93 protein-coding genes and 4 tRNA genes (2 of these 97 running past the window's edge) are annotated in these 102,284 nt (G+C 59.5%); 46 read left to right on the top strand and 51 right to left on the bottom strand.

All coding sequences use genetic code 11. From position 1 onward, the window contains the following. The 5 genes from msrP to ACZZ0B_RS01595 all read right to left on the bottom strand — a co-directional run. On the bottom strand, positions 1-263 hold the beginning of the coding sequence (gene msrP / locus ACZZ0B_RS01615; RefSeq protein ID WP_463544237.1) for a protein-methionine-sulfoxide reductase catalytic subunit MsrP. The gene continues 751 nt to the left of window position 1, outside the view; 263 of the gene's 1,014 nt are visible here — the first part of the coding sequence; its start codon is at positions 261-263; its stop codon lies off the left edge, out of view. Positions 264-326: 63 nt separating this feature from the next. Continuing rightward, complete coding sequence (gene pssA, locus ACZZ0B_RS01610; protein WP_008080822.1) at positions 327-1,184, bottom strand: CDP-diacylglycerol--serine O-phosphatidyltransferase; 858 nt, start codon at positions 1,182-1,184, stop codon at positions 327-329. A 149-nt stretch (positions 1,185-1,333) separates the two neighbouring features. Beyond that, positions 1,334-2,350, bottom strand: a complete 1,017-nt coding sequence (gene ilvC / locus ACZZ0B_RS01605) for a ketol-acid reductoisomerase (RefSeq protein WP_003228216.1) — start codon at positions 2,348-2,350, stop codon at positions 1,334-1,336. 48 nt (positions 2,351-2,398) lie between these two features. Then, on the bottom strand, positions 2,399-2,890 hold the full coding sequence (ilvN, locus tag ACZZ0B_RS01600) for an acetolactate synthase small subunit (protein WP_003176102.1): 492 nt from the start codon (positions 2,888-2,890) through the stop codon (positions 2,399-2,401). A gap of 2 nt (positions 2,891-2,892) precedes the next feature. Next, positions 2,893-4,617: an acetolactate synthase 3 large subunit gene (locus ACZZ0B_RS01595; protein ID WP_008080823.1), complete on the bottom strand. Its 1,725-nt coding sequence runs from the start codon at positions 4,615-4,617 to the stop codon at positions 2,893-2,895. A 399-nt stretch (positions 4,618-5,016) separates the two neighbouring features. On the opposite strand from ACZZ0B_RS01595, the gene ACZZ0B_RS01590 reads away from it, so the two are divergent. Next, on the top strand, positions 5,017-5,433 hold the full coding sequence (locus ACZZ0B_RS01590) for a DUF4124 domain-containing protein (RefSeq protein WP_463544236.1): 417 nt from the start codon (positions 5,017-5,019) through the stop codon (positions 5,431-5,433). A gap of 94 nt (positions 5,434-5,527) precedes the next feature. Here the strand turns inward: ACZZ0B_RS01590 and ACZZ0B_RS01585 are convergent, their stop codons facing one another. Genes ACZZ0B_RS01585 through mrcB form a run of 3 tightly spaced genes read right to left on the bottom strand, consistent with a single transcriptional unit; the run spans position 5,528 to position 8,953 of the window. Then, on the bottom strand, positions 5,528-5,863 hold the full coding sequence (locus ACZZ0B_RS01585) for a YqcC family protein (RefSeq protein WP_463544235.1): 336 nt from the start codon (positions 5,861-5,863) through the stop codon (positions 5,528-5,530). Further along, positions 5,863-6,612, bottom strand: a complete 750-nt coding sequence (locus ACZZ0B_RS01580) for a tetratricopeptide repeat protein (protein WP_463544234.1) — start codon at positions 6,610-6,612, stop codon at positions 5,863-5,865. The genes ACZZ0B_RS01585 and ACZZ0B_RS01580 overlap by 1 nt, the downstream gene beginning before the upstream one ends. Before the next feature lie 16 nt (positions 6,613-6,628). Next, complete coding sequence (gene mrcB, locus ACZZ0B_RS01575; RefSeq protein WP_158831321.1) at positions 6,629-8,953, bottom strand: penicillin-binding protein 1B; 2,325 nt, start codon at positions 8,951-8,953, stop codon at positions 6,629-6,631. Between the two features lie 117 nt (positions 8,954-9,070). On the opposite strand from mrcB, the gene ACZZ0B_RS01570 reads away from it, so the two are divergent. The 4 genes from ACZZ0B_RS01570 to ACZZ0B_RS01555 all read left to right on the top strand — a co-directional run bounded on the left by ACZZ0B_RS01570 (position 9,071) and on the right by ACZZ0B_RS01555 (position 12,425). Then, positions 9,071-10,627, top strand: a complete 1,557-nt coding sequence (locus ACZZ0B_RS01570; RefSeq protein WP_463544233.1) for a bifunctional aminoglycoside phosphotransferase/ATP-binding protein — start codon at positions 9,071-9,073, stop codon at positions 10,625-10,627. A 91-nt stretch (positions 10,628-10,718) separates the two neighbouring features. Continuing rightward, positions 10,719-11,063, top strand: coding sequence for a pentapeptide repeat-containing protein (locus ACZZ0B_RS01565; RefSeq protein WP_008080829.1), 345 nt, complete (start codon positions 10,719-10,721; stop codon positions 11,061-11,063). Between the two features lie 278 nt (positions 11,064-11,341). Beyond that, positions 11,342-11,614 (top strand): TfoX/Sxy family protein, encoded by a 273-nt coding sequence (locus tag ACZZ0B_RS01560; protein ID WP_003228231.1) that lies wholly within the window; start codon positions 11,342-11,344, stop codon positions 11,612-11,614. A 16-nt stretch (positions 11,615-11,630) separates the two neighbouring features. After that, complete coding sequence (locus ACZZ0B_RS01555) at positions 11,631-12,425, top strand: Crp/Fnr family transcriptional regulator (RefSeq protein WP_463544232.1); 795 nt, start codon at positions 11,631-11,633, stop codon at positions 12,423-12,425. A gap of 232 nt (positions 12,426-12,657) precedes the next feature. On the opposite strand, the gene ACZZ0B_RS01550 is transcribed toward ACZZ0B_RS01555, so the two are convergent. The 4 genes from ACZZ0B_RS01550 to ACZZ0B_RS01535 are packed head-to-tail and all read right to left on the bottom strand — an operon-like array spanning position 12,658 to position 16,204. Further along, positions 12,658-13,509, bottom strand: a complete 852-nt coding sequence (locus ACZZ0B_RS01550; RefSeq protein WP_463544231.1) for a ChaN family lipoprotein — start codon at positions 13,507-13,509, stop codon at positions 12,658-12,660. A gap of 21 nt (positions 13,510-13,530) precedes the next feature. Beyond that, positions 13,531-14,298, bottom strand: coding sequence for a heme ABC transporter ATP-binding protein (locus tag ACZZ0B_RS01545; RefSeq protein WP_440096930.1), 768 nt, complete (start codon positions 14,296-14,298; stop codon positions 13,531-13,533). After that, positions 14,298-15,281 carry a FecCD family ABC transporter permease gene (locus ACZZ0B_RS01540; protein ID WP_178116859.1) on the bottom strand — a complete coding sequence of 328 codons (984 nt, stop codon included), beginning with the start codon at positions 15,279-15,281 and terminating at the stop codon, positions 14,298-14,300. Before ACZZ0B_RS01540 ends, ACZZ0B_RS01545 begins: the two co-directional genes overlap by 1 nt. A gap of 50 nt (positions 15,282-15,331) precedes the next feature. Then, positions 15,332-16,204 carry a heme/hemin ABC transporter substrate-binding protein gene (locus tag ACZZ0B_RS01535; protein ID WP_158831309.1) on the bottom strand — a complete coding sequence of 291 codons (873 nt, stop codon included), beginning with the start codon at positions 16,202-16,204 and terminating at the stop codon, positions 15,332-15,334. Positions 16,205-16,370: 166 nt separating this feature from the next. On the opposite strand from ACZZ0B_RS01535, the gene ACZZ0B_RS01530 reads away from it, so the two are divergent. Further along, positions 16,371-16,688, top strand: a complete 318-nt coding sequence (locus ACZZ0B_RS01530; RefSeq protein ID WP_008080843.1) for a Rieske (2Fe-2S) protein — start codon at positions 16,371-16,373, stop codon at positions 16,686-16,688. On the opposite strand, the gene sfsA is transcribed toward ACZZ0B_RS01530, so the two are convergent. Beyond that, positions 16,685-17,398: a DNA/RNA nuclease SfsA gene (sfsA, locus tag ACZZ0B_RS01525; protein ID WP_440096928.1), complete on the bottom strand. Its 714-nt coding sequence runs from the start codon at positions 17,396-17,398 to the stop codon at positions 16,685-16,687. The genes ACZZ0B_RS01530 and sfsA overlap by 4 nt on opposite strands. After that, positions 17,398-18,570 carry a pyridoxal phosphate-dependent aminotransferase gene (locus tag ACZZ0B_RS01520; RefSeq protein WP_463544230.1) on the bottom strand — a complete coding sequence of 391 codons (1,173 nt, stop codon included), beginning with the start codon at positions 18,568-18,570 and terminating at the stop codon, positions 17,398-17,400. The genes sfsA and ACZZ0B_RS01520 overlap by 1 nt, the downstream gene beginning before the upstream one ends. 334 nt (positions 18,571-18,904) lie before the next feature. Here ACZZ0B_RS01520 and dksA point away from each other — a divergent pair, with 334 nt between their 5' ends. The 15 genes from dksA (at position 18,905) to ACZZ0B_RS01445 (ending at position 39,514) form a co-directional block, all read left to right on the top strand. Continuing rightward, a complete protein-coding gene (gene dksA / locus ACZZ0B_RS01515; RefSeq protein WP_008080850.1) occupies positions 18,905-19,348 on the top strand; it encodes an RNA polymerase-binding protein DksA in 444 nt (147 codons plus the stop codon). Positions 19,349-19,552: 204 nt separating this feature from the next. Next, positions 19,553-20,449 carry a tRNA glutamyl-Q(34) synthetase GluQRS gene (gluQRS, locus tag ACZZ0B_RS01510; RefSeq protein ID WP_463544229.1) on the top strand — a complete coding sequence of 299 codons (897 nt, stop codon included), beginning with the start codon at positions 19,553-19,555 and terminating at the stop codon, positions 20,447-20,449. A 77-nt stretch (positions 20,450-20,526) separates the two neighbouring features. Then, entirely contained in the window at positions 20,527-20,703 is a 177-nt protein-coding gene (locus ACZZ0B_RS01505; RefSeq protein ID WP_003176118.1) for a hypothetical protein, read from the top strand. Continuing rightward, the gene (locus tag ACZZ0B_RS01500) at positions 20,687-23,641 is read left to right on the top strand and encodes a sensor histidine kinase (protein ID WP_008080855.1); all 2,955 of its coding nucleotides are present in this window, start codon (positions 20,687-20,689) and stop codon (positions 23,639-23,641) included. The genes ACZZ0B_RS01505 and ACZZ0B_RS01500 overlap by 17 nt, the downstream gene beginning before the upstream one ends. A gap of 22 nt (positions 23,642-23,663) precedes the next feature. Further along, positions 23,664-25,100 (top strand): sigma-54-dependent transcriptional regulator, encoded by a 1,437-nt coding sequence (locus ACZZ0B_RS01495; protein WP_008080856.1) that lies wholly within the window; start codon positions 23,664-23,666, stop codon positions 25,098-25,100. Between the two features lie 734 nt (positions 25,101-25,834). Continuing rightward, positions 25,835-27,238, top strand: a complete 1,404-nt coding sequence (locus tag ACZZ0B_RS01490; RefSeq protein ID WP_008080858.1) for a polynucleotide adenylyltransferase PcnB — start codon at positions 25,835-25,837, stop codon at positions 27,236-27,238. A gap of 4 nt (positions 27,239-27,242) precedes the next feature. Continuing rightward, positions 27,243-27,728, top strand: a complete 486-nt coding sequence (gene folK, locus ACZZ0B_RS01485; RefSeq protein ID WP_463544228.1) for a 2-amino-4-hydroxy-6-hydroxymethyldihydropteridine diphosphokinase — start codon at positions 27,243-27,245, stop codon at positions 27,726-27,728. A 403-nt stretch (positions 27,729-28,131) separates the two neighbouring features. Continuing rightward, positions 28,132-28,932 carry a 3-methyl-2-oxobutanoate hydroxymethyltransferase gene (gene panB, locus ACZZ0B_RS01480; RefSeq protein ID WP_463544227.1) on the top strand — a complete coding sequence of 267 codons (801 nt, stop codon included), beginning with the start codon at positions 28,132-28,134 and terminating at the stop codon, positions 28,930-28,932. Further along, positions 28,929-29,789 (top strand): pantoate--beta-alanine ligase, encoded by an 861-nt coding sequence (gene panC / locus ACZZ0B_RS01475; RefSeq protein ID WP_463544226.1) that lies wholly within the window; start codon positions 28,929-28,931, stop codon positions 29,787-29,789. The genes panB and panC overlap by 4 nt, the downstream gene beginning before the upstream one ends. Before the next feature lie 375 nt (positions 29,790-30,164). After that, positions 30,165-31,829: a glucose-6-phosphate isomerase gene (gene pgi / locus ACZZ0B_RS01470; RefSeq protein WP_463544225.1), complete on the top strand. Its 1,665-nt coding sequence runs from the start codon at positions 30,165-30,167 to the stop codon at positions 31,827-31,829. Positions 31,830-32,059: 230 nt separating this feature from the next. After that, positions 32,060-33,997 carry an acetate--CoA ligase gene (gene acs, locus ACZZ0B_RS01465; RefSeq protein ID WP_463544224.1) on the top strand — a complete coding sequence of 646 codons (1,938 nt, stop codon included), beginning with the start codon at positions 32,060-32,062 and terminating at the stop codon, positions 33,995-33,997. A 51-nt stretch (positions 33,998-34,048) separates the two neighbouring features. Continuing rightward, entirely contained in the window at positions 34,049-34,921 is an 873-nt protein-coding gene (locus tag ACZZ0B_RS01460; protein ID WP_463544223.1) for an oxygenase MpaB family protein, read from the top strand. A gap of 148 nt (positions 34,922-35,069) precedes the next feature. Continuing rightward, positions 35,070-36,086, top strand: a complete 1,017-nt coding sequence (locus tag ACZZ0B_RS01455; RefSeq protein WP_440096919.1) for a class I SAM-dependent rRNA methyltransferase — start codon at positions 35,070-35,072, stop codon at positions 36,084-36,086. Between the two features lie 180 nt (positions 36,087-36,266). Further along, complete coding sequence (locus ACZZ0B_RS01450; protein WP_463544222.1) at positions 36,267-39,218, top strand: DUF748 domain-containing protein; 2,952 nt, start codon at positions 36,267-36,269, stop codon at positions 39,216-39,218. Beyond that, on the top strand, positions 39,218-39,514 hold the full coding sequence (locus ACZZ0B_RS01445; RefSeq protein ID WP_158831281.1) for a DUF2845 domain-containing protein: 297 nt from the start codon (positions 39,218-39,220) through the stop codon (positions 39,512-39,514). The genes ACZZ0B_RS01450 and ACZZ0B_RS01445 overlap by 1 nt, the downstream gene beginning before the upstream one ends. Before the next feature lie 231 nt (positions 39,515-39,745). On the opposite strand, the gene ACZZ0B_RS01440 is transcribed toward ACZZ0B_RS01445, so the two are convergent. Then, a complete protein-coding gene (locus ACZZ0B_RS01440) occupies positions 39,746-40,096 on the bottom strand; it encodes a BON domain-containing protein (protein WP_159815260.1) in 351 nt (116 codons plus the stop codon). Positions 40,097-40,405: 309 nt separating this feature from the next. Further along, on the bottom strand, positions 40,406-40,822 hold the full coding sequence (locus tag ACZZ0B_RS01435; RefSeq protein WP_008078482.1) for a pilin: 417 nt from the start codon (positions 40,820-40,822) through the stop codon (positions 40,406-40,408). 225 nt (positions 40,823-41,047) lie between these two features. Between ACZZ0B_RS01435 and pilB the strand changes: the two genes are divergently transcribed. From pilB to yacG, 5 genes are read left to right on the top strand one after another with little or no spacing between them, the layout of a single operon-like run. Continuing rightward, entirely contained in the window at positions 41,048-42,748 is a 1,701-nt protein-coding gene (gene pilB / locus ACZZ0B_RS01430) for a type IV-A pilus assembly ATPase PilB (RefSeq protein ID WP_008078484.1), read from the top strand. 2 nt (positions 42,749-42,750) lie between these two features. Then, complete coding sequence (locus ACZZ0B_RS01425; RefSeq protein ID WP_463544221.1) at positions 42,751-43,968, top strand: type II secretion system F family protein; 1,218 nt, start codon at positions 42,751-42,753, stop codon at positions 43,966-43,968. Position 43,969: 1 nt separating this feature from the next. After that, positions 43,970-44,842: a prepilin peptidase gene (locus ACZZ0B_RS01420; RefSeq protein ID WP_463544220.1), complete on the top strand. Its 873-nt coding sequence runs from the start codon at positions 43,970-43,972 to the stop codon at positions 44,840-44,842. Next, on the top strand, positions 44,839-45,462 hold the full coding sequence (coaE, locus tag ACZZ0B_RS01415; RefSeq protein WP_463544219.1) for a dephospho-CoA kinase: 624 nt from the start codon (positions 44,839-44,841) through the stop codon (positions 45,460-45,462). The genes ACZZ0B_RS01420 and coaE overlap by 4 nt, the downstream gene beginning before the upstream one ends. Further along, entirely contained in the window at positions 45,459-45,659 is a 201-nt protein-coding gene (yacG, locus tag ACZZ0B_RS01410) for a DNA gyrase inhibitor YacG (protein ID WP_463544218.1), read from the top strand. Before coaE ends, yacG begins: the two co-directional genes overlap by 4 nt. Positions 45,660-45,665: 6 nt before the next feature. Here yacG and ACZZ0B_RS01405 read toward each other — a convergent pair whose 3' ends face one another. After that, on the bottom strand, positions 45,666-45,881 hold the full coding sequence (locus ACZZ0B_RS01405; protein ID WP_463544217.1) for a hypothetical protein: 216 nt from the start codon (positions 45,879-45,881) through the stop codon (positions 45,666-45,668). A gap of 65 nt (positions 45,882-45,946) precedes the next feature. Further along, positions 45,947-46,636 carry an energy-coupling factor ABC transporter permease gene (locus ACZZ0B_RS01400; protein ID WP_045122962.1) on the bottom strand — a complete coding sequence of 230 codons (690 nt, stop codon included), beginning with the start codon at positions 46,634-46,636 and terminating at the stop codon, positions 45,947-45,949. 179 nt (positions 46,637-46,815) lie between these two features. On the opposite strand from ACZZ0B_RS01400, the gene ACZZ0B_RS01395 reads away from it, so the two are divergent. From ACZZ0B_RS01395 to ACZZ0B_RS01380, 4 genes are all read left to right on the top strand, one after another. Continuing rightward, positions 46,816-47,442, top strand: coding sequence for a DUF1780 domain-containing protein (locus ACZZ0B_RS01395; RefSeq protein WP_008078503.1), 627 nt, complete (start codon positions 46,816-46,818; stop codon positions 47,440-47,442). Further along, positions 47,439-47,966, top strand: coding sequence for an MOSC domain-containing protein (locus tag ACZZ0B_RS01390; RefSeq protein WP_463544216.1), 528 nt, complete (start codon positions 47,439-47,441; stop codon positions 47,964-47,966). The genes ACZZ0B_RS01395 and ACZZ0B_RS01390 overlap by 4 nt, the downstream gene beginning before the upstream one ends. A 51-nt stretch (positions 47,967-48,017) precedes the next feature. After that, on the top strand, positions 48,018-48,191 hold the full coding sequence (locus ACZZ0B_RS01385) for a DUF3094 domain-containing protein (protein ID WP_007909875.1): 174 nt from the start codon (positions 48,018-48,020) through the stop codon (positions 48,189-48,191). A gap of 63 nt (positions 48,192-48,254) precedes the next feature. Beyond that, a complete protein-coding gene (locus ACZZ0B_RS01380; protein ID WP_016986237.1) occupies positions 48,255-49,553 on the top strand; it encodes an NAD(P)/FAD-dependent oxidoreductase in 1,299 nt (432 codons plus the stop codon). 181 nt (positions 49,554-49,734) lie between these two features. On the opposite strand, the gene ACZZ0B_RS01375 is transcribed toward ACZZ0B_RS01380, so the two are convergent. From ACZZ0B_RS01375 to rluD, 8 genes are all read right to left on the bottom strand, one after another. Continuing rightward, positions 49,735-51,360 carry a methyl-accepting chemotaxis protein gene (locus tag ACZZ0B_RS01375; RefSeq protein WP_463544215.1) on the bottom strand — a complete coding sequence of 542 codons (1,626 nt, stop codon included), beginning with the start codon at positions 51,358-51,360 and terminating at the stop codon, positions 49,735-49,737. Positions 51,361-51,524: 164 nt separating this feature from the next. Next, a tRNA-Pro gene (locus tag ACZZ0B_RS01370) sits at positions 51,525-51,601 on the bottom strand. Positions 51,602-51,698: 97 nt separating this feature from the next. Then, positions 51,699-51,774: transfer RNA gene (locus ACZZ0B_RS01365), tRNA-Lys, on the bottom strand. A 5-nt stretch (positions 51,775-51,779) separates the two neighbouring features. Next, positions 51,780-51,856: transfer RNA gene (locus ACZZ0B_RS01360), tRNA-Pro, on the bottom strand. Between the two features lie 9 nt (positions 51,857-51,865). Then, a tRNA-Asn gene (locus ACZZ0B_RS01355) sits at positions 51,866-51,941 on the bottom strand. 297 nt (positions 51,942-52,238) lie between these two features. Beyond that, positions 52,239-54,803: an ATP-dependent chaperone ClpB gene (gene clpB / locus ACZZ0B_RS01350; protein WP_007909871.1), complete on the bottom strand. Its 2,565-nt coding sequence runs from the start codon at positions 54,801-54,803 to the stop codon at positions 52,239-52,241. Positions 54,804-54,932: 129 nt separating this feature from the next. Further along, positions 54,933-55,655 carry a peptidoglycan editing factor PgeF gene (gene pgeF / locus ACZZ0B_RS01345; protein ID WP_463544214.1) on the bottom strand — a complete coding sequence of 241 codons (723 nt, stop codon included), beginning with the start codon at positions 55,653-55,655 and terminating at the stop codon, positions 54,933-54,935. Beyond that, positions 55,652-56,614, bottom strand: coding sequence for a 23S rRNA pseudouridine(1911/1915/1917) synthase RluD (gene rluD, locus ACZZ0B_RS01340; protein ID WP_008078515.1), 963 nt, complete (start codon positions 56,612-56,614; stop codon positions 55,652-55,654). The genes pgeF and rluD overlap by 4 nt, the downstream gene beginning before the upstream one ends. Before the next feature lie 151 nt (positions 56,615-56,765). On the opposite strand from rluD, the gene ACZZ0B_RS01335 reads away from it, so the two are divergent. The 4 genes from ACZZ0B_RS01335 to ACZZ0B_RS01320 all read left to right on the top strand — a co-directional run bounded on the left by ACZZ0B_RS01335 (position 56,766) and on the right by ACZZ0B_RS01320 (position 61,073). Then, entirely contained in the window at positions 56,766-57,782 is a 1,017-nt protein-coding gene (locus ACZZ0B_RS01335) for an outer membrane protein assembly factor BamD (protein WP_008078517.1), read from the top strand. 126 nt (positions 57,783-57,908) lie between these two features. Beyond that, entirely contained in the window at positions 57,909-58,151 is a 243-nt protein-coding gene (locus tag ACZZ0B_RS01330; RefSeq protein ID WP_463544213.1) for a PP0621 family protein, read from the top strand. Next, complete coding sequence (locus tag ACZZ0B_RS01325; protein ID WP_463546901.1) at positions 58,141-59,730, top strand: sensor histidine kinase; 1,590 nt, start codon at positions 58,141-58,143, stop codon at positions 59,728-59,730. The genes ACZZ0B_RS01330 and ACZZ0B_RS01325 overlap by 11 nt, the downstream gene beginning before the upstream one ends. Continuing rightward, positions 59,727-61,073 (top strand): sigma-54-dependent transcriptional regulator, encoded by a 1,347-nt coding sequence (locus ACZZ0B_RS01320; protein WP_440096907.1) that lies wholly within the window; start codon positions 59,727-59,729, stop codon positions 61,071-61,073. Before ACZZ0B_RS01325 ends, ACZZ0B_RS01320 begins: the two co-directional genes overlap by 4 nt. An 89-nt stretch (positions 61,074-61,162) precedes the next feature. On the opposite strand, the gene thiO is transcribed toward ACZZ0B_RS01320, so the two are convergent. From thiO to ACZZ0B_RS01285, 7 genes are read right to left on the bottom strand one after another with little or no spacing between them, the layout of a single operon-like run. Then, positions 61,163-62,263, bottom strand: a complete 1,101-nt coding sequence (gene thiO, locus ACZZ0B_RS01315; RefSeq protein WP_463544212.1) for a glycine oxidase ThiO — start codon at positions 62,261-62,263, stop codon at positions 61,163-61,165. 57 nt (positions 62,264-62,320) lie between these two features. Continuing rightward, a complete protein-coding gene (locus tag ACZZ0B_RS01310) occupies positions 62,321-62,722 on the bottom strand; it encodes a type IV pilin protein (protein WP_158829396.1) in 402 nt (133 codons plus the stop codon). 15 nt (positions 62,723-62,737) lie between these two features. Continuing rightward, a complete protein-coding gene (locus tag ACZZ0B_RS01305) occupies positions 62,738-65,821 on the bottom strand; it encodes a pilus assembly protein (protein WP_463544211.1) in 3,084 nt (1,027 codons plus the stop codon). Beyond that, the gene (locus tag ACZZ0B_RS01300; protein ID WP_008078532.1) at positions 65,808-66,284 is read right to left on the bottom strand and encodes a pilus assembly PilX family protein; all 477 of its coding nucleotides are present in this window, start codon (positions 66,282-66,284) and stop codon (positions 65,808-65,810) included. The genes ACZZ0B_RS01305 and ACZZ0B_RS01300 overlap by 14 nt, the downstream gene beginning before the upstream one ends. Positions 66,285-66,294: 10 nt before the next feature. Continuing rightward, complete coding sequence (locus tag ACZZ0B_RS01295; protein WP_440096904.1) at positions 66,295-67,008, bottom strand: PilW family protein; 714 nt, start codon at positions 67,006-67,008, stop codon at positions 66,295-66,297. Then, positions 67,005-67,454, bottom strand: coding sequence for a type IV pilus modification protein PilV (gene pilV, locus ACZZ0B_RS01290; protein WP_008078534.1), 450 nt, complete (start codon positions 67,452-67,454; stop codon positions 67,005-67,007). Before pilV ends, ACZZ0B_RS01295 begins: the two co-directional genes overlap by 4 nt. After that, on the bottom strand, positions 67,451-67,921 hold the full coding sequence (locus tag ACZZ0B_RS01285; protein WP_440096902.1) for a GspH/FimT family pseudopilin: 471 nt from the start codon (positions 67,919-67,921) through the stop codon (positions 67,451-67,453). The genes pilV and ACZZ0B_RS01285 overlap by 4 nt, the downstream gene beginning before the upstream one ends. A gap of 130 nt (positions 67,922-68,051) precedes the next feature. Between ACZZ0B_RS01285 and ACZZ0B_RS01280 the strand changes: the two genes are divergently transcribed. Further along, positions 68,052-68,606, top strand: coding sequence for a GspH/FimT family pseudopilin (locus tag ACZZ0B_RS01280; RefSeq protein WP_463544210.1), 555 nt, complete (start codon positions 68,052-68,054; stop codon positions 68,604-68,606). Here ACZZ0B_RS01280 and ispH read toward each other — a convergent pair. From ispH to murJ, 6 genes are all read right to left on the bottom strand, one after another. After that, positions 68,578-69,522, bottom strand: coding sequence for a 4-hydroxy-3-methylbut-2-enyl diphosphate reductase (gene ispH / locus ACZZ0B_RS01275; protein ID WP_463544209.1), 945 nt, complete (start codon positions 69,520-69,522; stop codon positions 68,578-68,580). The genes ACZZ0B_RS01280 and ispH overlap by 29 nt on opposite strands. Before the next feature lie 226 nt (positions 69,523-69,748). After that, positions 69,749-70,186, bottom strand: coding sequence for an FKBP-type peptidyl-prolyl cis-trans isomerase (gene fkpB, locus ACZZ0B_RS01270; RefSeq protein ID WP_174245140.1), 438 nt, complete (start codon positions 70,184-70,186; stop codon positions 69,749-69,751). 7 nt (positions 70,187-70,193) lie between these two features. Further along, entirely contained in the window at positions 70,194-70,706 is a 513-nt protein-coding gene (gene lspA, locus ACZZ0B_RS01265) for a signal peptidase II (protein ID WP_463544208.1), read from the bottom strand. Continuing rightward, a complete protein-coding gene (gene ileS / locus ACZZ0B_RS01260) occupies positions 70,699-73,530 on the bottom strand; it encodes an isoleucine--tRNA ligase (protein WP_463544207.1) in 2,832 nt (943 codons plus the stop codon). Before ileS ends, lspA begins: the two co-directional genes overlap by 8 nt. A gap of 13 nt (positions 73,531-73,543) precedes the next feature. Further along, positions 73,544-74,482, bottom strand: a complete 939-nt coding sequence (ribF, locus tag ACZZ0B_RS01255) for a bifunctional riboflavin kinase/FAD synthetase (RefSeq protein ID WP_463544206.1) — start codon at positions 74,480-74,482, stop codon at positions 73,544-73,546. A gap of 129 nt (positions 74,483-74,611) precedes the next feature. Continuing rightward, positions 74,612-76,150: a murein biosynthesis integral membrane protein MurJ gene (gene murJ, locus ACZZ0B_RS01250; RefSeq protein WP_463544205.1), complete on the bottom strand. Its 1,539-nt coding sequence runs from the start codon at positions 76,148-76,150 to the stop codon at positions 74,612-74,614. 252 nt (positions 76,151-76,402) lie between these two features. Here murJ and rpsT point away from each other — a divergent pair, with 252 nt between their 5' ends. After that, positions 76,403-76,675, top strand: a complete 273-nt coding sequence (gene rpsT, locus ACZZ0B_RS01245) for a 30S ribosomal protein S20 (protein ID WP_003228351.1) — start codon at positions 76,403-76,405, stop codon at positions 76,673-76,675. A gap of 211 nt (positions 76,676-76,886) precedes the next feature. On the opposite strand, the gene ACZZ0B_RS01240 is transcribed toward rpsT, so the two are convergent. The 5 genes from ACZZ0B_RS01240 to rplU all read right to left on the bottom strand — a co-directional run bounded on the left by ACZZ0B_RS01240 (position 76,887) and on the right by rplU (position 80,630). Continuing rightward, complete coding sequence (locus tag ACZZ0B_RS01240; protein ID WP_463544204.1) at positions 76,887-77,354, bottom strand: CreA family protein; 468 nt, start codon at positions 77,352-77,354, stop codon at positions 76,887-76,889. Positions 77,355-77,364: 10 nt separating this feature from the next. Continuing rightward, positions 77,365-78,483: a glutamate 5-kinase gene (proB, locus tag ACZZ0B_RS01235; RefSeq protein WP_053123978.1), complete on the bottom strand. Its 1,119-nt coding sequence runs from the start codon at positions 78,481-78,483 to the stop codon at positions 77,365-77,367. A gap of 123 nt (positions 78,484-78,606) precedes the next feature. Continuing rightward, a complete protein-coding gene (gene cgtA, locus ACZZ0B_RS01230; RefSeq protein ID WP_008078548.1) occupies positions 78,607-79,830 on the bottom strand; it encodes an Obg family GTPase CgtA in 1,224 nt (407 codons plus the stop codon). 193 nt (positions 79,831-80,023) lie between these two features. After that, entirely contained in the window at positions 80,024-80,281 is a 258-nt protein-coding gene (rpmA, locus tag ACZZ0B_RS01225) for a 50S ribosomal protein L27 (protein ID WP_003176049.1), read from the bottom strand. A gap of 34 nt (positions 80,282-80,315) precedes the next feature. Further along, positions 80,316-80,630, bottom strand: a complete 315-nt coding sequence (rplU, locus tag ACZZ0B_RS01220) for a 50S ribosomal protein L21 (protein ID WP_003176051.1) — start codon at positions 80,628-80,630, stop codon at positions 80,316-80,318. Between the two features lie 239 nt (positions 80,631-80,869). Here rplU and ACZZ0B_RS01215 point away from each other — a divergent pair, with 239 nt between their 5' ends. The 3 genes from ACZZ0B_RS01215 to ACZZ0B_RS01205 all read left to right on the top strand — a co-directional run bounded on the left by ACZZ0B_RS01215 (position 80,870) and on the right by ACZZ0B_RS01205 (position 82,790). Then, on the top strand, positions 80,870-81,838 hold the full coding sequence (locus ACZZ0B_RS01215; RefSeq protein ID WP_007909817.1) for a polyprenyl synthetase family protein: 969 nt from the start codon (positions 80,870-80,872) through the stop codon (positions 81,836-81,838). 145 nt (positions 81,839-81,983) lie between these two features. Further along, positions 81,984-82,325: a zinc ribbon domain-containing protein YjdM gene (locus ACZZ0B_RS01210; protein WP_008078556.1), complete on the top strand. Its 342-nt coding sequence runs from the start codon at positions 81,984-81,986 to the stop codon at positions 82,323-82,325. A 207-nt stretch (positions 82,326-82,532) separates the two neighbouring features. After that, on the top strand, positions 82,533-82,790 hold the full coding sequence (locus ACZZ0B_RS01205) for a PA4570 family protein (protein WP_008078558.1): 258 nt from the start codon (positions 82,533-82,535) through the stop codon (positions 82,788-82,790). Between the two features lie 131 nt (positions 82,791-82,921). Here the strand turns inward: ACZZ0B_RS01205 and ACZZ0B_RS01200 are convergent, their stop codons facing one another. From ACZZ0B_RS01200 to ACZZ0B_RS01190, 3 genes are all read right to left on the bottom strand, one after another. Then, positions 82,922-83,539, bottom strand: coding sequence for an FKBP-type peptidyl-prolyl cis-trans isomerase (locus ACZZ0B_RS01200; protein WP_008078561.1), 618 nt, complete (start codon positions 83,537-83,539; stop codon positions 82,922-82,924). Between the two features lie 122 nt (positions 83,540-83,661). Next, on the bottom strand, positions 83,662-83,967 hold the full coding sequence (locus ACZZ0B_RS01195; RefSeq protein ID WP_008078563.1) for a DUF6482 family protein: 306 nt from the start codon (positions 83,965-83,967) through the stop codon (positions 83,662-83,664). A 134-nt stretch (positions 83,968-84,101) separates the two neighbouring features. After that, positions 84,102-84,590: a TIGR00645 family protein gene (locus ACZZ0B_RS01190; RefSeq protein WP_008078565.1), complete on the bottom strand. Its 489-nt coding sequence runs from the start codon at positions 84,588-84,590 to the stop codon at positions 84,102-84,104. A 163-nt stretch (positions 84,591-84,753) separates the two neighbouring features. On the opposite strand from ACZZ0B_RS01190, the gene ACZZ0B_RS01185 reads away from it, so the two are divergent. Beyond that, positions 84,754-86,583 carry a hypothetical protein gene (locus ACZZ0B_RS01185; protein WP_463544203.1) on the top strand — a complete coding sequence of 610 codons (1,830 nt, stop codon included), beginning with the start codon at positions 84,754-84,756 and terminating at the stop codon, positions 86,581-86,583. A 51-nt stretch (positions 86,584-86,634) separates the two neighbouring features. Here the strand turns inward: ACZZ0B_RS01185 and ACZZ0B_RS01180 are convergent, their stop codons facing one another. Next, on the bottom strand, positions 86,635-86,952 hold the full coding sequence (locus ACZZ0B_RS01180; protein WP_008078570.1) for a PA4575 family protein: 318 nt from the start codon (positions 86,950-86,952) through the stop codon (positions 86,635-86,637). A 310-nt stretch (positions 86,953-87,262) separates the two neighbouring features. After that, positions 87,263-89,701, bottom strand: a complete 2,439-nt coding sequence (locus ACZZ0B_RS01175) for a Lon protease family protein (protein ID WP_008078572.1) — start codon at positions 89,699-89,701, stop codon at positions 87,263-87,265. Positions 89,702-90,002: 301 nt separating this feature from the next. Here ACZZ0B_RS01175 and ACZZ0B_RS01170 point away from each other — a divergent pair, with 301 nt between their 5' ends. From ACZZ0B_RS01170 to ACZZ0B_RS01155, 4 genes are all read left to right on the top strand, one after another. Continuing rightward, positions 90,003-90,491 (top strand): DUF3015 domain-containing protein, encoded by a 489-nt coding sequence (locus ACZZ0B_RS01170; RefSeq protein ID WP_007909797.1) that lies wholly within the window; start codon positions 90,003-90,005, stop codon positions 90,489-90,491. Between the two features lie 265 nt (positions 90,492-90,756). Then, entirely contained in the window at positions 90,757-92,610 is a 1,854-nt protein-coding gene (locus ACZZ0B_RS01165; protein ID WP_463544202.1) for an Lnb N-terminal periplasmic domain-containing protein, read from the top strand. A gap of 155 nt (positions 92,611-92,765) precedes the next feature. Next, the gene (locus ACZZ0B_RS01160) at positions 92,766-93,122 is read left to right on the top strand and encodes a hypothetical protein (protein ID WP_440096895.1); all 357 of its coding nucleotides are present in this window, start codon (positions 92,766-92,768) and stop codon (positions 93,120-93,122) included. A gap of 70 nt (positions 93,123-93,192) precedes the next feature. Further along, positions 93,193-93,687, top strand: coding sequence for a GreA/GreB family elongation factor (locus ACZZ0B_RS01155; RefSeq protein WP_463544201.1), 495 nt, complete (start codon positions 93,193-93,195; stop codon positions 93,685-93,687). On the opposite strand, the gene gdhA is transcribed toward ACZZ0B_RS01155, so the two are convergent. Both gdhA and ettA read right to left on the bottom strand, forming a co-directional pair. Continuing rightward, the gene (gdhA, locus tag ACZZ0B_RS01150) at positions 93,684-95,021 is read right to left on the bottom strand and encodes an NADP-specific glutamate dehydrogenase (RefSeq protein ID WP_008078576.1); all 1,338 of its coding nucleotides are present in this window, start codon (positions 95,019-95,021) and stop codon (positions 93,684-93,686) included. The genes ACZZ0B_RS01155 and gdhA overlap by 4 nt on opposite strands. A gap of 372 nt (positions 95,022-95,393) precedes the next feature. After that, positions 95,394-97,058: an energy-dependent translational throttle protein EttA gene (ettA, locus tag ACZZ0B_RS01145; protein WP_008078577.1), complete on the bottom strand. Its 1,665-nt coding sequence runs from the start codon at positions 97,056-97,058 to the stop codon at positions 95,394-95,396. 285 nt (positions 97,059-97,343) lie between these two features. Here ettA and morA point away from each other — a divergent pair, with 285 nt between their 5' ends. Both morA and glyA read left to right on the top strand, forming a co-directional pair. Next, positions 97,344-101,192 (top strand): cyclic di-GMP receptor MorA, encoded by a 3,849-nt coding sequence (morA, locus tag ACZZ0B_RS01140; protein ID WP_008078578.1) that lies wholly within the window; start codon positions 97,344-97,346, stop codon positions 101,190-101,192. A gap of 236 nt (positions 101,193-101,428) precedes the next feature. Next, a protein-coding gene (glyA, locus tag ACZZ0B_RS01135) for a serine hydroxymethyltransferase (RefSeq protein ID WP_129395595.1) crosses the window boundary here: on the top strand, positions 101,429-102,284 show its 5' portion. 398 nt of this gene lie beyond the right edge of the window; 856 of the gene's 1,254 nt are visible here — the first part of the coding sequence; the start codon lies at positions 101,429-101,431; its stop codon lies beyond the right edge, outside the window.

Below are 102,284 nucleotides of genomic sequence, written 5' to 3'. Positions count from 1 at the left end.
TTATAGGGTGTAACCGCCTCATCCTTGACGTTGACCGCGCCCCATTTAGTAGAAGGCAGTTTTTCAGCGAACCAGGCAGGCGCCTTGCCCGGTTCAACATCGGCATACCGAGCAGCATCGTCGGCATTGGCCCAACGCGGCAGGCTACTGACGGCGATGCCGGCAGCAGTGGCTCCGAGCAATTGGCGGCGCGAGAGATAAATGGATTCAGGCGTGACATCCGACTCATGGCAGTCAGACGCTTTGGGAATTTTGATCAGCATGACAACTCCGCAGCTTTGGAGGACAGATGCACCCATAGACTGCGGAGTATGCGGGAAATTACATCACTCGGCTTTTTTGTGCCGACGAAGGCGCAACAGGTACTGCACCGGGCCCGACGCCGCGTAGGCAAGGAACACCAGCAACAGGATGCGCGGTGGATCGCTGAACACAACGGCGAACACCAGCACAACGGCAAGGATCGCCACGAACGGTACCCGCCCTTTCAAGTCCAGCTCCTTGAAGCTGTTGTACTTGATGTTGCTGACCATCAGCATGCCGGCCGCCGCGACCATCAGCGCGACCAGGAACGACATCTTTGAACCCTGAATACCGTAATCGCTGAATGCCCAGACAATCCCCGCGACAACACCGGCCGCTGCCGGACTGGCCAGACCAATGAAATAGCGTTTGTCCGCCGTACCCACCTGAGTATTGAAGCGCGCCAGACGCAATGCCGCGCCCGCGACATAAATGAAGGCAACCATCCAGCCGACCTTGCCCATGTCACCCAGCGCCCAGCCGAAGGCCAGCAACGCCGGTGCAACACCGAACGCAACCATGTCCGACAGCGAGTCGTACTCGGCACCGAAGGCACTTTGCGTATTGGTCATGCGCGCCACACGGCCGTCGAGACCGTCGAGCACCATGGCGACGAAAATCGCGATCGCGGCAAAGGCGAAATACTTGCTCGCGTTGGCGGAATCACCCGCGCTCAATGCCGCCTGCGCGCTCATCGAGTTGATGATGGAGTAAAACCCTGCAAACAGGTTTGCAGTGGTGAACAGATTCGGCAGCAGATAGATACCACGATGCCGGACTTTACGACCTTCTGCGTCGTGCCCTTCTTCGATGTGTTCATCGATGGGCAGCAGGCTTTCGGCGTCAGAAGCCTTGTTCGGCTCTTCGGGACGTTCGCTCATGGACATTACCTTGCAACGGTTTGGAGAAAATTCAACAGGTGTCTGAGGACGACAGTTCGGCCACAAACGCTGCAGCTTTATACCAGAACCACCGGCTCAAACGAAAAAACGCGGCCGAGGCCGCGTTTTTTCATACAAGGGACGACGACTTAGTTTTTGGCTTTGTCGACGATCTTGTTGGCACCGATCCACGGCATCATGGAGCGCAGTTGCTCGCCGATGATTTCGATACCGTGAGCGGCGTTGTTACGACGCTTGGCGGTCATCGAAGGGTAGCCGGTTGCGCCTTCGCTGATGAACATTTTGGCGTATTCGCCGTCCTGAATACGTTTCAGGGCGTTGCGCATGGCCTGACGGGACTCGGCGTTGATCACTTCCGGGCCAGTCACGTACTCGCCGTATTCGGCGTTGTTGGAGATCGAGTAGTTCATGTTGGCGATACCGCCTTCGTACATGAGGTCAACGATCAGCTTCAGTTCGTGCAGGCATTCGAAGTAGGCCATTTCCGGCGCGTAGCCAGCTTCGACCAGGGTTTCGAAACCGGCTTTAACCAGTTCAACGGTACCGCCGCACAGTACGGCTTGTTCGCCGAACAGGTCGGTTTCAGTCTCGTCCTTGAAGGTGGTTTCGATGATGCCGGTACGACCGCCACCAACGCCAGCAGCGTAGGACAGTGCAACGTTTTTGGCGTTGCCCGAGGCGTCCTGGTAGATCGCGATCAGGTCAGGAATACCGCCGCCTTTCACGAACTCGGAACGTACGGTGTGGCCCGGGGCTTTCGGCGCGATCATGATCACGTCGAGGTCGGCACGCGGAACAACCTGGTTGTAGTGGATCGCGAAGCCGTGGGAGAAGGCCAGGGTGGCGCCTTTCTTGATGTTCGGCTCGATTTCATTCTTGTACAGGGAGGACTGGAACTCGTCCGGGGTCAGGATCATGACCAGGTCGGCAGCCGCAACAGCGGAAGCAACGTCGGTCACTTTCAGGCCGTGAGCTTCAGCTTTGGCAACAGTGGCCGAACCTTTACGCAGACCAACGGTAACGTCGACACCGGAATCTTTCAGGTTGCACGCTTGTGCGTGGCCCTGGGAACCGTAACCGATGATGGCAACTTTCTTGCCCTGGATGATCGACAGGTCGCAGTCTTTATCGTAGAAAACTTTCATGAATTTCCCCTTTATATCCAGGCCGTTCAGGCCATTCGCTAATTTGGTTTAGATGCTGAGTACTTTGTCGCCGCGGGCAATGCCGGTCACGCCGCTGCGGACGGTTTCCAGAATCGATGCGGTGCCGATGGACTGAATGAAGCTGTCGAGCTTGTCGCTGGTACCGGTCAGTTGAACGGTATACACGCTGGCGCTGACGTCGACGATCTGTCCACGGTAAATATCGGTGGTGCGTTTGATCTCGGCGCGCTGGGCGCCAGTGGCCTTGACCTTGACCAGCATCAGTTCGCGCTCGATGTGAGCGCTTTCCGACAGGTCCACCAGCTTGACCACTTCGATCAGCTTGTTCAGGTTTTTGGTGATCTGCTCGATGACTTCATCGTGACCAACGGTGGTCAGCGTCAGACGCGACAGGGTCGGGTCTTCGGTCGGGGCCACGGTCAGGCTTTCGATGTTGTAGTTGCGCTGCGAGAACAGGCCGACTACGCGAGACAAAGCGCCGGGTTCGTTTTCCAGAAGCAAGGAAATAATGTGCCGCATGATTAAGTACGCTCCGTCTTGCTCAGCCACATATCGCGCATGGAGCCGTCTTTGATCTGCATCGGATAGACGTGCTCGCTGGTGTCGACCGAAACGTCGATGATCACCAGGCGATCCTTCATGGCGAACGCTTCTGCCATCTTCGACTTCAAATCTTTCGAATCGGTGATGCGTACGCCGACGTGGCCGTAGGCTTCAGCCAATTTGACGAAGTCAGGCAGCGATTCCATGTAGGAGTGCGAGTGACGGCTGCCGTAGCTCATGTCCTGCCACTGACGCACCATCCCCAGAACACCGTTGTTGAGGATGACGATTTTCACTGGCAAGCCGTATTGCAGGCAGGTCGACAGTTCCTGGATGTTCATCTGGATACTGCCTTCGCCGGTGACGCAGGCAACGTCGTCATCCGGGAAGCTCAACTTGATGCCCATGGCCGCCGGGAAACCGAAGCCCATGGTGCCCAGACCACCGGAGTTGATCCAGCGATTCGGCTTGTTGAACGTGTAGTACTGCGCCGCGAACATCTGGTGCTGACCGACGTCGGAAGTAATGAAGGCATCGCCCTTGGTCACTTCGCAGAGGGTTTCGATCACGGTCTGCGGCTTGATCACGCTGCCGTCGCCCTTGTCGTAAGGGAACAGGCCGCGATCACCGCGCCATTCATCCACCTGCTTCCACCAGCTGGCCACGGACTCCTTGTTCGGGGTCTCGCCGATTTCCTTGAGGATCGCGACCATTTCGGTCAGGACGCTCTCAACCGGACCAACGATAGGCACGTCGGCCTTGATGGTTTTGGAAATCGAAGCCGGGTCGATGTCGATGTGGATGATCTTGGCGTTCGGGCAGAATTTCGCCGGGCCGTTGATCACGCGATCGTCGAAACGCGCGCCGACCGCGAGGATCACGTCAGCATGGTGCATCGCCAGGTTGGCGGTGTAGCTGCCGTGCATGCCGAGCATGCCGATGAACTGACGATCAGTGCCGGGGAAACCGCCCAGGCCCATCAGTGTGTTGGTCACTGGCAGGTTGAGCATTTTCGCCAGTTCGGTCAGCGGTGCGGAACCGTTGCCGAGGATCACGCCGCCACCGGAGTACAGCACAGGGCGCTTGGCCGCCAACAGCATTTCTGCCGCCTTGCGGATTTGCCCTGAGTGACCGCGAACGGCCGGGCTGTAGGAACGCAGCTTGGCTTTCTTCGGGAAGATGTATTCGAACTTCTCGGCCGGGTTGGTCATGTCTTTCGGGATATCGACCACGACCGGGCCCGGACGACCGGATTGCGCCAGGTAGAAGGCCTTCTTCATGACTTCCGGGATTTCCGAGGCGTGCTTGATCATGAAGCTGTGCTTCACGATCGGCCGGGAGATACCGATCATGTCGGTTTCCTGGAACGCGTCGGTGCCGACCATGGTGCTTGGCACCTGACCGGAAATGATCACCATTGGAATCGAATCCATATAGGCCGTGGCGATACCGGTGATGGCGTTTGTGGCGCCTGGACCGGAAGTAACCAATACCACGCCGGCTTTACCGGTGGCACGGGCGTAGCCGTCAGCCATATGGGTTGCCGCTTGTTCGTGACGAACCAGGATGTGATTCACTTCCGGTTCTTTGAACAGGGCATCGTAAACATGCAGGAGAGCACCACCCGGGTACCCGTAGATATATTTGACGCCTTCGTCACGCAAAAAGCGGACGAGCATCTCACCGCCAGATAAAAGCTCCACGTTGTTCACCTCTAAAACGCCAGAATACCGTCCACAAAAAAGGGGCGGGTCTTAATAGGTTTACTTCTCGGCAGAGCATGAGCGACGGTGGTCGCCGACTACGTCAGCACTGACTGAGCAAGTATTGGGATCGTCCCAAGTGTTGCGGGCCTTTCCCACCCAGCGCGAGGTAACGCGTTGCGGGTGTAACAGGTCGGCGCGGATGTGCGCCTCATGATCTACCGAGTGGGTCTGCTTCTGGCAGTCCCTCTACAGCGGACTTTCGATTCTTCTGTTTCGCCCTCTCCAAGTCAAGCCGTCAATGCGGTTAATTGTGGGTAAGCACATGAGAACGCAAGAAAAAACCTGGAAACCGCTACTCTGTTAGTGTCAATTGCGCAATTTTGCCAAGGAATCAGCATGCGAACGCTCCTCCTTACTCTGCTGATCGGCCTCAGCCCATGGTGCATGGCCGCTCAAATCTACAAATGGGTCGATGCCCAGGGGGTTACGCATTTCGATGCGCAGCCGCCACCGGGTCAATCTTCCACTACCGTGCAGACGCCCTCCCCGGCCCCGCCGAAACCTGCGGCGATGTCGGGCAGTGGCGTACTCGGTGATCAGAAGGCAATTGATGACAAGGTGAAGAAACAGGTCGCGGATCAGCAGGCGCAGCTCAAGCAGTTTTGCGAGCACGCACGGACGAACCTGGCGCAATTGCAGAACAATCCGCGTTTGAGGGAGGAAGTAGAGGGACAGTTACGCCGGCTGGATGACGCGCAGCGTCAGGAACGCATCGCTGAGGCGCAGAAACAAATCGCACAGAATTGTGAATAGACACCTGTAGGAGCTGCCGCAGGCTGCGATCTTTTGATCCATAAAACCAGATCAAAAGATCGCAGCCTGCGGCAGCTCCTACATTGATGAGGTGTCAGTGCGAGGCGGTGATCAGCAGGTCGAACTCTTTGAGCAGCACCTGCAGTTGACGATCCTTGCCACCCAGGTTGCGCTGGGCGAAGACCATTTCTGCCATCTCCTGGATACCCGAAGCATTCGGCAACGGCAGATCCTGTTCGAGGATCATCTTCATGCGCGGCAGGAAGATCCATTGCAGCCATTGTTCGAAGTCCAGCGTATCGACCGAAAACGGCTCGACACTGCTCAGGGCTTCGGCCGACGGCGACACCTCATCCCACCAGCCTTGTGTGCGCAATTCACGCTCGATCAGTAGCAACTGATCGGCGAGTTTCGGGAAACGGGCATCCATCACAGCGAAACCTTGGCCTTCTGACGGGCCTGAGCGGCGCCGGCGGAATCGCCTTGTTTCTCGCGGGACTGAGCGATGATTTCCCACAGACTGGCTTGCAGGTCCGGGCGACCGTTGGCCATCGTCAGCGCACGACGGGCGAACTGCTCGGCTTGCGGTGCATCCCCTTGAGCCATGCGCACTTGCGCCAGACGATAAAGCACTTGCGGCTCACGCGGAGCGACGCGCTGTGCACGTTCCAGACTGGAAGACGCGCCGTTGAGGTCGCCGCCCGCCTGTTGCTGCTGAGCGGTAGTCAGCAAGGCGAGCACCGGGCCGTCCAGCTGTTCGTCTGCCGACAAGCCGCCGCCACTGCTGGCGGAAGGAATCCCGCTCGGCGTCGAAGGCATGCTGTAGCTGCCGGAATTGATCGGTGCCGATTCAACGGCCGGAGGCGTGTACGGCCCCGACGTGATACCGCCGGACGCCGGGCCCGACTCGATAGGCGAAGAGCTGATCGGCGTCGACACGGCGGCACCGCCACCCGGCACCATCACCACCACGCCGGTATCGCCTTGCGGGATCGCTTGAGTCTGAGCCTGCGCAGGACGCTTTACGGTCGTTTGACGGAAACCGCCATTGGCCGAAATACGTTCGCTGTTGGACACAGCCGTACCGGAATCGACCACCGGGATCGAACCACGCTGTACGGTAGAGCAGCCGCTGAGCAAAGCCACGGCGGTCACCGCTGGAATCAACCACTTGTTCACTTGAAACCCTCTTTGCTTAATTCATCCAGCCCTTGACCCAATCCATCACCGACTCGCCGGAAGCAGGCGTTTCGCTTGCACAGGCGGCGCCGGGTGGCGGTTCGCTGCCGCGAATATACGGCATCTGCACCGCCCCTGGGCAGTTGGCATCGGAGCCCTGCCCGGTGCGCGAATCGACCCAGGCCTGGACGATGTTGTCCGGCTGCGGCATGTCCAGCGGCAGCGGATCAGCCTTGCGCATGAAACTGGTCCAGACTTGCAACGCGCCGGTGGCCCCGGTGAACGGCGTCTTGCCGTTATCGTCGCGGCCCAGCCACACCACCGCCAGCAGATCCTGACTGAAACCGGCGAACCAGCTGTCACGGGAATCGTTACTGGTGCCGGTCTTGCCGGCGAGTGTCAGGGTCTTGGGCAGCACGTTATAAACCGAACTGCCGGTACCTTCACGCATCACGCGCTGCATGGCGTTCTGGATCAGATAGATGGACGCCGGGTCGAAACGCTGCTCGATCTGGAACGGATAACGCTTGAGCGGTTCGCCCTCGGCGGTCAGCACGCTGCGAATCCCGCGCATCGGCGTGTTGAAACCACCGTTGGCGAGGGTCTGGTACATGGTCGCCACTTCGATCGGGGTCATGCCGCCGGCACCCAGCAACATCGACGGGAAGGCCGGGAATTCACGTGTAACGCCCAGACGACCGAGTGTTTTCAACACATTCGGCACGCCCACTTCCAGACCCAGACGCGAGGTCGACAGGTTGTAGGAGTGCGCCAGGCCCTGATAGAGGAAGACCGTGCCGTGGGAGCGGCGATCATAATTCTGCGGTTTCCACACCTGACCGTTCGCGCCTTTGACCGACAACGGATCGTCGGACAGCCAACTGGTCAGCGTGTACTGGCTCGGTTTCTCCAGCGCGGTGAGATAAACCGCCGGCTTGATCAACGAACCCACCGGCCGCACCGCATCGAGTGCCCGGTTGAAGCCGGCAAAACTGGCCTGACGGCTGCCGATCATCGCCTGCACTTCGCCGGTTTCCGGGTTGGTCACGACCATCGCTGCTTCGACATCGTCGGAGCCTTTGCGCCCGGACAGACGCTTGAAGGTGTCGTTGACCGAGGCTTCGGCCTTCATCTGCAGAATCGGGTCGAAACTGGTGAAGATCCGCAGGCCTTCTTCGGTCAAGTCTTCGTCGCGGTAATCTTCGCGCAACTGCCGTTTGACCAGATCGATAAAGCCCGGGAACGAACTGTCGGCGAGCTTGCCGCGCGTGGTCACGCCCAGCGGCATTTTCTTCGCTGCTTCGACCTGCTCGGCCGTCGCCACGCCCTGCTGCTCAAGTACGTCGAGCACCAGGTTACGCCGCTCCAACGCGCGCTCCGGGTTGCGTCGCGGGTTGTAGTAGGACGGGCCTTTGACCATGCCGACCAGCAACGCCACCTGATGCAGTTTCAATTCGGATAATGGCTGACCGAAGAAGAACTGGCTGGCCAGACCGAAACCGTGCACTGCGCGCTGACCGTCCTGCCCGACGAAGACTTCATTGAGGTAGGCCTCAAGGATTTCTTTCTTGTCGTAATGCATTTCCAGCAACAGCGCCATCATCGCTTCGGTGAGCTTGCGGGTCAGGCTGCGTTCGTTGGTCAGGTAAAAGTTTTTCACCAACTGCTGGGTCAGCGTACTGCCGCCCTGGGTCATCTTGCCGCCAGAGGTGTTGACCCAGATAGCCCGGGCAATCGACTTCGGCGACACGCCCCAGTGGCTGTAGTAATCGCGGTCTTCTACAGCGACCAGGGTTTCGAGCAGGTACGGCGGCACCTGATCGAGCTTGATCAGAATGCGGTCTTCGAGATTCTTTGGATAAATGCCGCCGATCATCAGCGGCTCAAGGCGTACCACGGACAGTTTCGAACCGTTGGTCGCCGACAACTCAGCCACGTAATCGCCGGAGAAACGCACGCGCACCGGCTGCGGCTTCTCCAGGCCTTCATAGAACTGGAAGCCACGGGTATTCAGATCAACCGTGTTGCCGTTGACTGCAGCAGCACCGGGACCATTGCTCACGGCTTCGCGGCGATAGCCAAGGGCATCGAGTTCGGTAAGGAAATCGTCCTTGCTGAGCTTTTGTCCGACGAACAGCTCAAGCGGCCGCGCGTAGACCTTCGCCGGGATGGTCCAGCGCTTGCCGGAGAACTTCTCCTGCACCACGGCATCGAGGTAAACGGCGAAGCCGGCCAGCACGACAAGGCCGACCAGACTGAGTTTAATGGCCCAGCTCAACCATGGGCTGAGGCCCTTGGAAGGTGGTTTTTTCTTGGTACGGGGGGATCGAGTTCGAGTCATGGCGGCGGATTATACGCACTTTATTCATACTCAACAGGAGCGCTCCGAGGTTTGCGTCAGGCTGGCGAGCGGCCATAATGGCCGCCTTGAATTCCCCCCCTCTCTGAAGGATCGCCCGTGAGCCAGTCACTGATCGCTGCCCTGCAAAACCCGGCCCTCTACCCGCACCCTGTCGAAGGGTTTCAGGTCATCGAAACCCATATCTCGTGGGTGATCCTCACCGGCCCCTTTGCTTATAAAGTAAAGAAACCGGTCAATTTCGGTTTCCTCGACTTCACCGGCCTCGAGTCGCGCGCACATTTCTGTGCAGAAGAACTGCGTCTGAACCAGCGCCTGACCGACGATTTGTACCTGGAAGTATTGCCAGTGACCGGCAGCGTCGAAGCACCGCAACTCGGCGGTGAAGGCCCGGCGATCGAATATCTGCTGAAAATGCGCCAGTTCCCACAGACCGGTCTGCTCAGCACTTTGCAAGCCAACGGCGAACTGACCACCCAGCACATCGACGAGATGGCCGAGCAAATCGCCCGCTTCCACCTCACCGCGCCAAAAGTCCCGGCCGAACACGACGCCGGTACCCCGGACAGCGTGATGGCGCCGGTGTCGCAAAACTTTGAGCAGATCCTGCCGTTCCTCAGCGACAAAAACGATCTGCTGCAACTCGACGCACTGAAAGCCTGGGCCGAAAGCAGCTTCGAACGTCTCAAGCCACTGTTCGCCCAGCGCAAAACCGAAGGCTTTACCCGTGAATGTCACGGCGACATCCATTTGGGCAACGCCACGGTCATCGACGGCAAAGTGGTGATCTTCGACTGCATTGAGTTCAACGAACCGTTCCGTTTCACCGACGTCTGGGCCGACACCGGCTTCCTCGCGATGGACCTTGAAGACCGTGGCCTGAAATCCCTGGCGCGCCGCTTCATCAGCCAATACCTGGAATTGACCGGCGACTATCAAGGCCTCGAAGTGCTGAACTTCTATAAAGCCTACCGTGCACTGGTTCGCGCCAAGGTTGCGTTGTTCAGCATGCCCGCGGACGCGACGCCGGTGCAGCGCGCCACCACCCTGCGCCAGTACCGCAACTACGCCAACCTGGCCGAAAGCTACAGCACCATTCCTTCGCGCTTCATGGCAATTACCCACGGTGTTTCCGCGGTCGGCAAGAGCCACGTGGCCATGCGTCTGGTCGAAGCGCTGGGCGCGGTCCGCCTGCGTTCCGATGTTGAACGCAAGCGCCTGTTCGGTGAACAAACCGTCGCCAACGACGTGCAGGCCGGCATCTATAGCGCCGACGCCAGCGCGGCGACCTACGCACGCCTGCATGAAATTGCTGAAATCATCCTGCACGCCGGTTTCCCGGTGGTGATCGACGCGACTTACCTTAAACGCGAGCAACGCGACAACGCGGCGAAAATTGCCGAAGCCACCGGCACACCGTTCCTGATCCTCGACTGCAACGCGCCACAAGCGGTGATCGAGAGCTGGCTGGCGATTCGTCAGGCGGATAAACAGGATCCGTCCGACGCCACGCTGGCCGTGATCCAAGCACAGCAAGCCAATCGTGAAGCGCTGACACCGGAAGAAATTCTGCGCAGCAAACGCGTGCAGACCAACGAATCCGGCACGCTGGACACCGTGGTCGCGCAGATTCGTCAGCGCTTGCCAGGCCTGTAAAAAACTATTTCGGCCGTGAAGCCCTCGCTTGCTTCACGGCCGTCAAATAGTGGCACTATACTGGCGTCATAAAACCAACAGGTGATCTGACATGAGCCAGCCGAAACTGCTCGACTCCCCGCTGTATGCCTTGCTGCACAAAGATGACATCACAGGTTTCAACAACGAGCGCCCGCAAGACGGCCCGATCGACATGGTCGGTGGCGACTTCCGAGGCCTTGACCTGCGTGAATTGAACGCCGATGGCGTGGATTTCCGGGACGCGTATTTCCGCTCGGCCGATTTACGTGGCATCGATTTTCGTAATGCGTCGCTTGAAGGCGCCAGCCTGGCGCACGCGCAGATTTCCGGGGCGTACTTCCCGCCGGAGCTGAGTGCCGACGAGATTCTGATGTCGATGAATTTCGGTACGCGCCTGCGTTATCGCACCCGCTGAAATAACCACCCAGCGCCTGCCCCTATAGGAGTGAGCCTGCTCGCGATAGCGGTTTAACATTCAACATATGTGTGCCTGCCAGCCCGCTATCGCGAGCAGGCTCACTCCTACATTGATATGTGTGTTTTCTCCCTCCTTTCTGCGCTCGCAGGCCGTTCAAGCTCCTTTTCTTAGAAGCATTTGCGTCGAATCCGACCAAACAACCACGCTTTTCCTACTGATGGCTACACTCCTGAGAAGCTCGCCCACGCACCATTCGGCCGTCGCAAGGAGGCTTGATGAATGATGAACTGCAACACCTGAAGAATCTTGGCAAGACGTCGGCGCAATGGTTGCATGCCGTGGGCATCCACAGCGCCTCGGACTTGCGTCGCCTGGGCGCGGTGGACGCCTACCGGGCCGTGCGTACCCGCGGGTTTCGCGCATCGAAGGTGTTGCTGTATGCGATCGAAGGCGCGCTGATGGACGTGCACTGGAACGACATCCCCGCCGAACGCAAGGACGCCCTGAACAAACAGCTCGAAGCCATTTCCTCGCGCCACAAGAACTGAACGGACGCTGACCGTCATGTATTTGCTGGGGGAACAATCGGCATACGCCGATGCACTGATCAATCGCCTACAGAGTTTGCCCGCGCAGTGGCTGCTCGGCCTGGCGCCATGCGGGCCGGATCTGCAACTGGACGCGACGGATGATTTGCTCGCGCAGTTACCCGGCGATCAGTTGTTTCTATTGGCTGAAGGTGTGATCAACGGCTGCATCGCTGCCCGTCCGCTGTTTTATTGGCAAGAGGGCGACCTGATCGGCCTGCAGCGTGGCAATGAATGGGACGATTGCCGCCTGTACAGTGACGGGCCACTGCGCTTGACGCCTTACCGACGCCATGAGGTGTTTCAGCATCTGTACGCCGACGCCGGCCGGGCGGATCAATTTCTTGCATATCTGCTGGGGCAAATGGCAATTCTCGCCCACACCGTCGCCGAGCTGAAACCACGCGAGTTTCGCAGCACCAATGGTTTCAAGCGGGTTGAGGCCGGGGAAATTCTGATCAAGCAGGGCGACGTCGCCGATCATGTGTTCGTGATCATCGACGGCCATGCCGAGGCCTTTGTCGAAGGGCACAAGGTCGGTGATGTGCCCAAGGACGAGATATTTGGTGCCATGGCAGTTTTCACCGGCGAACCGCGCAATGCCACGGTCATCGCCCGAGAAGCGAGCACAGTGATGCTGATTCCCGGTGAGCAGTTTTTGAGCATGACCCGCACCAATCCGAAGATTGCCCACAGCCTGATCGAAAGCATGGCGCAGCGTATCGGCCAACTGAATAAACAAGTCAGCCAAATGACCGAAATCAGAAGTTAATGCCAGCCCCCTGTTTTCGGGGCATCCCGGCCATTTTCGAGTCTGAATCAAAGAAATGAGAAAACAGTTGTTGACGTGGTAATGAGAATCGCTATGATTATCACAACTGGTCGCGAGATCAGTCGATATTCTGAAAAGCCCTTGGTTCGGACTCTCAGATTATCTCCTCATCAGGCTAATCACGGTTATTTGACCCGGTTTTTTACCGGGTCTTTTTTTGCCTGTGGAAAAGTCATTTGCCGAATTGTTCACGCATCTGTTCGCAGTAATCCTGCTTGGGCGTCGGGGCGGTGTACCAGACGTAATCGGCCATCGCGGCAGTCACCGCTGCGCCCCGCTCTGCCAGCATCAACACCGTTGGCGCTTGAGTGGCGCCCAGATCCACGACATGCAACGGCACCCCGACATCCTTGCGCGCATGCCACGCCCCAGCCAGCAAAATCGAAGGCGTGGGCGCCACCAGCATGCGCTCAGCCATGCGTCGGTCACGCTGCTGCTGCACGGCCAGCATCGCGGGCATCTGTGCTGCGGGCAGCAACCCACAATGGGATTCACTGATCTGCGCCAGCAACGTGCTTTTCACCGACGCCGCATTACTGCGCGCACCGCTCAGCACCGGCGGGTTGCGGTAGAAGGTACGGATTTCACTGTTTTCAAGATTGGCCGCCAGCAGCGGATACGGCTGGCTGAGAGCAAAGCGCACGATCGGCCCATAGAGATTCCAGTCCCAGCCATCCTGCCAGGTCAGCGCCTCTGAAAGATTGGCGGACGGCGACGTTGCCTGGCGAACGGCATCTACCTTGGGCTGCTGATCCGGCGTGAGCATTTCCAGCAACAGACTGCCTTGCGGCCGTTGCTCGCCGAGCGACTGCAACAGCCACAATTGCGCGGTGTGATGATCGGCATTGTCGTGCTGCTCGCCAATGATCAGTCGCTCGGGCACAGCAAGGCGTTTCACCAGTTGCTGCGCCGTCAGCTCCTCACCGCTGCGCAGGTCACGAATCTGGCCACTGATCGGCGGTGGCGCAACAACATGCTGACACCCCGCAAGCAACACCACTGCCAACAGCCACAACCCACGCATGCCATCACCTCGATGATTCAGTCAGCGGGCAATGATCAGCGGATGCCCGCGCTCCGGGTGCGGCTGCACCAACACTTCAAGACCGAACACAGCCTTCAGCGAGTCCGGCCGCAACACCTGCTCCGGCGTGTCCAGCGCTACCGGACGCCCGCCTTCGAGCAGCAGAATACGATCACAATAGCGCGCCGCCAGATTCAGATCATGCAGGATCACCAGCACCGCCGCGCCGCGATCGGCAAACTCACGCACCGCTTGCAGCGTGGTGTGTTGATGCAACGGATCAAGCATCGACGTCGGTTCATCCAGCAGCAGCGTTTGCCCGGCTTGTCCCGGCCAGAGCTGCGCCAACACCCGCGCCAGATGCACGCGCTGGCGCTCGCCACCGGACAACGCCAGATAACTGCGACCGCTTAAATGCCCGGCATCCGCCGCCGCCAACGCTGCGGCGATGATTTCGTCATCACGCACGCGACCGCTTTGATAGGGCAGGCGGCCCATGCCGACCACTTCTTCGACACGAAAGGCAAAGTCCAGGGTCGACACTTGAGGCAACACAGCCAAGCGTTGCGCGCGCTGCTGTCCGGTCCAGTGACTCAACGCTTGCCCGTCGAGCGAAACGCCGCCCGCGCTGGGCGCCAATTCACCGCACAGCGCACCGAGCAAGGTACTTTTGCCGGCACCGTTCGGCCCGAGTACGCCGAGCACTTCGCCCGGTTCGAGTTGCAACGTGACATCGCTGAGCACGGCCTTGCGCCCGCGCTGAATGTGCAGATCTTGCGCACGCAACATCAGGCACGTCCTCGCAACAGCAGAAATAGAAAGAACGGCGCACCGATAAACGCGGTGACAATACCGATCGGCAACTCGGCAGGCGCCAACGCCAACCGCGCGACCAGGTCAGCCAAGAGCAAAAGGCTCGCCCCCGCCAGCACCGATGCCGGCAGCAAGACTTTGTGATCCGGGCCCGCCAGCAAACGCACCAGATGCGGCACCACCAAACCAACGAAGCCGATCATTCCCGCTGCTGCCACCGCAGCGCCGACACCCAGCGCGGTGCAAAACACCAACTCGCGCTTCAGTCGCTCGACATCGATGCCCAGATGCCCGGCTTCCGACTCGCCGAGCAGCAAGGCATTCAGCGCCTTGGCCCGACGTGGCAACCATAACGCGACACCAACGCTGATGATCAGCAACGGCCACAACCGCGCGTAACTGGCGCCATTGAGGCTGCCAAGGTTCCAGAACGTCAGCGTCCGCAGGGTCGCGTCATCTGCCAGATAAGTGAACAGGCCGACGGCCGAACCCGCCAGCGCGGTCAGCGCGATACCCGCCAGCAACATGGTCGCGACATTGGTCTGGCCGTTGCGCCGACCGAGTCGATAGACCAGTGCCGTGACCCCGAGCCCGCCGAGAAACGCGCAGACCGACAACAGATAAGGCCCGAACCACTCCGGCAAACCGCCAAAAAACGAGCCCCCGACAATCGCGATCGCCGCACCCAACGCCGCGCCACTGGAAACACCCACCAGTCCGGGGTCTGCCAAGGGGTTACGAAACAATCCCTGCATCGCCACGCCAGACAATGCCAGCACACCGCCGACCGCCAACCCGAGCAAGGTACGCGGCAGACGAATCTGCCCGAGAATCAGCTCGGCCTGCTCCAGCCCTTCTGGCGCCAGCGGTACACCAAGCATGCGCAACGCTGCGCGCAACGTATCGATCAGCGGCAGGCTCACCGGCCCCAGCGCCAATGACAGCCAGATCGCCAGCAAACACAGGAGCGTCAGGCCGATGAACAAGGCACGGGGTTTGACCAGTGTGGTCATTGGCCGCTCTGGGCCGGGTAGAAACCGTCAGACAGGGTTTTCAGCGCCGCAGGCAAACGTGGCCCGAGGCCGCCGACCAGCAGGGTCGGGTCCAGCTCGATCACCCGGCCTGCTTTGGCGGCGCGGCTTGAATCGAGAATCGGGTTTTCCTTGAACAGCGCGGCTTTCGCCGCCTCACCGGTCAGCGCACGGTCGGCGAATACCAATACTTCAGGGTCGAGACTGGCCAGAGACTCCACGGAAAAAGGTTTGTAACCGGTGTGCGTCGCCAGGTTATGCCCACCCGCTTGTTGCAGCAGCCAATCGGCGGCGGTGTCCTTACCGGCAATCAACGGTTTGCCGCCAGCATGTCCGAGCAATAAAAGCACGCCTGGCGCTTTCTGTTGGGTCTGCGCATCGGTCACTCGTGCTTGCTGCGCATCGAGTTGCTGTTGATAACGTTGCAGCAGTTGCGCAGCCTGTGGCTCGGCGCCCAGCAACTGGCCCAAGTGAGTCACGTTTTTCTCCAGCGTCGGCAGATCCGGTTGCGCCGAGAACAACTCCACCTGAACCTTGGCCGCTTTCACCTGTGACAGCACTGGCGGCGGGCCCATTTCCTCGGTGCCGATCAGGATGTCCGGGCGCAGACTGAGAATGCCTTCAGCGGAAAGACTGCGCTGATATCCGATGCTCGGCAGCGCCTTCAGCGACTCGGGATGCTGGCTGGTGGTGTCGACGCCAACCAGCTTCGACTCGCCCCCCAAGGCGCTGACCCACTCCGACAGCGCGCCGCCGGCACTGACCCAACGTTGCGGCAAATCAGCCGCTGCCGCCTGGTGACTGACGAAAAGTCCGGCACACAGCACAGCAACGCGGGTACTCAGGCGCATATCCAGCTTCCTTGAATAAGGTTTTTCCCGGGCGTCAGAATGGCAGGCCAAGTATCCTCGGCATCTGCCAGCCGCCCTGCGGACGAAGGCCGTCATTTGATAATTGTTTGCATTTAAACGTCAAGCTCGGACATATCCGGACACGAGCGGACACTAGAGGATAGTCATGAAGTTTCTCTGCGCAGGCGCCGATCTGGCTGAAGCCGCCAGTCGTGGTTTTGAAGTCGACGGGAAAAAGCTCTTTGCCGTGCGCCGCAGCGGCCAGGCCTATGTTTACCTCAATCGCTGCCCGCACCGCGGCGTCGGGCTGGAATGGCAGCCCGACCAGTTTCTTGACCCCAGCAACAGCCTGATCCAGTGCGCCACCCACGGCGCACTGTTTCTCATCGAGGACGGCGAATGCGTGGCCGGGCCTTGCGCCGGGCAGTCACTCACCGCCATCCCCTGCCGCGAAGACGCGCAAGGCCTGTGGATCAACGTTTAACCGTTGAGCAAGACGTCGAGACGCCGGTCGATGACCATCTCTTCATGGTTTAAACGCACGCCGTACGCCAGCACCTCAACGCCACAGGCAACGGCTTCGAGAAGCGCATCGGCGTACGCCGAATCGATTTCCTTCGCAGGCCGCACCGCTTCAATCCCGCTCAGATTGACGCAATACAACTGCACCGCCCGAATCCCGTCGCGAGCCAAATGCGCCAGCTCACGCAAATGCTTGGCGCCACGCTGGGTCACGGCATCCGGAAACGCCGCCACCGCCGTGCCATCGAAGCCCAGGGTGACGCTTTTCACTTCCACATAAGCCGGGCCGCTCGGGTATTCGAGGCGGAAATCGATACGGCTTTTTTCCTGCCCATAGGCGACTTCTCGCTTCAACGCGGTAAAGCCGTTCAACTCGCTGATCACGCCAGCCTGCAAGGCTTCCTCGACCAACCCGTTGGCGCGTCCGGTGTTCACACAAAACAGCCGCCCTTGCGGGGTTTCGCCGATCTCCCAAGTGCCAGGCAATTTGCGCTTGGGATCGTTGGAGCGGCTGAACCAGACCTGCCCGCCCTCGACCTGACAATTGAGCATGGAGCCGGTGTTCGGGCAGTGAATCGTCAGCAACTCGCCGCTAACGGTCTCGATATCGGCGAGAAAGCGTTTGTATCGACGAATCAACCGCGCTTCTTCAAGAGGGGGATAAAAGCGCATCAGCCTTGCCAACTCTTCAAGCCACGCGCGATGCGCTCCACCGCTTCTTGTAAGCGAGGGAGGTTCTGCGTGTAGGCAAAACGCACATGATGACTGGCTTGATAACGACCAAAATCCAGCCCCGGCGTAAAAGCGACGTGCTCGGTTTCGAGGAAATGACGGCAGAACGCGAAGGCATCGCCGCCGAACTGGCTGATATCGGCGTACAAATAGAACGCGCCCTCCGGTTCCACGGCAATGTTGAATCCGAGCTCGCGCAGGGCGGGCAGCAGGAAGTCGCGACGACGACCAAATTCGGCGCGACGCTCCTCCAGAATGGCGATGGTGTCCGGCTCGAAGCACGCCAATGCAGCGTATTGCGCCATGCTCGGGGCGCTGATGTAGAGATTCTGCGCGAGCTTCTCCAGATCACTCACCGCCGCTTCCGGCGCGACCAGCCAGCCCAGGCGCCAGCCGGTCATGCCGAAGTACTTGGAGAAACTGTTCAGGACAAAAGCGCTGTCATCGACTTCCAGCACGCTGGCGGCATCGGTGCCGTAAGTCAGACCGTGATAGATCTCATCCACCACCAGATGCCCGTGTTTCGCCTTGATGGCTGTGGATAACCCGGCCAGCTCATCGCGGGTCAGGATCGTTCCGGTCGGGTTGGCCGGCGAGGCAACCAGCGCGCCGACGCTGTCGTGGTCCCAATGACGCTCGACCAGATCCGGGGTCAGTTGATAGCGCACGTCCGGGCCCACTGGGACAAGCTGCGCGGCACCTTCGACCAATCGCAGGAAGTGCCGGTTGCACGGATAGCCTGGGTCCGCCAACAGCCAGTGTTTGCCGGGGTCGACCAGCAACGCACTGGCCAGCAACAGCGCACCAGAGCCGCCCGGGGTGATCAGAATCCGCCGCGGATCAATGTTCAAGGCGTAACGCGATTGGTAAAAACCGGCGATCGCCTCGCGCAACTCGGGAATCCCGCGCGCTGCGGTGTAACGGGTCTTGCCCGCCGTCAGCGCCGCTTGCCCGGCCCGAATGATCGGTTCGGCCGTGGTGAAGTCCGGCTCGCCGATCTCCAGATGGATCACGTCGTGGCCTTCAGCCTGCAATTCATTGGCCCGCGCCAGCAGCGCCATTACATGGAACGGTTCGATCGCACGACTGCGCGCACTGTACGGCTGAGCCATTGGTTTTCCTTCGAAGGGGAAAAAGAGACGATTCTACCCATCTGCCGGAACGAGCGAGAACCCGCAGCGGTCACAGCCTCAAGAACGCTGGACTGTAACGATATGAGCGTACGCTCCAGGATTGACTAAAATCAGTGATTGAACAGGTCTCCAACACCGCCAGACACGGCTTGTCAGACTTTTGCAAGCGCCACCCGCCGGGGCCTCGACATCCGGGAGTAGCGCAGGCTGAATTGATCTGGTAAGTTCGCCCGCTTGCAGCCGCAGGGCCGGCAGGTGTCGGTGATGGAGCAATCCTGCGCAATGGATTACAAGAGTAGAGGCGGTCCATTTCATGCCCACCCAAGCAAAGCAACAGCAGAATCAGACGATCAGCGGTTTCGAACCTTATGTTCCGGCGAAAGGTGAAGAGTACATGGGCGCCCCGATGCGCGCGCACTTCACCAAGGTCCTGAACAAGTGGAAACAGGAGTTGATGCAGGAAGTCGACCGCACCGTTGACCACATGAAGGACGAAGCCGCGAATTTCCCGGACCCGGCCGACCGTGCCAGCCAGGAAGAAGAATTCGCCCTCGAGCTGCGCGCCCGCGACCGCGAACGCAAGCTGATCAAGAAAATCGACAAGACGCTGCAACTGATCGAAGACGAAGAGTACGGTTGGTGCGATTCGTGCGGCGTCGAGATTGGTGTGAAACGCCTTGAAGCACGCCCTACAGCCGACATGTGCGTCGACTGCAAGACTCTGGCGGAAATCAAGGAAAAGCAGGTCGGCAAGTAATCTCGACCTGAACGAAAAACGGAGCGTGCGAACGCTCCGTTTTTGTTTCTGTCTTTTGCCTTTGCCTTTGCCTTTTGTAGGAGTGAGCCTGCTCGCGATAGCGGTAGGTCAGTCAATATCGGTATTGAATGTCACACCGCTATCGCGAGCAGGCTCACTCCTACAGGTTGACCTGCGTATAGCCTGAAAAGTAGCTTCGTTTCCATGACTGCCAAAAAACCCCCTGCCTACATCGGCCGCTTCGCCCCGACCCCCAGTGGCCACCTGCACTTCGGCTCGCTGGTCGCCGCCCTCGCCTCTTACCTCGACGCCCGTTCGGTCGGCGGTCGCTGGCTGGTGCGCATGGAAGATCTCGATCCGCCCCGTGAAGAACCCGGTGCGCAAACCGCGATTCTCAAGGCGCTGGAAAGCTACGGCTTCGAATGGGACGGCGACATGGTGCGCCAGAGCGATCGACACGATGCCTACGCCGACGTCCTCAATAGCCTGTTCAATCACGGCCTGGCCTACGCCTGTACCTGCTCGCGCAAACAGCTCGAAGCGTACAACGGCATTTATCCGGGTCTGTGCCGCAATCTCGGCCACGCTCAGCAAGACGCCGCCATTCGCCTGCGCGTGCCGGAACTGGAATACCACTTCATCGACCGCGTGCAAGGCGAATACCGTCAGCATCTGGGCCGCGACGTCGGCGATTTCGTCATCCGCCGCCGCGACGGTCTCTACGCCTATCAATTGGCCGTGGTGCTCGATGATGCGTGGCAAGGCATCACCGACATCGTCCGGGGTGCCGATCTGCTCGACTCGACGCCACGTCAGCTCTACCTGCAAGAGCTGCTGGGCCTGCGCCAACCGCGCTATCTGCACCTGCCGCTAATTACCCAACCGGACGGCAACAAGCTCGGCAAGTCATACCGTTCGCCACCGCTGGAAGCAGATCAGGCCACGCCGTTGTTACTCAGAGCCCTGCGCGCTCTGGGGCAGAACCCCGGCGCCGAACTGGCCCACGCCTCGCCGCAAGAATTACTGGCGTGGGGTTGCCTGCACTGGGATGCGACAAAGATCCCGCGCACACTGACCCTGCCCGAAGCGCAACTGCTATGACGCCACTTGCAGTCGCGCGCCCATCCGTTACCATCGCCGCACGTTTTCGGGCACGCGCATAAAAAAGAGAGGCCGGGATGTACATCTATCGCTTGGTCCTGCTTTTAGTCGTCGGGATCTACCTGTTTTCCCCCGCCATCATGGATTGGTGGATCGACGCGACGGGCGCCTGGTATCGCCCTTATCTGCTCTGGCTGATCCTGATTGTTGTGACCTTCATCCTGCAGAGCCAAAAAGATGCCGATGAGCTTTAGCCTGACCCAGATGATCCTGATCAGCGCCGCGTACCTGGCGGTGCTGTTCGGCGTTGCCTGGGTCAGTGAACGGGGCATGATCCCGCGCGCGATCATTCGCCACCCGCTGACTTACACTTTGTCGCTGGGGGTTTACGCCAGTGCGTGGGCGTTCTACGGCACGGTGGGCCTTGCGTATCAGTACGGCTACGGTTTTCTGTCCAGTTACCTCGGCGTGTCCGGCGCATTTCTGCTGGCGCCGGTGTTGCTCTATCCGATCCTGAAAATCACCCGCACCTATCAACTGTCGTCGCTGGCCGATCTGTTTGCGTTCCGTTTCCGCAGCACCTGGGCCGGCGCGCTGACCACGATCTTCATGCTGATTGGCGTGTTGCCGTTGCTGGCGTTGCAGATTCAAGCGGTGGCCGACTCCATCGGCATCCTCACTGGCGAGCCGGTGCAGAGTCGCGTGGCGCTGGCGTTTTGTGCGCTGATCATCCTGTTCACGATTTTCTTCGGCTCCCGCCACATCGCCACCCGTGAGAAACACGAAGGGCTGGTGTTCGCGATTGCCTTTGAATCGGTGATCAAACTGATCGCCCTCGGCGGCGTCGGTTTGTATGCGCTGTACGGGGTGTTCGACGGTCCGCAACAACTTGAGGTGTGGCTGCTGCAAAACCAGACCGCCCTCGCCGCGCTGCACACGCCATTGCAGGAAGGTCCGTGGCGCACGCTGTTGCTGGTGTTTTTTGCCTCGGCAATCGTGATGCCGCACATGTATCACATGACGTTTACCGAGAACCTCAATCCGCGCTCACTGGTCAGTGCGAGCTGGGGTTTGCCGCTGTTCCTGCTGCTGATGAGCCTGGCGGTGCCGCTGATCTTGTGGGCCGGCCTGAAACTGGGCGCCACGACCAATCCGGAATATTTCACCCTCGGCATCGGCATCGCCGCCAACAGCAAGCCGCTGGCGTTGCTCGCCTACGTCGGCGGTCTATCGGCGGCCAGCGGCCTGATCATCGTCACCACGCTGGCGCTGTCGGGCATGGCGCTGAACCACCTGGTGCTGCCGCTTTATCAGCCGCCGGCCGAAGGCAATATCTACCGTTGGTTGAAATGGACGCGCCGCGCGCTGATCGTCGCGATCATCATGGCTGGTTTCGGCTTCTACCTGATGCTCGGCGCCGAGCAGGATCTGGCCAACCTCGGCATTGTTGCTTTCGTGGCGACCCTGCAATTCCTCCCGGGCGTGCTGTCCGTACTGTACTGGCCAACCGCTAACCGCCGAGGCTTTATCGCCGGTCTGCTGGCGGGGATTCTGGTTTGGGTGGTGACCATGCTGTTGCCGCTGGTCGGCAATCTGCAGGGTTTCTACATCCCGCTGCTGAACATGATTTACGTGCTCGACGACACCAGCTGGCACATGGCGGCCATCGCCTCGCTCGCCGCCAACGTATTGATGTTCACGCTGATCTCGCTGTTCACCAATGCCAGTCCGGAAGAAGCCAGCGCCGCCGAAGCCTGCGCCGTGGATAACGTGCGTCGCCCGCAACGCCGCGAACTGCACGCTGCCTCCCCGCAGGAATTCGCCACACAACTGGCGAAACCACTGGGCGCCAAGGCTGCGCAGAAAGAAGTCGAGCAAGCCCTGCGTGACCTTTACCTTCCCTTCGACGAACGCCGCCCTTACGCCTTGCGCCGTTTGCGCGACCGCATCGAAGCCAACCTCTCCGGCCTGATGGGCCCGAGCGTCGCGCAGGACATGGTGGAAACCTTCCTGCCGTACAAGGCTGGCGGTGAAAACTATGTCACCGAAGACATCCACTTCATCGAAAGCCGCCTCGAGGATTACCACTCGCGCCTCACCGGTCTGGCTGCCGAACTCGATGCCTTGCGCCGTTACCACCGCCAGACCTTGCAGGAATTGCCGATGGGCGTTTGCTCGCTGGCCAAGGATCAAGAGATCCTGATGTGGAACAAAGCCATGGAAGAACTCACCGGGATTGCCGCGCAACGTGTGGTCGGTTCGCGGCTGAGCACCATCGGCGAGCCGTGGAAAGAATTGTTGCAAGGCTTTATCAATCTGCCCGACGAACATTTGCACAAACAGCATCTGGCCCTCGACGGCCAGACCCGCTGGCTGAACCTGCACAAAGCGGCCATCGATGAGCCGTTGGCGCCGGGTAACAGTGGCCTGGTGTTACTGGTCGAGGATTTGACCGAAACACAGATGCTCGAAGACAAACTGGTGCACTCCGAACGTCTGGCGAGCATCGGTCGCCTCGCAGCAGGTGTGGCCCACGAAATCGGCAACCCGGTCACCGGCATCGCCTGTCTGGCGCAAAACCTGCGCGAAGAGCGCGAAGAAGACGACGAACTGACGGAAATCAGCGGGCAGATTCTCGAACAGACCAAACGCATATCGCGCATCGTCCAGTCGTTGATGAGTTTCGCCCACGCCGGCAGCCATCAGCACAGCGACGAGCCGGTGTGTCTGGCGGAAGTGGCGCAGGACGCGATTGGCCTGCTGGCGCTGAACCGACGCAATTTCGAAGTGCAGTTCTACAACCTGTGCGATCCCGATCACTGGGTCGAAGGCGATCCGCAGCGGCTCGCCCAGGTTTTGATCAATCTGCTCTCCAACGCCCGCGACGCCTCGCCGCCGCACAGTGCGGTACGGGTCAAGAGCGAAGCCGGCGAACACACGGTCGATCTGATCGTCGAGGACGAAGGCAGCGGTATTCCGAAGAACATCATGGACAGATTGTTCGAACCCTTCTTCACCACCAAGGATCCTGGCGAAGGCACCGGTCTGGGCCTTGCACTGGTCTATTCCATCGTTGAAGAGCATTATGGACAAATCACCATCGACAGCCCGGCTGATGTACAAAGCCAACGCGGCACCCGTATCCGGGTGACCTTACCGCGTCATGTCGAAGCGACGTCCGCTGTGAACTGAGACCGTCGAGAGTATCGAATCAATGCCGCACATTTTGATCGTCGAAGACGAAACAATTATCCGCTCCGCCTTGCGCCGCCTGCTGGAACGTAATCAGTACCAGGTCAGCGAAGCCGGTTCAGTGCAGGAAGCACAAGAACGCTTCACCATTCCTACGTTCGACCTGATCGTCAGCGATCTGCGTTTGCCGGGCGCTCCGGGCACCGAGCTGATCAAGCTCGGCCAGGGCACGCCGGTGCTGATCATGACCAGTTACGCCAGCCTGCGCTCGGCGGTCGACTCGATGAAGATGGGCGCGGTGGACTACATCGCCAAGCCTTTCGACCACGATGAAATGCTCCAGGCTGTCGCGCGGATCCTGCGTGATCGCCAATCGGCTCCGGCTGCCGGCGAAGCGGTTGCCAGCAAACCGGCCAATGGCAGCGGCAAACCCGCCACTGACAACAGCAACGGCGAAATCGGCATCATTGGTTCGTGCCCGCCGATGCAGGATCTGTACAGCAAGATCCGCAAAGTCGCACCGACCGATTCCAATGTCCTGATCCAGGGCGAGTCGGGCACCGGTAAAGAACTGGTGGCCCGCGCCCTGCACAATCTGTCGAAACGCGCCAAGGCACCGATGATTTCGGTGAACTGTGCAGCTATCCCGGAAAGCCTGATCGAGTCCGAATTGTTCGGTCACGAGAAAGGCGCGTTCACTGGCGCCAGCGCCGGGCGTGCAGGTCTGGTTGAAGCGGCGGATGGCGGCACCTTGTTCCTCGACGAGATCGGTGAGCTGCCACTGGAAGCTCAGGCCCGCCTGCTGCGCGTATTGCAGGAAGGTGAAATTCGCCGTGTTGGTTCCGTGCAGTCGCAGAAGGTCGATGTGCGCCTGATCGCGGCCACGCACCGGGACCTGAAAAGTCTGGCGAAAATCGGCCAGTTCCGTGAAGACCTTTATTACCGTCTGCACGTGATCGCATTGAAACTGCCGGCCCTGCGCGAGCGCGGTGCCGACGTCAACGAAATCGCCACGGCTTTCCTCGCTCGCCAGAGCGCGCGCATCAATCGTACCGACCTCAAGTTTGCTGCGGATGCCGAACAGGCCATTCGTCACTATTCCTGGCCGGGTAACGTGCGGGAGTTGGAGAACGCAGTCGAGCGCGCGGTGATTCTTAGCGAAAGCCCGGAAATCTCCGCCGATTTGCTGGGCATCGACATCGAGCTGAGCGATCTGGAAGACGACGAGTTCATCGGTCTGCCGCCGCAAACGGGCGGTAACGCCAGCAACAGCAGCCATGAGCCGACCGAAGACTTGTCGCTGGAAGACTATTTCCAGCACTTCGTCCTTGAGCATCAGGATCACATGACCGAGACCGAACTGGCGCGCAAACTGGGCGTCAGCCGTAAATGTCTGTGGGAGCGTCGTCAGCGTCTGGGCATTCCACGGCGCAAGACCGGGGTCGCCAGCGAGAGCTGAACGTTACCTGTCGAGTGCGCGGGTAACGGTTGAGGATGTGAAAAAACTGTTACCGCAGTCGATTCACGTAACAGAAGCCGGGGTTATCGGTAACGAAACCCCGGTTTTTTTTCGCCCCGACAAAACGGTTATATCGACCTAACCCCTTGTTTTATTGGGTTTCGAAAAAGTTGGCACGCCCCCTGCTATATGTTTGGTACAAGAACAATAACAAGCAATGCACAAGACAATAAAAATAAGACGAATCGACTCACGCACAATAAAAACAAGACGGCGAGAGGCGCAGCTAACTGATTCTTTTGGAGAGGCGTTGTATTTGGGGCTTGCCCCACGACCAGACCGAGAACAACAAAAACTGTCCTAAGACAGAGCCTGTACTGGTTGGATCGTAAGATCACTGCAATTCAGCGACCAAAGCAATCCGTTTGCTCTTGGCTCCCGATTGGGAGGGTCACGAAGGAAACGCTTCGTGGCGAGGGCACTCAACAAAAACAAGAAGCCCGAATCAATAATAAAAAGAGCACGCAACTACTTCTTGGGGAGCTTCGGCTCCCCTTGTAGTTTCTCCCTCCCGGCAAAATCCTCTGTTTTTATCGCGCGCGACGCCTGTAGCCTGCGGCTTGCAGCTCAAATCTGCCGTGTCCTACACCATCCCCCGACTAAATGCTAGAATCTGCGCCCATCATGCGGTCATTCTTTGGTATGGCCGAACATTCCTTCAAACAGTGCATCCCATGCTGAAGAAGTTGTTCCAGTCATTCCGAACTCCCGTGCGTCGTACGCAACACATCCGCAGCACCCCTGAAGTGCTCAACAGCGGTCAACATTCGCTGCAGAAAACGCAGTTCAGCCGCTATGCGGTGAATATCGTCGAACGCCTGCAAGGTGCCGGTTACCAGGCTTATCTGGTCGGCGGTTGCGTGCGTGACATGCTGCTGGGCATCACGCCCAAGGATTTCGACGTCGCCACCAGCGCCACGCCCGAGCAAGTCCGTGCCGAATTCCGCAACGCGCGAATCATCGGCCGTCGCTTCAAACTGGTGCATATCCATTTCGGTCGCGAAATCATCGAAGTCGCGACCTTCCGCGCCAATCACCCGGTCAACGAAGACGACGAAGACAGCAATCAGTCTTCGCGTAACGAGAGCGGGCGGATTCTGCGCGACAACGTTTACGGCACCCTGGAAGAAGACGCGCAACGCCGTGACTTCACCATCAACGCCCTGTATTACGATCCGGTCAGCGAGCGCATCCTCGATTACGCCAACGGCGTACACGACATCCGCAATCACCTGATCCGTCTGATCGGCGATCCGAAGCAGCGCTACCAGGAAGATCCGGTGCGCATGCTGCGGGCCGTGCGTTTCGCCGCCAAGCTCAACTTCGGCATCGAGAAGCACACCGTGCAGCCGATCCGTGAACTGGCGCCGATGCTGCGCGAGATCCCGTCGGCGCGCCTGTTCGAAGAAGTGCTCAAGCTGTTCCTCTCGGGACACGGCGCGATCACCTTCGAAATGCTCGTCGATCTGCAACTGTTCGCCCCGCTGTTCCCGGCCAGTGCCGATGCGCTGGAACATAACCCGGAGTACACCCACACGCTGATCAGCGAAGCGCTGACCAACACCGACCTGCGCATCAAGCAGAACAAACCGGTGACCCCGGCGTTCCTGTTTGCCGCGCTGCTGTGGCCTGCCCTGCCGGCCCGCGTGTTGCGCTTGCAGGAACGTGGCATGCCGCCAATTCCGGCAATGCAGGAAGGCGCGCACGAGCTGATCGCCGAACAGTGCCAGCGCATTGCGATTCCAAAGCGCTTCACCATGCCGATCCGCGAGATCTGGGACATGCAGGAACGCTTGCCACGCCGCAGCGGCAAACGTGCCGACCTGTTGCTGGACAATCCGCGTTTCCGCGCCGGTTACGATTTCCTGCTGTTGCGTGAAAGTGCTGGCGAGGAGACTGATGGCCTCGGCGAATGGTGGACGGATTATCAGGACGCCAACGAAAGCGAACGCCGCGACATGATCCGCGACCTCAGCGGTAAAGGTGATGACGCCAGCGGCGCGCCACGCAAACGTCGTCGCAGCAGCGGCTCCAAGCGCAAACGCGCCGGCGCCCCGAGCGCTTCGACAGGCGAGTAAAGGCATGGAACGCATCTACATCGGCATGGGCAGCAACCTCGCTGACCCGGCCGAACAATTGCGCAGCGCCGTCGAGGCGCTGGGGCAATTGCCGCAGACTTCCCTCGCCGGTGTTTCAGCTTTCTATCAAAGCGATTCCCTGTTGCCGGGCCAACCGCGTTACACCAACGCGGTGGCGGCGCTCGACAGCGCCCTCGCCCCACTGGAGCTGCTCGATGCGTTGCAAGCGATCGAGAATGATCAGGGCCGCGAACGCCTTGAGCGCTGGGGTCCGCGCACGCTGGATCTGGACATTCTGCTGTTCGGTGATCGACTGATCGACGAACCACGGCTGAAAGTCCCGCACTACCAGATTCAGGAACGCGCGTTCGTGCTGTATCCGCTCGCCGAACTGGCGCCGCCGGCTCTTCATCTGCCCGATGGCCGCACCCTCGCCGACATGCTCGCCGCCTGCCCGTTCGTCGGCCTCGAACGCCTCCCCCAAGCCTGAAGCAAATCCCCCTGTAGGAGCTGCCGAAGGCTGCGATCTTTTGATCTTGCTCTTGTTATTAAAACCCCAAGGATCAAAAGATCGCAGCCTTCGGCAGCTCCTACATGGATAGCGTGCGACATCGCTATTTTTGTCGGACAAAAATTCTGTAATTCAACCCCGCTACGGCGCTGAATCGCATCAGTAACGCCGGTAACACTCCCCTCGTAACATTGCGGTAACACACGCAATTGACTTCCGCTTGGCTCATCACGACTATAGGCGTCCCGCTGCCGCCAACCCGGCACACACGGGCGCAAGCCAGGCCTTATAAGCACGACAAAAGACCGTGCGCCTGAGTAGATGACGAATCACGCGCGTTACTCGCAGTAGTTTCCAGAGCGCCTGAACGAGGATTTTTTACATGCCAGCCATCACCCTGACCACGCTCCAGAGCCTCAAGCAGAAAGGTGAAAAAATCACCATGCTGACCTGCTATGACGCGACCTTCGCCCACGCCTGTAATGAGGCCGGTGTTGAAGTGCTGCTGGTGGGCGACTCCCTCGGCATGGTCCTGCAAGGTCACGACAGCACGCTGCCGGTGTCCACCGCAGAAATGGCCTACCACACCGCCTGCGTCAAACGCGGCAACAGCGACGCGTTGATCCTTGCCGATCTGCCGTTCATGGCCAACGCCACCCTCGAACAAACCATGAACAACAGCGCCATGCTGATGCAGGCCGGTGCGCACATGGTCAAGGTCGAAGGTCAGCTGTGGCTCGCGGAGTCGATCCGTCTGCTCGCCGAACGCGGTGTGCCAGTGTGCGCGCACATGGGCTTGACCCCGCAAGCGGTGAACATTCTCGGTGGCTATAAAGTGCAGGGCCGTAACGAGAACCAGGCGCGGCAGATGCGTGCCGACGCGATCTCGCTGGAGCAGGCCGGCGCGGCGATGCTGCTGCTGGAATGCGTACCGAGCGAACTGGCGGCCGAAATCAGCCAGGCCGTGAAGATTCCGGTCATTGGCATCGGCGCCGGTAACGCCACCGACGGTCAAGTGCTGGTACTGCACGACATGCTCGGCCTGTCGATCACCGGCCGCGTACCGAAATTCGTCAAGAACTTCATGCACGGCCAGGACAGCATTCAGTCCGCGCTGAAGGCTTACGTCAGCGAAGTCAAAGCCACCACGTTCCCAGGCATCGAACACGGATTCTCGGCATGAATACTGTTAAAACCGTACGCGAGCTGCGCGCCGCTGTAGCCCGCGCCCGCAGTGAAGGCAAGCGCATCGGCTTCGTGCCGACCATGGGCAACCTGCACAGCGGCCATGTCGCGCTGGTGACCAAAGCCACCCAGCGCGTGGATTTTGTGGTCGCGAGCATTTTCGTCAACCCGCTGCAATTCGGCGCTGGCGAAGATCTCGACAAGTATCCGCGCACCCTCGCCGCCGATCAGGAAAAACTGCTTGAAGCCGGTTGCTCGCTGCTGTTCGCGCCGACGGTCGAAGAAATGTACCCCGACGGCATGGCCGGGCAGACTCGCGTCAGCGTGCCGCAACTTTCTGAAGGCCTGTGCGGCGCCAGCCGTCCGGGGCACTTCGAAGGTGTCGCGACCGTGGTCAGCAAACTGTTCAACATGGTCCAGCCGGATCTGGCGATTTTCGGCCAGAAGGATTACCAGCAACTGGCGGTGATCCGTGCGCTGGTGCATGACCTGAACATGCCGATCCAGATCATCGGCGAGCCGACCGTACGCGCCGCCGACGGCCTGGCATTGTCCTCGCGCAATGGTTTCCTCAGCGAAGAACAGCGCGCGGTGGCGCCGGTGGTCTATCGCGCCCTGAGCAACATCGCCGAGTCGATCAAACAAGGCGAACGGGATTTCCCGGCACTGGTCAGCGCTCAGGCGCAACAACTGGAAGCGGCTGGGTTGCGTCCGGATTACCTGGAAATCCGCCATGCCCTGACCTTGCGTCCGGCGACGGCTGAAGACCGCGACCTGGTGATTCTGGTGGCGGCATTCCTTGGCACCACACGGTTGATCGACAACCTGCACCTGAATCTCGATAGCCCGGTTTAACAGCAAAATCAAAAGATCGCAGCCTGCGGCAGCTCCTACATAACCCGGTAGGAGCTGCCGCAGGCTGCGATCTTTTGCGTTGTATTGCCGCTCATAAAGCCTTCGGGCACACTGCCGGCCGTTCGATTCCAGCCCGGGAGGTTCAGCTTGCCTCAGTGCCCCCTCCCCTCCGTTTGTCAGCCATTCCCGGTATTAATGTTAAAAAAGTACAGGGATCTGGTCAGACAAAGTCAAGACAGATCGCAGCGCGAGGTTTACTGTATTCGCCCTGCGCCAATAAATCGTGTCGACGCAGTTTGACCCCGCGCCTAAACAGGGTGCGCCGGTCTGTTCAGTGTTCAAAAAGCCGTTCAAGTAAAAAGGAAAACCGCAGCGATGGCGTATTACCTCACTCCTAAAGACGTTACCGCTCTGCCCGCCTGGCAAGCGTTGAAAGAACACCGCCAGGCCATGCAGGATTTCAGCATGCGCGAGGCCTTCAATGCCGATCCGCAGCGCTTCAATCAGTTCACCCTCAGCAGCTGCGGCCTGTTTCTCGATTATTCGAAGAATTTGATCAACGCCCAGACCCGCAACCTGCTGGTGGGCCTGGCCAATGAAGTTGATTTGAAAGGCGCGATCAAAGCGCTGTTCGATGGCGAAATCGTCAACACCTCCGAAGGCCGCCCGGCGCTGCACACCGCCCTGCGCCGTCCGGTGGGCGACAAGTTGTCGGTCAACGGCGTCAACGTGATGCCGGAAGTCCACAAGGTGTTGAACCAGATCACCGACCTCGTGGGCCGTATTCACGACGGTCTGTGGCGCGGTTACACCGAGAAGCCGATCACTGACGTGGTCAACATCGGCATCGGTGGCTCGTTCCTCGGCCCTGAACTGGTTTCCGAAGCATTGCTGTCCTACGCGCAGAAAGGCGTGCGTTGCCACTACCTGGCGAACATCGACGGCAGTGAGTTCCACGAGCTGACGCAAAAACTACGTGCCGAAACCACTTTGTTCATCGTTTCGTCGAAGTCGTTCAACACCCTCGAAACCCTGAAGAATGCGCAGGCCGCACGTGCCTGGTACCTGGCACAGGGTGGTTCGGAAGCCGAACTGTATCGTCACTTCATCGCCGTCTCGAGCAACAACGCCGCCGCCGTGGCGTTCGGTATCCGCGAAGAAAACATCTTCCCGATGTGGGACTGGGTGGGCGGTCGTTACTCGCTGTGGTCGGCGATCGGTTTGCCGATTGCCCTGGCCATCGGCATGTCCAACTTCAAGGAATTGCTGTCCGGTGCCTACACCATGGACCAGCACTTCCAGACCGCGCCGTTCGAACAGAACATGCCGGTGCTGCTGGCCTTGCTCGGCGTGTGGTACGGCAACTTCTGGGGCGCGCAAAGTCACGCGATCCTGCCGTACGACCACTACCTGCGCAACATCACCAAGCACTTGCAACAACTGGACATGGAATCCAACGGCAAGAGCGTGCGTCAGGACGGCACCCCGGTGTCGACTGATACCGGCCCGGTGATCTGGGGTGGCGTCGGCTGCAACGGTCAGCACGCTTACCACCAGTTGCTGCACCAAGGTTCGCAGTTGATCCCGGCCGATTTCATTGTGCCGATCGTCAGCTTCAACCCGGTCGCCGACCACCATCAGTGGCTGTACGCCAACTGCCTGTCGCAGAGCCAGGCGCTGATGCTCGGCAAGACCTTGCCGGAAGCCGAGCAAGAGTTGCGCGAAAAAGGCATGAGCGAAGAGCAAGTGCACAAACTCGCACCGCACAAGGTGATCCCGGGCAACCGTCCAAGCAACACCCTCGTGGTTGAACGCATCAGCCCGCGCCGTCTCGGCGCACTGGTGGCGATGTATGAACACAAAGTGTTCGTGCAAAGCGTGGTCTGGGGCATCAACGCCTTCGACCAGTGGGGCGTGGAACTGGGCAAGGAACTGGGCAAAGGCGTTTACAACCGTCTGGTGGGCAGCGATGAAACCAATGCTGATGACCCTTCCACCCAGGGCCTGATCAACTACTTCCGCGGTCGTCACCGCGGGTGATAGGCTGAAGGGGCGGTTTGCCTGCCCCTACAGCTTGCAACATCGACAGTTCCACGGCACCGGGCTAATCGCAGAATCGGTGGCGTACACGATCCCGGTAGGAGCTGCCGAAGGCTGCGATCTTTTGATCTTGACCTTAAAAAACAAGATCAAAAGATCGCAGCCTTCGGCAGCTCCTACGAGGGTCGTACAGCTCCCCTCTTGTCGCACAACAAGAATAAGGAACCGTCATGTTCGATATCAGCACGTTCCCCAAAGCCGATGCCGTCCGCCGGGCTGCGCAATTGAGTCAGGAAGACTATCGGCGCCTGTACCGCGAATCCATTGAACACCCCACGGCCTTCTGGGCCGAACAAGCCACGCGCTTTCTCGACTGGAGCACACCGTGGCAGACCGTTCAGCGCTATGACCTGGAAACCGGTGAAGCCGCCTGGTTTGCCGGGGGCAAGCTGAATGTCAGTTACAACTGCATCGACCGCCACCTGGCAAAGCGCGGCGATCAAACCGCCCTGCTCTGGGAAGGCGACGACCCTGCCGAATCCGCACAAATCACCTACAAAAAACTCCATCACCATGTCTGCCGACTGGCCAATGTGCTGAAAAGCCGTGGCGTGAAGAAAGGCGACCGGGTGTGCATCTACATGCCGATGATCCCCGAAGCCGCTTACGCCATGCTTGCCTGCTCGCGGATCGGCGCGGTCCATTCGGTGGTGTTCGGCGGTTTCTCCCCGGACTCCCTGCGCGACCGCATTCTAGACGCCGACTGCCGCACCGTGATCACTGCCGACGAAGGCGTGCGCGGCGGCAAGTTCGTGCCACTGAAACAGAACGTCGACAAAGCCCTGCAGAGTTGCCCGGACGTCAGCACCGTTGTAGTGGTCGAGCGTACGCAGGGCAAAGTCGAATGGGTCGAGGGCCGCGACCTCTGGTATCACCAGGCCGTGCGCGACGTCAGCGACGATTGCCCGCCGGAGCCGATGGACGCCGAAGATCCGCTGTTTATCCTCTACACCTCCGGCAGCACCGGAAAACCCAAAGGCGTGCTGCACACCACCGGTGGCTACTTGCTGCAAGCGGCGATGACCTTCAAGTACGTGCTCGATTACCGCGACGGCGAAGTGTTCTGGTGCACCGCCGACGTCGGCTGGGTCACCGGCCACAGCTACATCGTCTACGGCCCGCTGGCCAATGGCGCGACCACATTGATGTTCGAAGGCGTGCCGAGCTACCCGAGCAGTTCGCGATTCTGGCAGGTCATCGATAAACACAAGGTCAACATTTTCTACACCGCACCGACCGCCCTGCGCGCGTTGATGCGTGAAGGGGCCGAACCGTTGCAGGAAACCTCGCGCGCCAGCCTCAGATTACTCGGCAGTGTCGGTGAGCCGATCAACCCGGAAGCGTGGGAATGGTATTTCAACGTGGTCGGCGAGCAACGTTGCCCCATCGTCGATACCTGGTGGCAGACCGAAACCGGCGGCATCATGCTCAGCCCGCTGGTCAGTGCCCAGCGGATCAAACCGGGCTGCGCCACGCAGCCGATGTTCGGCGTGCAACCGGTGCTGCTCGACGAGCAAGGCAAGGAAATCAAAGGCGCCGGCAGCGGCGTGCTGGCGATCAAATCGAGTTGGCCGGCGCAAATTCGCAGCGTCTATGGCGATCCGCAGCGGATGGTCGACACCTATTTCAAACCTTACCCCGGCTATTACTTCACCGGCGACGGCGCGCGCCGCGATGAGGACGGCGATTACTGGATCACCGGGCGCATCGACGACGTGATCAACGTCTCCGGCCACCGCATCGGCACTGCCGAAGTGGAGAGCGCACTGGTGCTGCACGACAGCATTGCCGAGGCCGCCGTGGTCGGTTATCCGCACGACGTCAAAGGTCAGGGCATCTACGCTTTCGTCACGCCAATGAACGGTACCGAACCAAACGACGAGCTGAAGAAAGAACTGCTCGCCCACGTCAGCAAGGAAATCGGCAGCTTCGCCAAACCGGACCTGATCCAGTGGGCCCCGGCCTTGCCGAAAACCCGTTCAGGCAAGATCATGCGGCGCATCCTGCGCAAGATCGCCTGCAACGAACTCGACAGCCTCGGCGACACCTCGACCCTGGCCGATCCGAGCGTGGTGCAAGGCCTGATCGACAAGCGCCTCAATCAGTAACCCGTCGAGCGCGGTCAACCGGCCGCGCCCGCCCTCCTTCACTGAGTGCTCATGGAATTCATCCGCAGTCGCATTGAACACCAACTCATGAGCCTGACCGGGTTGTCGCTCGGTCAGCTCGACCTGGAGAACCCCAAGGGTGACCCCGGCCTGTTCGGCCCCGACTCGGTCAGTTGGCAGGTGCACGGCGATTTCAGCAGCATGTTGATCGGCGGCATCAGCGCATTGTTGTTACAGGCGCTGCACCCCTTGGCGCTGGCCGGGGTTTGGGATCACTCCAACTTTCGTCAGGACATGCTCGGGCGTTTGCGCCGCACCAGTCAGTTTGTCTCCGGCACCACGTTTGGCTCCAGGCGTGATGCCGACTGGCTGATCGAGAAAGTGCGCACCATTCACCTGCAAGTGGTCGGCACCGCGCCGGATGGTCGGCCTTACGCCGCGAGCGATCCGGACTTGCTGACGTGGGTGCATGTGGCGGAGGTCAGCAACTTCCTTGCGGCGCATTTGCGCTATCGCAATCCGCAGTTGTCCGTTTCGGATCAGGATCGTTACTACGCGGAAATCGCCGTGGTCGCCGAACGTCTGGGCGCACGCGATGTGCCCAAGTCGCGGCTGGCTGTGGCCGAATATCTGCAAGGCATGCGCCCACAGTTGCTGTGCGATGGCCGCAGCCGTGAAGTCTTGCGCCTGTTACTGGCCGCGCCGGCGCCGAGTGTTCTGGCGCGACCGTTTGGCGATCTGATGATGAAGGCGGGGATTGATCTGCTGCCGGATTGGGCCAGCGACATGCTCGACGTCCGCCAGAGTTCGCTGCAACGCCAACTGATTCGCGCCAGCGTCAGACGCAGCGCGCCGATGCTGCGCTGGGCAATGCGCAACGGCTCGGTGCAACGCGCCAAACGCCGGATGGGTTTGATTACCTGAAAGCATCGCGAGCAGGCTCACTCCTACAGGAGATTCGTATGCAACATAACTCCCTTGTAGGAGTGAGCCTGCTCGCGATGGTAGCCACTCGATTGCTCACCAAGCTGATAAACTCCCGCGCCCCCATTCTCTCCAGCAAGGCGCATGCATGTCTTCCTTGAATCAGGCGCTGCGCGCCGCCCTCGATCAACGCCAGGATTTGCTGGCCGAGCTGCACCGCCAGGGCACCGATTGCTATCGGCTGTTCCACGGCAGTCAGGAAGGCGCCGGCGGTCTGACCATCGACCGCTACGGTCCGCAACTGCTGGTGCAGAGTTTCCACCAGACGCTGGAGCGTGACCACCTGTTGCAACTGCATGCCATGGTTAATCAAACGTTGGGCCTGGAAACCCTGCTGGTCTACAACGATCGCTCGCGCGGCAATTCGCGCATCGACCGTGAAGACAGCGTGTATAAGGCCGACGATGCCGCACTGGTTGATCTGGTCGGCCATGAGTGGGGCTTGAACTACCGCGTACGCGGGCGACATGCCGGCCAGGATCCATTGCTGTTCCTCGATCTGCGCAACACCCGCGGTTGGGTCAAGGAGCACGCCAAGGGCAAATCCGTGCTCAATCTGTTCGCCTACACCTGCGGCGTGGGCCTCAGTGCCGCAGCCGGTGGCGCGCGTGAGGTGTGTAACCTCGATTTCGCCGAGGGCAATCTGGCGGTCGGTCGCGAAAACGGTTTGCTCAATCCGCAGTTGCCCGAGATGCAATTCATCCAGTCCGACTACTTCCCGGCGATCCGCCAGTTGGCCGGCCTGCCAATCAGCCAGCGCCGTGGGCAGAAACTGCCGAGCTATCAGCGCCTCGATCAGCGTCAATACGATCTTGTGCTGCTCGACCCACCGGCCTGGGCCAAGAGCGCCTTCGGCACCGTCGACCTGCTACGCGATTATCAAAGCCTGCTCAAACCCGCCCTGCTGACCACCGCCGACAACGGCGTGCTGATCTGCTGCAACAACCTGGCGAAAGTCAGCATGGACGACTGGCGCGAGCAAGTGCTGCGCTGTGCCGAGAAGGCTGGCCGCCCAGTGCGCGAATGGAGCGTGATGACCCCAGGCGCCGACTTCCCGTCGAAGGATCAGCAACCACCGCTGAAAACCCTGATCCTGCAGCTATAACTCCCCCCTGTAGGAGCTGCCGAAGGCTGCGATCTTTTGATCTTGTTTTAAAAAAAGACAAAATCAAAACATCGCAGCCTTCGGCAGCTCCTACAGAAGAATCTGAACAATCCTGCAGCACGGCTGTTACTTCGGAACCAGAATCGCGTGCCATACTCCAAGGCACTCCGATTCAGACAGATGAAGCCGCACATGCCCAAAGGATTGATTCGCGCAATTGGCGCCTTGTTGACTGCTCTGGCCCTCTACAGCCTGCTGGGGTTTCTGATTTTGCCGGGCATTGCCCTGCGCGTGGCCAACCAGCAACTGGCCAACTACGCGACCGTGCCTGCGCATATCCAGCGCATCGAGCTCAACCCGTTCAGCCTTGAGGTTACCCTGTGGGGTCTGGTCATTGGCGAGCCGGGCAAGGAACAGGTCGGCTTCGATCGTCTGTACGCCGACTTGCAAATCGACAGTCTGTGGACCAAAGCCCTGCATCTGGCCAACATCGAACTGGACAAACCCAAGAGCGAGATCCTTTTCGCCAAAGACGGCAAGCTCAATCTGCTCGGCCTGTTCAAGGTGCCGGCCAGCGAGCCCGTTCCCGCCGACCCGAACGCCAAGCCCTTCCCGCTGCGCATCGACAACATCAAACTGGCCGGCGGCGTCGTGCATTTTCAAGATGTACGTCCCAGCGAGCCGATCGAATTCCTTTACGACGACTTGAGCTTCGAGCTGAAAAACCTCAGCACCCTGCCCGAAGACAGCGCCGACATGACCCTGGTCGCCATCGGCCCGGCCGGCGGTCGAATCGACTGGAGCGGTAACTTCAGCCTGATCCCGTTCACCTCCGAAGGCACCCTGAAAGTCACCGACGGCAAGATGAAAGCCTTCTGGCCGTACGTGCGTGACTCGGTGCCGCTGGTACTCGAAGACGGCGTGATCAGCCTCAGCACCGAATACAAACTCAATCTGTCGAAAGAAACCGAACTGCTGCTCAACAACGTCGCCGTCAGCATCGCGCCGTTCGCCATCAAGGCCCCAGACGGGCGTCCGTTGGCGAAACTCGAACGCCTGGACGTCAGCGAAACCTCCGTGGACCTGGCCAAACAGCAAGTGGTAGTCGGCAAGATCCGCAGCCAGAAACTCGAAACCTGGGCCGCGCTGGAAGCCGACGGTCAACTGGACTGGCAGAAACTCTTCGCCAGCCAGCCATCGAAACCGGCGGCCAAAGCCGCTGCCGAACCGGCCAGCACACCGGCAGCCGCGGACTCGCCGAAGGCTGAACCGAACGCCCCGAGCAAACCTTGGCAGGTGCTGCTCAAAGACGTGCAATTGCGCAACTACACCGTCCATTTGGCTGATCGCTCGGCGAATCCGCCTGTGGCGCTGGATATCACGCCGCTGAACGTCGATCTGGAGGGTTTCGACAGCCTCAACGGCTCGCCCTTCAAGCTCAAGCTCGACAGCGGGCTGGGCAAGCAAGGCAAGATCAGCGCCGACGGCACGGTCAACCTCGCCCCGGTCAACGCTCAGCTCAACGTGAAAACCCAGGACATCGACCTGCGTGTCGCGCAGTCCTACATCAACCCGTTCATTCGCCTCGAACTGCGCAGCGGCATGCTCGGCAGTGACTTGAAGGTCAACCTCAAGAGCACCGAGCCGCTGGCCCTCAGCGTCACCGGGCGGGCGCAGATCGATCAACTGCACACCCTCGACACCCTGAAAACCCGCGACTTCCTCAAGTGGCAGCAAGTGGTGGTCGAAGGCCTGAACTATCAACACGGCGACAGCCTGTCGATCGACAAGGTCAACCTGTTTCAGCCGTATGTGCGGTTCATGATCAACGATGACCGCACCACCAACATCGACGACTTGCTGATCCCGCAACCGGCCGACAGCGGTGCGAAAACCACGGCGGCAAAACCGGCCAGCAACGACAAACCGCTGGGCATTCACATCGGCGGCATCGCGATCAATGACGGCTCGGCCAACTTCGCCGACTTCAGCCTGACACCGAATTTCGCCACCGCCGTGCAGCAACTCAACGGTCAGATCGGTACCATCGACAGCCGTCAGGCAAAACCGGCCAGCGTCGACATCAAAGGCAAGGTCGACCGTTATGCGCCCGTGACCATCAAGGGTGCGGTCAATCCGTTCGATCCGATGGCCAGCCTCGACATCGCCACCAGTTTCAAACGCGTCGAGCTGACCACCCTGACCCCGTATTCCGGCAAGTTTGCCGGTTACCGCATCCGCAAGGGCCGGCTCAACCTCGACCTGCATTACCTGATCACCAAGGGCCAGCTCAAAGCCGAAAACAAAGTGGTGGTCGAACAATTGCAGCTCGGCGAAAAAGTCGACAGCCCGGATGCCGTGAGCCTGCCGCTGAAACTGGCGATTGCCCTGCTCAAGGACGTCGACGGCAAGATTTCCATCGAACTGCCAGTGACCGGCGACTTGAACAATCCGCAGTTCAGCGTGATGCCGATTGTCTGGCAGACCCTGCGCAACCTCATCGTCAAAGCCGCAGCCGCCCCTTTCAAAATGATTGGCGGACTGATCAGTGGCGGTGGGTCGGAAGACCTTGGCACCGTGTCGTTTGCCCCAGGCTCCAGTGAACTGAGCAAGGATGCCGAAGCCGCGCTGGTCAAACTGTCCCAGGCACTCAAGGAGCGTCCGGCGCTGCGCCTGGAAATCGAAGGCACCGCCGCCAAGAGCAGCGACGGCCCATTGCTCGCCGAGCAACGTCTGGAGCGTGAATACCAGTACAATTACTACAAGATGCTCCAGCGCCGCGGCGACAAAGTGCCGGCTCAGGCATCCCTGATTCAAGTGCCGGACGGTGAGAAAGGTCCGCTGCTTGAAGGCATCTACCGCACCCGCCTGAAAACCCAGCCACCGGCCGAATGGAAGGATCTGGGCAAGGAGGAACGCACGGCGAAGATGCGCGAAGGCGTGATCCAGTTCTGGAGCAGCAGCGATGTGTTGTTACGTCAGTTGGGTCAGGACCGTGCCAGCAGCATCAAGGATTATCTGGTCGACAAAGGCCAATTGGCAGACGACCGCGTGTACTTCATCGACGCCAACCTTGGCGAGGCCGAAAGCGATGGCCGCGTGGTGACGCAAATGCATCTGGATGCCGAATGATGAAACGCCATTGGCTGGCCGCGCTGACACTGACCTTCGCTACCGGCCATGCCGTGGCGTCCGACACGCTGCGCTGTGGCAGCCAATTGATCAGCCTCGGCGATCGCTCCAGCGAAGTCCTGCAAAAGTGTGGCGAACCGGTCAGCCGCGATGTGTTGGGCTACAAGCGCAGCGCCAATCGCCGCGAGGAGTTCCAGGTCGAGGAATGGACGTACGGGCCGAGCAACGGCATGTACCAATACCTGCGCTTTGAAGGCAATCGCCTGCGGCAGATCAACAGCAAACGCGGTCACTGAAAGATCAAAAGATCGCAGCCTGCGGCAGCTCCTACAGGAAACGTATTCCAATGTAGGAGCTGCCGCAGGCTGCGATCTTTTGCTTCTGAAATAGAACAGGCCCCGACACAAGTGCCGGGGCCCGTAATGGTCACATCCGTGTGACCGTTCGCATGAACTCTAAAGTTGCGGCAGACGTATGGCTCGGCCCGTCTGTCGCACCTTCTCCCGGTCCAGGCGAGAAGTCATGCCTTACTCGGCTTTCAGGCCATCAGCGGAGACCGCTTTGACGCCTTTGATTTTCTTGGTGATGTTCACGGCGGTGGTTTTCTGAGCTTCGGTCACAGCTACAGTCGACGACAGCGAAACAACGCCTTTGTTGGTTTCTACTTTGATGTCGGTGCCTGGGATGCCTTTTTCGGTGACCAGGTCGCTTTTGACTTTGGTGGTGATCCAGGTATCGGAAGTAGCTTCTTTAGCTTGGGTAACTTCACCAGCAGCCAAAGTCATTGGAGCAGTCTGAGTGGTTTGGGCGAATGCGCCGGAAGCCATGGTCAGGGTCAGCGCGGTAGCAGCAGCGGCAGTGATAGCGAACTTCTTCATACGAGTAACTCCTGTTTTTCTGGAAAGTCTGCTGCGTGTCTTGTCAGCAGGGTTACCAAGGTAGTTGCGAACGCTGTGCCAACTTTTGAAAATCGATAATATCCTTATAAATCAATAAGATATGAATTAGCCAAATTTTCGAAATCATGCAATTTGCATGACCTCCGGTTTATCTACATGCAAGTTACGGTTTTTTGGAAAGTTCCTAACACGCTGAAAATATTGAAGCTTTTGTGAAGCACCAGACAATAGAAAATGCCCCGACAGTGCGGGGCATTTTTTCTACAGCTACAAACAGGCGCCGTGCGGTTACACCCCAGGGCAACTGGTGGTTGTGTAGTCTTTGGAGCCGGAGAACTTGCAAGTCCAGCCGGTGGTGGCGCTACGGGTCAAGGTGACGGTTTGACCCAATACCGGCGCCGGCGCGTTGAGCAAGGTGCAGGTAATGGTGCCCGTCCCATCGGCGACCTTCCCGGCGGCCGTCAAGGTGCAATTCTGTGTCGCGGCGGTCCCGGCGTTGACGTTGGTGAGGCTCGGATCGGTCGACCCGGCATTGATGACGTCCTCGAAATTGACTTTGAGCGCCGACGCCTCGGCGATCCCTGCGGTGACCTTGGCCCGCGCCTGATACTTGGAATACTGCGGCAAGGCGATGGTCGCCAGAATGCCGATGATCGCCACAACGATCAGCAGCTCGATCAGAGTAAAACCTTGTTGTTTTTTCATAGACACGCTCCATGCATGAGTCGAAATCTCATGATCTGCAAAGGACGCAGCATAGCCCATGCCAATGCCTTCAGGCCCCAGTCATTGGGCGCCCACCCGCTGCCGCGCCCTTTCCTACAACCTCTAACCGCACTATCTGACACTTTTTGTCACCTGCACCCGACGTGTTTGGCGCTGTCACTTGACTAGGCTATAAGTCATGAACTGCAAGCGTGCGGAATCCCCATGAATGACATCGCTCTGAGCGGTCTGGCCAAGCAATTGGTGCAGGCCGAACTGCTCACGGAAAAAAGTGCCCAGCAAGCCTGGCAGCAAGCCCAGCGCAATCGCCTGTCGCTGGTCAGTTACCTGGTGCAGAACAAGCTGGTGAAAGGCTGGCAGGTGGCCGAGATCGCGTCGGAGCATTTCGGCATGGCGTTTCTCGACCTCAACTGCCTCGACAAGGAAACCCAGCCCAAAGGCCTTGTCAGCGAAAAACTTGTGCGCCAACACCACGCGCTACCTCTGTGGCGGCGTGGCAACAAACTGTTCGTCGGCATTTCCGATCCGAGCAATCATCAAGCAATCAACGATATCCAGTTCAGCACCGGCCTGAGCACCGAAGCCATTCTGGTGGAGGACGACAAACTCACCGATGCCATCGAAAAATTCTTCGACACCCACGCCTCCGGCATCGAAGACATGGCCGATGTCGACCTCGACGGCCTCGATGTCGAATCCATCGACGACAGCAAACAGGACGCCATCGGCGGACTCGACGCCGACGATGCGCCGGTGGTGCGCTTCGTTCACAAGATGCTGCTGGATGCGATCAAGAGCGGCTCGTCCGACCTGCACTTCGAACCCTACGAAAAAAACTACCGGGTGCGGATGCGCACCGACGGCATCTTGCGCGAAGTGGCCAAGCCACCGGTGCAGTTGGCAGGACGCATCGCCGCGCGCCTGAAAGTCATGGCCAGCCTCGACATCTCGGAACGGCGCAAGCCCCAGGACGGGCGGATCAAGATGCGCCTGTCGAAGAGCAAGTCGATCGATTTCCGGGTCAACACGCTACCCACGCTGTGGGGCGAAAAAGTGGTGATCCGGATTCTCGACCCGTCCAGCGCGCAGATCGGCATTGACGCCCTCGGTTATGAGCCGGCACAAAAAGACTTGTACATGGCCGCGCTCAAGCAGCCGCAGGGCATGATTCTGGTCACCGGCCCCACGGGCTCGGGTAAAACCGTGTCGCTGTACACCGGCCTGAATATCCTCAACACCGTCGACATCAATATCTCCACCGCCGAAGACCCGGTGGAGATCAACATGGAAGGCATCAACCAGGTCAACGTCAATCCCAAGCAAGGGCTCGACTTTGCCCAGGCCCTGCGCTCGTTTCTGCGACAGGACCCGGACGTGATCATGGTCGGCGAGATTCGCGATCTGGAGACCGCCGAGATCGCGATAAAGGCAGCGCAAACCGGTCACCTCGTGCTCTCGACCCTGCACACCAACAGCGCGGCGGAAACCCTCACACGCCTGCATAACATGGGCATTCCCGGGTTCAACATTGCTACTTCGGTCAGCCTGATCATTGCCCAACGGCTGGCGCGCAAACTCTGCAGCCATTGCAAAAGGCCGATCGAGATCCCCCGGGAAACTCTGATCAAAGAAGGTTTCCCCGAGGAACGCATCGGCCATTTCACGATCTACGAGCCGGTCGGTTGCGATCATTGCAACGGCGGATACAAGGGTCGCGTGGGGATTTATGAAGTGGTGAAAAACACACCTGAGCTGCAACGGCTGATCATGGCCGAAGGCAACTCGCTGGAAATCGATAGTCAAATGCGCCGCGACGGCTTTGATGACCTGCGCACCTCCGGCCTGCACAAGGCCATGCAAGGCATCACCAGCCTTGAAGAAATCAACCGGGTCACCAAGGACTGAACATGGCGGTCAAGGCAGCGAAAATGAATGTCTATGCCTGGGAAGGCACGGACAGGAAAGGCAGCAAAATCACCGGTGAGTTGAGCGGGCAAAACCCCGCACTGGTCAAGGCGCAACTGCGCAAACAAGGAATCAGCCCGGGCAAGGTGCGCAAGAAATCGGTGTCGTTGCTGAGTCTCGGTAAACGCATCAAGGCCCAAGACATCGCCCTGTTCACCCGGCAGATGGCGACCATGATGAAGGCCGGCGTGCCGCTGCTGCAGTCGTTCGACATCATTGGCGAAGGCTTCGAAAACCCGGCCATGCGCAAACTGGTGGACGAAGTGAAACAGGAGGTCGCTGCCGGTAACAGCTTCGCCACGGCGCTGCGCAAGAAGCCGCAGTACTTCGACGAGTTGTACTGCAATCTGGTCGATGCCGGCGAACAATCCGGCGCCCTCGATACCTTGCTGGAGCGTGTCGCCACCTATAAGGAAAAAAGCGAACGGCTCAAGGCCAAGATCAAGAAAGCCATGACCTACCCCACGGCCGTGGTATTGGTGGCAGCAGTCGTCACCGGGATTCTGCTGGTCAAAGTGGTGCCGCAGTTCCAGTCGGTGTTCAAAGGTTTCGGTGCTGAGTTGCCGGCCTTCACGCTGATGGTCATCAGCCTTTCGGAATTCATGCAGCAATGGTGGTGGGCACTGCTCGGGCTGATGGTGGTGGTGATTTTTGGCACCCGCCATGGACTTAAGAAATCCCAGGCCTTGCGCGATCGTCGCGACACCTGGCTGTTGAAGTTGCCGCTGGTGGGCACGCTGATGTACAAGTCCGCCGTCGCCCGTTTCGCCCGGACCCTGTCGACTACCTTCGCTGCCGGGGTGCCATTGGTGGAGGCGCTCGACTCGGTGGCCGGCGCCACCGGCAATGTGGTGTTCAAACGCGCGGTACTGCGGATTCGCCAGGATGTCGCCACCGGCATGCAGCTGAATTTCGCCATGCGCACCACCGGGGTGTTCCCGAACATGGCGGTGCAGATGACCGCCATCGGCGAGGAGTCCGGCGCACTCGACGAGATGCTCGACAAGGTCGCAGGGTTCTATGAGGAAGAAGTGGATAACATGGTCGACAACCTCACCAGCCTCATGGAGCCATTCATCATGGTCGTGCTGGGGGTGATCGTCGGCGGGCTGGTGGTGGCCATGTACCTGCCGATCTTCCAACTCGGCTCAGCGATCTGACATGCCTATCGACGAACTGTTTGCCCTGTACCCGCTGGCCTTTGTCTGCACCGCGCTGCTGTTGGGGCTGGTGGTCGGCAGCTTTCTCAATGTGCTGATCTGGCGCTTGCCGAAAATGCTCGAGCGCGATTGGCGCCAGCAGGCTCACGACGTGCTCGGCCTGCCCGGCGAAACGCCGCTGCCGACCTACAACCTGATGCTGCCGCACTCCGAATGCCCGCACTGCGGGCACCGCATCCGCCCGTGGGAGAACATTCCGCTGCTCAGTTATCTGTGGCTGCGCGGGCGCTGTTCGGCCTGCGCGGCACCGATCAGCAAACGTTACCCGCTGACCGAGCTGGCGTGTGGGCTGCTCTCGGCCTTCATCGCCTGGCATTTCGGTTTTGGCTGGCCGGCGTGCCTGCTGATCCTCCTCACTTGGGGCTTGCTGGCGATGAGCCTGATCGACACCGCGCACCAGTTGCTGCCCGATGTATTGGTGCTGCCACTGCTGTGGCTGGGGCTGATCGTCAACAGCTTCGGGCTGTTCGTGCCGTTGCACGATGCTCTGTGGGGCGCGGTGGCCGGTTACATGGCGCTGTGGTCGGTATTCTGGCTGTTCAAGTTGCTGACCGGCAAGGACGGCATCGGCCACGGTGACTTCAAGCTGCTGGCATTGCTCGGCGCGTGGGGCGGCTGGCAGATTCTGCCGCTGACCATCCTGCTGTCGTCGCTGGTGGGGGCGATCATCGGCGTGATTCTGTTGCGTTTGCGCAAGCAGGAAACCTCGACACCGATCCCCTTCGGCCCCTATCTGGCAATTGCCGGCTGGATTGCCTTGCTCTGGGGTGGTCAAATAACCGACTTCTATTGGCAGTTTGTCGGTTTGAAATGAATACCCCTGTGGAAAAACCCTGGATTCTCGGCCTGACCGGCGGCATCGGCAGCGGCAAGAGCGCAGCCGCCCAGCACTTTATCGACCTCGGCATTCATGTCGTGGATGCCGATCACGCGGCGCGTTGGGTGGTCGAGCCTGGCCGCCCGGCGCTGGCAAAGATTGCCGAGCATTTCGGCCCCGCCGTGTTACAAGCTGACGGCACGCTGGACCGTGCGGCCCTGCGCAAACTGATCTTCGAGATTGCAGAGCAGCGGCGTTGGCTCGAAGCCTTGCTGCATCCGTTGATCGCCGAGGAAATCGCTCATCACCTGGCACTGGCAAAATCGCCTTATGCGATTCTGGTGTCGCCGCTGTTGATCGAATCCGGGCAATACGCGATGACCCAGCGCATCCTGGTGATCGACGCCCCGCAACAATTGCAGATCGAACGTACCTTGCAACGTGACCAGACCAGCGAGCAGCAAGTTCAGGCGATCCTCAAGGCCCAATCGAGCCGAGAAGACCGCGTGAGCTGCGCCGACGACGTGGTGGTCAACGACCGCGACCTCGCCTGGCTGCACAGTGAAGTCGAGCGTCTGCATCACTTTTACCTGACTTTATCCGGAGGCCAAGCATGAGCCAGATTACTACCGTTGAATGCCCAACCTGCGGCGCGCCCGTTGAGTTCACCGCTGAAAACAAGTTTCGCCCGTTCTGTTCCGATCGCTGCAAACTGATCGACCTCGGCGCCTGGGCGTCGGAAGAACACAAGATTCCGGTCGCACCGGATGCAGAAGACGAACTGTTTTCCGGCGATTTCGATCCGCGCCACTGATCGCGGTCAGGGCCGCATAAAGCCGTAGTCCTGTTCGTCGTCGAGATTTTCCGCGAGAAAGCGCAACTCGTCAGCCAGGTCTTCGGCATTGCGCACCGTCTTGCTCTGCTGCACCACGGCACTGAGCAAGGCGCGCAAGCTCAAACCGGGGTCAAACCCGACCTCTTGCGCCATGTCCAGACTCTGCCGGGTTTCCTGCCTCGCCCACTCGTACACACTCATGCCGCAGCTCCTGAAGGGATTTGACTGAGCATGAGATTTTGTCTGCGTGGTCGGTTTGATGTGGATCAAGGCTTGGGATCGTCGTCCTTCCACGGTGCCGAAAGGTAGCGCGTGCGGTTGAAGGTCTCCAGCCATTCCGGGCAGAACACCACCAGCGCGCTGATGACCATGCCGTTGATGAACGCCTCAGGGAAAATGATCAGCCACAGGTAACCGATGAAATCCTCCAGCCATTCCGGCATGGCAAAGATGCCGTCGTACCAGAGCAACGTCAGGCTCAGCAGCAGGCAAAGCAATGCCGACAACGCGGCAGCCAGAAACCCCGAACAGAAGATATAAACGAAAGGATTACGCGGTTGCGCACGCTCAACCAGAATCGCCACGCACTCGGTGATCAGCACCGGCAACAGAATAAACAGCGAACCGTTGACCCCAAGTGCCAGCAGATCCTGGCGCCCGAGCAGCACCAGACCGAGTTGCGCGACCAGGCCGCCGACAATCGCCAACGGCCAGTCCAGTAGCAAGGTCACGGCGGTCATGCCGATGAAGTGATAAGACACGCCGGTGTCGAAATCCCTGCGCACCAGCCACAGCAGAAACAACGCGAACACCGTGCCGAACAAAAGATGCTGACGACGGCTGTCACTGAACAGCTCGACCCACGGCGCCCGCACGACCGCCCAAAGCAGCACCGGCAAGTAAATCAGCCAACCGAATGTCAGACTTGCCGTCGAAAGCAGTTCAGCCCCAATCATGACTCCCTCACCCTCCATCGACATCCCCCTGTAGGAGCTGCCGCAGGCTGCGATCTTTTGATCTTGTTCTTTTTACAGTCAAAAGATCGCAGCCTTCGGCAGCTCCTACAAGGGTGAGGTGAACGGGCGGTGCAAGCAAAGCTTTCTGCTTGTCGCATTTGAACGCTAAGCTTGGGCCTATGGATGACTCAGATTATTTACGCCTGCTGACCATCGCAGCCGAGCAGGCCAACGCGTTCCTGTCCAATGCCCGCAAATGGGAGCGTGAGCGTTGGGTCTGCCAGCGCCTGCTGCAAGGCCTGAACATTCCCTATCGCGCCGACGAATTCGCCCCTGCCGGCGAGCCGCCCGACGTTTTGTTTCGCGATGCCAATTTCGAAGTGTTCTTCGTCCTCGATGAAGGCCGTCGCCTCAATGACGAATGGCGCGACGAACTGCAGCGCCGGCGCAGCGCGTTTTCCCTCAGCCAACTGGTGCGCCGTGAAGCCAAGCCCAAGCGCATCCCGGCTAATGAATTCCTTATGCGACTGGCGCCGACTTTGCGCAAAAAAGCCCACAACTACAAAGAGCGCGGCATGGATCTGGGCGAACTGGACATCATTGCCTTCGCCAGCCTTAAACGCGAAGTGCTCGACTTGAACAGCCACTTCCCGCCGCCCACCGAATATTTGCGTCAGGGCTGGCGCTCGCTGTCGCTGGTCGGCCCGACCTTCGCCCGCGTGCTGTTCGCCCACCCGGATGCGCCGGATTTTCTGCGCAGCAACCTCGGCCGCAGCATCGTCTTCGACGTCGGGATCAGCCTGTGACGCCGCTTCAGCAACTGATTGCCGACGTACCGCAGACCGGCCGTGTGCGCTGGATCGGTGTGCGCCCCGATTCCCGTGGGCCGATGATCGAGCTGGACGCCGTCGAGGCGCGGCTCGAAGCCGGGCTGACCGGCGATCACGCCCGGCCCGGCGTGCGTAATGCGCGGCAGGTGACGCTGATTCAGTTCGAACACCTCGCGGTGATCAGCGCGTTGATGGGCCGTGCCGACGATCAACCGGTCAGGCCTGAAGATCTGCGGCGCAATCTCGTTATCAGCGGTATCAATTTGTTTAGCCTGAAGGGCCGGCGCTTTCGCATCGGCCAGGCCATCTTCGAAACCACCGGTTGGTGTCAGCCCTGCGCACGCTTGCAGAACAACCTCGGCCCCGGCACGTTTCAAGCCGTGCGCGGGCATGGCGGAATTACCGCGCGGGTGTTACAAAGCGGGATCATTCGCCTCGATGATGGCGTGTCTGTCGAGCCGGTTCCGGACAGTGGCTATGCTCCGTTCAACCCCGGATAAAAACCGCTGTAGCTTGTTCACATTCAGCAACGTCTACCTGACGAGGCCATTATGACCAGCCGCCTGAACCCCGAAGACCAAAAGCATGTCGAAGAGTACCTGCAACTGTCCCAACACCGAGTCGAGCGCCGGCCTTTCCGGCCGTGGATGCTCCTGGTGCTGGTGCTGGCAGTGACCATTGGTCTGGGCCTGTTGAGCCGATTTATCAGTTACCTGACGCTATGAGCAGCTTGGCGCTCGCTTGGGTAACCGCACCGATTTCCTTTAAAAACCTTGCGAGTTATCCCTATGTCTCATCGTATTGTTATTGTCGGCGGCGGCGCCGGCGGTCTGGAGTTGGCTACCCGTCTGGGTAAGACCCTGGGCAAGCGCGGCACCGCCAGCGTGATGCTGGTCGACGCCAACCTGACGCACATCTGGAAACCGCTGCTGCACGAAGTGGCCGCCGGCTCGCTGAACTCCTCCGAAGACGAACTCAACTATGTTGCCCAGGCAAAATGGAACCACTTCGAGTTCCAGCTGGGGCGCATGAGCGGGCTCGATCGCGCACAGAAAAAAATCCAGTTGGCCGCCACCTACGACGAAAACGGCGTAGAACTGGTGCCCGCGCGGGAAGTGCAGTACGACTCGCTGGTGATCAGCGTCGGCAGCACCACCAACGATTTCGGCACCCAGGGCGCGGCGCAGCACTGCCTGTTCCTCGACACCCGCAAACAGGCCGAGCGTTTCCACCAGCAACTGCTCAATCACTATCTGCGGGCACACGCCGGGCAAACCGATGTGGTCGAGCAGATCAGCGTCGCGATCGTCGGCGCGGGCGCCACTGGCGTTGAGCTGGCGGCAGAGCTGCACAACGCCGCGCATGAGCTGGCGGCGTATGGTCTGGATCGAATCAAACCGGAAAACATGCACATCACCCTGATCGAAGCCGGGCCACGGGTGCTGCCTGCCCTGCCGGAGCGCATCAGCGGGCCGGTACACAAGACCCTGGAGAAACTCGGGGTCAATGTGATGACCAACGCGTCGGTCAGCGAAGTGACCGCCGACAGCCTGATCACCGCCGACGGCAACGAGATCAAGGCCAGCCTGAAAGTCTGGGCCGCCGGTATTCGTGCACCGGGTTTCCTCAAGGACATCGACGGCCTGGAAACCAACCGCATCAACCAGCTACAAGTGCTGCCGACGCTGCAAACCACTCGCGATGAAAACATCTTCGCCTTCGGTGACTGCGCGGCCTGCCCGCAACCGGGTACCGATCGCAACGTGCCGCCGCGTGCACAAGCCGCGCACCAACAGGCGTCATTGCTGGCCAAGTCGCTGAAGCTGCGCATCGAAGGCAAGACCCTGCCGGAATACAAGTACACCGACTACGGCTCGCTGATCTCGCTGTCGCGTTTTTCGGCTGTGGGTAACTTGATGGGCAACCTGACTGGCAGCGTGATGCTCGAAGGCTGGCTGGCGCGGATGTTTTACGTGTCGCTGTACCGCATGCACCAGATGGCGCTGTACGGGCCGTTCCGCACGGCGATGCTGATGCTGGGGAGCAAGATTGGTCGCGGGACTGAACCGCGTTTGAAGCTGCACTAAATCCAATCCCTGTGGGAGCTTACTTGCTCCCACATTGTTTTGTGCTGCCCCCAAAATCCACAGACAACCGCAATAAATGTAGGAGTGAGCCTGCTCGCGATAGCGGCCTGTCAGTCACATCTTCAGTGACTGAACCACCGCTATCGCGAGCAGGCTCACGCCTACAATGGATCTCCACTTATCAGAGCTGGAAGCGGCGCACCATGCCTTGCAGCGCGTTGGCCAGTTGCGACAGTTCATGGCTCGACGCGCTGGTCTGATCGGCGCCTGCCGCCGAACGCACTGACAGATCACGTATGTTCACCAGATTGCGATCCACTTCGCGTGCGACCTGTGCCTGTTCTTCCGCCGCACTGGCGATCACCAGATTGCGCTCGTGAATCTCGTGCACCGACGCCGTGATGGTCAACAACGCTTCTCCCGCACGTTCAGCGAGCACCAAGGTACTGGCGGCACGCGAGGCACTGGCCTGCATCGAATCCAGTGCCTGGCTCGAACCACTGCGCATGCCCTGCACCATCTGCTCGATCTCCTGCGTCGATTGCTGCGTGCGATAAGCCAACGCTCGCACCTCATCGGCGACCACCGCAAAGCCTCTACCGCTCTCCCCCGCTCGCGCCGCTTCAATCGCCGCATTGAGCGCCAGCAGGTTGGTCTGCTCGGCGATCGCCCGGATCACATCAAGCACTTTGCCAATCTCCTGCGACTGATTGGCCAGTGATTGCACCAATGCGCCGGTGTGTCGCACATCGTTGCTCAGCGCGCTGATCGCGCTGGCGGTTTCGTTGACGCGTTCCTGCCCCAAATGCGCCGATTCGCTGGACTGCCGCGTGGCATCGGACGTGGACACGGCATTGCGCGCCACCTCTTCCACGGCTGTGGTCATCTCGTTGACGGCGGTGGCCGCCTGTTCGATTTCATTGTTCTGCTGTTGCAGGCCCTGCGTGCTGTCGAGGGTCACGGCACTGAGCTCGTCAGCTGCAGTGGCCAGTTGCGTGGCCGAACCGCTGATGCCTTGCAGTGTGTCGCGCAAATTCTGCTGCATGGTCGCCAAGGCCTTGAGCAAACGGCTGACTTCATCGTTGCCATGGGTTTCGATCGGCCGGGTCAGGTCGCCTTGGGCCACGCTTTCAGCAGCGCTTACTGCACTGCTCAACGGGCGGACGATACTGCGCGTGAGCAACATCGCCAGCGCCACCGTGGCCAACGCCGCCAGTGCGATGAACAGGCTGACGATGGTGCGCGACGTCTGATAATGATCGGCAGACTTCTGGCTTTCAGCGGCGACCTGTTTGGCGAACAGATCCGCCAGGTCATTGAGTTGCTTGCCGGAACCGTCGACGACGGTTTTCATGTCGACCAGCAACAGCTTGGTCAACTCGTCGCGCTTGCCCTGCTGGGCGAGGGTGAAGGACTGCGCGATACCGGTCCGATAAGCCGCAAAGGTTGTTTTGAATTGGTCATAGAGCTGCTGGCCTTCCGGAGTGGTGACCAGTTTGTCGTAAGCGGCGATTTTCTCGCTCAGCTCCTTGTCGCGAGTATCCATCTGGCTGCGGTAGGTGGCGATATTGTTCGGATCCTGATCCAACGCCATGCGCAACGAGATGGTGCGGATGCGCAGCATGATCTCGCGAATTTCGTCGCCGCCACGAATGCTCGGCAGCCACTGATTTTCTACCGCGACCTCACTGTCGCGAATACTCGACATCTGCCCCAGCGCAAACACGCCGAGCAAGGCAACCAACACCGCAATCAGGGCGAATCCCAGGGCAGCCCGGGGAGCAATATTCAACTGACGAAGCAACATGACGAACGCCCTTATTCTTGTATTGGCCAGATTCAAGGGGCGAAGCAGTGGCAGTCCCCTCTCGTTAGCGGGCTATCGGCAGGTTGTATGATGACTTGAAGGGGAAATGAGTTTTTGTCGGACAAAAAAAATCCCCGTATCTTTCGATACGAGGATTTTTAATATGGTCGGGGTAAGGGGATTCGAACTCCTGACATCCTGCTCCCAAAGCAGGCGCGCTACCGGACTGCGCTATACCCCGGTAAAAAAAAGGCGACCTTTCAAAGATCGCCTTCTTCGATCAGCGCTTTTGGCCTCTGATCTTAAGATTCGATCCCAGCGCTAACTGGTTTCAAAAATGGTGGGTCGTGTGGGATTCGAACCTACGACCAATTGGTTAAAAGCCAACTGCTCTACCAACTGAGCTAACGACCCAAAAATGGTCGGGGTAAGGGGATTCGAACTCCTGACATCCTGCTCCCAAAGCAGGCGCGCTACCGGACTGCGCTATACCCCGGCTTGAAATTGGCTCCGTGACCAGGACTCGAACCTGGGACCCAATGATTAACAGTCATTTGCTCTACCGACTGAGCTATCACGGAACTACATATTTCAATTTACAACGGTGAAACTTACTGCTTCCAGTCACTCGTTCGCATCGCTGCGTTCGTGTGTCTGAGGCGCGCTATTCTACAACCTAGAACACCTCTGTCAACCCCCTAAATTGCTTTCAAGTTAATGATTTGCAACTTATTTCAGATTTCAGCTCAGTGAGTTGAAACCGTCTTGGCGACTGACTGCGGGGCGCACTTTACAAGCCTTTTCCTTTGAGTTCAACAGCCTAACGAAAAAAAAGGCCCCACAAGGTGGGGCCTGCCAATTTTCATTGGCCTTTGGGCTTAGTTGAAAACGATTTCGTCGTTCTCGACCACACCCGTTGCCGTGTCGCCTGGCATGAAATGACCCGAGAGGATCAATTGCGCCAGCGGGTTTTCGATCCAGCGCTGAATCGCACGCTTCAAAGGACGTGCGCCATACACTGGGTCGTAGCCGACAGCGATCAGCTTGTCCATCGCTTCCGGGCTCAGTTCCAGCTTCAGCTCACGCTCGGCCAGACGTGTACGCAGACGACCCAACTGGATCTCGGTAATGCCTGCGATCTGATCCCGCGCCAGCGGCTCGAAGATCACCACTTCGTCGACCCGGTTGATGAACTCCGGACGGAAGTGCGACGTCAGTGCATCCATTACCGCAGCACGCTGCGCTTCACGATCACCGACCAGTTCCTGGATCTGTACCGACCCCAGGTTCGAAGTCATCACGATCACCGTGTTGCGGAAGTCCACCGTACGGCCGTGGCTGTCGGTCAGGCGACCATCCTCAAGCACTTGCAGCAAGATGTTGAACACATCCGGGTGCGCCTTCTCGACTTCATCCAGCAGGATCACCGAATAAGGCTTGCGACGCACCGCCTCGGTCAGGTAACCACCCTCTTCATAGCCAACATATCCCGGTGGCGCACCGATCAGACGCGCCACGGAATGTTTCTCCATGAACTCGGACATGTCGATCCGCACCATCGCCTCTTCCGTATCAAAGAGGAATTCGGCCAGCGCCTTGCACAGCTCGGTTTTACCGACACCGGTCGGGCCGAGGAACATGAACGAGCCGCTTGGGCGATTCGGGTCGGACAACCCGGCGCGCGAACGCCGTACTGCGTTCGCGACGGCGACCACCGCCTCTTCCTGACCGATCACCCGTTTGTGCAACAGGCTTTCCATCTTCATCAACTTGTCGCGCTCGCCTTCGAGCATTTTCGACACGGGGATGCCGGTCCACTTCGACACGACCTCAGCGATCTCTTCCTCAGTCACCTTGCTGCGCAACAACTGGTTTTCGCTCTTGCCGTGCTGATCGACCATTTGCAGGCTGCGCTCCAGATCCGGGATCACCCCGTACTGCAACTCGGCCATGCGGTTCAGGTCGCCTTTACGGCGTGCCGCTTCCAGTTCCTGACGCGACTGTTCAATCTTCTGCTGAATCTGCGCAGAACCCTGCACCTCGGCTTTTTCCGAGTTCCAGATTTCTTCCAGATCGGAATACTCGCGTTCGAGACGGACGATTTCTTCCTGGAGTTTCTCCAGACGTTTCATCGCCGCTTCGTCGCTTTCTTTCTTCAGCGCCTGGGATTCCACCTTCAACTGAATCAGGCGACGCTCCAGACGATCGAGCACTTCCGGCTTGGAGTCGATTTCCATGCGGATGCGGCTGGCCGCCTCGTCGATCAGGTCGATGGCCTTGTCCGGCAGCTGCCGATCAGTGATGTAACGATGACTGAGCTTCGCCGCCGCAATGATCGCGCCGTCGGTGATCGCCACCTTGTGGTGAACCTCGTAACGCTCCTTGAGGCCGCGCAGGATGGCGATGGTGTCTTCTTCGCTCGGTTCATCCACCAGGACTTTCTGGAAGCGTCGTTCGAGCGCCGCGTCCTTCTCTATATATTGGCGGTACTCGTTGAGCGTGGTCGCGCCAACGCAGTGCAACTCGCCGCGCGCCAGTGCAGGCTTGAGCATGTTGCCGGCGTCCATCGAGCCTTCGCCCTTACCGGCACCGACCATGGTGTGCAATTCGTCGATGAACAGAATGATCTGCCCTTCCTGCTTCGACAGCTCGTTGAGCAGCGATTTCAGGCGCTCTTCGAACTCACCGCGATACTTGGCACCGGCAATCAGCGCGCCCATATCGAGCGAGAGCAGACGCTTGCCTTTGAGGCCGTCCGGCACTTCGCCGTTGATGATGCGCTGCGCCAGACCTTCGGCGATCGCGGTTTTACCCACACCAGGTTCACCGATCAGCACCGGGTTGTTCTTGGTGCGGCGTTGCAGAACCTGAATGGTGCGACGAATTTCGTCATCACGACCGATCACCGGATCGAGCTTGCCGTCTTCGGCGCGCTTGGTCAGGTCGACAGTGTATTTATCCAGCGCCTGACGCGATTCCTCGTGGTTGGCGTCATTCACCGCTTCGCCGCCACGCAGGTTGTTGATCGCGTTTTCCAGGGCTTTCTTGCTCACGCCCTGGCCGAGCAGCAATTTGCCGAGTTTGCTGTTCTCGTCCATTGCCGCGAGCAGCACCAGTTCGCTGGAGATGAACTGGTCGCCCTTCTGCTGGGCCAGACGATCGGCCTGGTTGAGCAGGCGCGCCAGATCCTGCGACATGTTGACGTCGCCGGTCGGGTTCTGGATTTTCGGTAATTGGTCGAGCTCTTTGGTCAGCTCTTTGCGCAAGCTGTTGACGTCGAAGCCCACCTGCATCAGCAGAGGTTTGATCGAACCACCCTGCTGTTCAAGCATGGCTTGCATCAAGTGCGCCGGCTCAATCGCCGGATGATCGTGGCCGACTGCCAACGACTGCGCGTCGGACAAGGCCAACTGTAATTTGCTGGTTAAACGGTCTATTCGCATAAGTCACCTTCCTTTTGAGCAGGCCGGACCTAAAAACCATCCTGAATAAAGAAACCTGCCAGATACCGCTATAGATGCGGTCGATTCTGCAAGATTCAAGCGTCAGGCAGTTGATGCAGATCAGACAGTCTAGCGGGTGAGCCAGATGAGGGAGGCGAAGCGACCGGTGCGCGAGGCACGGCGATAGGAGAAGAAGCGCGGATCGGTCACGGTGCAGAAACCGCCACCATAAACAGCAGTGACACCGCGTTCAGCCAGACGCAGGCGCGCCAGCTTATAGATGTCAGCCATGAACTTGCCGGCATTGGGGCTCGGTACAAAGGCGTCTGCCGCTGCGGGCAATTGGTTAATGAAGACTTCGCGCACTTCCGCGCCAACTTCAAAGGCTTGCGGGCCGATGGCCGGGCCGAGCCAGACCAGAACATCTTTGGGCGGAACATCAAGGCTATCGAGCGTCGCTTCAAGTACACCCGCCGCCAGACCACGCCAACCGGCATGGGCCGCCGCGACACGGGTGCCGGCATGATCGCAGAACAATGCTGGCAAACAATCGGCTGTCATCGCCGCGCAGGCAATACCGGGCGTTGCCGTCCAACTGGCGTCGGCGGTCGCAACAATGCCCGGATCAGCATGAGCCACGGCAATCCCGTGCACTTGCTGCAACCAGGCAGGCTGTATAGAGAAATGATCGGTCAGGCGCCGTCGGTTCTCGGCAACAGCCTCAGGACGATCATCGACATGATCGCCCAGATTGAGGCTGTCGAACGGCGCCTCGCTGACACCGCCCTCGCGGGTGGTGACGCAGGCTTTGACGCTGGCCGGCGCGGGCCAGTCCGGCGTCAGCCAGTTCATCCGATGAAGGCCTCGCGATCCTGCTTGAGCAGGGTCAGCAGCCAGACGAAATCTTCTGGCAGCGGCGATTCCCAGCTCATGCGTATACCGGTCGTCGGATGATCCAGTTCAAGGAAGCGCGCATGCAGGGCCTGACGCGGGAAATGCTTGAGCGATTCAACCATGGTCGGGTTAGCGGCTGGCGGAATGCGGAAACGACCGCCGTACGCCGGATCGCCGACCAACGGGAAGTTGATATGCGACATATGTACGCGAATCTGGTGAGTACGACCGGTTTCCAGCTTCACCCGTACGTGGGTGTGCGAACGGAAACGCTCCAGCACGCGGTAGTGGCTGACGGCAGGCTTGCCGCCTTCCATCACTGCCATGCGCTGGCGCTGCTGGCCGTGACGACCGATCGGGGCGTTGATCTTGCCACCGGCGGTGACCACACCAATCACGATGCACTCATAGATGCGGCTGACGCTGCGACTCTGCAATTGAGTAACAAGCTTTGTCTGCGCCTGAATGGTCTTGGCCACCACCATCAGACCGGTGGTGTCCTTGTCCAGGCGATGCACGATGCCGGCGCGCGGGACATTGATGATGTCCGGCACGTGGTGCAGCAAGGCGTTGAGCAGCGTGCCATCGGCGTGACCGGCAGCCGGGTGTACCACCAGGCCCGCGGGCTTGTTGATCACCAGAATGTCGTCGTCTTCATAGACGATGTCGAGCTCGATGTCCTGGGCGATCCACTCGCCCTGGGCTTCCTGCTCGGCAGTCAGCTCAAGGATGGCACCGCCGTGCACGATGTCGCGAGGGCGGATGACCGCCCCGTCCACAGTCAGGCGACCTTCTTTGATCCAGGCGGAAAGGCGCGAGCGAGAGTGCTCAGCGAAGAGTTGGGCAGCGACTTGATCGAGGCGTTGGCCGCCCAATTCGGACGGCACCTCTGCGCGAAGTTCAATTTTATCGGACATGCTCTGACTGTGCGTCGGCACAGCTTTTGGTTTCGGCTGCGCGCTTGTGGTTAAATACGGCGTCTTTTGCCCCGAGGCTTTTCAACGGGGCGCTCATCATAACAGGACGGCCCCGCCCAAGACAGCGGCCGTCATAGGGACGCAAGCCGCCATGCAAGTGAAACACCTGCTGCTGATCGCCATCCTCGCATTGACCGCTGCTTGCTCATCGAAGGAAGTCGTAGACGAAAACCTCAGCGAAGCCGAGCTGTATCAGCAGGCTCAGACTGACCTGGACAACAACAGCTACACCAGCGCCACAGCCAAGCTGAAGGCTCTGGAGTCGCGTTATCCGTTCGGTCGCTACGCCGATCAGGCACAGCTGGAGCTGATCTACGCCAACTATAAGAACGCCGAGCCGGAAGCTGCCAAGTCCGCCGCCGAGCGTTTCATTCGTTTGCATCCGCAGCACCCGAACGTGGATTACGCGTACTACTTGAAAGGTCTGACTTCTTTCGACCAGGACGTTGGCCTGCTGGCGCGCTTCCTGCCGCTGGACATGACCAAGCGTGACCCGGGCGCCGCCCGCGACTCGTACAACGAGTTCGCCCAGCTGACCAGCCGCTACCCGAACAGCCGCTACGCGCCGGACGCCAAGCAGCGCATGATCTACCTGCGCAACCTGCTGGCAGCCTACGAAATCCACGTGGCCGACTACTACCTGACCCGTCAGGCGTATGTCGCCGCTGCCAACCGTGGCCGCTATGTAGTGGAAAACTTCCAGGAAACCCCATCGGTCGGTGACGGCCTGGCGGTAATGACTGAGGCTTACCAGCGTCTGCACCTGGACGAGCTGGCCAACACCAGTCTGGAAACCCTGAAACTCAACTACCCGAATCACCCGAACCTGCAAGACGGCCAGTTCGTGCCACGGGTTGCCGAAGCCGACAACCGTTCGTTCCTGAGCAAGGCAACCCTCGGTCTGATCGAGTCGCGTCCACCGCTGCCACCAGGCGAGACCCGCGCCAACCAGGACGTGCAGAAGCAGTTCCAGGACGCGAAAGACGCGATCCCGAACGAGCTCAAGCCTAAAGACGAGAACGGCGACGTGATCGAAGAGCCAGAGCCTGAGTCGAGCGACACTGACCGTTCGTGGTTCAGCTACATGACCTTCGGCGTGTTCGACTGATCACACCGGCAGTACAGAAAAGGGAGATCTGCGGATCTCCCTTTTTCATTTCCGCGCTTTAATCCGCTGTGCGCTGCTCGGGTCCTTGGCTAAACTGCCGGATCATCAGTCGAAAAGCCGCTCATCATGCTTCGTTTATTGTTCTGGATCGCCGTGATCTTCGCCGCCATTTGGCTGTGGCGTAAATTCAAGGCACCTGCCGCGCCCTCTCAATCCAATCGTGCCCCTCGCGAGCAGGACGCATCGCCGATGGTGCGCTGCGCCCACTGCGGTGTGCATTTGCCGCGCGACCGCGCACTCGGCGTTCAACAACAGTGGTATTGCAGCCAGGCTCACCTCGAGCAAGGCCCGGGTGCCAGTGATCGCTGAGGCCACTCACGCCGACAGCAAACAGGCGCAGCGGCTGCTGCGCCTTTATCATCTCTACCGTTTAAGCGTCGGCATCACCCTGGTGTTGCTGATCTCCAGCAACATGGACAACCGCCTGCTGACGTCGATCGACGACGACTTGCTGCGCAGCGGCAGTTGGCTGTACCTGGTGCTGAACATTTTGCTGGTGGTGTTTCTCGAGAACACCCGGCGCCCGGCGCAGCTGTTCAGCCTGGCGCTGGTTGATGTCTTGCTGCTGTGCGGCCTGTTCTACGCCGCCGGCGGTGTCGCCAGCGCGATTGGCAACCTGCTGATCGTTTCGGTCGCGATCAGCAACACCCTGCTGCGCCGACGCATTGGCTTGCTGATCGCCGCCATTGGCGCCCTCGGCATTGTCGGTTCAAGCTTTCTGCTGGGTTTCAGCCACCCGTTGAGTGCCAACGATTACTTGCAGGCCGGCACGCTCGGCGCCTTATGCTTTGCCGCATCGCTGCTGGTGCAAGGGCTGATCCGTCGCCTCGAAGTCAGCGAAACACTGGCCGAGCAGCGCGCCAGCGAGGTGGTCGGCCTCGAAGCACTGAACGCATTGATCCTGCAACGCATGCGCACCGGCATTCTGGTGCTCGACGAAGAACGGCGGGTGCAACTGGCCAACCACAGCGCCCAGACCTTGCTCGCGCAAACGCACCTTCAGGGCCACTTGATCGACGACTACGCACCGGCGCTGGTCGATCGCCTGCAACTGTGGATGAACAACCCGACCCTACGCCCGCAAAGCCTGAAGATCGCCGGTAATGGCCTCGAACTGCAACCGAACTTCATTGCTCTGGAACAGAGCCCGAACCAGCAGACCCTGGTGTTCCTCGAAGACCTCGCGCAAGTCGCCCAGCAAGCCCAGCAATTGAAGCTTGCCGCGCTCGGGCGCCTGACTGCCGGCATCTCCCATGAAATTCGCAATCCACTGGGCGCCATCAGTCATGCCGCGCAGCTATTGGGTGAGTCCGAGGAACTCGACAGCGCCGATCGGCGTCTGACGCAGATCATTCAAGATCACTCCCAGCGCATGAATCGAGTCATCGAAAACGTCCTGCAACTGTCCCGCCGTCAGCAAAGTGCACCGCAACGGCTGGATCTCAAGCCGTGGCTGGAAAACTTCGTCGTCGAAAGCCGCGAACAGGCCACCGAGCGCCAGCAGATCCATCTGCGGATCAACTCGGGTGAATTCGCCACGCTGATGGACCCCAACCAGCTCACGCAAATTCTCGACAATCTGTTGCGCAACGGCTGGCGCCACAGCGCCCTGCTGCACGATCAGGCTGAGGTATGGTTGTCCCTGTTCGTCGATACCGACAGCCAGTTGGCGGTACTTGAAGTGCAGGACAATGGCCCCGGCGTACCTGCCGCAGAACAGGCCCATCTGTTCGAACCGTTCTTCACTACCAGCAGCCAGGGCACCGGCCTTGGGCTTTATCTGTCCCGTGAGCTGTGCGAAAGCAACCAAGCGCGCCTAGACTTCAAACCACGCCAAGGCGGCGGCTGCTTTCGCATCACCTTTGCTCACGGACGGAAACAAAGTTGAACACGAGCCCACGGCAAAAAATCCTTATCGTCGACGACGAACCCGATATCCGCGAACTCCTGGAAATCACCCTGGGCCGGATGAAACTCGACACCTACAGCGCCCGCAATCTGGCGGAGGCTCAAGCACTGTTGCACCGTGAGTCATTCGACCTGTGCCTGACCGACATGCGCCTGCCCGACGGCACGGGGCTGGAACTGGTGCAGCACATTCAGCAACGTTATCCACAACTGCCCGTGGCGATGATCACCGCGTACGGCAGCCTGGAAACGGCGATCAACGCACTCAAGGCCGGGGCGTTCGATTTCCTTACCAAACCGGTGGACCTCACGCGCCTGCGCGAACTGGTCGGCGCTGCCCTGCGCATGCCGGCCGTGGGCGGGGTTTGCACCTCGATTGATCGACGGCTGCTGGGCGATTCACAGCCGATGCGTAACCTGCGCAAACAGATCGACAAACTCGCCCGCAGTCAGGCACCGGTTTACATCAGCGGCGAGTCCGGCAGCGGCAAAGAACTGGTCGCTCGGCTGATCCACGAACAAGGTCCACGTGCCAGCCAACCGTTTGTGCCGGTGAACTGCGGGGCGATTCCCTCGGAGCTGATGGAAAGCGAATTCTTCGGCCACCGCAAAGGCAGTTTCACTGGCGCGGTCGAAGACAAACCGGGGCTATTCCAGGCCGCGCACGGCGGCACGTTGTTTCTCGATGAAGTGGCGGACTTGCCGCTGTCGATGCAGGTGAAACTGCTGCGCGCGATCCAGGAAAAAGCCGTGCGCAGCGTCGGCGGGCAGCAGGAAAGCGTGGTCGATGTGCGGATTCTTTGCGCCACGCACAAGGACCTCGACGCCGAAGTGGCGGCCGAGCGTTTTCGCCAGGATCTCTATTACCGCTTGAACGTGATCGAACTGCGCGTGCCGTCGTTGCGTGAGCGCCGTGATGACATCGAAGTGCTGGCGGCGCATATGCTCAAGCGTTTGGCCAAGGACAGCGGCCAAGCGGCCGCGCGCCTGCACCCACAGGCGCTGGAAGCGTTGAAAAATTATCGCTTTCCCGGAAATGTGCGCGAGCTGGAGAACGTGCTTGAACGGGCACATACCCTGTGTGAAAACCGCACGATCGAGGCGCAGGATCTGCGCTTGAGCGAGGGCAATTGCGCGGCGGAAGGTGGCATTGCCGATCTGACGCAGATCGATAACCTGGAAGATTATCTGGAGAACGTCGAACGCAAACTGATTCTGCAGGCGCTGGAAGAAACCCGCTGGAATCGTACGGCGGCCGCGCAGCGGTTGAGTCTTTCGTTTCGGTCGATGCGCTACAGGTTGAAAAAACTCGGCCTGGATTAAATCGCAAAAGATCGCAGCCTTCGGCAGCTCCTACAGGAAACGCATTCCAATGTAGGAGCTGCCGAAGGCTGCGATCTTTTGATCTTTCTTTAGATGCGGCCTTCAGGCGCATACGGCGCCGGATCAATGATCGGCGTGCGCCCCAGCATCACATCAGCAAACAACTGGCACGACGCCGGCGCCAGCACCAGCCCGTTGCGGTAATGCCCGCAGTTCAGCCACAACCCGGCAAACCCCGGCACCCGGCCGATGTACGGAATTCCCTCGGGAGAGCCCGGACGCAACCCCGCCCAATGCCCGACGACTTCTGCATCGGCCAACGCTGGCAGCAATTCGATTGCCGAAGCCTTGAGACTTTCCAGCGCCACCTCGGTCGGCGTCTTGTCGTAGCCTTCGTGCTCCAGCGTACTGCCGATCAGGATATGCCCGTCGCGGCGCGGGATCGCATAACGCCCTTTGGCCAATACCATGCTCGGCAAAAAGTCCGCTGCACATTTGTAGAGAATCATCTGGCCTTTGACCGGTTCGACCGGCAGCGTCAGATCCAGTGTCTTGAGCAGATCACCGCTCCACGCCCCCGCCGTCAGCACCACCTGATCGCCCTCGATCACACCCGTGGACGTCTGCACGCCGACCACCCGCGCACCCTCGCGGACAAACCCGCTGACTTCGCACTGTTCGTGAATGGTCACGTTCGGCAAGGCCTGCAGCGCCGCCTTCAGCGATTTTACCAGCCGTGGATTGCGCACATTGGCCACATCAGCCATGTAGATAGCCCGGGAGAAACCGCCGCCAAGCACCGGCACCGCATCATGTACCGCCGAGATATCCACAGCCCGCAGCGGACGGTTTTCCCGCTCGGCCCAAGCCAGCGCCTCGGCTTCATCGTCCAGGTCCAGCCAGTACAAGCCAGTGGTGTGCACTTCTGGATCAACCCCAGTGTCGGCAAACAGGCGCGCGCCGAGCTGTGGATAAAAATCCTGCGACCAGTGCGCCAACGCCGTAACGGCTGGGCTATACCGCCACGGGTACAACGGCGAAACGATACCGCCACCCGCCCAGGACGATTCCTGGCCGAGATTCGAACGATCGAGCAGCACCACGCTGCGCACTTCGGAGGCGAGATTGTAGGCGGTCAGCAGGCCAATCACCCCGCCACCGACAATCACCACTTGCTGTTGCCTGGTCATGTTTGATCCAACCGTAAAAAAGACAGTGGGCGCAAAAGGCGCCCGAAAGAAAGCGCCTCAGCGGCCCCAGCAATCCTTGGTGGTCAGCCCGGTGGTCGCGTTGTTCATGCTTCGGACACCGGTATTGGTCAGGGTGAAATCCCCGCACTTGTCGGTGGCCATGGCCGAGCCGGCCTTGCGCGTGGCCGTCAGCAGATAGGTCTGGTCAGTGATCGTCGGGGTGATGGTGTAAAAATCGCTCCCTGTGCTGAGCCCAGTGATGCCGGTGTAGACATTGTTCTTGGTGTAAAACCGTTCGAGGGTTTGTGCCTGCTCCGAGAGCATCGATACTACTTCGGCACGGCGACCCTTTTTCACGTACTCGGTGAGGCTCGGATAGCCGATGGTGATAACGATGCCGATGATCGCAACGACGATCATGATTTCGATCAGGGTAAAACCTCGGTTGGATCTGCGCATGCCTCAAACTCTCGCTTACTGTATTTGTCGCCACATGATACGACGGCTGCCGCCGCCGGGTTTCTCCACCAGCGTGGTAATGCCACCGCTGGAATCGTTGACAATCTTGCGCGTGGCGCCGTTGACGATCGCATTCAGGGTCGGAATGCCACCGGTAAACACCACGCCGCTGGAAATCGTATCGTTGCTGTCGACCACGCCATCGGCGTTGGTATCGAGCACCGCGTAGTTGAGCATCTTACCGCTGAACGCATCCAGTTCGACCAGTTTGCCGGTGCCGAAGCTGGAACACGGATCGGTGGTGTCGACGCTCGCCGTGGTGAAAACGATCCGGCCGAGTACCAGGCTGGCCTGATTGATCACCCGCTCGCCAGTCAGCGCGTTGTTATACACCAGTGGCAGATACCAGCCCTTTTCTGCCGGGTAAGTCGTGTCATTTTGCGTGGTGGTGATGAACTGTCCGGAGCTGCCAGAAAACACCCCGGTGACCGCCTGCGCCTGCAAACTGCTGACAGTGATCTGCCCCGTGCCGCCGTCGGCGTCCCACACTGAATAAAATGCCTGCAGATCCTTGTTGGTCTTGTCCGCCGTTTCGTTGAATTTGCCAGTGCCGATGAAGATCTGCTTGCCGCCGAGTGAATTGTCCGCCAACAACGGTTGTGCAGTGATCGGCTGAGTCGCGCCGCCCGCCGTGGTGAACAAAGGTTTACCGGAAAACGCCACGCCCCAACTGTCCGTCGATGTGGCACTGAGGTCAAACTTCCACAGACGCCCCTTCAAATCGCCACCATAAGCGGCCTGCACCACATTCTGCGAATTGACCTTGAGCTTCACTGACGACAGGCCATTGGTGGTTTCCGTGCTGTCGATGACGATTTTCCTGATCAGCGAACCATCGCGCACATCCAGTACGTATAACGCCGCGACTCCGGAGTTGCTGCCGTAGCCATTGGCAATGAACGCCGCCCAGCGACCGTCCGACAAGCGTGCCACTTCCGGGCGCGCATAGGCATAACCCAGATCATTGAAAGCGTTCGCCGTGCTGGCAGTGGCCGGCGCGCTGACGTCCCAGAGCGCACGCAATACGTTGCCTGCCGAAGCATCGAACAGTTGCAACGCATAGAAGGACTTGCCGCCGGCGCCAGTACCGCCGATGGCCAGGGTTTTCCAGGCGCTGTTGAGCTGGGCATCAAACACGCCGACCTGACCGTCGACGAGAAACTTGTGGCTGACGCCGTTGATATAGGTCGGATCGGCGATCAACCGCAACGACGGCAACACACTGGAAGGCATGTAGGCATAACGCCGAGTGCCGTTGGCCGCGTTGATCACGTTGACGAAACCGTCATTGGCATTCACCACCAGGCTTGCATTCATGTTTGCCGCTTTGGTGGTCAGGTAAGCGCTGTACGTGCTGTCGCCGGACAGGTCGGAAGCGGTCTTGTCCGTGGGCGACGCCAGCACCAGTGGCGAATTGATGATGTCGCCGAGCAACACGCTGCGCACCTTGAGCCCAGCCTTGTTGGTGCCTTTGCTCCACTCCACCAGATCAATCCCGCTGATGCCTGTGGGCAAGCCCTGACTCAGCGTGGTCTGCTGCGCAGCGGAAAAGTTGCCGTAGGCCAAGGTGACTGCGGCGTTACTGGTGGTGTTCCACGATTGATAAGTCGGTGCCGTGGCGCCGGGCACTATGGTGGTGTCCGTCGTCCAGAGCGCCGCCGAGGTATTCACCGCACCCGCCGCCGTAAAACCGAAGGATTTAATCGTGCCGCGCCAGTCCTTGGGATCGTAACTGGTCTGAAAGTAACTGGTGCCGCTGGCCAGTGTCGTGCCGCTGGTCACGCCGCTGCCGCCAGAGCCGGCCTTGGAGGTGATGTCGCTCAATGCCGAAGACAATGCGGCATTGAGCCCGGTGCTGTCGGTCGCCTGGTAGTACTTGCCCTGCCCGTAGCTGGCGGCGTCGGAAAGCATGTCGTTGGCGGCGGTGAACCCGACGCTGTAGGTGTTCATGTTCTGCTTGGGAAAATCCACTGCGTTCCAGCTCTTGCCGGCGGCATCGGTACCGGTCGAACGCATGTCGATGTCGAAGGCGAACTTGGCGATGTCGTCCAGGTAAAGAGTATCGCCCTCGTTGTCACCGTTGAGGTTGTTGCCGTCATTGTTGATGCCGTCCCAGTTCGGCAAGCGACTGCCACCCAGCGGATCGTTGCTTGGGAAAGTGCGGTCGAACGTCGGCAAGCCGTCGGTGATCACTACGCCGTAGTTTTTCTGGCAGCGATACTGAATCGGGCTGGTATAGGTCGCGGGCGTGCTGTTGTAGTACGGCGCCATGCCGCGCATGTAACGGCTGATTTCGTAATAGGTTTCCGCCAACGGCGTATTGGCCACGGCGCTCAAACCGTTGATCGATGAGATCAGTGCGTTGTAATTGGTATCAGCCTGCGCCTGAGTGACGCTGCCGGAGACGGGCGCCAGATCGCTGATCGCGCGGGCAATGTAGCCGCCATTACCGGAGTTGTTGCTGGTGACCGGATTGAACGTCGACAGACCGATGCGCAAGGTGCGGTTGCTGGTGACCAGCGCTGTCGACACGTTGCGCGCGACGTTAATCCGATAATCATTGGGGATCGCCCCGGTGGTGAAATCGCGGGTGCCATTGTTGATGGCCAGGCTGACGACGTAGGCAATGTAATCGCCTGAATAACGCGTGTTACCGCTGCCGACCGGGTCCGGCAGTTTCAGACACAGCGGCGCGAGGCTGTTGTTGTAGAAAGCATAGGCACCGCCGGAACATCCTGATGTCGGCAGGCTGGAGAGAAATATCGAATCGCCGGTGATCGTCGACGAACTCAGGCACAACCCGAGCAGCGCGTTGCATTGCCGGGCCGGGGTGCGGTCGACGGCCGGATCGAATCCGGCGGCATAGATGATGCTGTTCATACTCCCCGAGTCGTCGATCAGCAGCATCACGTTCGGTGCCACTGCGGCCGCACTCAACAAGGGCGAGTCAGACGGTGTGAACGCATACGCCGGCGCCGCCAGATAGAGGCACGCCAGCAGGCCGATCAGCAGCGCCCGGCAGTGCTCAATACTTCGCATAGACACTCTCCACCACACTACGCGAAGTGCCGGCGATGCCGACAGCGGTTACCCGATACAGCGTCGCCGAGGTGTTGCTCGGCACGTTGACGGCGGTCAGCGTGGTGCCGATGTTCTGTACACCGTAGAAGCCATTGGCGGTAGCGATCCAGGTCACGCCCGAGGTTGAATTGAACCCCGCAGCGCTGACCACCGAAGACTCTGCCGGCGGCGCACATTGCGTGGTGCCGCTGCACACCGCCAGCGAATAACCGTCGAGTTGCACAGCGCTTTCACCGACTCGCAACGCCGCCTCGGCGGTCTGGAACGACTGGTTGCGCAGGCTGACGCTGCCGGCCATTTTTTCCTGCATGTTGGCGCTTTGCATCGACGACAGACCGATCAGGGTCAGCAACAACAGAAACACCAGACACACCAACAACGCCATGCCGTGCTGCGCCCGGTGATGGAGTGGAATCCTCATCGGCCCGCCCTCACTGCAAGCGGTTGCGCAAAGCGGCAACCACATTGAAGGTTTGATTGGCCACCCGATTGTTCGGGTCGGTGAGGGTCAGGCTCAGGCGGACGCTGCGAATGCGCGCCGGATCGCTGGGGTTGGCACTGTAGGTCGATGCCGCCACATCCGTTGCGGAACTGGCGAGGCCGAACATCACACTGAAAGCACTGACATTGTTGACCAGCACCTGCTGCGCGGGCGCGCCGCTGCCGGTGCCCATGAGAATCTGGTTGTTGCTGTAGCTGTAGATCAGGCGGCGAATCGGAAAGGCAATCTGCCCGCTCGCCGCCGCGCGCAGTCCGGTATAGGCGGTTGCGTTGTTGCGGCAATCGGAGACCACCGTCCAGGTCGGTGTACCGCCACTGCTGCCGATATCAGCGGTGACCAGGGTCAGTTTGAGATTGGCGTTGTCCCAACTGATCGGCGTGAGCTGGGAGGCATTGAAGTCCCCTGCCGAACTGGAATCGGTAATCGTGCCGAGACAGCCGAACATGCCGACCATACGGATTTCCTGAATCATCTTGCTCAACACGAAACGCGCGTCTTCCTGCATCGCGGCGGCGCTGTTCTGGCTGACATAAGTGTTTTTTGCAGCGATGAAAATCTGCACGACGGCCAGCACCACAATCAGCCCAAGCGCCAGTGCGATCAACAATTCGATCAGGCCAAATCCCCGGTTACAACGCTTCATGGCGTGGCCACCGGATCAACCGCCGCGCGGCTACTGAGGACAAAGCTGCGTTGGGCGCTGGCGGTGTTGGCCGCTCGCGCATCGCTCCAGGTAATGGTGATGGTGTACACGCGCTGATTGAGGGTAATGCTGCCAGTGGCAGTCGGGCCGCCGAAACCGACGATGTTGCTGGTGAAGTCGTAAAGGTCCTGATCGCGCGCGACGCTGAGGTTGCCCGAAGTCGGTGGCGTGACGGTATAGTCGGCGCCTGAGTTGGCGCGAATGCGGTCCATCATGTCGTAGGCGATGAAGCTCGCCTGGCTGGTCATCCGCGAGCTGTCGGTGTACTTCAGCGCATTCAGTTGCACCGCCGCCGCGCCCAGCAGCCCGACCGTAAGAATCAGCAACGCCACCAGCACTTCGATCAGTGTCATGCCCTCCTGTGCCCTGCCACTCCCTGCCCTCATCCGCACATTCCACCCAATTGAATTCGTCCGTTCAAACACACGTTCAGCGTCCTGCTTTGCGTACCCAGCGTGTAAGTGATAACCACCGCCGTCGCAGCCGACAGCCCCCCGAGGCTGTTGAAATCCAGCGCGGTCACTCCCAAGGTTAGCGCCAGAGTGGCACCGCTGCTCATCGCCGGAACAACCCGCAATACATTCGCCGGAGTGCCAGCACTGTCGTAGACCGACAACTCGCCGGTCCATGCGCTGCCGCCGGCAGTGGGTCGCAGCCGGATAGTGGTGCCACGGTCGATCGCCTCCAGACGAGCGAAATTGATTGCCCGTTGCAGGTCACCCATTTCGGTATCGGCCTTGCTGCTCTGTATCGAACGCGTGAACGTCGGCACGGCCAGGGTGATCAGGATCAGAAACACGGCGAGCGCGACCATCAACTCGATCAGCGTGAAACCTTTTGTACGAAGATCCATCGGTGCCCTCCGTTGCCCTCGGCTATACCTGCTTCTACAAACTAGAACATTCAACCGGCCGGCGTCGGTTGATTTGCCCTGCCCGGCGCACGGATTGCGCCGTTCATCACGCTCCACGGAGGGAGATTTCATGTCGCAACAGGGGTTCAGCCTGATTGAACTGCTTATGGGACTGGCGATTGGCGCGATTGTTCTGCTGCTGGTCAGTCCGACGTTTGCTGCGCTGCGCGAATCGAACCATCGCGATCAAGCCGCACAGGGGCTGCTCGACGGTATTCGCAGTGCGCGCACGCTGGCCATCACGCGCAATCAAAGCGTGGTGATTCACGGGATCAACGGCGATTGGGGTCAGGGCTGGCGGATCATTCTGGACGTCAGCGGCAAAGGGCCGGAAGACGCCAACAACCCGCTGCTGGTCGAGCGTGCGAGTGAGGCGAAGGTGCCGATTGTCGGCAATTGGTCGGTCAGTCGTTACATCAGGTTCAGCAACCTGGGGCAACCGCTGATGCCCGGACGGACATTTCAGGCAGGGACTTTACATATTTGCTCGGCCCGTGAGCCGGTCAGCCAGCGCCAGGTGGTGCTGGCTGCGAGCGGTCGCGTGCGCCTGGCCAGCCAGGAAGCTGGACAGGCGCTGTGCGAGCTGGGGAAAAACCTCAGATCGAACGGACGCGCAGCTCTTTAGGCATCGAGAACGTAATATTCTCTTCGCGCCCAGACAGCTCATCGGCGCCTGTTGCGCCCCAGGCCTGCAGTTGCTGAATCACGCCGCGCACCAATACTTCCGGCGCGGAAGCGCCGGCGGTGATGCCGATCCGCTCGACACCGTCGAACCAGCTCTTTTGCAGGTCTTCGGCGCCGTCGATCAGGTAGGCCGGCGTGGCCATGCGTTCGGCCAGCTCACGCAAGCGGTTGGAGTTGGAGCTGTTCGGGCTGCCGACCACCAACACCACGTCGCATTCGTCAGCCAATTGCTTGACCGCGTCCTGACGGTTTTGCGTGGCGTAGCAGATGTCGTCCTTGCGTGGCCCACCGATGGCCGGGAAACGCGAACGCAGCGCATCGATGACGCGGCTGGTGTCGTCCATCGACAGTGTGGTCTGGGTGACGAAGGCGAGTTTTTCCGGGTTGTGCACCTGCAGTTCGGCGACGTCTTTCTCGTCTTCGACGAGGTAGATCGCGCCGCCATTGCTGGCGTCGTACTGGCCCATGGTGCCTTCGACTTCCGGGTGACCGGCGTGGCCGATGAGAATGCACTCACGACCGTCGCGGCTGTATTTCGCCACTTCGATGTGCACCTTGGTCACTAGCGGGCAGGTGGCATCGAAGACTTTCAGGCCACGGCCAGCGGCTTCGGTACGCACGGCCTGGGAAACGCCGTGGGCACTGAAAATGACGATAACGTCGTCCGGCACCTGATCCAGTTCTTCGACGAAGATCGCCCCGCGACTGCGCAGGTCTTCAACGACGAACTTGTTGTGCACCACTTCATGACGCACGTAGATCGGCGGCCCGAAAACTTCCAGGGCACGATTGACGATTTCGATCGCCCGGTCCACGCCGGCGCAGAAGCCACGGGGGTTGGCGAGTTTGATTTGCATGCTGTGCCTCGTGTCTTGCGCGCAAGAAATTAGATCAATACAGCCCTTGTAGGAGCAAAGCTTCGTGGCGAGGGGATTTATCCCCGATGGGGTGCGAAGCGCCCCCAATCCAGTCAACGCGCCTTAACTGGAACCGCGCCGTCAGGATTTGGGGGGCTCTGCCCCCATCGGGGATAAATCCCCTCACCACAAAAGCCCGCTCCCACAATGGTTTTAGCGGTGTTACTTACAGCGCTTTGACGTTGATGATCTCGACGTCAAAGGTCAGCGTCTTGCCCGCCAGCGGGTGGTTGAAGTCGATGGTCACTTGCGTGTCGTCGAATTCTTTCACCACGCCCGGCAGCTCAGTATTGGCCGCATCGTTGAAGATCACCAGCAAACCCGGTGACAGCTCCATATCGACGAACTGCGAACGCGGGATGATCTGCACGTTCTGCGGGTTCGGCTGGCCGAAAGCGTTTTCCGGCTCGACGGTCAGCGTGCGCTTGTCGCCGGCCTTGAAGCCGAACAGCGCCGCTTCGAAACCCGGCAGCAAGTTGCCGTCGCCGACCTTGAAGGTCGCCGGGGCTTTGTCGAACGTACTGTCGACGGTGTCGCCGTTCTCCAGGCGCAATGCAAAGTGCAAGGTGACTTCCGTGTTCTGGCCGATGCGTTGCTCAGCCAATACCTGTTCAGTCATGAACGGCCTCTTCGGTTTTCTTGGTTTTGAACATGTCCAGTGCCAGCATCACCGCGCCAACAGTAATCGCGCTGTCAGCAAAGTTGAACGCCGGGAAGTACCAGCGGTTCTGCCAGTGCACCAGAATGAAATCGATCACATGGCCCAAGGCAATGCGGTCATACAGATTGCCCAACGCGCCACCCAGCACCAGCGCCAATGCGATGGCCAGCCAGGTTTCATTGCGGCCCAGGCGCTTGAGCCAGACCACCAGCACGGCACTGACCACAATCGCGATCAGGGCAAACAGCCAGCGCTGCCAGCCGGAGCTGTCCGCGAGGAAGCTGAAGGCAGCGCCGGTGTTGTAGGCCAGGGTCCAGCTGAAGTAATCGGGAATGATCACGATCTGCTGGAACATTTCGAGCTTGCCTTCGAAGTAGAACTTGCTGGCCTGGTCAATGACCAGAACCAGCAAACTCAACCAGAGCCAGCTCAACCGTCCGAAACGGCCAACGGCATTAGGCATAGTGACGAACCTCGCCAGCGCCGCTGATGTTGTCGACGCAACGACCGCAGATTTCCGGATGCTCCGGGTTCACGCCGACGTCTTCACGGCAGTGCCAGCAACGGGCGCACTTCGGGAAAGCCGATTTGACGATCTTCAGCTTCAGGCCGCTGACTTCAGTGGTTACCGCATCCGCAGGCGCCTGAACAAAAGGCGCAACGCTGGCGGTCGAGGTGATCAAGACGAAGCGCAGTTCGTTGCTCAGCTTGGCCAGGTCGGCGCTCAGGGCGTCTTCGGCGTACAGCGTGACTTCGGCTTGCAGGTTGCCACCGACGGCTTTCGCCGCGCGCTGGATTTCCATTTCCTTGTTCACCGCTACTTTGACCGCCATTACGCGCTCCCAGTAGTCGCGACCCAGTTCAACGTCGGCCGGCAGTTCGGTCAGACCTTCGTACCAGGTGTTGAGCATCACCGACTCGTTACGCTCGCCCGGCAGGTATTCCCACAGTTCGTCGGCGGTGAAGGCGAGGATCGGCGCGATCCAGCGCACCAGCGCTTCGGAGATATGGAACAGCGCGGTTTGCGCCGAACGGCGGGCCTTGCTGTTGGCGCCAGTGGTGTACTGACGGTCCTTGATGATGTCGAGGTAGAAACCGCCCAGCTCCTGCACGCAGAAGTTGTGGATCTTCGAGTAGACGTTCCAGAAACGGTATTCACCGTAGTGCTCTTGCAGCTCGCGTTGCAGCAGCAAGGTGCGGTCCACCGCCCAACGATCCAGCGCGAGCATTTCTTCAGCCGGCAAGATGTCGGTGGCCGGGTTGAAACCGCTCAGGTTCGAGAGCAGGAAGCGCGCGGTGTTACGGATACGACGATAGGCGTCCGCACTGCGTTGCAGGATCTGGTCAGAAACCGCCATTTCCCCCGAGTAGTCAGTCGAAGCGACCCACAGACGCATGATGTCGGCGCCGAGGGTGTCGTTGACTTTCTGTGGCGCGATTACGTTGCCCAGCGATTTGGACATCTTGCGGCCGGCTTCGTCGACGGTGAAACCGTGGGTCAGCAGTTCGCGGTACGGCGCGTGGTTGTCGATGGCGCAACCGGTCAGCAGCGACGAGTGGAACCAGCCGCGGTGTTGGTCGGAACCTTCCAGGTACAGGTCGGCACGCGGGCCGCTCTCGTGGCCCATCGGGTGCGAACCGCGCAGGACGTGCCAGTGCGTGGTGCCCGAATCGAACCAGACGTCGAGGGTGTCGCTGATCTTGTCGTACAGTGGCGCTTCGTCGCCGAGCAACTCGGCAGCGTCCATCTTGAACCAGGCTTCGATGCCTTCGACTTCAACGCGTTTGGCGACTTCTTCCATCAGCTCAACGGTGCGTGGGTGCAGTTCGCCGCTTTCCTTGTTCAGGAAGAACGGGATCGGCACGCCCCAGTTACGTTGACGCGAGATGCACCAGTCCGGACGGTTGGCGATCATCGAGTGCAGACGCGCCTGGCCCCAGGCCGGGACGAACTTGGTGTTTTCGATGGCTTTGAGCGAGCGCACACGCAGGGTGTCGCCGCTGGTTGGCTCTTTGTCCATGCCGATGAACCACTGCGCGGTCGCGCGGTAGATCAGCGGAGTCTTGTGGCGCCAGCAGTGCATGTAGCTGTGTTCGATGACGGTGGTGTGCATCAGCGCACCGACTTCGGTCAGCTTGTCGACGATGGCCGGGTTGGCCTTCCAGATGAACTGGCCGCCGAAGAATTCCAGCGACGGCACGTAAACGCCGTTGCTTTGTACTGGATTGAGGATGTCGTCGTTGACCATGCCGTATTTCTTGCAGGTCACGAAGTCGTCCACGCCGTAGGCCGGAGCGGAGTGAACCACGCCGGTGCCAGCGCCCAGTTCAACGTAGTCAGCCAGGTAGACCGGCGACAGACGGTCGTAGAACGGATGACGGAAGTTGATCAGTTCCAGCTCTTTACCGGTGGTGGTAGCGATAACCGAACCTTCGATGCCGTAGCGCGTCAGGCAGGCTTCAACCAGCTCTTCAGCCAGCACCAGCAACTTGTCGCCGACATCCACCAGCGCGTAGTTGAATTCCGGGTGAACGTTCAAAGCCTGGTTGGCCGGGATGGTCCACGGGGTGGTGGTCCAGATCACGATCGACGCCGGTTTGCTCAGCGACGGCAGACCGAACGCGGCAGCCAGTTTGGCTTCGTCAGCGATCGGGAACGCAACGTCGATGGTCGAGGACTTCTTGTTCTCGTACTCGACTTCCGCTTCGGCCAGGGCCGAACCGCAGTCGAAGCACCAGTTCACAGGCTTGAGGCCCTTGAACACGAAACCGCCCTTGACGATTTCAGCGAGGGCGCGGATTTCACCGGCCTCGTTCTTGAAATCCATGGTCTTGTACGGGTTGGCCCAATCGCCCAGCACGCCGAGACGGATGAATTCGGACTTCTGCCCTTCGATCTGCTCGGTGGCGTAGGCACGGCACAGTTCGCGGGTCTTGTCCGCGCCCAGATTTTTGCCGTGGGTCACTTCAACCTTGTGCTCGATCGGCAGGCCATGGCAGTCCCAACCCGGAACATACGGCGCGTCGAAGCCCGACAGGGTCTTCGAGCGGATGATCATGTCCTTGAGAATCTTGTTCAGTGCGTGACCGATGTGGATCGTGCCGTTGGCATACGGAGGGCCGTCGTGCAGAACGAACTTCGGACGATCCTTGCCAATCTCGCGCAACTTTCCGTACAGGCCAATACTGTCCCAGCGCTGCAGGATCTGCGGTTCGCGCTGTGGCAGGCCGGCCTTCATTGGGAAGGCGGTGTCCGGAAGGTTAAGCGTGGCTTTATAGTCGGTCATTTAAGGCTCTTCATTAGCGATGGGCGCTAGGTGCGGCTAGTGCACGGGCGGTGGCGACATCCGCATTGATCGCCGTTTTCAATGCCTCCAGGGAGGCGAAGCGCTGCTCTTCACGCAGCTTTTGGTGGAAAACCACCGTCAAACGCCGGTCATACAGATCGCCGGCAAAATCTAAAAGATGGACTTCAAGGTGGGCCTTGCCATCACCTTGTACCGTGGGCCGTACGCCGATATTGGCGACACCGGGCCAGGTCTTGCCGTCGATGTCGACATCCACCAGGTAGACACCGGTGAACGGCACACGACGACGCTTGAGTTGAATGTTGGCAGTGGGCGTACCCAGTTGCCGGGCCAGTTTCTGCCCGTGCAACACGCGACCGGCGATGCGGTACGGGCGGCCGAGCAAAAGTTCGGCCAAGGCAAAATCGGCGGCAGCCAAGGCGTTGCGCACCTGTGTGCTGCTGACACGAATACCGTCCAGCTCGACGGTTTGCGCCGCTTCAACGGTAAAACCGTGCATCTGCCCGGCCTGCAGCAGGAAATCGAAATCACCGAGGCGGTCGCAACCGAAGCGGAAATCGTCACCGACTTCCAGATGCTGCACACCGAGGCCATCGACGAGGATGGTGCCGACGAACTCACTGGCGCTGAGTTTGCTCAAGCGCTGGTTGAACGCCAGGCACAACACCCGGTCAACGCCTTCGGCGGCCAGCAGTTGCAGCTTGTCGCGCAACCTTGCCAGACGCGCCGGGGCGGTCTCCGGGGCAAAGAATTCCCGTGGCTGCGGCTCGAAAATCACCACGCAGCTGGGTACGCCCAACTCGAGCGCACGCTCACGCAGTCGGGCCAGGATAGCCTGGTGACCACGGTGAACACCGTCAAAGTTGCCAATAGTGGCGACGCAGCCCCGATGCTGGGGGCGCAAGTTGTGGAGGCCTCGAACCAGCTGCATAACGCGCTTCTTGCTCATAAAGTGGTCGATTATAACCACACCCGACGGCCGACGACAGGCAACACCGTAACGCAAAGTGAACGAGCCGACAAAACTGCCGGCCCGCGCCCATCCATAAAGAGAAAAACCTTAGCTCAAGGCCTTGCGATTGAAGTCGCGCAGGCGGAAACCGAGCAGCAGCAACATACCGAAATAGGACACCACGCCCGCCGCGACCAAGGCGCCCAGACGCAGGAAACGCTCAAGCATGTGCCCTTGATCCCATGGCGGCATGAAATGCATGCCGATCAACAGCACCACGGACATCACCGCCACCGCGACCACCAGTTTGAAAGCGAACTTGGCCCAACCCGGTTGCGGCTGGTACATCTGCTGCTTGCGCAGTTGATAGAACAGCAGTCCGGCGTTCAGGCAGGCACCGGCACTGATCGCCAAGGCCAGACCGGCGTGAGCCAGTGGGCCGATCAGCACCAAGTTGAACAGCTGAGTAACCACCAGCGTGAAGATTGCGATTTTTACCGGGGTTCTGATGTTCTGTTGCGCATAAAAGCCCGGTGCCAACACTTTGATCACGATAATCCCGAGCAGGCCGACAGAATAAGCAATCAGCGCACGCTGAGTCATCTCGGCGTCAAAGCCGCTGAACTGACCGTACTGGAACAGCGAAACGGTCAGCGGCTCGGCGAGAATCCCCAGCGCCAGCGAGCACGGCAGCACCAACACAAAGCACAGGCGCAGACCCCAATCGAGAATCCGCGAATACTCATGGCGATCCTTGCTCGCGTAGGTTTTTGCCAGCGTCGGCAGCAAAATCGTGCCCAACGCCACACCAAGCACGCCGGACGGCAATTCCATCAAACGGTCGGCGTAATACATCCACGACACCGAGCCTGCGACCAGAAACGAGGCGAAAATGGTGTTGATGATCAGCGAAATCTGGCTGACCGACACACCAAGGATCGCCGGCAGCATCTGCTTCATCACCCGCCACACGCCGGTATCGCGCAGGTTCAGACGCGGCAGCACCAGCATGCCGATCTTTTTCAGGTGCGGCAGTTGATAGAGCAGTTGCGCCAGACCACCGACCAATACCGCCCAGCCAAGCGCCATGACCGGAGGATCGAAGTACGGCGTCAGGAACAGCGAAAACACGATCATGCTGACGTTGAGCAGGGTCGGCACGAACGCCGGCACCGAGAAGCGGTTCCAGGTATTAAGGATCGCGCCCGCCAGCGACGACAGCGAGATCAGCAATATATAAGGGAACGTCACACGCAACAGATCAGAGGTGAGCTGGAATTTTTCCGGCGTATCGGTAAAACCGGGGGCCGTGGCCCAGATCACCCAAGGCGCGGCAATCATGCCCAGCGCGGTAACGATCGCCAGCACCAGAGTCAGCAGGCCCGATACGTAGGCAATGAAGGTACGGGCCGCCTCTTCGCCCTGCTGACTTTTGTATTCGGCCAGAATCGGCACGAATGCTTGGGAGAAAGCGCCCTCAGCAAAAATTCTTCGCAGCAGATTGGGCAGTTTGAAGGCGATAAAGAAGGCGTCTGTCGCCATCCCGGCGCCGAATGTGCGGGCGATAAGCGTGTCACGAACAAAACCCAGAATCCGGGAAAGCATCGTGATAGAGCTGACGGCGGCCAACGATTTGAGCAGATTCATTGAGGGAATTTGTGCCTGTCGATAAACAGCAGGCGAATTAAGCGCCTACTTATGCGATACTCCGCGCCGCAGCAGCACAGAGCCAAAGCTCGCGAGTTTACAGGTCAAGCGCCGGAAATAAATATCCCGCCTCTTTATACCTACCACTTAGCGGAACGTTTCAAGTGCCCTTGACAAGACTTCAACTCATCGGCATGATTCGCGGCCTATTTTGTTTGCTATTTCCTAAAAAGTCTTTCGAGGAGCTCGACGGTGGCCAACTCACCTTCCGCCAAAAAACGTGCAAAACAGGCTGAGAAGCGTCGCAGCCACAACGCCAGCCTGCGTTCCATGGTTCGCACCTACATCAAGAATGTAGTTAAAGCCATTGACGCAAAAGACGCTGAAAAAGCTCAAGCTGCATACGTTCTGGCTGTGCCAGTTATCGACCGTATGGCCGATAAAGGCATCATCCACAAGAACAAGGCTGCTCGTCATAAGAGCCGTCTGAATGGCCACGTCAAAGCGCTGAAAGAAGCTGCTTAATCGACGTAGTCATTAAAAAACCGACCTTAGGGTCGGTTTTTTATTGCCTGTGATTTAGTAAATCCAGCGCAAAAAAAATGTAGGAGTGAGCCTGCTCCGGGCGGCGATCCGACGATAGCAGTGTGTCAGTCGATGCAATTATTGACTGTTACACCGCTATCGTCGGAACGCCGCCCGGAGCAGGCTCACTCCTACAGTTGGTTTCGCGGGGTTATTGCTGGACGGGCACCCACGGCAGAATCGGAATCGCCGTCACCGCGTTCTGCGGGCTACCCTCAATCACGCGATCGCTGTAGACCAGGTAAACCAGGGTGTTGCGCTTCTTGTCGAGGAAACGCACCACCTGCATGGTCTTGAACACCAGCGATGTGCGCTCCTTGAACACCTCATCGCCGTCCTTCAGCTCACCCTTGAACTTGATCTCGCCCACCTGCCGACAGGCAATGGAGGCTTCTGCACGATCTTCAGCCAGGCCCAACCCACCTTTCACGCCGCCAGTCTTGGCGCGCGACAGATAGCAGGTCACGCCCTCGACCTTGGGGTCATCAAAAGCTTCGACCACGATCCGGTCGTTTGGCCCGACGAGCTTGAACACTGTCGACACTTGACCGATTTCCTCGGCCGAGGCCAGCAATGGCAACGCCATCAACAAGCCCAACAATCCTTTTGCTACACGCATCAAGTTTTCCTTAAACCAGGATCAGGTTGTCACGGTGAACCAGCTCAGGCTCAGCCATGTAACCCAGCAAACCGACAATCGCATCCGACGACTGACCGATGATTTTTTGTGCTTCCAGCGCGCTGTAGTTGGCCAGGCCTCGGGCGATCTCACGACCGTCCGGCGCCACGCAGACCACCATTTCACCGCGACGGAAACTGCCCTGCACCAGCTTCACACCCACCGGCAGCAGACTTTTGTTGCCTTTGGACAGCGCCGACACCGCACCGTCATCCAGCACCAGCGTGCCGCGCGTTTGCAGATGCCCGGCCAGCCACTGCTTGCGTGCCGCGAGCATGCCGCGCTCGGGTGACAGCAAGGTGCCGATGCGCTCGCCCGCTTTCAGGCGATCAAGCACGCGCTCAAGACGCCCACCAACGATGATGGTGTGCGCACCGGAACGCGCCGCCAGACGCGCCGCACGCAGCTTGGTCTGCATGCCGCCGCGCCCCAGCGCACCGCCGGTACCGCCCGCCACCGCATCCAGGCTCGGATCATCGGCGCGCGCTTCGTAAATCAGTTGCGCATCAGGATTGTTGCGCGGATCAGCGTCGAACATGCCATCGCGGTCGGTCAGGATCACCAGCAGATCCGCCTCGACCAGGTTGGCCACCAGCGCCGCCAGCGTATCGTTGTCGCCGAAACGGATTTCATCAGTGACCACGGTGTCGTTTTCGTTGATGACCGGGATGACTTTCAGCTCGACCAATGCACGCAGAGTACTGCGAGCATTGAGGTAGCGCTTGCGGTCGGACAGATCGTCGTGAGTCAGGAGAATCTGCGCCGTGTGCCGGCCATGCTCGGCGAAGCTCGATTCCCACGCCTGCACCAAGCCCATCTGGCCGATCGCCGCAGCCGCCTGGAGCTCGTGCATCGCACTGGGTCGTGCGGTCCAGCCCAAACGGCTCATGCCAGCCGCCACCGCCCCGGAGGACACCAGCACCAATTCGACGCCAGCCTCATGCAAGGCCACCATCTGCTCGACCCAGACACTCATTGCCGCGCGATCCAGCCCTTTGCCATCAGCTGTCAGCAAAGCGCTGCCGATCTTCACGACCCAACGCTGCGCACCTGTCACCTTGCTCCGCATCATCTTCAACCTTAGCTTGAGGGCTGCGCGACCCAGCGCCGCCCATGACGTTATTTGTGACTTGCGATTTCCAGATACTAAAACGCCGCTCGATTGAGCGGCGTTCAAGTTTATCGCAACGAATCAGTCACGCACGTAAATGATTTCCGGACCGTCTTCGTCATCCACATCTTCTTCGTCCCAATCATCGTCGCCGATGTCATGGACCGACTTCACGCCGCTGCGACGCAGCGCACGCTTGTCATCCAGCGCCTGCAGTTGCGCGCGGGCTTCGTCTTCGATGCGCTGATCGAGATCGGCCAGCTCTTCCTTGTAAGCCGGGTCATTGGCCAGGCGATCAGCACGGTCTTCCATGTAACGCATGATGTCGTGGCACAGGCGCTCGGTACCGATCTTGGCGATGGCCGAGATCACGTAGACCGGACCCGTCCATTCCAGGCGATCAACGATTTCCTTGACGCGCTCATCGTGCTCTTCCTCAAGGATCTGGTCGCACTTGTTCAGCACCAACCAACGATCACGCTCCGCCAGGGACGGGCTGAACTTGATCAGCTCGTTGACGATCACCTCAGCCGCATCCGGTGCGCTGGTGTCATCCAGCGGCGCCATGTCGACGAGGTGCAGCAACAGACGCGTACGCGCCAAGTGCTTGAGGAAGCGGATACCCAGGCCGGCACCGTCGGAAGCACCTTCGATCAGACCCGGAATGTCGGCAATGACGAAGCTCTTCCAGCGGTCGACGCTGACCACACCGAGGTTCGGCACCAACGTGGTGAACGGGTAGTCGGCAACTTTCGGCTTGGCGGCCGATACCGAACGGATAAAGGTACTTTTACCGGCGTTCGGCAAGCCCAGCAGACCGACGTCAGCCAGCACTTTCATTTCCAGTTTCAGGTCGCGCTGCTCACCCGGCTTGCCCGGCGTGGTCTGGCGCGGTGCACGGTTGGTACTGGACTTGAAACGGGTGTTGCCCAGACCGTGCCAGCCGCCCTGCACAACCATCAATTTCTGACCAGCCTTGGTCAGGTCACCGATGACTTCCTGGGTAGCGGAGTCGATCACCGTGGTGCCGACCGGCACGCGCAGGATCAGGTCTTCGCCTTTTTTACCGGTGCAGTCGGTGCTGCCGCCGTTGGAACCACGCTCGGCATCGAAGTGCCGGGTGTAACGGTAGTCGACCAGGGTGTTGAGGTTTTCGTCAGCCATCATGTAGATGGAACCGCCATCACCGCCATCACCGCCGTTCGGGCCACCGTTTTCGATGAATTTTTCCCGACGGAAACTCATGGCGCCATTGCCGCCGTCACCAGCCTTTACGCGAATCGATACTTCATCAACAAACTTCATAACCAACGCCTCTCGCCATACGGACGAGCCGAAAAACAATCAAGACATAAGACTCTTGCAAAAATGAGCGCAGCGACCCCAAAACACGACCTGCATCGCACGCCGACAGCCCATACAAACAGTTTTGCAAGAGACTCACCCCACAAACGAAAAAGCCCCGTCGCGAGACAGGGCTTTTCCAGCGATCGCGCAATTAAGCTGCGACAACGCTCACGTAACGGCGGTTGAACGCGCCTTTTACTTCAAACTTGATCACGCCTTCGATTTTCGCGAAGAGGGTGTGATCCTTACCCATGCCAACGCCGTAGCCAGCGTGGAATTGGGTGCCGCGCTGACGCACGATGATGTTGCCCGGAATGATTTTCTGGCCGCCATACATCTTAACGCCAAGGCGTTTGGCTTCTGAGTCGCGACCGTTACGGGTACTACCACCAGCTTTTTTGTGTGCCATGAGTCAATTCTCCTAGTGAGGAATTAGGCTGAAATTAAGCCTGAATACCGGTGATTTTGATCTCGGTGTACCACTGGCGGTGGCCCATACGCTTCATGTGGTGCTTACGGCGACGGAACTTGATGATGCGGACTTTATCGTGACGACCTTGGGAGATCACTTCAGCCACAACGGTAGCGCCAGCAACAACTGGAGCGCCGATATTCACGTCGTCGCCATTGGCAACCAACAGAACGCGATCAAAGGTAACGGATTCGCCGGTAGCGATTTCCAGTTTTTCGATCTTCAGGTATTCACCTGGGGCGACTTTGTACTGCTTGCCGCCAGTAACGATTACTGCATAAGACATGGTATTTCTCCGATAATCCTGCTCACCCAGCTCTTTATAAGAAGAGGTATTGGCTGGCATGGCTGCATAAGGCTGGAAGGCCCGTTGCAATTGCGTAAGGCAGGTGCTGCCCAGGAAGTTCAGGGTGCGCGATTGTACGCAAGGCGCCGCAGGCTTGCAAGTAGCCGTCCATCGCGCCTTGACAGGTCCGGATGGGGGTCCTAGCATGCCGCGCAACCCTTCTGGAGCGACTCTCGCTGATGCAACCCCAAGCTTTCTACCGCGCGGTGGCGGACGATTTTAGCGCCGTCGACGGCATCATCAAGAAGCAGCTGACTTCCCGAGTACCGCTGGTATCGAAAATCGGCGATTACATCACCTCGGCCGGCGGCAAGCGTCTGCGTCCTTTATTAGTGTTGTTGTGTGGCAAGGCACTGGGTCGCGAAGGCGACGACATGCGTCTTTTAGCCGCCACCATCGAATTCCTGCACACCGCGACCCTGCTGCATGACGACGTCGTCGACATGTCCGGCATGCGCCGTGGCCGCTCGACTGCCAACGCCATGTGGGGCAACGCCCCGAGCGTGCTGGTCGGCGACTTCCTGTACTCGCGCTCGTTCGAAATGATGGTCGAACTGGGCTCGATGCCGGTGATGAAGATTCTGTCCCAGGCCACGCGCATCATCGCTGAAGGCGAAGTGCTGCAACTGTCCAAGGTGCGCGACGCCAGCACCACTGAAGAAACCTACATGGAAGTCATCCGCGGCAAAACCGCGATGCTCTTCGAGGCTTCGACCCACAGTGCTGCGGCACTGGCCGGTGCTACCGCCGAGCAGAGCGAAGCGCTGCGCACGTTCGGTGATCACCTCGGCGTGGCATTCCAGCTGGTCGACGACCTGCTCGACTACAAGGGCGACGCCGAAACCCTGGGCAAGAACGTCGGCGACGATCTGGCCGAAGGCAAGCCGACCCTGCCGCTGATCTACACCATGCGTGAAGGCACGCCGGAACAGGCTGCACTGGTGCGCCAGGCGATCCAGAAAGGCGGGATCGAAGACCTGGAAAGCATCCGCATTGCCGTGGAAGCCTCGGGCTCGCTGGAGTACACCGCGCAACTGGCCCGTGATTACGTGGCCCGTGCGATCAAGTGCCTTGAGGCGCTGCCGGCCAGTGAATATCGGGATGCGCTGGTTGAACTGAGTGAGTTTGCGGTCGCGCGTACGCACTGATAGCGCTGAAGCAAGATCGAGAGATCGCAGCCTTCGGCAGCTCCTACAAGGGCTGCCGGGCTGCGATTTTTTGCTTTTGGCGCCACCAACGGATAAACCCTATATAATGTGCGACTTTTAGCGACCCACACCCCAAGGAGCCTTAGTGAGCACGCTGCCACCCTGCCCGAAATGCAATTCCGAATACACCTACGAAGACGGTACCCAACTGGTATGCCCGGAGTGCGCCCACGAGTGGTCCGCCAGTGGCGAAGCCGAAGTGGCCGCCGATGACACCGTAAAGAAAGATTCGGTCGGCAACGTCCTGCAGGACGGCGACACCATCACCGTGATCAAGGACCTCAAGGTCAAGGGCACCTCGCTGGTGGTCAAGGTCGGCACCAAGGTCAAGAACATCCGCCTGTGCGATGGCGACCACGACATCGACTGCAAGATCGACGGCATCGGCCCGATGAAACTCAAATCCGAGTTCGTCAGAAAAGTCTGATTCTGCTGTCATCCATCCCGCGCCAGCCGTGGGATGGAGTTCCACCCTCCCCCGCCGTACCTCGATAAATCTACGCAATAGCCAAACGCCAGCCGTTTTGACCTTACGCAATCTTTACCCGGAAAAAATCACAATCTGCCAATAGGCGCTTGCTATTTCGATAATAAGAATTATTCTCATCAAACACCTTCAATGGAGATGAGAACCATGACTTATCTGATCGACGCCTGGCTGGATCGTCCACACCCTTACCTCAGAATCCTCCATCGGGAGACCGGTGAAGTCTGTGCGGTGCTTGAAGAAGAAGCCTTGCATGAGCTGCAGGATCAAGGGGATCTGGACGTCAGCAGCCTGAATTCCAGCGAGCCACTGGTGCTCAAGGAGTTGGTGCGCAATCTGTTCCTGTTCTGCTATGCCCGGGCATTGCGCCCGACCCATGAACTGCATCACAAGATAGAAATATGAAACACGGTAAAACTGTAGGAGTGAGCCTGCTCGCGATGGCGGTGTGTCAGACAACAAATCAGTCGACTGAAAAAACGCTATCGCGAGCAGGCTCACTCCTACATTAGCCCGCCATCAAGACAGGCTTGGGATTACAGAACGTCCAGCAGCTCGACGTCGAATACCAGAACGCTGTGCGGCGGGATGCTGCCAACGCCTTGAGCGCCGTAAGCCAGTTCGCTCGGCACGTACAGACGCCATTTGCTGCCGGCATTCATCAGTTGCAGGGCTTCGGTCCAGCCGGCGATCACGCCGCCAACCGGGAATTCTGCTGGCTGGCCACGCTCGTAGGAGCTGTCGAACACAGTGCCGTCGATCAGCGTGCCGTGGTAGTGCGTACGCACTTGATCTTCACGGGTCGGCTTGGCGCCTTCGCCCTGAGTCAGCACTTCGAATTGCAGGCCGGAAGCCAGGGTGGTGATGCCGTCACGCTTGGCGTTTTCCGCCAGGAAGGCCAGACCTTCACCAGCAGCGGCTTCAGCTTTGGCAGCCGCTTCGGCTTGCATGATTTCGCGGATAACCTTGAAGCTGGCGGACATTTCTTCCTGACCCACACGGCTTTCCTTACCGGCGAAGGCGTCGGTCAGGCCGGCCAGGATCGCGTCCAGGCTAACACCCGGTGGCGGGTTGTCGCGCAGCTGGTCACCCAGCTGACGGCCGATGCCGTAGCTGACGCGGGTTTCGTCGGTGGACAGATTTACTTCGGACATGACACTGCTCCGCTGTGCGGACGGCCACAAGACTTGCCGTGCGTGCACAGCGCGTCCCGGCGCGCCCGGAACCAAAAGGGCGAGCAGACTAGCACAGATGCTCAGACGATGGCGCGCAAGGCCTACAGGGCCGATCGCCAGGCCAGCGGCACTTTCAGGCTTTCTTCGCCACTGGCGCCCAGGCCACACATTTCATCGTGTACCGAAGTGTGTACGAGGTTGAACGGCAGCACCGGGAAGGCATGCAGCAAATCCCGCGCATGCTCGACCGAACGCAGTGTCAGCATGTTGCCCTTGAGATCACTCAACGGATACGCCGCTCCGTGCATCCGTGCTTCGAGCAAATATATCCCGCCTTCCATGGAGATCAGGTTCAGCTCATCGACCTTGCGGGCGATGGCAAACGCATTCAACTCTTGCAGATTCATGAACGCACCTCACGCAGTGGCGAGCCAGGACCTCTACAGGGATATGCCTGCGCACGCCAAAGCACAAGCCACAAACGACACCGCCCGTCTGTTTCGCAACAGACGGGCGGTGGATTGCAGCGATCAGGCAGTGATCAGTGCTTGGTGACCTTGTCCAGATAACCCATTGCGCAGGCCGAGAGCACGAAGGTCATGTGGATGATCACGTACCACTTCAGGTGCTCGGGATCGACGTTCTTGGCATCCATGAAGATGCGCAGCAAGTGGATCGATGAAATCGCCACGATCGAGGCCGCCACTTTCATCTTCAGCGACGAAGAGTCCATGGTGCCCAGCCAGCTGAGCTTTTCCTTGTCTTCATCGATATCCAGTTGCGAGACGAAGTTCTCGTAGCCGGAGATCATCACCATCACCAGCAAACCACCCACCAGCGCCATGTCGATCAGCGACAGCAGCACCAGAATCAGATCGGATTCGGCGATCGAGAACACATTGGGGATGACGTGGAACACTTCCTGGAAGAATTTCAGCGCCAGCGCCAGCAACCCGAGGGACAGCCCGAAATAGATCGGCGCCAGCAGCCAGCGCGAGGCATACATTGCGTTTTCGATAAAGCGTTCCATTGAATCTCACACAAGAGGGGGGCGGAAATGGCGGCGAGTATACCAGCCCCTCGTGACAGCCAGAAACCGTCGGCAAATCCGCCACCTGCGTGTGTATGTGATTTTTTTTCTGCTAGTGTCCAAAGCATTGACAGCCCAGCGACAGTGGACAGGACGAGTGGAAATGGATGTGCGATTGCCGATAACGACGGCCGGAATCTGCTTGGCCTTGTTGCTGGGCGCTTGCTCGCCCGGCGATGAGAAACACGCACTGAGCCTTGAAGAAAAGACCGCGCAGTTTGAGCAATCGCTGGACGCCATCAGCGATCCGAAGCTCAAGGACGCCATCACCGAGCTCGGCGGCTCGCTGCTGTTACTGGAGCGCGCCCAATTCAAACTCGACGACAATCCGCCGCGCACCGAGTACGGCGAAGACGCCCTCGCCGTGCTCAAGCACTACCCTGCCCCGCAGGCGCTGGTCGATACCTTCGTCAACGGTCTGTTCGTCCTGCACAAGGACGCCAGCTCGGACTACCTCACCGATCTGCAGCCGGTGTTTCCGTTCAACCTGAACATTCCCGGCGGGTTCCTGTTTCCCCACGGGGTGGAATGGCAATCGGTGACGTTGAGCAACAAACGTGTCATCGCTTATCAGCCGGAATGGTCGGAAACCGACCCCGGCATTCAGCTCAGCCCGTCCAGCTCTAACGTGACCAACCCCGACGACCTGACCGTGACCTACCCGTTCATCGATGGCCTGAACGTCGACAAGAAAACCCTGCCGCAACCGGTCAGCCTGCAAGGCCAGGTCGAGGTCATCGCGCCACGACGCCTGTACAGTTTCGACCTGACGAAAAAGGATGTCGGCCAGACCCGTACCAACGACAACCTCAGCGTCAAACTGCTGAAGCTGGAAAAGAACTACGCCGAAGTCGAATTCAGCAACAACCTGGCACTGGCCCCGGAAGTCGCCGGCGCGCAACTTAATCCAATGATCGTGCAGGCCCGCGACACGACCGGGCAATACCTGATTCGCGCCGGTTCAATCAACGAGAGCCCGGAGCAGGTGGCGTTCTACGAGAAACAACTGGCGCAGTTGCAGCAACAGAAAACCTGGAGCGATACGCTGGAAAAACAGCTGAGCGACGACCAGCAGACGTTTGAGCAACAACACCCCAAACGCTACAACAAGGTTTACTTCAACGGACCGATCGAGACGCTGGAGGTCAGCGTACTGGATTTCTCCTCCGTCACCGTGACCCGTAAAACCCTGGATCTGCCGATCCGCGCCTTCAACCAGCACACCACCGAAAAAGCCATTCAACCGCTGGATCCGGCGGTGGTGGTGTACGACGATCAAGCCGCGAGCTGGCTCAAGGGTGCGGCGCTGACCGAGGAGCAACTGAAGGCCGGCATTCGTATCCACCAATCGGTGGAGGATCCGAGCGCCGCGCGTATCGAGTTCTCTCACCGCCGCACCTTCAATGATGAATTGCTCGGCGACGACTTCAATCCCGGCGAGAGTCCGGTGACGTTCTTCACCGAAAAACACAACGGCAAACTCGACGAGCCGATAGAACTGCCGCCCGAGGCTTATCAGGTCGATCCATTACGCGCGACCATCACTTACGACCTGAATCTTTTTCCGGAAACCCCGGCGATTGCCGTCGGTTCAATACCGTTGTTTCTCGCGACGGTGGCCAAGCAAGCCTACGACGCCAAGGCGTTGCCCAAAGGCCTGGAGATTCGGAACAACATGTTGGTGGTCGATCTGAAGGTGTTTCCGCCCAACGAATGGCGGTTCTTCGTCAAGGATGACAGCGGCCATTACCTCAAGCAGATTCTTTCGGTCAGCCACGACGCGAGCGCAGAAGGCCCGGCGTTGTTCGGCGTGCATTACTTCTACGGCCGTCCGACTCACGTGGAAACCTATCAGCGAACCGACCTCGCCACCGTGCAATACGGTTTTGAGGTCAAACTCGATAAGGCGCAGGTGCCTGATACTGCCCCTTGAAGAGCAAGATCAACAGATCGCAGCCTGCGGCAGCTCCTACATCGGCAGGTATTAATTGAGGGCGCGGCTGCGGCCTCCGTTGATTTGCCGTAATTGGGCTTGCAGGTGCAGGCTCCAGATCTGCGGATCGTCGGCCAGTTCGTAGCCGTGCAAAGTCAGGCTTTCAACGATGGTGTCGAGAATCGACTCCGCCGCTACGGGGCCGTGGAACGGGCCTTGGGCTTTGATCGCGGAAGGTTGTTCGCCGGCCATGCCGGCGGCGAAGAGCAGCGTCCACATGCCGTTATCGCCGGCCAACGGCTTGATGGCGCATTCGATACGGGTCACCAGACCCAGGCACTGACGGGTGAGACAGAGGTTGCGCGACATGGCGGCGACCCTCGGTGAAGCCGGTATTCAGCCCCCACGGGGGGACTGGCTCGATCCAGTGATACTGTCGATATCCTTGAGCTGAGAATAGAAGAAAAGTGCGCTGCGCAAGCTGGATAGAACCAGAAGGCGCCGAATGGTCATTGTGTGAATATTGACGCCAGAGTTGTGGCGAGCTCCCTGCAGATCACCACAAAGCAAATGTAGGAGTGAGCCTGCTCGCGATGGCGGTGTGTCAGGGAAATTATTCGCCGACTGACACTCCGCTATCGCGAGCAGGCTCACTCCTACAGTTTGACCGCGTTCAGGTTCAGGCAGGTTTGGCTTCGGCTAATGCCTCTTGGGCCAACTCTTTCTCGGCTTCCTTGAGGTCTTCCTCGCTGATCATCTCGGCGATGTCACGCAGACGCTCGACCACCCGTGCGTTGATACTGCCTTCCGGGAACTCACCGTCGGCGTTCGGCTCACCGGCCGGTTCGCCGACCAGCAGGCTCAACGCTTCATCCGCCTGACGCACCGCGTAAACGTGGAACTGCCCGGCACGCACCGCCGCCAGGACCTTTTCATCGAGCATCAGCGTGGCGACGTTGGCCTGCGGAATGATTGCGCCCTGCTCGCCCGTCAGCCCGCGCGCCTCACAGAGACGGAAGAAGCCTTCGATCTTCTCGTTGACCCCGCCGACCGCTTGCACTTCACCAAACTGGTTGATCGAACCGGTGATCGCGAAGCACTGCTTGAGCGGGGTTTTCGACAGCGCCGAAATCAGCGTGCACGCCTCGCCCAGCGACGCACTGTCGCCATCGACGTAACCGTAGGATTGCTCCAGCGCGATGCTCGCGGAAATCGCCAGCGGGAATTCCTGCGCGTAACGGCTGCCCAGATACCCGGTGAGGATCATCACGCCTTTGGAGTGGATCGGCTGACCAAGGTTAACCTCGCGCTCGATGTCGACGATGCCGCTGCCGCCCGGATACACCGTAGCGGAAATCCGCGCCGGCACACCGAACGCCGAGTCGCCGACTTCGAGCACGGTCAGACCGTTGCACTTGCCGACTGCCGCGCCATCGGTGTCGATGAGGATGATCCCGGCGAGCATGTCGTCGAGAATCCGCGCCGACACACGTCCGGTGCGCGTGGCTTTGGCTTTCAAGGCGCGCTCGATGTGCCCGGCGTCGGTCATTTCATCGCCGGCCAGATGGCGGATGAAATCCGCTTCGCTGACCAGTTGGAACAGATCGCCGATACGCGCCGACAAACGCCCTTGGTGCTCGGCCAGTCGTGCGCTGTAAGTCGCCAGACGCGCCACCGCGTCGGCGGTCAGCGGTGCCATGCCTTCTTCCGATGTGCGGGTTTTCAGCAGCTGGGCGAATTGCTCCAGGCTCTCGTCGACCATCGGGATGTCTTCGTCGAAATCAACCAGAACGCGGAACATCTCCTGGAAGTCCGGATCGAGGTCTTGCAGCGTGTAATACAGCGACCGCGCACCGATGATGATGACTTTGACCTGCAACGGAATGTGCTGCGGGTTGAGGGTCACGGTGGCGAAACGGCCCATCTCGCCCAGCGGCGATTCCATTTTCAGTTTGCGCGATTGCAGGGCGCGTTTCAGCGCATCCCACACGAACGGCTCGCTGAGCATTTTTTCCGCTTCAAGAATCAGAAAACCACCGTTGGCGCGGTGCAAGGCACCCGGACGCAACTGGCGATAAGTGGTGTAGAGCGCGCCCTGATCGGTGGTGTATTCGATACGGCCGAAGAGGTTTTCGTAAGTCGGGTGCGGTTCGAACACCACTGGCGCACCGCCGCTCACCGGATGACCGACCACCAGACTTGGCGCGTATTGCTCTTCCAGCAGCTTGCGCGCCACGGCGTCGGTCTTGCTGTCATCGACCAGTTGCTCGACCACGGTTTTCAGCAGGTACACCTGCATCGCTTGCAGGTAACCGCACACCGCAGCGTTCTCGGCGTACTTCTCCGACAGCGGCGAAAGCAATGGCTGCAAAGCCAGGGTAATGGTTTCTTCGTTGAGCGCACGCAGCTGATTGTTCGACTCACGCTTCCATTGCGGCAGGCTGGCGAGTTCTTCGTTCAGACGCTCTTCGAGGCCGGAGATGTCTTCGTGGAAACGCTCACGATCAGCTTCCGGCAACTGGGCGAATTCAGCTTCGTCCAGCGCTTTACCGTCGAGCATCGGCGTGAAGGCGATGTTGCTGCTGTCGCGATAGAGGGCGACGTCTTTTTCCAGGGCCAGACGCTCGATGATGTCGAGGGCCTTGTCGTAGCGCTGGTTGAAAGCGCGGTCGATGGCGCTTTTCTTTTGCTGGTAGGACGGATGCTCGAAGACTGCAGGAAACGTCGCCAGCAGGTTGTCGATCAAACCGTTGATGTCACCGATGAACGAAGCAGCGGTGCCGGACGGCAACTCCAGCGCGCGGGGTTCGCGCGGCTCATCGAAATTGTTCACATAGACCCAGTCCGCCGGGGTCTGCAGGCGTTTGCCTTCGGCCTTCAGGTAGCGTTTGACGAACGAGAACCGGCCGGTGCCGGGCTCGCCCATGACAAAGACGTTGTAACCGGGGCGTGGCATCGCCACACCGAACTGCAAGGCTTCGACCGCGCGTTCCTGGCCGAGCACACCGCGAAAGGGCTCCAGATCATTGGTGGTAGTGAAGCTGAACTGTTCAGCGGAAAACGGACGGGTCAGCGCTTCGGGCGCAAGACGCAAGCTGGCAGCAACAGGATCAGGCATCGGGCTTCCTTAACAATCAGGCGGGGCAGATAGCCGCATTCTGGCGCTGCCCGTGCCCCACTGGCAAGGCGCGCCATGTGACAAAGCATAGACAACCGGCCAACCCTGCGGCGCGCCCCCGCAAACCGGGGTTTATTCCAAATATTTTGCAAAAAACCACGGAACCCCTGGAACGTGCCTAAACTCCAAACTGCGCGGCTGGAACTAATACCGGCCCACTGGCTTCGTTTTGATCTGTTTCGTACAGAGCTTGGGGGGCCAGAACCCTGTCCATTGGTATGCACATAAAGAGATAAAAGCTATGAAACGGATTCTTCTCGGTACTCTCTTCACCGCTGTATCCATCAACGCAATGGCGCAAGCTCCAGGCGGCCCGGATTGCGGTTGGGGCAACATGCTGTTCGAAGGTCAGCGTGGCACCCCGGCGCACTTCCTCGCTTCCACCACCAACGGCACTTCCGGTAACGCCACGTTTGGTATGACTTCCGGCACCAACGGTTGCTCGACCAACGCGTCGCTGACCTACGGCGGCAAATCCTGGTTTGCCATGAATGGCATGATGAACGAGCTGTCCGAAGACATGGCCAAAGGCAACGGCGAAGCGCTGACGACTTACGCCGTGGTACTGGGCGTGGCGCCGGAAGATCGCGCGCATTTCGCTGCTGTGACTCACGAGCACTTCCAGCAGATCTTCAGCAAGGCTGACGTGACCGCTGAAGACGTGCATACCAACACCCTGGCCGTACTGAAATCGGATCCTCGTCTGGCCAAGTACGCAACTCAGGCATAAGCTCGACCTCTGCCCGCTTCCTTCGGGGAGCGGGTTTTGTTTTTTATGCATTGATTCCACCGTGACGCTGAACCTGTGGTGAGGGGATTTATCCCCGTTCGGCTGCGCAGCAGTCGTGAACCTGTGCATGCGGTATAGCTGGTGCATTGGGGATACAGGTTTTGGGGCCGCTTCGCTGCCCAACGGGGATAAATCCCCTCGCCACAAGGGTGGAGTGTTGACCCCCGATTCGGGTTTTATTTTCTTTCGACTTAAGTTGCCACTTATGCTCAAACGCCTTGCCTGGCTGGCGCTCTGTGTCTGCGCCCCGCTGTCCGCCGCGCCACATATCGACCCTCAACGTTTGCAGCAACTGGCCAACGACCGCTTCTGGATTTCCCTCGGTCACTACGAAACCGCCAAACTCGGCGGCTGGCGCAGCTATGTCAGCGACAAGAAATTCTTTCTTGCACCCGATGGCAATGAACATCCCGATCACGAACTGGCGGCCACCGTGCAAGCGCTGTACGCCCCGGCCAGTCTCGGCGAGCAGCATGCGCAATGCGTTTACCCGGCGCGCACTCGCTGGCTGAAAGCGCAGCTCAAGCTGAATGATCTGCCGACACCAGAGTGCGCCGAGTACAAAAAATGGATCAAGGACGTCTCGCCGCACAGCGCGGTGATGATCTTCCCGGCGGCTTATTTGAACAGTCCCTCATCGATGTTCGGCCACACCCTGCTGCGCATCGATCAGGCTGACGTGCAGGCCGACAAGACCTCGCTGCTCAGTTACGCGATCAACTTCGGCGCCTACATCGAAGGCTCGGACAACAGCATTCTCTACGCCTGGAAGGGCTTGATGGGCGGCTATCCGGGCCTGTTCGCACTGGTGCCGTATCAGGAAAAACTCTCCGAATACCGCAGCCTGGAAAATCGCGATCTGTGGGAATACCGGCTCAATCTGACGCAAGAAGAAACCGCGCGCATGGTCGAGCATGTGTGGGAGCTGAAGCAGATTCAGTTCGACTATTTCTTCTTCGATGAAAACTGCTCGTACCGTTTGCTGGAGTTGCTCCAAGTAGCACGACCAAGCTTGCGCCTGACCGAGCAATTCCCGCTGACCGCGATTCCGACCGACACCGTGAAAGCGGTGAAAGAAGCCGGGCTGGTGGAAAGTATCGAATACCGTCCTTCGCGCGAACGTGAGTTGCTGAGTCGCGCCGAGCCTTTGACGGGTGAAGAACAGGATTGGGTGCTGAAAGTCAGCGCCGATCAACAAGTGTTGCAAGAACCGACGTTCAAGGCCCTGCCCCGCGATCGTCAGGCGTTGATCATCGACGCGGCGTATCGCCTCGAACGCTACCGCGCCAATGGTCAGGAACGTGATCCACAACGGGCGCAGCGCAGTTTCGAGCTGTTGCGGGCAATCAACAAAAACCCGGCACCCGATCTGCAAATTCCGCAACCGGGCCTGCCGGAAGACGGTCACGAATCGCGCACCTGGCAGGCCGGTCTCGGCACCCGCGGCGATCGTGCGTTCGGTGAGTACGGCTTGCGCATGGCCTATCACGATCTCAACGACAACGCCGAGAGCTTCCCGCTCGGCGCGCAGATTGAAATCCTGCAGATGAAGCTGCGTCAGTACGAGGGCAATCACTGGCAGTTCCAGCAACTGGATCTGGCGACGATCCGCTCGCTGACACCACGCAATGAGTTGTTGCAGCCACTGTCGTGGCAGGTCACTGGTGGTCTTGAGCGGGTGCCGGGCAAGCATGATGACGAAACGCTGGTCAGCCATGTGAATGGTGGCGGTGGCGGCACGTGGGCGCTGGGTGACGATGTGCTGGGTTTTGCCCTCGGCACCGTGCGGGTGGAACACAACAATGATTTCGCCGAGTTTGTTTCTCCCGCAGGCGGTTTCAATACCGGCGTGTTGTGGAAAAACCCGTTGGGCAACCTCAGCCTGGAGGCCAAGGGCGATTACTTCTTCAACGGCGAAGTGCGGCGCAGTTTGAGTCTGAATCAGCAGTGGGAGTTGTCGCGCAATCTTGGTTTGCGCTTGAGTGCGCAGCGTGAGTTCAGCCACATCGCCACGCCGGAAACGGAAGTCATGCTCGAAGTGAAGTGGTATCACTATTAAAAGATCGCAGCCTTCGGCAGCTCCTACATTTGCAATGCGTTTCACCTGTAGGAGCTGCCGCAGGCTGCGATCTTTTGATCTTTCTTTCACACCCCACCAACGAATCACCTTCTAGACTTTCCCCATAAGCCGGACAACCGGCTCGGGAGAGTGCGATGTGGCGGTGTGCGGGTGTGTTGGGTGTTTTGCTGTTGCTGGGCGGTTGCCAGTCGACCCACGATGATTTGATCGCCAAAGGTTATCCACCGGCCTTCGCCGACGGTTTTGATGATGGTTGCGTCAGCGGTCGCCAGGCCGCCGGTTCGATCAGCGGCGAGTTCCGCAAGAACGTCCCGCGTTATCTCAAGGACAAGCAATACGCCGACGGCTGGACCGACGGCTTTCGCCAGTGTCAGGCGATGCTCGAAAACAAGGGTCGCGACGACTACCGCAACGAACACTGGGACGAGCGCGAGCGCGCGTGGCAGCAACAGAAAGATCAGGACGCCGGGCGGGCTTATCGCTCGCCCTAGGTCGCTCCCAGACATCCAGTGAAACCAAATGCCTGCGAGCATGGCCCAAACCTCATACGAGGAGGAACCCATGAGCCGTGCTTTCGTCAACGAAGACAACGCCGCCGCACAAGCCGATCAACCGGTTGAACGGCGGGTCAGCGAGCAGCCCAATTACGTCACGTCACAGGGCTTGGCGCAGTTGCAGGCAAAAGTCGCCGAACTGCAAACCCAACACGCAGAACAATCGGCCAAAGGTGAGCAGGCCGATAAGCAACGGCTGGCCGATCTGCAAAGGGATTTGCGTTATTTCAATCAGCGCTTGAGCAGCGCCCAAGTCGCCGTCGCCGCAACGTCCAGAGACAAAGTGCAGATCGGCAGTTGGGTGACCTATGCCGATGAGCACGACACCGAACACCGCGTGCAACTGGTCGGCGAAGATCAGGCCGATGCGAGCAAGGGCCTGATCAATTGGGGCTCACCGCTGGGCCGCGCCCTGCTCGGTGCCCGACTCAACGACGAGGTGCTGTGGCAGCGCCCCGCCGGCGATCAAGTGATCGAAGTAATCCGCATCGAACCGGCTTAAACCACACCCTGCGCGAGCATTGCGTCGGCGACTTTGACGAAACCGGCGATGTTCGCGCCTTTGACGTAATTGATCTGCCCATTTTCTTCGCCGTAATGCACGCAAGCGTGGTGGATTGACTGCATGATCGCGTGCAGCTTGCTGTCCACCTCACCCGCCGTCCACAGCAGACGCATGGCGTTCTGCGACATCTCCAGACCGCTCACCGCCACGCCCCCGGCGTTGGATGCCTTGCCCGGCGCGAAAAGAATGCCAGCCTCGATAAAGATATCCACAGCCTCCAGCGTCGTTGGCATATTTGCGCCTTCAGCCACGCACACACAGCCATTGCGCAGCAGGGCGTGGGCGGCTTCGGCGTCTAGCTCGTTCTGCGTGGCGCACGGCAGCGCGATGTCGCACGGCAGCGACCACGGCAACTGACCGGCGCGGAATTCCAGACCAAATGCAGTCGCCAATTCGCTGATGCGCCCGCGCTTGACGTTCTTCAACTCCAGCAGAGCCGACCACTGCTCTTCGCTCAGGCCAGCCTCGCAATACAGCGTGCCTTCGGAGTCGGACAGGGAAATCACCTTGCCGCCTAGATCCATGACTTTGCGCGCGGCGTACTGCGCAACGTTGCCGGAACCGGAGATCGCCACGCGTTTGCCTTCCACGGTCTGCCCGCGACGCTTGAGCATTTCTTCCGCGAAATACACGCAGCCGAAACCGGTGGCTTCCGGACGAATCAGGCTGCCGCCATAGGTCATGCCTTTGCCGGTCAGCACGCTGGTGAACTGGTTGCTCAGGCGTTTGTACTGGCCGAAGAGGAAACCGATCTCGCGCGCACCGACGCCGATATCACCGGCCGGCACGTCAACGTCGGCGCCGATGTGGCGATACAACTCGCTCATGAATGCCTGACAGAAACGCATGACTTCGGCGTCGCTCTTGCCCTTCGGATCGAAGTCGGAACCGCCCTTGCCGCCGCCCATGGGCAACGAGGTCAAGGAGTTTTTGAAGGTCTGTTCGAAGGCGAGGAATTTCAGCACGCCCAGGTTCACCGAAGGATGGAAACGCAAGCCGCCCTTGTACGGGCCGATGGCGCTGTTCATCTGGATGCGGAAACCGCGATTGACCTGGACTTTGCCCTGATCGTCGACCCACGACACGCGGAACACCACGGCACGCTCCGGCTCGCAGATGCGCTCGAGAATCCCCGAAGTCAGGTAGTGCGGATTGGCTTCGAGAAACGGCCACAGACTGCGCAGTACTTCTTCGACGGCCTGGTGGAATTCGGGCTGATCCGGGTCGCGTTTTTTCAGACGGGCAAGGAAGGATTCGACGGATTCGATCATGGCAAAAGTCTCGGCAAATTTATTGTCGTTGGAGGAGATTGGGCCGGACTGTAACAAACGAAATGCGCACAGGAACAGAGCAAAATGTCGCAGTTATGAAATTAAATGGTGCACAGGATATAAATCCTGCTGGTTTTTGGCGCTGATTTGCACCTGAATGGGGAGAACAAATTTGATTAATGCACCAACAGTTACACCGCCATCGCTGGCAAGCCAGCTCCCACAGTTTTAGCGGCGCTCACACAATCCGGACATAACACAATCCCTGTGGGAGCTGGCTTGCCAGCGATGAATTCACCTCGGTTCCCCTGAAAAAAACCGGGCAAAAAAAACGGAGCCCGAAGGCTCCGCTCTTTATGCAACCAACCCGAATCAGGCCAGTTTCTTGTGACGTACCCGGTGTGGCTGGGCAGCCGCTTCGCCGAGGCGTTTCTTGCGATCCGCTTCGTACTCGGTGTAGTTACCTTCAAAGAAGATCGCTTGCGAGTCGTCTTCGTACGCCAGGATGTGTGTCGCCACACGGTCAAGGAACCACCGATCGTGAGAGATCACAATCGCGGCGCCCGGGAAGTCCAGCAGGGCTTCTTCCAGCGAACGCAGGGTTTCAACGTCGAGGTCGTTGGACGGTTCGTCGAGCAGCAGGACGTTGCCGCCCTCCTTCAGGGTCAGCGCCAGGTGCAGACGACCGCGCTCACCACCGGACAGGTCCTTGACGAACTTCTGCTGATCGCCGCCCTTGAAGTTGAAGCGACCGACGTAGGTACGCGACGGGATCTCGTAGTTGCCGATACGGATCTGGTCGGAACCGTCGGAGATTTGCTGGAACACAGTCTTGCTGCCATCCAGGTCATCGCGGCTCTGATCGACGCAGGCCAGTTGCACGGTTTCGCCGACTTCGATGCTGCCCGAATCCGGTTGTTCCTTGCCCATCAGCATGCGGAACAGGGTCGACTTACCGGCACCGTTACCGCCGATCACGCCGACGATGGCGCCCTTCGGCATCGAGAACGACAGGTTGTCGATCAACACGCGATCGCCGTATCCCTTGGTGACGTTCTTGAATTCGATGACCTTGTCGCCCAGGCGTGGACCGGCCGGGATGTAGATCTCGTTGGTTTCGCTGCGCTTCTGGAATTCCTGCGATTGCATTTCTTCGAAGCGTTGCAGACGTGCCTTGGATTTCGACTGGCGGGCTTTGGCGCCTTTGCGCACCCACTCCAGTTCTTCCTTCATGGCTTTTTCGTGCGCCGACTGCTGCTTGGATTCAGCGGCCAGACGATCGGACTTGGCTTCGAGCCAACCCGAGTAGTTGCCTTCGTACGGAATGCCCGCGCCGCGGTCGAGTTCCAGAATCCAGCCAGCGACGTTGTCGAGGAAGTAACGGTCGTGCGTAATCGCTACCACAGTGCCCGGGAAGTCGTGCAGGAAGTGCTCCAGCCACGCAACGGAATCGGCGTCCAAGTGGTTGGTTGGTTCGTCGAGCAGCAGCATGTCCGGGGCGGACAGCAGCAGGCGGCACAGGGCCACACGACGTTTTTCACCACCGGAGAGGAATTCGACCTTGGCGTCCCACGCTGGCAGACGCAGCGCGTCGGCGGCGACTTCCAGTTGACGATCAAGGTTGTGACCGTCGCTGGCTTGCAGGATCGCTTCGAGTTTGGCTTGCTCGGCAGCCAGTTTGTCGAAGTCGGCATCTTCTTCAGCGTAAGCCGCGTAGACCTCGTCCAGGCGCGCCTGAGCGTTCTTGATCACGCTGACCGCTTCCTCGACCACTTCACGTACAGTCTTGGTGGGGTCAAGTTGCGGCTCTTGCGGCAGATAACCGATGTTCAGTTCCGGCATCGGACGGGCTTCGCCCTCGAACTCGGTGTCGACGCCGGCCATGATTTTCAGCAGCGTGGACTTACCCGAACCGTTGAGGCCGAGTACGCCGATCTTGGCGCCGGGGAAGAACGACAGCGAAATGTTTTTGAGAATTTCCCGCTTCGGCGGAACAACTTTGCCCAGCCGATGCATGGTGAAGACGTATTGAGCCATGGAGAACCTTGGGTCAGTGACAGATGAATGATTGCAGCGCGGGCGATGCCCGGCCAGACCATGCGCGTCGTTCACTTGATGGTTATCAATGCGTGCGCGCTGAAAAAGTCTGAGTCTAGGAGCTGGAACGCTCCCGCGTAACCGGCAAAGCTACCTGATTGACCAGTGGCAGTCCAGCCGAGCGGGGCTGGCACTTCGCCACAACTCAAGGCATGCTAGCCGCCCTTTGGGCGTCCGGCTTATAGTGCACGTCGCGCCAGTCCAGCCAAACCGCAGGATTACAGCTTGTCCAATGTCACTCCGCCAGCCTCTGTGAGCAGCACCCAACCGGCGCCCGGCTCGCCCCTGCGCGGGACATTAAAGGGAGCGCTGGCAACCCTCGTGCTTTTGTTGCTCGCGTTGCTGTTCTGGCAACTGCTCGATCAATTGCGCGAAACCCAGAAAAACCAGCGTCAGTACACCATCGACTACACCGCCGACCTCGCCTCGCAGGTCAGCCTGAACATGGCGCTGAACGCGCAAATCGCCCTCAACCTGCTACCGATCGTCGAGCAACCGCAAACTGCCGACGAACAGCAGGCGCTGCTGCGCAAACTTCAGCAGTCGCTGCCAGATCTGCGCAGCATGGCATTGCTCAGCCCGTCCGGGCGCATCCTCAGCGACAGCGCCGCCGACAGCCACGACGCCGACTACCTCACCGAACTGGTCCGCCGCAGCCGCGCGCAGGCGCATTATTTCAGCAACGCCGACGACGGCGCGGTGGTGCACCTGTTGCTGCATCAGGCCAGCGGCAGCACGCGTGGCTATTGGGCGTTGCGCCTGACCCCGACCTTCTTCGACTCGCTGACCAAACAGGGTGAAACGGGCCTGCGCCCGCTGTGGCTGGTGGAGAACCGCATCAACCATCAGATCATCAGCCGCGACGAGGCGCTGCCATCGGCAAAGCCTGGCGTACTGACCCCGGACGATCTGGCCAACACCGTGCTGACCGTGCCGCTGAGCAGCAGCGACTGGCAATTGCGCGGCCTGTTCGACCGCCAGCGCGTGCTGGAGGAATTGCTGCCGGCGTTCATCGGCAAATGCCTGTTGGGCCTGGCCTTCTCGCTGCTGCCAGTGATCGCGCTGTTGAACATGCGCCGCCGCCAGCGCCAGTTGCATGAAGGGCGCCGGCGTTATCAGGACATTTTCGAAGGCACCGGCGTCGCCTTGTGCGTGCTTGATCTATCCGGGCTCAAGCAGGTGTTCGAAAAAGCCCAGATCCAGACCAGCGATCAGCTCAAGGCCTGGCTCGACCAACCGGCGCAACGCCAACAATTGCTCCAGGAACTGCGCGTCACCGAGGTCAATCAGGTGGCCTTGCAACTGCTCAACGTCAATTCCTGCGAACACGCCTGGCAACTGTTGATCGATGGCCATCCGCATCGCCAGTGCGCGATCGGCAACCAGGTGCTCGACGCGGTGTTGCAGCAGCAGAAACAGCTGGAACTGGAAATCAAACTGCCGGACATCAATGGCCGCGACCAGCATCTGTGGATGGTGTTGCGCCTGCCGCACGAGCAACACGACTATAAAGCGGTGATCCTCAGCATCAACGACATCACCAGCCGCAAGCTCATCGAGCTGTCGCTGCTGGAGCGCGAAGGCTTCTGGTCGGACGTGGTGCGCACCGTGCCGGATCATCTGTACGTGCAGGACGTGATCAGCCAGCGGATGATTTTCAGCAACCACCACCTCGGCCAGACGCTCGGTTACAACCGCACCGAACTGCACCAGATGGGCGAGTACTTCTGGGAAATCCTCCTGCACCCCGAAGACGCCGATTACTACCATCGTTCGCGGCAGTTGCAGCGTCACGCCGGTTACAGCCAACTGCTGCAATGTCAGCTGCGCTTCCGTCATCGCGATGGCAAATGGCGGCGTTTCGACATTCGTGAACAGGCACTGGCCCGCGACAAGCATGATCAAGTCACGCGGATCATCGGTGTGGCCAAGGACATCACCGAACAGATCGAGGCCAGCGAGTCCCTGCGCGACAGTGAGCAGCGTTATCGCATGCTCGCCGAAAGCATCAGCGACGTGATCTTCTCCACCGACAGCAAGCTCTCGCTGAACTACGTCAGCCCGTCGGTGCAAGCCGTGCTGGGCTACGACGCCGAGTGGATTTTCCAGAACGGCTGGCAATCGACCATCGCCAACCCGCAACAACTGAGCGGCATCTACACGCTGATGGATCGCGTCAGCAAGGCGCTCGACAAGCCCGAGCAACTGGCGCTGTTACGCAGTCAGGTGCAGACGCAATTGTTCCTCTTCGACTGCCTGCGCGCCGATGGCCGCAAGATCCCGATCGAGCTGCGTCTGGTACTGGTGTGGGACGAGCATGGTGCATTCGAAGGCGTACTCGGTGTCGGTCGCGACATCAGCCAGCAACGTCGCGCCGAGAAAGACTTGCGCATGGCCGCCACGGTTTTCGAGCACTCGACCTCGGCGATTCTGATCACCGACCCGGCCGGTTACATCGTTCAGGCCAACGAAGCGTTCAGTCGGGTCAGCGGTTACGCGGTGAGCGAAGTGCTCGACCAGTTACCGAACATGCTCACCGTCGACGAACAGCAGGACGCGCACCTGCGTTACGTGCTCAAGCAATTGCACCAGCACAACACCTGGGAGGGCGAAGTCTGGATGAAGCGGCGTAATGGCGAGCATTACCCGGCGTGGGTCGGCATCACCGCCGTACTCGACGACGAAGGCGATCTGGCCAGTTACGTGTGTTTCTTCAGCGACATCAGCGAGCGCAAGGCCAGCGAACAGCGCATTCACCGCCTCGCCTACTACGACGCCCTCACGCATTTGCCGAACCGCACGCTGTTCCAGGATCGTCTGCACACCGCGCTGCAATCGGCCGAGCGGCAGAAGTCGTGGGTGGTGCTGATGTTCCTCGACCTCGATCGCTTCAAACCGATCAACGACTCCCTCGGCCACGCCGCCGGCGACCGCATGTTGAAAGACATGGCCACGCGCCTGCTCGCTTGCGTCGACGATGACGACACCGTGGCGCGTATGGGCGGCGACGAATTCACTCTGCTGCTGCAACATCGTTCCAGCCGTGAAATGGCGCTGAACCGGGCGATTCATGTCGCCGAGCAGATTCTTGGCAGCCTGGTGCGGCCGTTCGTGCTCGAAGGTCGCGAGTTCTTTGTCACAGCGAGTATCGGCATTGCCCTGAGCCCGCAGGACGGCAACGAACTCAGCCAGTTGATGAAGAACGCCGACACCGCGATGTACCACGCCAAGGAACGCGGCAAGAACAACTTTCAGTTCTATCAGGCCGACATGAACGCCAGTGCGCTGGAGCGTCTGGAGCTGGAAAGCGATTTGCGCCACGCCTTGGAACAAGACGAATTTGTCCTGTATTACCAGCCGCAATTCAGCGGCGACGGCAAACGCCTGACCGGTGCCGAAGCGCTGCTGCGCTGGCGTCACCCGCGTCGTGGCTTGGTGCCGCCGGGGGATTTCATTCCGGTGCTCGAAGAGCTTGGTCTGGTGGTGGACGTTGGCGATTGGGTGATCAGCGAGGCCTGCCGTCAACTGAAGACCTGGCACCAGAACCGTGTGCGCGTGCCGAAGGTCTCGGTAAACATTTCGGCGCGACAGTTCTCCGATGGCCAACTTGGCACGCGGATCGCCACGATCCTGCGCGAAACCGGCCTGCCGCCGGCGTGCCTGGAGCTGGAGCTGACCGAAAGTATCCTGATGCGCGAAGTCAGCGAGGCGATGCAGATTCTCGCCGGGCTGAAAAACCTTGGCCTGAGCATTGCGGTCGATGACTTCGGCACTGGTTATTCATCGCTTAACTACCTCAAGCAGTTCCCGATCGACGTGTTGAAAATCGACCGCACGTTTGTCGATGGCTTGCCGTCGGGTGAGCAGGACGCGCAGATCGCTCGGGCGATCATCGCGATGGCACACAGCCTGAATCTGGCGGTGATCGCCGAGGGCGTGGAGACCCATGAGCAACTGGACTTCCTGCGCGAGCATGGTTGCGATGAGGTTCAGGGGTATCTGTTCGGGCGACCGATGCCGGCGAGCCGCTTTGAAGCGCAGTTCAGTAATGATGCGCTGTTCATGTTCGACTGAAGAAAAGATCGCAGCCTGCGGCAGCTCCTACAGGGATTGATGTCGGTCACGGTATTTATGTGCGCCTCGGATAATGTAGGAGCTGCCGAAGGCTGCGATCTTTTCAGGCCGGCACAATCACCATCTATCCGCGCATGAACGCCACTTGTCTGCGACATGATGTCGTTTCATATGCCATCCAAAACCCATTGGGTTAGAATGCCCCCCTTTTCTGCCCCCGATCCTTGAGGACCGCCATGTTCAGCCGTGATTTGACTATTGCCAAGTACGACGCCGACCTTTTTGCCGCCATGGAGCAAGAAGCTCAGCGCCAGGAAGAACACATTGAGCTGATCGCTTCGGAAAACTACACCAGCCCAGCGGTGATGGAAGCTCAAGGCTCGGTCCTGACCAACAAGTACGCTGAAGGCTACCCAGGCAAGCGTTACTACGGTGGTTGCGAGTACGTCGACATCGTTGAACAACTGGCCATCGACCGCGCCAAAGAGCTGTTCGGCGCCGATTACGCCAACGTTCAGCCGCACGCCGGTTCGCAAGCCAACGCCGCTGTTTACCTGGCTCTGCTGCAAGGTGGCGACACCATTCTGGGCATGAGCCTGGCCCACGGCGGTCACCTGACCCACGGCGCCAGCGTTTCCTCCTCGGGCAAACTGTACAACGCTGTGCAGTACGGCATCGACGCCAACGGCCTGATCGACTACGACGAAGTCGAGCGTCTGGCGGTTGAGCACAAGCCGAAAATGATCGTGGCCGGTTTCTCTGCCTACTCGCAGATCCTCGATTTCCCGCGTTTCCGCGAAATCGCTGACAAAGTCGGCGCTTACCTGTTCGTCGACATGGCTCACGTAGCCGGTCTGGTCGCCGCTGGCGTCTACCCGAACCCGGTGCCTTTCGCTGACGTCGTGACCACCACCACGCACAAGACCCTGCGCGGTCCACGTGGCGGCCTGATCCTGGCGCGCGCCAACGCCGACATCGAGAAGAAGCTGAACTCGGCGGTATTCCCGGGCGCCCAGGGTGGCCCGCTGGAGCACGTGATCGCGGCTAAAGCGATCTGCTTCAAGGAAGCGCTGCAGCCTGAGTTCAAGGCTT

This window comes from Pseudomonas sp. AC247 (assembly GCF_979258015.1).
This window is presented reverse-complemented; position numbering and strand designations above follow the sequence as displayed.

Excerpts from the sequence above, each read along its gene's own strand:
- pssA (WP_008080822.1), bottom strand. The coding sequence starts at position 1,184 with ATGAGCGAACGTCCCGAAGAGCCGAACAAGGCTTCTGACGCCGAAAGC.
- ilvC (WP_003228216.1), bottom strand. The coding sequence starts at position 2,350 with ATGAAAGTTTTCTACGATAAAGACTGCGACCTGTCGATCATCCAGGGC.
- ilvN (WP_003176102.1), bottom strand. The coding sequence starts at position 2,890 with ATGCGGCACATTATTTCCTTGCTTCTGGAAAACGAACCCGGCGCTTTG.
- ACZZ0B_RS01590 (WP_463544236.1), top strand. The coding sequence starts at position 5,017 with ATGCGAACGCTCCTCCTTACTCTGCTGATCGGCCTCAGCCCATGGTGC.
- ACZZ0B_RS01585 (WP_463544235.1), bottom strand. The coding sequence starts at position 5,863 with ATGGATGCCCGTTTCCCGAAACTCGCCGATCAGTTGCTACTGATCGAG.
- mrcB (WP_158831321.1), bottom strand. The coding sequence starts at position 8,953 with ATGACTCGAACTCGATCCCCCCGTACCAAGAAAAAACCACCTTCCAAG.
- ACZZ0B_RS01565 (WP_008080829.1), top strand. The coding sequence starts at position 10,719 with ATGAGCCAGCCGAAACTGCTCGACTCCCCGCTGTATGCCTTGCTGCAC.
- ACZZ0B_RS01560 (WP_003228231.1), top strand. The coding sequence starts at position 11,342 with ATGAATGATGAACTGCAACACCTGAAGAATCTTGGCAAGACGTCGGCG.
- ACZZ0B_RS01555 (WP_463544232.1), top strand. The coding sequence starts at position 11,631 with ATGTATTTGCTGGGGGAACAATCGGCATACGCCGATGCACTGATCAAT.
- ACZZ0B_RS01550 (WP_463544231.1), bottom strand. The coding sequence starts at position 13,509 with ATGCGTGGGTTGTGGCTGTTGGCAGTGGTGTTGCTTGCGGGGTGTCAG.
- ACZZ0B_RS01545 (WP_440096930.1), bottom strand. The coding sequence starts at position 14,298 with ATGTTGCGTGCGCAAGATCTGCACATTCAGCGCGGGCGCAAGGCCGTG.
- ACZZ0B_RS01535 (WP_158831309.1), bottom strand. The coding sequence starts at position 16,204 with ATGCGCCTGAGTACCCGCGTTGCTGTGCTGTGTGCCGGACTTTTCGTC.
- ACZZ0B_RS01530 (WP_008080843.1), top strand. The coding sequence starts at position 16,371 with ATGAAGTTTCTCTGCGCAGGCGCCGATCTGGCTGAAGCCGCCAGTCGT.
- sfsA (WP_440096928.1), bottom strand. The coding sequence starts at position 17,398 with ATGCGCTTTTATCCCCCTCTTGAAGAAGCGCGGTTGATTCGTCGATAC.
- ACZZ0B_RS01520 (WP_463544230.1), bottom strand. The coding sequence starts at position 18,570 with ATGGCTCAGCCGTACAGTGCGCGCAGTCGTGCGATCGAACCGTTCCAT.
- dksA (WP_008080850.1), top strand. The coding sequence starts at position 18,905 with ATGCCCACCCAAGCAAAGCAACAGCAGAATCAGACGATCAGCGGTTTC.
- gluQRS (WP_463544229.1), top strand. The coding sequence starts at position 19,553 with ATGACTGCCAAAAAACCCCCTGCCTACATCGGCCGCTTCGCCCCGACC.
- ACZZ0B_RS01505 (WP_003176118.1), top strand. The coding sequence starts at position 20,527 with ATGTACATCTATCGCTTGGTCCTGCTTTTAGTCGTCGGGATCTACCTG.
- ACZZ0B_RS01500 (WP_008080855.1), top strand. The coding sequence starts at position 20,687 with ATGCCGATGAGCTTTAGCCTGACCCAGATGATCCTGATCAGCGCCGCG.
- ACZZ0B_RS01495 (WP_008080856.1), top strand. The coding sequence starts at position 23,664 with ATGCCGCACATTTTGATCGTCGAAGACGAAACAATTATCCGCTCCGCC.
- ACZZ0B_RS01490 (WP_008080858.1), top strand. The coding sequence starts at position 25,835 with ATGCTGAAGAAGTTGTTCCAGTCATTCCGAACTCCCGTGCGTCGTACG.
- folK (WP_463544228.1), top strand. The coding sequence starts at position 27,243 with ATGGAACGCATCTACATCGGCATGGGCAGCAACCTCGCTGACCCGGCC.
- panB (WP_463544227.1), top strand. The coding sequence starts at position 28,132 with ATGCCAGCCATCACCCTGACCACGCTCCAGAGCCTCAAGCAGAAAGGT.
- panC (WP_463544226.1), top strand. The coding sequence starts at position 28,929 with ATGAATACTGTTAAAACCGTACGCGAGCTGCGCGCCGCTGTAGCCCGC.
- pgi (WP_463544225.1), top strand. The coding sequence starts at position 30,165 with ATGGCGTATTACCTCACTCCTAAAGACGTTACCGCTCTGCCCGCCTGG.
- acs (WP_463544224.1), top strand. The coding sequence starts at position 32,060 with ATGTTCGATATCAGCACGTTCCCCAAAGCCGATGCCGTCCGCCGGGCT.
- ACZZ0B_RS01460 (WP_463544223.1), top strand. The coding sequence starts at position 34,049 with ATGGAATTCATCCGCAGTCGCATTGAACACCAACTCATGAGCCTGACC.
- ACZZ0B_RS01455 (WP_440096919.1), top strand. The coding sequence starts at position 35,070 with ATGTCTTCCTTGAATCAGGCGCTGCGCGCCGCCCTCGATCAACGCCAG.
- ACZZ0B_RS01450 (WP_463544222.1), top strand. The coding sequence starts at position 36,267 with ATGAAGCCGCACATGCCCAAAGGATTGATTCGCGCAATTGGCGCCTTG.
- ACZZ0B_RS01445 (WP_158831281.1), top strand. The coding sequence starts at position 39,218 with ATGAAACGCCATTGGCTGGCCGCGCTGACACTGACCTTCGCTACCGGC.
- ACZZ0B_RS01440 (WP_159815260.1), bottom strand. The coding sequence starts at position 40,096 with ATGAAGAAGTTCGCTATCACTGCCGCTGCTGCTACCGCGCTGACCCTG.
- ACZZ0B_RS01435 (WP_008078482.1), bottom strand. The coding sequence starts at position 40,822 with ATGAAAAAACAACAAGGTTTTACTCTGATCGAGCTGCTGATCGTTGTG.
- pilB (WP_008078484.1), top strand. The coding sequence starts at position 41,048 with ATGAATGACATCGCTCTGAGCGGTCTGGCCAAGCAATTGGTGCAGGCC.
- ACZZ0B_RS01425 (WP_463544221.1), top strand. The coding sequence starts at position 42,751 with ATGGCGGTCAAGGCAGCGAAAATGAATGTCTATGCCTGGGAAGGCACG.
- ACZZ0B_RS01420 (WP_463544220.1), top strand. The coding sequence starts at position 43,970 with ATGCCTATCGACGAACTGTTTGCCCTGTACCCGCTGGCCTTTGTCTGC.
- coaE (WP_463544219.1), top strand. The coding sequence starts at position 44,839 with ATGAATACCCCTGTGGAAAAACCCTGGATTCTCGGCCTGACCGGCGGC.
- yacG (WP_463544218.1), top strand. The coding sequence starts at position 45,459 with ATGAGCCAGATTACTACCGTTGAATGCCCAACCTGCGGCGCGCCCGTT.
- ACZZ0B_RS01405 (WP_463544217.1), bottom strand. The coding sequence starts at position 45,881 with ATGAGTGTGTACGAGTGGGCGAGGCAGGAAACCCGGCAGAGTCTGGAC.
- ACZZ0B_RS01400 (WP_045122962.1), bottom strand. The coding sequence starts at position 46,636 with ATGATTGGGGCTGAACTGCTTTCGACGGCAAGTCTGACATTCGGTTGG.
- ACZZ0B_RS01395 (WP_008078503.1), top strand. The coding sequence starts at position 46,816 with ATGGATGACTCAGATTATTTACGCCTGCTGACCATCGCAGCCGAGCAG.
- ACZZ0B_RS01385 (WP_007909875.1), top strand. The coding sequence starts at position 48,018 with ATGACCAGCCGCCTGAACCCCGAAGACCAAAAGCATGTCGAAGAGTAC.
- ACZZ0B_RS01380 (WP_016986237.1), top strand. The coding sequence starts at position 48,255 with ATGTCTCATCGTATTGTTATTGTCGGCGGCGGCGCCGGCGGTCTGGAG.
- ACZZ0B_RS01375 (WP_463544215.1), bottom strand. The coding sequence starts at position 51,360 with ATGTTGCTTCGTCAGTTGAATATTGCTCCCCGGGCTGCCCTGGGATTC.
- clpB (WP_007909871.1), bottom strand. The coding sequence starts at position 54,803 with ATGCGAATAGACCGTTTAACCAGCAAATTACAGTTGGCCTTGTCCGAC.
- pgeF (WP_463544214.1), bottom strand. The coding sequence starts at position 55,655 with ATGAACTGGCTGACGCCGGACTGGCCCGCGCCGGCCAGCGTCAAAGCC.
- rluD (WP_008078515.1), bottom strand. The coding sequence starts at position 56,614 with ATGTCCGATAAAATTGAACTTCGCGCAGAGGTGCCGTCCGAATTGGGC.
- ACZZ0B_RS01335 (WP_008078517.1), top strand. The coding sequence starts at position 56,766 with ATGCAAGTGAAACACCTGCTGCTGATCGCCATCCTCGCATTGACCGCT.
- ACZZ0B_RS01330 (WP_463544213.1), top strand. The coding sequence starts at position 57,909 with ATGCTTCGTTTATTGTTCTGGATCGCCGTGATCTTCGCCGCCATTTGG.
- thiO (WP_463544212.1), bottom strand. The coding sequence starts at position 62,263 with ATGACCAGGCAACAGCAAGTGGTGATTGTCGGTGGCGGGGTGATTGGC.
- ACZZ0B_RS01310 (WP_158829396.1), bottom strand. The coding sequence starts at position 62,722 with ATGCGCAGATCCAACCGAGGTTTTACCCTGATCGAAATCATGATCGTC.
- ACZZ0B_RS01305 (WP_463544211.1), bottom strand. The coding sequence starts at position 65,821 with ATGCGAAGTATTGAGCACTGCCGGGCGCTGCTGATCGGCCTGCTGGCG.
- ACZZ0B_RS01300 (WP_008078532.1), bottom strand. The coding sequence starts at position 66,284 with ATGAGGATTCCACTCCATCACCGGGCGCAGCACGGCATGGCGTTGTTG.
- ACZZ0B_RS01295 (WP_440096904.1), bottom strand. The coding sequence starts at position 67,008 with ATGAAGCGTTGTAACCGGGGATTTGGCCTGATCGAATTGTTGATCGCA.
- pilV (WP_008078534.1), bottom strand. The coding sequence starts at position 67,454 with ATGAGGGCAGGGAGTGGCAGGGCACAGGAGGGCATGACACTGATCGAA.
- ACZZ0B_RS01285 (WP_440096902.1), bottom strand. The coding sequence starts at position 67,921 with ATGGATCTTCGTACAAAAGGTTTCACGCTGATCGAGTTGATGGTCGCG.
- ACZZ0B_RS01280 (WP_463544210.1), top strand. The coding sequence starts at position 68,052 with ATGTCGCAACAGGGGTTCAGCCTGATTGAACTGCTTATGGGACTGGCG.
- ispH (WP_463544209.1), bottom strand. The coding sequence starts at position 69,522 with ATGCAAATCAAACTCGCCAACCCCCGTGGCTTCTGCGCCGGCGTGGAC.
- lspA (WP_463544208.1), bottom strand. The coding sequence starts at position 70,706 with ATGCCTAATGCCGTTGGCCGTTTCGGACGGTTGAGCTGGCTCTGGTTG.
- ileS (WP_463544207.1), bottom strand. The coding sequence starts at position 73,530 with ATGACCGACTATAAAGCCACGCTTAACCTTCCGGACACCGCCTTCCCA.
- ribF (WP_463544206.1), bottom strand. The coding sequence starts at position 74,482 with ATGCAGCTGGTTCGAGGCCTCCACAACTTGCGCCCCCAGCATCGGGGC.
- murJ (WP_463544205.1), bottom strand. The coding sequence starts at position 76,150 with ATGAATCTGCTCAAATCGTTGGCCGCCGTCAGCTCTATCACGATGCTT.
- ACZZ0B_RS01240 (WP_463544204.1), bottom strand. The coding sequence starts at position 77,354 with ATGCGTGTAGCAAAAGGATTGTTGGGCTTGTTGATGGCGTTGCCATTG.
- proB (WP_053123978.1), bottom strand. The coding sequence starts at position 78,483 with ATGCGGAGCAAGGTGACAGGTGCGCAGCGTTGGGTCGTGAAGATCGGC.
- cgtA (WP_008078548.1), bottom strand. The coding sequence starts at position 79,830 with ATGAAGTTTGTTGATGAAGTATCGATTCGCGTAAAGGCTGGTGACGGC.
- rpmA (WP_003176049.1), bottom strand. The coding sequence starts at position 80,281 with ATGGCACACAAAAAAGCTGGTGGTAGTACCCGTAACGGTCGCGACTCA.
- rplU (WP_003176051.1), bottom strand. The coding sequence starts at position 80,630 with ATGTCTTATGCAGTAATCGTTACTGGCGGCAAGCAGTACAAAGTCGCC.
- ACZZ0B_RS01215 (WP_007909817.1), top strand. The coding sequence starts at position 80,870 with ATGCAACCCCAAGCTTTCTACCGCGCGGTGGCGGACGATTTTAGCGCC.
- ACZZ0B_RS01205 (WP_008078558.1), top strand. The coding sequence starts at position 82,533 with ATGACTTATCTGATCGACGCCTGGCTGGATCGTCCACACCCTTACCTC.
- ACZZ0B_RS01200 (WP_008078561.1), bottom strand. The coding sequence starts at position 83,539 with ATGTCCGAAGTAAATCTGTCCACCGACGAAACCCGCGTCAGCTACGGC.
- ACZZ0B_RS01195 (WP_008078563.1), bottom strand. The coding sequence starts at position 83,967 with ATGAATCTGCAAGAGTTGAATGCGTTTGCCATCGCCCGCAAGGTCGAT.
- ACZZ0B_RS01190 (WP_008078565.1), bottom strand. The coding sequence starts at position 84,590 with ATGGAACGCTTTATCGAAAACGCAATGTATGCCTCGCGCTGGCTGCTG.
- ACZZ0B_RS01185 (WP_463544203.1), top strand. The coding sequence starts at position 84,754 with ATGGATGTGCGATTGCCGATAACGACGGCCGGAATCTGCTTGGCCTTG.
- ACZZ0B_RS01180 (WP_008078570.1), bottom strand. The coding sequence starts at position 86,952 with ATGTCGCGCAACCTCTGTCTCACCCGTCAGTGCCTGGGTCTGGTGACC.
- ACZZ0B_RS01175 (WP_008078572.1), bottom strand. The coding sequence starts at position 89,701 with ATGCCTGATCCTGTTGCTGCCAGCTTGCGTCTTGCGCCCGAAGCGCTG.
- ACZZ0B_RS01170 (WP_007909797.1), top strand. The coding sequence starts at position 90,003 with ATGAAACGGATTCTTCTCGGTACTCTCTTCACCGCTGTATCCATCAAC.
- ACZZ0B_RS01165 (WP_463544202.1), top strand. The coding sequence starts at position 90,757 with ATGCTCAAACGCCTTGCCTGGCTGGCGCTCTGTGTCTGCGCCCCGCTG.
- ACZZ0B_RS01160 (WP_440096895.1), top strand. The coding sequence starts at position 92,766 with ATGTGGCGGTGTGCGGGTGTGTTGGGTGTTTTGCTGTTGCTGGGCGGT.
- ACZZ0B_RS01155 (WP_463544201.1), top strand. The coding sequence starts at position 93,193 with ATGAGCCGTGCTTTCGTCAACGAAGACAACGCCGCCGCACAAGCCGAT.
- gdhA (WP_008078576.1), bottom strand. The coding sequence starts at position 95,021 with ATGATCGAATCCGTCGAATCCTTCCTTGCCCGTCTGAAAAAACGCGAC.
- ettA (WP_008078577.1), bottom strand. The coding sequence starts at position 97,058 with ATGGCTCAATACGTCTTCACCATGCATCGGCTGGGCAAAGTTGTTCCG.